The organism is Agromyces sp. NPDC004153, assembly GCF_053603635.1.
On the sequence record NZ_JBSGFY010000001.1, the window covers coordinates 2,806,574 to 2,915,642 of the forward strand.

At 72.1% G+C, this 109,069-nt stretch carries 112 protein-coding genes, 3 tRNA genes and 2 pseudogenes (1 of these 117 only partly in view); 61 read left to right on the forward strand and 56 right to left on the reverse strand.

Translation table 11 applies throughout. From position 1 onward, the window contains the following. Positions 1–3 precede the first annotated feature (3 nt). Together ACWEOH_RS13235 and ACWEOH_RS13240 are read right to left on the reverse strand one after the other, a co-directional pair. Positions 4–540 (reverse strand): gamma carbonic anhydrase family protein, encoded by a 537-nt coding sequence (locus ACWEOH_RS13235; RefSeq protein WP_376954111.1) that lies wholly within the window; start codon positions 538–540, stop codon positions 4–6. Between the two features lie 9 nt (positions 541–549). Further along, positions 550–1,863: an APC family permease gene (locus ACWEOH_RS13240; RefSeq protein ID WP_452031584.1), complete on the reverse strand. Its 1,314-nt coding sequence runs from the start codon at positions 1,861–1,863 to the stop codon at positions 550–552. Positions 1,864–1,942: 79 nt separating this feature from the next. Between ACWEOH_RS13240 and ACWEOH_RS13245 the strand changes: the two genes are divergently transcribed. The 3 genes and pseudogenes from ACWEOH_RS13245 (at position 1,943) to ACWEOH_RS13255 (ending at position 3,046) form a co-directional block, all read left to right on the forward strand. Next, positions 1,943–2,449: a YbaK/EbsC family protein gene (locus tag ACWEOH_RS13245; RefSeq protein WP_452031586.1), complete on the forward strand. Its 507-nt coding sequence runs from the start codon at positions 1,943–1,945 to the stop codon at positions 2,447–2,449. Positions 2,450–2,526: 77 nt separating this feature from the next. Then, positions 2,527–2,718, forward strand: a pseudogene (locus tag ACWEOH_RS13250) (GNAT family N-acetyltransferase); the annotation flags it as partial. Positions 2,719–2,893: 175 nt separating this feature from the next. Then, positions 2,894–3,046 carry a hypothetical protein gene (locus ACWEOH_RS13255; RefSeq protein ID WP_452031948.1) on the forward strand — a complete coding sequence of 51 codons (153 nt, stop codon included), beginning with the start codon at positions 2,894–2,896 and terminating at the stop codon, positions 3,044–3,046. Here the strand turns inward: ACWEOH_RS13255 and galK are convergent. Together galK and galT are read right to left on the reverse strand one after the other, a co-directional pair. After that, positions 3,006–4,163, reverse strand: a complete 1,158-nt coding sequence (galK, locus tag ACWEOH_RS13260; protein ID WP_452031588.1) for a galactokinase — start codon at positions 4,161–4,163, stop codon at positions 3,006–3,008. The genes ACWEOH_RS13255 and galK overlap by 41 nt on opposite strands. After that, complete coding sequence (gene galT, locus ACWEOH_RS13265) at positions 4,160–5,293, reverse strand: galactose-1-phosphate uridylyltransferase (protein ID WP_452031589.1); 1,134 nt, start codon at positions 5,291–5,293, stop codon at positions 4,160–4,162. Before galT ends, galK begins: the two co-directional genes overlap by 4 nt. Positions 5,294–5,375: 82 nt before the next feature. On the opposite strand from galT, the gene ACWEOH_RS13270 reads away from it, so the two are divergent. Both ACWEOH_RS13270 and ACWEOH_RS13275 read left to right on the forward strand, forming a co-directional pair. Further along, the gene (locus ACWEOH_RS13270) at positions 5,376–6,221 is read left to right on the forward strand and encodes a DeoR/GlpR family DNA-binding transcription regulator (protein WP_452031591.1); all 846 of its coding nucleotides are present in this window, start codon (positions 5,376–5,378) and stop codon (positions 6,219–6,221) included. Next, entirely contained in the window at positions 6,218–7,150 is a 933-nt protein-coding gene (locus ACWEOH_RS13275; protein WP_452031593.1) for an aldose 1-epimerase family protein, read from the forward strand. The genes ACWEOH_RS13270 and ACWEOH_RS13275 overlap by 4 nt, the downstream gene beginning before the upstream one ends. A 22-nt stretch (positions 7,151–7,172) precedes the next feature. On the opposite strand, the gene ACWEOH_RS13280 is transcribed toward ACWEOH_RS13275, so the two are convergent. Continuing rightward, positions 7,173–8,348 (reverse strand): MarP family serine protease, encoded by a 1,176-nt coding sequence (locus tag ACWEOH_RS13280; protein WP_452031595.1) that lies wholly within the window; start codon positions 8,346–8,348, stop codon positions 7,173–7,175. A 182-nt stretch (positions 8,349–8,530) separates the two neighbouring features. Further along, positions 8,531–9,196: a fasciclin domain-containing protein gene (locus ACWEOH_RS13285; protein ID WP_452031596.1), complete on the reverse strand. Its 666-nt coding sequence runs from the start codon at positions 9,194–9,196 to the stop codon at positions 8,531–8,533. A 152-nt stretch (positions 9,197–9,348) separates the two neighbouring features. Here ACWEOH_RS13285 and ACWEOH_RS13290 point away from each other — a divergent pair, with 152 nt between their 5' ends. The 4 genes from ACWEOH_RS13290 to ACWEOH_RS13305 all read left to right on the forward strand — a co-directional run bounded on the left by ACWEOH_RS13290 (position 9,349) and on the right by ACWEOH_RS13305 (position 13,802). Continuing rightward, entirely contained in the window at positions 9,349–11,064 is a 1,716-nt protein-coding gene (locus ACWEOH_RS13290) for a cytochrome c biogenesis protein DipZ (protein ID WP_452031598.1), read from the forward strand. A 65-nt stretch (positions 11,065–11,129) separates the two neighbouring features. Next, a complete protein-coding gene (locus tag ACWEOH_RS13295) occupies positions 11,130–11,720 on the forward strand; it encodes a sigma-70 family RNA polymerase sigma factor (RefSeq protein ID WP_452031600.1) in 591 nt (196 codons plus the stop codon). Continuing rightward, complete coding sequence (locus tag ACWEOH_RS13300) at positions 11,717–12,658, forward strand: anti-sigma factor (protein WP_452031602.1); 942 nt, start codon at positions 11,717–11,719, stop codon at positions 12,656–12,658. Before ACWEOH_RS13295 ends, ACWEOH_RS13300 begins: the two co-directional genes overlap by 4 nt. Before the next feature lie 103 nt (positions 12,659–12,761). After that, positions 12,762–13,802 carry an LLM class F420-dependent oxidoreductase gene (locus tag ACWEOH_RS13305; protein WP_452031604.1) on the forward strand — a complete coding sequence of 347 codons (1,041 nt, stop codon included), beginning with the start codon at positions 12,762–12,764 and terminating at the stop codon, positions 13,800–13,802. A 321-nt stretch (positions 13,803–14,123) separates the two neighbouring features. Here the strand turns inward: ACWEOH_RS13305 and ACWEOH_RS13310 are convergent, their stop codons facing one another. After that, the gene (locus tag ACWEOH_RS13310) at positions 14,124–14,381 is read right to left on the reverse strand and encodes a hypothetical protein (protein ID WP_452031606.1); all 258 of its coding nucleotides are present in this window, start codon (positions 14,379–14,381) and stop codon (positions 14,124–14,126) included. A 668-nt stretch (positions 14,382–15,049) separates the two neighbouring features. Here ACWEOH_RS13310 and ACWEOH_RS13315 point away from each other — a divergent pair. The 3 genes from ACWEOH_RS13315 to ACWEOH_RS13325 all read left to right on the forward strand — a co-directional run bounded on the left by ACWEOH_RS13315 (position 15,050) and on the right by ACWEOH_RS13325 (position 17,332). Beyond that, positions 15,050–15,514: a hypothetical protein gene (locus ACWEOH_RS13315; protein WP_452031608.1), complete on the forward strand. Its 465-nt coding sequence runs from the start codon at positions 15,050–15,052 to the stop codon at positions 15,512–15,514. Positions 15,515–15,563: 49 nt separating this feature from the next. Beyond that, on the forward strand, positions 15,564–16,202 hold the full coding sequence (locus ACWEOH_RS13320) for a DNA-directed RNA polymerase subunit beta (RefSeq protein ID WP_452031610.1): 639 nt from the start codon (positions 15,564–15,566) through the stop codon (positions 16,200–16,202). A gap of 242 nt (positions 16,203–16,444) precedes the next feature. Continuing rightward, positions 16,445–17,332, forward strand: a complete 888-nt coding sequence (locus ACWEOH_RS13325) for an aminodeoxychorismate lyase (RefSeq protein WP_452031612.1) — start codon at positions 16,445–16,447, stop codon at positions 17,330–17,332. A 100-nt stretch (positions 17,333–17,432) separates the two neighbouring features. Here the strand turns inward: ACWEOH_RS13325 and pstB are convergent, their stop codons facing one another. The 7 genes from pstB to ACWEOH_RS13360 form a co-directional block, all read right to left on the reverse strand. Next, positions 17,433–18,212, reverse strand: a complete 780-nt coding sequence (gene pstB, locus ACWEOH_RS13330; RefSeq protein ID WP_452031614.1) for a phosphate ABC transporter ATP-binding protein PstB — start codon at positions 18,210–18,212, stop codon at positions 17,433–17,435. Between the two features lie 19 nt (positions 18,213–18,231). Next, entirely contained in the window at positions 18,232–19,326 is a 1,095-nt protein-coding gene (pstA, locus tag ACWEOH_RS13335; RefSeq protein ID WP_452031616.1) for a phosphate ABC transporter permease PstA, read from the reverse strand. Further along, positions 19,326–20,264, reverse strand: a complete 939-nt coding sequence (pstC, locus tag ACWEOH_RS13340; RefSeq protein ID WP_452031618.1) for a phosphate ABC transporter permease subunit PstC — start codon at positions 20,262–20,264, stop codon at positions 19,326–19,328. The genes pstA and pstC overlap by 1 nt, the downstream gene beginning before the upstream one ends. Before the next feature lie 98 nt (positions 20,265–20,362). Next, complete coding sequence (locus tag ACWEOH_RS13345; RefSeq protein ID WP_452031620.1) at positions 20,363–21,454, reverse strand: phosphate ABC transporter substrate-binding protein PstS; 1,092 nt, start codon at positions 21,452–21,454, stop codon at positions 20,363–20,365. Positions 21,455–21,663: 209 nt separating this feature from the next. Continuing rightward, on the reverse strand, positions 21,664–22,599 hold the full coding sequence (locus tag ACWEOH_RS13350) for an NUDIX hydrolase (protein ID WP_452031622.1): 936 nt from the start codon (positions 22,597–22,599) through the stop codon (positions 21,664–21,666). After that, entirely contained in the window at positions 22,596–24,770 is a 2,175-nt protein-coding gene (locus tag ACWEOH_RS13355) for an RNA degradosome polyphosphate kinase (RefSeq protein WP_452031624.1), read from the reverse strand. Before ACWEOH_RS13355 ends, ACWEOH_RS13350 begins: the two co-directional genes overlap by 4 nt. Before the next feature lie 68 nt (positions 24,771–24,838). Next, positions 24,839–25,531, reverse strand: coding sequence for a response regulator transcription factor (locus ACWEOH_RS13360; RefSeq protein WP_452031626.1), 693 nt, complete (start codon positions 25,529–25,531; stop codon positions 24,839–24,841). Between the two features lie 78 nt (positions 25,532–25,609). On the opposite strand from ACWEOH_RS13360, the gene ACWEOH_RS13365 reads away from it, so the two are divergent. From ACWEOH_RS13365 to ACWEOH_RS13380, 4 genes are all read left to right on the forward strand, one after another. Beyond that, positions 25,610–25,924: a hypothetical protein gene (locus tag ACWEOH_RS13365; RefSeq protein ID WP_452031628.1), complete on the forward strand. Its 315-nt coding sequence runs from the start codon at positions 25,610–25,612 to the stop codon at positions 25,922–25,924. A gap of 138 nt (positions 25,925–26,062) precedes the next feature. Further along, the gene (locus ACWEOH_RS13370; protein ID WP_148733939.1) at positions 26,063–26,671 is read left to right on the forward strand and encodes a nitrobindin family protein; all 609 of its coding nucleotides are present in this window, start codon (positions 26,063–26,065) and stop codon (positions 26,669–26,671) included. Beyond that, positions 26,671–27,828, forward strand: coding sequence for a CAF17-like 4Fe-4S cluster assembly/insertion protein YgfZ (ygfZ, locus tag ACWEOH_RS13375; RefSeq protein WP_452031630.1), 1,158 nt, complete (start codon positions 26,671–26,673; stop codon positions 27,826–27,828). The genes ACWEOH_RS13370 and ygfZ overlap by 1 nt, the downstream gene beginning before the upstream one ends. Next, positions 27,825–28,904 carry an FUSC family protein gene (locus tag ACWEOH_RS13380; RefSeq protein ID WP_452031632.1) on the forward strand — a complete coding sequence of 360 codons (1,080 nt, stop codon included), beginning with the start codon at positions 27,825–27,827 and terminating at the stop codon, positions 28,902–28,904. The genes ygfZ and ACWEOH_RS13380 overlap by 4 nt, the downstream gene beginning before the upstream one ends. Before the next feature lie 14 nt (positions 28,905–28,918). Here ACWEOH_RS13380 and ACWEOH_RS13385 read toward each other — a convergent pair whose 3' ends face one another. Further along, positions 28,919–29,728 (reverse strand): class I SAM-dependent methyltransferase, encoded by an 810-nt coding sequence (locus tag ACWEOH_RS13385; protein WP_452031634.1) that lies wholly within the window; start codon positions 29,726–29,728, stop codon positions 28,919–28,921. Between the two features lie 107 nt (positions 29,729–29,835). Between ACWEOH_RS13385 and ACWEOH_RS13390 the strand changes: the two genes are divergently transcribed. Then, complete coding sequence (locus ACWEOH_RS13390) at positions 29,836–30,582, forward strand: phosphoglyceromutase (RefSeq protein WP_148733943.1); 747 nt, start codon at positions 29,836–29,838, stop codon at positions 30,580–30,582. A 118-nt stretch (positions 30,583–30,700) separates the two neighbouring features. Here ACWEOH_RS13390 and phoU read toward each other — a convergent pair whose 3' ends face one another. Further along, positions 30,701–31,354, reverse strand: a complete 654-nt coding sequence (gene phoU, locus ACWEOH_RS13395; RefSeq protein WP_148733944.1) for a phosphate signaling complex protein PhoU — start codon at positions 31,352–31,354, stop codon at positions 30,701–30,703. Between the two features lie 200 nt (positions 31,355–31,554). Here phoU and ACWEOH_RS13400 point away from each other — a divergent pair, with 200 nt between their 5' ends. Both ACWEOH_RS13400 and ACWEOH_RS13405 read left to right on the forward strand, forming a co-directional pair. Then, positions 31,555–32,835 carry a sensor histidine kinase gene (locus ACWEOH_RS13400; protein WP_452031636.1) on the forward strand — a complete coding sequence of 427 codons (1,281 nt, stop codon included), beginning with the start codon at positions 31,555–31,557 and terminating at the stop codon, positions 32,833–32,835. Continuing rightward, positions 32,832–33,512: a response regulator transcription factor gene (locus tag ACWEOH_RS13405; protein WP_148733946.1), complete on the forward strand. Its 681-nt coding sequence runs from the start codon at positions 32,832–32,834 to the stop codon at positions 33,510–33,512. Before ACWEOH_RS13400 ends, ACWEOH_RS13405 begins: the two co-directional genes overlap by 4 nt. A gap of 106 nt (positions 33,513–33,618) precedes the next feature. Here the strand turns inward: ACWEOH_RS13405 and ACWEOH_RS13410 are convergent, their stop codons facing one another. Further along, the gene (locus ACWEOH_RS13410; RefSeq protein WP_452031639.1) at positions 33,619–34,083 is read right to left on the reverse strand and encodes a hypothetical protein; all 465 of its coding nucleotides are present in this window, start codon (positions 34,081–34,083) and stop codon (positions 33,619–33,621) included. 161 nt (positions 34,084–34,244) lie between these two features. On the opposite strand from ACWEOH_RS13410, the gene ACWEOH_RS13415 reads away from it, so the two are divergent. From ACWEOH_RS13415 to ACWEOH_RS13435, 5 genes are all read left to right on the forward strand, one after another. After that, positions 34,245–34,727 (forward strand): CarD family transcriptional regulator, encoded by a 483-nt coding sequence (locus ACWEOH_RS13415; RefSeq protein WP_056734541.1) that lies wholly within the window; start codon positions 34,245–34,247, stop codon positions 34,725–34,727. 69 nt (positions 34,728–34,796) lie between these two features. Beyond that, positions 34,797–36,053: a 2-C-methyl-D-erythritol 4-phosphate cytidylyltransferase gene (gene ispD / locus ACWEOH_RS13420; protein ID WP_452031641.1), complete on the forward strand. Its 1,257-nt coding sequence runs from the start codon at positions 34,797–34,799 to the stop codon at positions 36,051–36,053. Positions 36,054–36,105: 52 nt separating this feature from the next. Further along, positions 36,106–37,530 (forward strand): cysteine--tRNA ligase, encoded by a 1,425-nt coding sequence (cysS, locus tag ACWEOH_RS13425; protein ID WP_452031642.1) that lies wholly within the window; start codon positions 36,106–36,108, stop codon positions 37,528–37,530. Then, complete coding sequence (rlmB, locus tag ACWEOH_RS13430; RefSeq protein ID WP_452031643.1) at positions 37,527–38,552, forward strand: 23S rRNA (guanosine(2251)-2'-O)-methyltransferase RlmB; 1,026 nt, start codon at positions 37,527–37,529, stop codon at positions 38,550–38,552. Before cysS ends, rlmB begins: the two co-directional genes overlap by 4 nt. A 58-nt stretch (positions 38,553–38,610) precedes the next feature. Further along, the gene (locus ACWEOH_RS13435; protein ID WP_452031645.1) at positions 38,611–39,171 is read left to right on the forward strand and encodes a pyridoxamine 5'-phosphate oxidase family protein; all 561 of its coding nucleotides are present in this window, start codon (positions 38,611–38,613) and stop codon (positions 39,169–39,171) included. Between the two features lie 18 nt (positions 39,172–39,189). Here the strand turns inward: ACWEOH_RS13435 and ACWEOH_RS13440 are convergent, their stop codons facing one another. Beyond that, positions 39,190–40,218, reverse strand: coding sequence for a ketopantoate reductase family protein (locus ACWEOH_RS13440; RefSeq protein ID WP_452031647.1), 1,029 nt, complete (start codon positions 40,216–40,218; stop codon positions 39,190–39,192). Between the two features lie 145 nt (positions 40,219–40,363). On the opposite strand from ACWEOH_RS13440, the gene ACWEOH_RS13445 reads away from it, so the two are divergent. The 3 genes from ACWEOH_RS13445 to ACWEOH_RS13455 all read left to right on the forward strand — a co-directional run bounded on the left by ACWEOH_RS13445 (position 40,364) and on the right by ACWEOH_RS13455 (position 43,220). Beyond that, positions 40,364–41,851: an amidohydrolase family protein gene (locus ACWEOH_RS13445; RefSeq protein ID WP_452031649.1), complete on the forward strand. Its 1,488-nt coding sequence runs from the start codon at positions 40,364–40,366 to the stop codon at positions 41,849–41,851. After that, entirely contained in the window at positions 41,848–42,159 is a 312-nt protein-coding gene (locus ACWEOH_RS13450) for a Dabb family protein (RefSeq protein ID WP_452031651.1), read from the forward strand. The genes ACWEOH_RS13445 and ACWEOH_RS13450 overlap by 4 nt, the downstream gene beginning before the upstream one ends. 62 nt (positions 42,160–42,221) lie before the next feature. Then, positions 42,222–43,220 (forward strand): zinc-dependent alcohol dehydrogenase, encoded by a 999-nt coding sequence (locus ACWEOH_RS13455; RefSeq protein WP_452031653.1) that lies wholly within the window; start codon positions 42,222–42,224, stop codon positions 43,218–43,220. Between the two features lie 40 nt (positions 43,221–43,260). On the opposite strand, the gene ACWEOH_RS13460 is transcribed toward ACWEOH_RS13455, so the two are convergent. After that, positions 43,261–43,935, reverse strand: a complete 675-nt coding sequence (locus tag ACWEOH_RS13460; protein ID WP_452031655.1) for a helix-turn-helix domain-containing protein — start codon at positions 43,933–43,935, stop codon at positions 43,261–43,263. Positions 43,936–44,054: 119 nt separating this feature from the next. Between ACWEOH_RS13460 and ACWEOH_RS13465 the strand changes: the two genes are divergently transcribed. Then, complete coding sequence (locus tag ACWEOH_RS13465) at positions 44,055–45,437, forward strand: M24 family metallopeptidase (RefSeq protein WP_452031656.1); 1,383 nt, start codon at positions 44,055–44,057, stop codon at positions 45,435–45,437. A 51-nt stretch (positions 45,438–45,488) separates the two neighbouring features. After that, positions 45,489–46,199, forward strand: a complete 711-nt coding sequence (locus ACWEOH_RS13470) for an SDR family NAD(P)-dependent oxidoreductase (RefSeq protein WP_452031658.1) — start codon at positions 45,489–45,491, stop codon at positions 46,197–46,199. Positions 46,200–46,247: 48 nt separating this feature from the next. Here ACWEOH_RS13470 and ACWEOH_RS13475 read toward each other — a convergent pair whose 3' ends face one another. The 4 genes and pseudogenes from ACWEOH_RS13475 to ACWEOH_RS13490 form a co-directional block, all read right to left on the reverse strand. Continuing rightward, complete coding sequence (locus ACWEOH_RS13475; RefSeq protein ID WP_452031941.1) at positions 46,248–46,658, reverse strand: NAD-binding protein; 411 nt, start codon at positions 46,656–46,658, stop codon at positions 46,248–46,250. Between the two features lie 9 nt (positions 46,659–46,667). Then, positions 46,668–47,150: pseudogene (locus tag ACWEOH_RS13480) on the reverse strand (NAD(P)-dependent oxidoreductase); the annotation flags it as partial. A gap of 15 nt (positions 47,151–47,165) precedes the next feature. Continuing rightward, positions 47,166–47,879 carry a GntR family transcriptional regulator gene (locus tag ACWEOH_RS13485; protein WP_452031660.1) on the reverse strand — a complete coding sequence of 238 codons (714 nt, stop codon included), beginning with the start codon at positions 47,877–47,879 and terminating at the stop codon, positions 47,166–47,168. Positions 47,880–47,884: 5 nt separating this feature from the next. After that, entirely contained in the window at positions 47,885–48,409 is a 525-nt protein-coding gene (locus tag ACWEOH_RS13490; RefSeq protein WP_452031662.1) for a VOC family protein, read from the reverse strand. 203 nt (positions 48,410–48,612) lie between these two features. On the opposite strand from ACWEOH_RS13490, the gene ACWEOH_RS13495 reads away from it, so the two are divergent. Beyond that, entirely contained in the window at positions 48,613–50,823 is a 2,211-nt protein-coding gene (locus tag ACWEOH_RS13495; protein ID WP_452031664.1) for an alpha-ketoacid dehydrogenase subunit alpha/beta, read from the forward strand. Then, the gene (locus ACWEOH_RS13500) at positions 50,823–52,181 is read left to right on the forward strand and encodes a dihydrolipoamide acetyltransferase family protein (RefSeq protein ID WP_452031666.1); all 1,359 of its coding nucleotides are present in this window, start codon (positions 50,823–50,825) and stop codon (positions 52,179–52,181) included. The genes ACWEOH_RS13495 and ACWEOH_RS13500 overlap by 1 nt, the downstream gene beginning before the upstream one ends. A 53-nt stretch (positions 52,182–52,234) precedes the next feature. Here ACWEOH_RS13500 and ACWEOH_RS13505 read toward each other — a convergent pair whose 3' ends face one another. Next, on the reverse strand, positions 52,235–53,551 hold the full coding sequence (locus ACWEOH_RS13505) for a DUF4032 domain-containing protein (protein WP_452031668.1): 1,317 nt from the start codon (positions 53,549–53,551) through the stop codon (positions 52,235–52,237). 127 nt (positions 53,552–53,678) lie between these two features. Further along, positions 53,679–54,779 (reverse strand): ABC transporter ATP-binding protein, encoded by a 1,101-nt coding sequence (locus ACWEOH_RS13510; protein ID WP_452031670.1) that lies wholly within the window; start codon positions 54,777–54,779, stop codon positions 53,679–53,681. A 299-nt stretch (positions 54,780–55,078) separates the two neighbouring features. Here ACWEOH_RS13510 and ACWEOH_RS13515 point away from each other — a divergent pair, with 299 nt between their 5' ends. From ACWEOH_RS13515 to ACWEOH_RS13525, 3 genes are all read left to right on the forward strand, one after another. Then, entirely contained in the window at positions 55,079–56,017 is a 939-nt protein-coding gene (locus ACWEOH_RS13515; RefSeq protein ID WP_452031671.1) for a DsbA family protein, read from the forward strand. 88 nt (positions 56,018–56,105) lie between these two features. Then, positions 56,106–56,178 (forward strand) — tRNA-Thr (locus tag ACWEOH_RS13520). Between the two features lies 1 nt (position 56,179). Continuing rightward, on the forward strand, positions 56,180–57,259 hold the full coding sequence (locus ACWEOH_RS13525; RefSeq protein WP_452031673.1) for a DMT family transporter: 1,080 nt from the start codon (positions 56,180–56,182) through the stop codon (positions 57,257–57,259). On the opposite strand, the gene ACWEOH_RS13530 is transcribed toward ACWEOH_RS13525, so the two are convergent. After that, positions 57,256–57,810 carry a nitroreductase family protein gene (locus tag ACWEOH_RS13530; protein ID WP_452031675.1) on the reverse strand — a complete coding sequence of 185 codons (555 nt, stop codon included), beginning with the start codon at positions 57,808–57,810 and terminating at the stop codon, positions 57,256–57,258. The genes ACWEOH_RS13525 and ACWEOH_RS13530 overlap by 4 nt on opposite strands. A 2-nt stretch (positions 57,811–57,812) precedes the next feature. After that, positions 57,813–58,214: a peptide-methionine (R)-S-oxide reductase MsrB gene (gene msrB / locus ACWEOH_RS13535; protein WP_452031677.1), complete on the reverse strand. Its 402-nt coding sequence runs from the start codon at positions 58,212–58,214 to the stop codon at positions 57,813–57,815. A 197-nt stretch (positions 58,215–58,411) separates the two neighbouring features. Here msrB and ACWEOH_RS13540 point away from each other — a divergent pair, with 197 nt between their 5' ends. From ACWEOH_RS13540 to ACWEOH_RS13570, 7 genes are all read left to right on the forward strand, one after another. After that, positions 58,412–58,708, forward strand: a complete 297-nt coding sequence (locus ACWEOH_RS13540) for a DUF3263 domain-containing protein (RefSeq protein WP_148733969.1) — start codon at positions 58,412–58,414, stop codon at positions 58,706–58,708. Positions 58,709–58,737: 29 nt separating this feature from the next. Beyond that, complete coding sequence (locus tag ACWEOH_RS13545; protein WP_452031679.1) at positions 58,738–59,283, forward strand: LytR C-terminal domain-containing protein; 546 nt, start codon at positions 58,738–58,740, stop codon at positions 59,281–59,283. A 207-nt stretch (positions 59,284–59,490) separates the two neighbouring features. After that, positions 59,491–59,694, forward strand: a complete 204-nt coding sequence (locus ACWEOH_RS13550) for a cold-shock protein (protein WP_148733971.1) — start codon at positions 59,491–59,493, stop codon at positions 59,692–59,694. A gap of 161 nt (positions 59,695–59,855) precedes the next feature. Beyond that, the gene (locus tag ACWEOH_RS13555) at positions 59,856–60,911 is read left to right on the forward strand and encodes a DUF3048 domain-containing protein (RefSeq protein ID WP_452031681.1); all 1,056 of its coding nucleotides are present in this window, start codon (positions 59,856–59,858) and stop codon (positions 60,909–60,911) included. A 247-nt stretch (positions 60,912–61,158) separates the two neighbouring features. Beyond that, positions 61,159–62,778 carry a chaperonin GroEL gene (gene groL, locus ACWEOH_RS13560; protein WP_148733973.1) on the forward strand — a complete coding sequence of 540 codons (1,620 nt, stop codon included), beginning with the start codon at positions 61,159–61,161 and terminating at the stop codon, positions 62,776–62,778. Positions 62,779–62,970: 192 nt separating this feature from the next. After that, the gene (locus tag ACWEOH_RS13565; protein WP_452031683.1) at positions 62,971–64,068 is read left to right on the forward strand and encodes a hypothetical protein; all 1,098 of its coding nucleotides are present in this window, start codon (positions 62,971–62,973) and stop codon (positions 64,066–64,068) included. 226 nt (positions 64,069–64,294) lie between these two features. Then, on the forward strand, positions 64,295–65,644 hold the full coding sequence (locus ACWEOH_RS13570; RefSeq protein WP_452031685.1) for a hypothetical protein: 1,350 nt from the start codon (positions 64,295–64,297) through the stop codon (positions 65,642–65,644). Between the two features lie 72 nt (positions 65,645–65,716). On the opposite strand, the gene ACWEOH_RS13575 is transcribed toward ACWEOH_RS13570, so the two are convergent. The 6 genes from ACWEOH_RS13575 to ACWEOH_RS13600 form a co-directional block, all read right to left on the reverse strand. Continuing rightward, positions 65,717–66,256, reverse strand: a complete 540-nt coding sequence (locus ACWEOH_RS13575) for a hypothetical protein (protein WP_452031686.1) — start codon at positions 66,254–66,256, stop codon at positions 65,717–65,719. Next, positions 66,253–69,030: an FG-GAP-like repeat-containing protein gene (locus ACWEOH_RS13580; RefSeq protein WP_452031688.1), complete on the reverse strand. Its 2,778-nt coding sequence runs from the start codon at positions 69,028–69,030 to the stop codon at positions 66,253–66,255. Before ACWEOH_RS13580 ends, ACWEOH_RS13575 begins: the two co-directional genes overlap by 4 nt. Positions 69,031–69,265: 235 nt before the next feature. Then, the gene (locus tag ACWEOH_RS13585) at positions 69,266–69,556 is read right to left on the reverse strand and encodes a WXG100 family type VII secretion target (protein WP_452031690.1); all 291 of its coding nucleotides are present in this window, start codon (positions 69,554–69,556) and stop codon (positions 69,266–69,268) included. A 130-nt stretch (positions 69,557–69,686) separates the two neighbouring features. Next, complete coding sequence (locus ACWEOH_RS13590; protein ID WP_452031692.1) at positions 69,687–71,546, reverse strand: ATP-binding protein; 1,860 nt, start codon at positions 71,544–71,546, stop codon at positions 69,687–69,689. Positions 71,547–71,598: 52 nt separating this feature from the next. Further along, positions 71,599–72,291 carry a response regulator transcription factor gene (locus ACWEOH_RS13595; RefSeq protein ID WP_148733976.1) on the reverse strand — a complete coding sequence of 231 codons (693 nt, stop codon included), beginning with the start codon at positions 72,289–72,291 and terminating at the stop codon, positions 71,599–71,601. 41 nt (positions 72,292–72,332) lie between these two features. Beyond that, a complete protein-coding gene (locus ACWEOH_RS13600; protein ID WP_452031694.1) occupies positions 72,333–73,013 on the reverse strand; it encodes a helix-turn-helix transcriptional regulator in 681 nt (226 codons plus the stop codon). A 118-nt stretch (positions 73,014–73,131) separates the two neighbouring features. Between ACWEOH_RS13600 and folE the strand changes: the two genes are divergently transcribed. The 4 genes from folE to ACWEOH_RS13620 are packed head-to-tail and all read left to right on the forward strand — an operon-like array spanning position 73,132 to position 76,667. Beyond that, a complete protein-coding gene (gene folE, locus ACWEOH_RS13605) occupies positions 73,132–73,770 on the forward strand; it encodes a GTP cyclohydrolase I (protein WP_452031696.1) in 639 nt (212 codons plus the stop codon). Next, entirely contained in the window at positions 73,767–75,014 is a 1,248-nt protein-coding gene (locus ACWEOH_RS13610; protein WP_452031698.1) for an NAD(P)/FAD-dependent oxidoreductase, read from the forward strand. Before folE ends, ACWEOH_RS13610 begins: the two co-directional genes overlap by 4 nt. A 22-nt stretch (positions 75,015–75,036) precedes the next feature. Further along, positions 75,037–75,957, forward strand: coding sequence for a dihydropteroate synthase (folP, locus tag ACWEOH_RS13615; RefSeq protein ID WP_452031700.1), 921 nt, complete (start codon positions 75,037–75,039; stop codon positions 75,955–75,957). Then, positions 75,954–76,667 carry a pyrimidine reductase family protein gene (locus ACWEOH_RS13620; protein ID WP_452031702.1) on the forward strand — a complete coding sequence of 238 codons (714 nt, stop codon included), beginning with the start codon at positions 75,954–75,956 and terminating at the stop codon, positions 76,665–76,667. The genes folP and ACWEOH_RS13620 overlap by 4 nt, the downstream gene beginning before the upstream one ends. Before the next feature lie 2 nt (positions 76,668–76,669). Here ACWEOH_RS13620 and ACWEOH_RS13625 read toward each other — a convergent pair whose 3' ends face one another. The 4 genes from ACWEOH_RS13625 to ACWEOH_RS13640 all read right to left on the reverse strand — a co-directional run bounded on the left by ACWEOH_RS13625 (position 76,670) and on the right by ACWEOH_RS13640 (position 81,196). Next, a complete protein-coding gene (locus tag ACWEOH_RS13625; protein WP_452031704.1) occupies positions 76,670–77,266 on the reverse strand; it encodes a dihydrofolate reductase family protein in 597 nt (198 codons plus the stop codon). A 71-nt stretch (positions 77,267–77,337) separates the two neighbouring features. Continuing rightward, complete coding sequence (locus ACWEOH_RS13630) at positions 77,338–78,978, reverse strand: DNA repair helicase XPB (protein WP_452031706.1); 1,641 nt, start codon at positions 78,976–78,978, stop codon at positions 77,338–77,340. A 66-nt stretch (positions 78,979–79,044) separates the two neighbouring features. Next, positions 79,045–80,910 (reverse strand): helicase-associated domain-containing protein, encoded by a 1,866-nt coding sequence (locus ACWEOH_RS13635; protein ID WP_452031708.1) that lies wholly within the window; start codon positions 80,908–80,910, stop codon positions 79,045–79,047. A gap of 10 nt (positions 80,911–80,920) precedes the next feature. Then, on the reverse strand, positions 80,921–81,196 hold the full coding sequence (locus ACWEOH_RS13640) for a multidrug ABC transporter ATPase (protein WP_452031710.1): 276 nt from the start codon (positions 81,194–81,196) through the stop codon (positions 80,921–80,923). 109 nt (positions 81,197–81,305) lie between these two features. On the opposite strand from ACWEOH_RS13640, the gene ACWEOH_RS13645 reads away from it, so the two are divergent. After that, positions 81,306–81,686, forward strand: coding sequence for a cold-shock protein (locus tag ACWEOH_RS13645; RefSeq protein ID WP_148733984.1), 381 nt, complete (start codon positions 81,306–81,308; stop codon positions 81,684–81,686). Beyond that, complete coding sequence (locus tag ACWEOH_RS13650; RefSeq protein ID WP_452031712.1) at positions 81,679–82,611, forward strand: DUF3027 domain-containing protein; 933 nt, start codon at positions 81,679–81,681, stop codon at positions 82,609–82,611. Before ACWEOH_RS13645 ends, ACWEOH_RS13650 begins: the two co-directional genes overlap by 8 nt. Here ACWEOH_RS13650 and ACWEOH_RS13655 read toward each other — a convergent pair. Together ACWEOH_RS13655 and serC are read right to left on the reverse strand one after the other, a co-directional pair. Further along, the gene (locus ACWEOH_RS13655; protein WP_452031714.1) at positions 82,587–82,853 is read right to left on the reverse strand and encodes a DUF2530 domain-containing protein; all 267 of its coding nucleotides are present in this window, start codon (positions 82,851–82,853) and stop codon (positions 82,587–82,589) included. The genes ACWEOH_RS13650 and ACWEOH_RS13655 overlap by 25 nt on opposite strands. A gap of 5 nt (positions 82,854–82,858) precedes the next feature. After that, positions 82,859–83,974, reverse strand: coding sequence for a phosphoserine transaminase (serC, locus tag ACWEOH_RS13660; RefSeq protein WP_452031716.1), 1,116 nt, complete (start codon positions 83,972–83,974; stop codon positions 82,859–82,861). 68 nt (positions 83,975–84,042) lie between these two features. Here serC and ACWEOH_RS13665 point away from each other — a divergent pair, with 68 nt between their 5' ends. The 4 genes from ACWEOH_RS13665 to ACWEOH_RS13680 all read left to right on the forward strand — a co-directional run bounded on the left by ACWEOH_RS13665 (position 84,043) and on the right by ACWEOH_RS13680 (position 87,696). After that, positions 84,043–84,735: a metal-dependent transcriptional regulator gene (locus tag ACWEOH_RS13665; RefSeq protein WP_452031718.1), complete on the forward strand. Its 693-nt coding sequence runs from the start codon at positions 84,043–84,045 to the stop codon at positions 84,733–84,735. A gap of 394 nt (positions 84,736–85,129) precedes the next feature. Continuing rightward, positions 85,130–85,783, forward strand: coding sequence for a C40 family peptidase (locus ACWEOH_RS13670; protein WP_452031720.1), 654 nt, complete (start codon positions 85,130–85,132; stop codon positions 85,781–85,783). A 359-nt stretch (positions 85,784–86,142) separates the two neighbouring features. Continuing rightward, complete coding sequence (locus ACWEOH_RS13675) at positions 86,143–86,640, forward strand: HNH endonuclease (RefSeq protein ID WP_148733990.1); 498 nt, start codon at positions 86,143–86,145, stop codon at positions 86,638–86,640. A 132-nt stretch (positions 86,641–86,772) separates the two neighbouring features. Beyond that, positions 86,773–87,696 carry a CHAP domain-containing protein gene (locus ACWEOH_RS13680; protein WP_452031722.1) on the forward strand — a complete coding sequence of 308 codons (924 nt, stop codon included), beginning with the start codon at positions 86,773–86,775 and terminating at the stop codon, positions 87,694–87,696. A gap of 262 nt (positions 87,697–87,958) precedes the next feature. Here ACWEOH_RS13680 and ACWEOH_RS13685 read toward each other — a convergent pair whose 3' ends face one another. Next, positions 87,959–88,999 carry a lactonase family protein gene (locus ACWEOH_RS13685; protein ID WP_452031724.1) on the reverse strand — a complete coding sequence of 347 codons (1,041 nt, stop codon included), beginning with the start codon at positions 88,997–88,999 and terminating at the stop codon, positions 87,959–87,961. Positions 89,000–89,086: 87 nt separating this feature from the next. Here ACWEOH_RS13685 and ACWEOH_RS13690 point away from each other — a divergent pair. Beyond that, a tRNA-Arg gene (locus ACWEOH_RS13690) sits at positions 89,087–89,158 on the forward strand. A gap of 19 nt (positions 89,159–89,177) precedes the next feature. Here ACWEOH_RS13690 and ACWEOH_RS13695 read toward each other — a convergent pair. The 3 genes from ACWEOH_RS13695 to ACWEOH_RS13705 form a co-directional block, all read right to left on the reverse strand. Further along, on the reverse strand, positions 89,178–89,939 hold the full coding sequence (locus tag ACWEOH_RS13695; RefSeq protein WP_452031726.1) for a PspA/IM30 family protein: 762 nt from the start codon (positions 89,937–89,939) through the stop codon (positions 89,178–89,180). Beyond that, entirely contained in the window at positions 89,936–90,556 is a 621-nt protein-coding gene (locus ACWEOH_RS13700) for a hypothetical protein (RefSeq protein WP_452031728.1), read from the reverse strand. Before ACWEOH_RS13700 ends, ACWEOH_RS13695 begins: the two co-directional genes overlap by 4 nt. Before the next feature lie 288 nt (positions 90,557–90,844). Further along, positions 90,845–91,321 carry an SRPBCC domain-containing protein gene (locus ACWEOH_RS13705; protein WP_452031729.1) on the reverse strand — a complete coding sequence of 159 codons (477 nt, stop codon included), beginning with the start codon at positions 91,319–91,321 and terminating at the stop codon, positions 90,845–90,847. Between the two features lie 16 nt (positions 91,322–91,337). Here ACWEOH_RS13705 and ACWEOH_RS13710 point away from each other — a divergent pair, with 16 nt between their 5' ends. Continuing rightward, the gene (locus tag ACWEOH_RS13710) at positions 91,338–91,682 is read left to right on the forward strand and encodes an ArsR/SmtB family transcription factor (protein ID WP_452031731.1); all 345 of its coding nucleotides are present in this window, start codon (positions 91,338–91,340) and stop codon (positions 91,680–91,682) included. A 33-nt stretch (positions 91,683–91,715) separates the two neighbouring features. Here the strand turns inward: ACWEOH_RS13710 and ACWEOH_RS13715 are convergent, their stop codons facing one another. The 4 genes from ACWEOH_RS13715 to ACWEOH_RS13730 all read right to left on the reverse strand — a co-directional run bounded on the left by ACWEOH_RS13715 (position 91,716) and on the right by ACWEOH_RS13730 (position 93,336). Continuing rightward, a complete protein-coding gene (locus ACWEOH_RS13715) occupies positions 91,716–92,033 on the reverse strand; it encodes a DUF7882 family protein (RefSeq protein ID WP_452031733.1) in 318 nt (105 codons plus the stop codon). Positions 92,034–92,153: 120 nt separating this feature from the next. Then, positions 92,154–92,843, reverse strand: coding sequence for a TMEM175 family protein (locus ACWEOH_RS13720; protein WP_452031735.1), 690 nt, complete (start codon positions 92,841–92,843; stop codon positions 92,154–92,156). A gap of 59 nt (positions 92,844–92,902) precedes the next feature. Further along, positions 92,903–93,175 (reverse strand): hypothetical protein, encoded by a 273-nt coding sequence (locus tag ACWEOH_RS13725; RefSeq protein ID WP_452031737.1) that lies wholly within the window; start codon positions 93,173–93,175, stop codon positions 92,903–92,905. After that, the gene (locus ACWEOH_RS13730) at positions 93,172–93,336 is read right to left on the reverse strand and encodes a hypothetical protein (protein ID WP_452031739.1); all 165 of its coding nucleotides are present in this window, start codon (positions 93,334–93,336) and stop codon (positions 93,172–93,174) included. Before ACWEOH_RS13730 ends, ACWEOH_RS13725 begins: the two co-directional genes overlap by 4 nt. A gap of 184 nt (positions 93,337–93,520) precedes the next feature. On the opposite strand from ACWEOH_RS13730, the gene ACWEOH_RS13735 reads away from it, so the two are divergent. Next, positions 93,521–94,588, forward strand: coding sequence for an ATP-dependent DNA ligase (locus ACWEOH_RS13735; RefSeq protein WP_452031741.1), 1,068 nt, complete (start codon positions 93,521–93,523; stop codon positions 94,586–94,588). Positions 94,589–94,591: 3 nt separating this feature from the next. On the opposite strand, the gene ACWEOH_RS13740 is transcribed toward ACWEOH_RS13735, so the two are convergent. Then, positions 94,592–95,095 (reverse strand): Lrp/AsnC family transcriptional regulator, encoded by a 504-nt coding sequence (locus ACWEOH_RS13740; protein WP_238476326.1) that lies wholly within the window; start codon positions 95,093–95,095, stop codon positions 94,592–94,594. A gap of 131 nt (positions 95,096–95,226) precedes the next feature. Between ACWEOH_RS13740 and ald the strand changes: the two genes are divergently transcribed. Further along, positions 95,227–96,327, forward strand: a complete 1,101-nt coding sequence (gene ald / locus ACWEOH_RS13745; protein ID WP_452031743.1) for an alanine dehydrogenase — start codon at positions 95,227–95,229, stop codon at positions 96,325–96,327. A 77-nt stretch (positions 96,328–96,404) separates the two neighbouring features. On the opposite strand, the gene ACWEOH_RS13750 is transcribed toward ald, so the two are convergent. Genes ACWEOH_RS13750 through ACWEOH_RS13760 form a run of 3 tightly spaced genes read right to left on the reverse strand, consistent with a single transcriptional unit; the run spans position 96,405 to position 98,791 of the window. Continuing rightward, positions 96,405–96,722, reverse strand: coding sequence for a metal-sensitive transcriptional regulator (locus ACWEOH_RS13750; RefSeq protein ID WP_352175430.1), 318 nt, complete (start codon positions 96,720–96,722; stop codon positions 96,405–96,407). Further along, positions 96,719–97,036: a rhodanese-like domain-containing protein gene (locus tag ACWEOH_RS13755; RefSeq protein ID WP_352175431.1), complete on the reverse strand. Its 318-nt coding sequence runs from the start codon at positions 97,034–97,036 to the stop codon at positions 96,719–96,721. The genes ACWEOH_RS13750 and ACWEOH_RS13755 overlap by 4 nt, the downstream gene beginning before the upstream one ends. Before the next feature lie 36 nt (positions 97,037–97,072). Next, positions 97,073–98,791 (reverse strand): FAD-dependent oxidoreductase, encoded by a 1,719-nt coding sequence (locus ACWEOH_RS13760; protein WP_452031746.1) that lies wholly within the window; start codon positions 98,789–98,791, stop codon positions 97,073–97,075. Between the two features lie 96 nt (positions 98,792–98,887). Here ACWEOH_RS13760 and ACWEOH_RS13765 point away from each other — a divergent pair, with 96 nt between their 5' ends. Together ACWEOH_RS13765 and ACWEOH_RS13770 are read left to right on the forward strand one after the other, a co-directional pair. After that, positions 98,888–102,646 (forward strand): AAA family ATPase, encoded by a 3,759-nt coding sequence (locus tag ACWEOH_RS13765; protein ID WP_452031748.1) that lies wholly within the window; start codon positions 98,888–98,890, stop codon positions 102,644–102,646. Further along, positions 102,646–102,858, forward strand: coding sequence for a hypothetical protein (locus ACWEOH_RS13770; protein ID WP_452031749.1), 213 nt, complete (start codon positions 102,646–102,648; stop codon positions 102,856–102,858). The genes ACWEOH_RS13765 and ACWEOH_RS13770 overlap by 1 nt, the downstream gene beginning before the upstream one ends. Positions 102,859–102,905: 47 nt before the next feature. Here the strand turns inward: ACWEOH_RS13770 and mscL are convergent, their stop codons facing one another. The 3 genes from mscL to ACWEOH_RS13785 are packed head-to-tail and all read right to left on the reverse strand — an operon-like array spanning position 102,906 to position 104,350. Further along, positions 102,906–103,349: a large conductance mechanosensitive channel protein MscL gene (mscL, locus tag ACWEOH_RS13775; RefSeq protein ID WP_452031751.1), complete on the reverse strand. Its 444-nt coding sequence runs from the start codon at positions 103,347–103,349 to the stop codon at positions 102,906–102,908. Positions 103,350–103,383: 34 nt separating this feature from the next. After that, positions 103,384–103,737 (reverse strand): FmdB family zinc ribbon protein, encoded by a 354-nt coding sequence (locus ACWEOH_RS13780; protein WP_452031753.1) that lies wholly within the window; start codon positions 103,735–103,737, stop codon positions 103,384–103,386. Between the two features lie 34 nt (positions 103,738–103,771). After that, positions 103,772–104,350 carry a 5-formyltetrahydrofolate cyclo-ligase gene (locus tag ACWEOH_RS13785; protein WP_148734008.1) on the reverse strand — a complete coding sequence of 193 codons (579 nt, stop codon included), beginning with the start codon at positions 104,348–104,350 and terminating at the stop codon, positions 103,772–103,774. Between the two features lie 75 nt (positions 104,351–104,425). On the opposite strand from ACWEOH_RS13785, the gene galU reads away from it, so the two are divergent. The 4 genes from galU to ACWEOH_RS13805 all read left to right on the forward strand — a co-directional run bounded on the left by galU (position 104,426) and on the right by ACWEOH_RS13805 (position 107,271). Continuing rightward, positions 104,426–105,325 carry a UTP--glucose-1-phosphate uridylyltransferase GalU gene (gene galU, locus ACWEOH_RS13790; RefSeq protein WP_452031755.1) on the forward strand — a complete coding sequence of 300 codons (900 nt, stop codon included), beginning with the start codon at positions 104,426–104,428 and terminating at the stop codon, positions 105,323–105,325. Positions 105,326–105,327: 2 nt separating this feature from the next. Beyond that, the gene (locus tag ACWEOH_RS13795) at positions 105,328–105,990 is read left to right on the forward strand and encodes a GNAT family N-acetyltransferase (RefSeq protein WP_452031757.1); all 663 of its coding nucleotides are present in this window, start codon (positions 105,328–105,330) and stop codon (positions 105,988–105,990) included. Between the two features lie 52 nt (positions 105,991–106,042). Next, positions 106,043–107,107, forward strand: coding sequence for a hypothetical protein (locus ACWEOH_RS13800; RefSeq protein ID WP_452031758.1), 1,065 nt, complete (start codon positions 106,043–106,045; stop codon positions 107,105–107,107). A gap of 91 nt (positions 107,108–107,198) precedes the next feature. Continuing rightward, a tRNA-Ala gene (locus ACWEOH_RS13805) sits at positions 107,199–107,271 on the forward strand. A 48-nt stretch (positions 107,272–107,319) separates the two neighbouring features. On the opposite strand, the gene ACWEOH_RS13810 is transcribed toward ACWEOH_RS13805, so the two are convergent. Then, on the reverse strand, positions 107,320–107,649 hold the full coding sequence (locus ACWEOH_RS13810; protein WP_452031760.1) for a histone-like nucleoid-structuring protein Lsr2: 330 nt from the start codon (positions 107,647–107,649) through the stop codon (positions 107,320–107,322). Positions 107,650–107,704: 55 nt separating this feature from the next. Beyond that, on the reverse strand, positions 107,705–109,069 hold the 3' portion of the coding sequence (locus tag ACWEOH_RS13815) for a glycosyltransferase family 39 protein (protein WP_452031762.1). The gene runs 177 nt beyond the window's last position; 1,365 of the gene's 1,542 nt are visible here — the last part of the coding sequence; its start codon lies beyond the right edge, outside the window; the stop codon is at positions 107,705–107,707.

Consider the following 109,069-nt stretch of genomic DNA (forward strand, 5'->3'; position numbering starts at 1 on the left):
GGCTCAGTCGACCGGCGCGGTGTGCTCCTCGACGTGCCGCAGGTACGCGGCGGCGTTGCGGCGGATCCCCTCCCGCTCCGCGTCGGAGAGCTCACGCCGGACCTTGCCGGGCACGCCCGCGACGAGTGACCCCGGCGGCACCACGGTGCCCTCGAGCACGACGGCGCCCGCGGCGACGAGCGAGCCCGAGCCGATGACCGCGCCGTTCAGCACGGTCGCGCCCATGCCGATGAGGCACTCGTCCTCGACGGTGCAGCCGTGCAGCACCGCGCCGTGACCCACCGAGACGCCCCGTCCGATCGTGAGCGGGAAGCCGGCGTCGACGTGGCAGACCACGGTGTCCTGCAGGTTGGCGTCGGCGCCGAGCACGATCGGCTCGGCCTCGGCGCGGAGCACGGCGTTGTACCAGACGCTCGAGCCCGGCTCGAGGCGCACGTTCCCGACGATCACGGCGCCGGCGGCAACGAACGCGTCGTCGTCGACGACCGGGGCCGGGATCCCGGCGATGGTGAGGATGCGGGCTGAGGGGTCTGCGCTCATGGCGCCAGCCTATTCGTCGCCGTCGGCCCCTCCGGCCGGACGGGCGCTCCCGGCGTCCCGGCGGCGCCGCAGCGCGAGGACGACGAGGCGCACGAGGGCGCCGACGGCGAAGACGACGAGGCCGCCCACGACCGCCTCCACCGGGAGGGTGGCGACGAGCACGACGCATCCGAGCGCGCCGGCGATGCTGAGCCACCTCGGCACCCGCCGTTCCTCGCGCGGCTGGGTCACGGCGGAGAGGTTCGCGATGAGGTAGTACACGAGCACGCCGAAGCTCGAGAAGCCGATGGCGCCGCGCAGGTCGGCGACGAGCACGAGCACGACGATGGCGACGGCCACCACGACCTCGGCGACCCAGGGCACGTGGGCCCGCGGATGCACCATGGCCAGCGCCGCGGGGAGCTCGCGGTCGCGCGCCATCGCGAGCGCGGTGCGGCCGATGCCGGCGATGAGCGCGAGCAGCGCGCCGAGCGCGGCGATGGCCGCGCCGACCTGCACGACCGGTGCGGCCCACACCCACCCGCTCACGACCACGAGGTCGGCGAGCGGCGCATCGACCGAGGCCGCGAGGTACGCGGGGCCGAGCACGAGCAGCAGCACGGTCGCGAGCGCCGCGTAGATCACCACGACGATGCCGAGCGCGATCGCGATGGCTCGGGGGATCGTCCGCGCCGGCTCGCGCACCTCCTCGCCCAGCGTGGCGATGCGGGCGTACCCCGCGAACGCGAAGAACAGGAGGCCGGCGGACTGCAGCACGCCGTACCAGCCGACCTCGGGTGCGCCCTCGGCCTGCTGCGGCCCGATGCCCGCCTGGAGGAGATGCGTCGCGCCGGCCGCGAGCACGAGCGCGAGCACCGCCAGCACCACGATCACGATGATCGTGGCGGCCCGGGCCGTGCGCGTGACCCCGAGGAGGTTGACGCCGGCCAGCACGACGACCGCGAGCGCCGCGACGGGGCGCTCCCACTCGGTCGGCACCAGGTAGTCGGCCGCCGTCATGGCCATCGCGGCGCAGCTCGCGGTCTTGCCGACGACGAAGCCCCATCCCGCGAGGAAGCCCGGCCACGCGCCGAGTCGCTCGCGCCCGTACCGGTACGCGCCGCCCGACTCGGGGTAGCGCGCCGCGAGCTGGCCCGTCGAGCTCGCGTTCGCATACGCAACGAAGGCGGCGACCGCGAGCCCCGCGAGGAGCCACGCGCCAGCCGCCTCGGCCGCCGGATTCCACACGGCGAACACGCCCGCGCCGATCATCGACGCGAGGCCGATCGCGATCGCGTCGCGGAGCCCGAGGCGCCGGGCGAGGGAGGGCTGCTGCGCGGTCACCCGGGCACCCTACTCCACCCCGGTGAACCCGGTGCCACCCGATGAACACCGGCCGCCGGGGCCGCCGTAGGATCGACGCATGCCCGCCGAGCAGACCAGCACGCCATCGCACACCGCCGTCGACCGCGTCACCGATGCGCTCCGCGAACAGGGCGTCACGCCCGAGGTCGTGTGGTTCGACGACGCCGTCACGACCGCCCAGCTCGCGGCCGACGCGCTCGGCGTGCAGGTGGGCCAGATCGCCAACTCGCTCGTGTTCACCCTCGACGACGAACCCATCCTCGTGCTCACCTCGGGCGCGCACCGCGTCGACACCGAGTGGCTGGGCGACGAGCTCGGCGGGGTCATCGGCCGCGCGTCGAAGGAGGTCGTGAAGTCGGCCACCGGCCAGGTCATCGGCGGTGTCGCGCCGGTGGGGCATCCGTCGCCCGTGCGCACCTTCGTCGACACCGACCTCGCGCAGTTCGACGAGGTCTGGGCGGCCGCGGGACACGCCAAGACCGTCTTCCCGACGACGTTCGACGAGCTCGTGCGCATCACGGGCGGCACCCCGCGGGCGGTCGAGCCACGGGCGGCCACGGCGTGACGTCGCAGCAGGTCGCCTGGCCGCGCCGGGCGGGGGTGCTCGAGCTGCGCCCGCCGACCGCCGCCGACCTCGACCGGGTGCTGGCATGGCGCAACCGCCCCGAGGTGACGCGCTGGCTGTTGCGCACCACCGTCGATCCCGAGGCGTTCCGCCGGGCGTGGCTCGCGAGCGTCGACGACCCCGACGACCACGCGGTCGTGGCGGTGGTCGACGGCGTGGTCGTGGGAACCGGATCGCTCGAGGTGCGGGACGGCATGGGTCAGTTCGACGGCGACACGTGGCGCGCGGCCGAGGGCCTGCTCGGCTACCTCATCGACCCTGCCCACGCCGGCCGCGGGGTATGCCACGTCGATCTCGAGTGCGCTCCTCGACCTCGCGTTCGACGAGCTGGGCCTGCATCGCGTCACGGCCGGGTGCTTCGCCGACAACGTCGCCTCCTGGCGCGTGATGGAGAAGCTCGGCATGCGGCGCGAGCAGCACGGCGTCAAGGACTCATGGCACGCCGAACTCGGCTGGGTCGACGGGTTCACCTACGGGATCCTCGCCGACGAGTGGGTCACGCGTCGCGGCGCGCGCCCTGGCTCGGATGCACCGTGAACACCGACGGCTCGCGGTAGCCGTGCTCGGCGAACGCCGATCGGATCGCCCGCGTGACGTCGGGCACGAGCTCGTCGGCGATGAGCGCGATGGCCGATCCGCCGAAGCCGCCGCCCGTCATGCGGGCGCCGACGGCGCCGTTCGCCTGCGCGGTCTCGACGGCGAGGTCGAGCTCGGGCACCGAGATCTCGAAGTCGTCGCGCATCGACACGTGCGACGCGTCGAGGAACGAGCCGATCGCGCCGGGGCCCCGCTCGCGCAGCGTGCGCACGGTGTCGAGCACGCGCTGGTCCTCGGTCACGACGTGCCGCACGCGGCGGAACGTCTCATCGTCGAGGAGCTCCTGCGCCCGCGGCAGGTCGTCGAGCCGGAGGTCGCGCAGCGACTCGACGCCGAGCGCTCGCGCGCCCGCCTCGCATGAGGCGCGCCGGGCCGCGTAGCCGCCGGAGGCGTGCGCGTGCTCCACGCGGGTGTCGACGACGAGCAGCGAGAGTCCGTGCGCCGCGAAGCCGAGCGGGATCACGTCCGCGTCGAGGCTGCGGCAGTCGAGGAAGACACCCGCGTCGGCCTCGCCGAGGAGCGACGCCGACTGGTCCATGATGCCCGTGGGCGCACCGACGACGCGGTTCTCGGCGAGCTGGCCGACCTTCGCGAGCGTGGGCCGGTCGAGGTTGAGGCCCCAGTGCTCGTCGAGCGCGAGCGCGACCGCGGACTCGATGGCCGCCGACGAGGAGAGGCCCGCGCCGATCGGCACCGAGCTCGTGATGTAGAGGTCGACGCCGCGCACGTGCTCGAGATCGGCGCCGTGCTCGCCGAGCGCCCAGGCCACGCCGAGCGGGTAGGCCGCCCATCCGTCGACCGCGTCGGGCGTGAGCTCGTCGAGGTGCACCTGCACCGGCTCCGCCGCGAAGCTCGAGGCCACGCGGAGGACGCGGTCGTCGCGGTCGCCGAGGGCCACCGCGGTGCGCTGGTCGATCGCGAACGGGAACACGAAGCCGTCGTTGTAGTCGGTGTGCTCGCCGATGAGGTTCACCCGGCCCGGCGCGGACCACGCGCCGATCGGGCGCCGTCCGAACCACTCGGCGAATCCGTGCATCGCCTCGGCGACCTCGTTCATGCCTCGACCTCTCCGACCTCGTCGATCGCGCGCCGCAGCGCCTCCGCCTGCGCCTCCGGGGGGACGTCCCCGATCCACGCTCCCATCGCCGCTTCCGAGCCGGCGAGGTACTTCAGGCGGTCGGCGGCGCGGCGCGGGCTCGTGAGCTGTAGCATGAGCCGCACGTCGTCGCGGTGCTCGTGCACGGGCGCCTGGTGCCACGCCGCGATGTACGGCGTGGGCGTGTCGTAGAGCCGGTCGACGCCGCGCAGGAGCCGCAGGTAGAGCCCGGCGAGCTCGTCGCGCTCCTCGAGCGTGGTCTCGGCGAAGTCGGGCACGTGCCGGTGGGGGAGCAGGTGCACCTCGATGGGCCAGCGGGCCGCGAACGGCACGAACGCCGTCCAGTGCTCGCCGCTCAGCAGCATCCGCGGGCCGTTGCGCTCGCGCTCGAGGATGTCGGCCATGAGCGTCGGGCCGTACGCGTCGATGGACGCGAGGAGCCGCTCGGTGCGGGGCGTGACGTAGGGGTATGCGTAGATCTGGCCGTGCGGGTGCGGCAGGGTCACGCCGATCTCGCGGCCGCGGTTCTCGAACGGGAACACCTCCTCGACGCCCGGGAGCGCCGACAGGGCGGCGGTGCGCTGCGCCCACGCCTCGATCACGGTGCGCGCGCGCGACCGGGTGAGCGTGCCGAACGAGCCCTCGTGCTCGGGGCTGAAGCACACGACCTCGCAGCGGCCGACGGAGGGGAGCGTGCGCTCGAGGCCGACCTCGCGGAAGGCCGCCAGCGCATCGGCGCTCGACGCGTCGGCCGCGGCCAGCTCGGGCCCGAACGACGGCGAGCGGTTCTCGAAGACCGCGACGTCGTAGCTGCTCGGGATCTCAGACGGGTTCGTCGGCGTCTGCGGGGCGAGCGGATCGGCGTCGGCCGGCGGCAGGAACACGCGGTTCTGGCGTGCGGCGGCGACCGAGATCCATTCGCCGGTGAGCGGGTCCTGCCGCATCCGGGCGGTCGCGGGCCGGGGGTCGAGGGCGCGCTCGTCGATCGCGCGCTCGGGCGGGAGCTGCGTGTCGGCGTCGTCGAAGTAGATGAGCTCGCGGCCGTCGGCGAGCGACGTCGGGCGCACGGCGATGCGGGGGTCGGTCTGCACGCGGCTACGATACGCGACTTTCGTTTCGCAAACAACCGGGTTTCGTATTGCAAAGTCGGCTGCCGGCGCGCATGATGCCGGTATGACGGATGCCGCAGCCGTGACGAATGCGCCCATCGATGCGCCCCGGCGGCGCGAGCTCGCCCTCGCCCTCGTCGCCGAGCGCGGCTTCGTGCGGGTCGCGGAACTCAGCAGCGCGTTCGGCGTCACGACCGTCACCGCCCGCGCCGACCTCGACGCGCTCGAGCGCCAGGGCGCCATCCGCCGGGTCCACGGCGGCGCGGTCCCGCTGTCGTCGGCCGTCGAGGCCGAGCGCCCCGACCGCGAGCCGACGTTCGAGGAGGCGCTCGCGGCATCCGTCGAGCCCAAGCGACGCATCGGCGAGCACGCGGCCGCCATGGTGCGCAGCGGCCAGAGCATCATCCTCGACGTGGGCACGACGACGCTGCAGATCGCACGTGCCCTGCGGGCCCGCACCGACCTCGAGGACCTCGTGGTGTTCACGAATGGCATCTCGATCGCGCTCGAGCTCGAGGACGAGATCCCGCGCTTCACCGTCGTCGTCACGGGCGGCACGCTCCGGCCCAAGCAGCACTCGCTGGTGCATCCGCTCGCCGGCTCGATGCTCGACGAGGTGCACGTCGACCTCGCCTTCATCGGCTGCAACGGCGTCGATCCCGTGCACGGCGTGACCAACGCCAACCTGCCCGAGGCGGCCGTGAAGGCGCTCATGCTGCGCGCCGCTGCGCGCTCGGTCGTGGTCGCCGACGGATCGAAGCTCGGCGAGGTCCACCTCGGCCGCATCGCCCCGATCGACGCGTTCGACGTGCTCGTGACGGATGCCGCCGCGCCCACGCCGCTCGTCGCCGAGCTCGAGGCCTCGGGGCTCGCGGTCCAGTTGGCGCAAGACCCTAGAGTGGACGCATGACTCTTCCCACGGGCGAGCAGTTCGAGCTCGAGACGTCGACCGCGAGCGGCGACCTGAAGGCGACGATCACCGCGGTGGCCGCGGGCATCCGCACCCTCAGCATCAACGGCATCGACCTCGTGCCCGCCTACGGCGAAGACCAGGCGCCGCCCATGGGCGCCGGCATCGTGCTCGCGCCGTGGCCCAACCGCATTCGCGACGGCCGCTGGACGCACGACGGCGTCACGCGCCAGCTCGCGATCACCGAGCCCGCGCGCAACAACGCGATCCACGGCCTGCTGCGCTACACCGAGTACACGGCGAGTGCGCAGGAGCGCGACTCCGTGACGCTTCGCGCGGTGATCTACCCGCAGCTCGGCTACCCGTTCCTGCTCGGCACGGCGGTGCACTACGAGCTCGTGTCCGACGGACTGCAGGTCACGCACTATGTGGAGAACCTCGGCGTCGAGGCGGCGCCCGTGGCGATCGGATCGCACCCGTACCTGAAGATCGGCGGCGTGCCGACGGCCGACCTGACCCTGCGGCTCGACGCCGCCAGCCACATCGAGGTCGACGACCGGCTGCTGCCCACTGGCGAGGTGCCCGTCGACGGCACCGAGTGGGATTTCCGCGAGGGACGCCGCGTCGGCGACGTCGACCTCGACGACGCCTTCGGCGAGCTCGCGAGCGAAGACGGCCAGGTGCTGCACACGCTGACCGCGCCCGACGGCCGGAGCGTGTCGATCTGGGCCGACGACGAGTTCGACTACGTGCAGGTCTTCACGACGCGCGAGTTCCCCGGCGAGGGCGGCGACGTCGCGATCGCCGTCGAGCCGATGACGGCGCCCGCCGAGGCGTTCAACTCCGGACGCGGCCTGCGTTGGCTGGGTCCGGGCGAGGAATGGCAGCTCACCTGGGGCATCCGCTTCGAGGGCTTCAGCGCCGACTGACGCCCCGGGCGTCGGGCGTCGCTCAGTTGAGGCACGAGCCCGAGTCGACGGGTTCCTCGAGCGTTCCCGCCTGCTCGGCGAGCAGCCGCAGCGTCGACACGGGCACCGCGAAGCCGACGTTCTCGACCGAGTCGGACTTCGCGAACACGACGCCGCCGACCGATCCGTCGCCCGTGAGCACGGGGCCGCCGGAGTTGCCGTGGTCGACGTCGGCCGCGAGGGTCATGATGTCGCGTACCGACGTGCGGCCCGATTCCTCGATCGTGATCGGGCCGATGGACATCACCCGCGCCGGCCGCACCTCGAGCGGCCCGCCGAACGGGTAGCCCGCGACGGCGACCTCGTCGCCATCGGCCGGATCGGCGATCGCGAGCGGCGGCGTCGCCAGGCCCGACACCGCGATGAGCGCGAGGTCGTTCTCGTCGTCGTAGGCCACGACCCGCCCCTGGACGGCCGGCTGGCCCGGCGCCTCGACGATCGGCTCGGTGACGCCGGCGACGACATGCGCGTTCGTCACGATGCGATCCTGGGCGACGACGAACCCGCTGCCCGAGAGACTGCTGCCGCACTGGTACGCGGTGCCCGTGATCCGCACGACCGAGTCGGATGCCGCGGCGAGGGCGCCCTGGTCGAGCTCGCCCGCGGGCAGCTCGGGCGCCTCGGTGGGGCCCCCGAGCACCTCGACGAGCCACGGGATGCCCTGGCCCAGCGCGGCCGTGCGGAGCTCGGCGAGCAGCGTGCGGGCCGGCGCCGGCGTGACGAGGTCGAGCGTCGACATCACGCGCGAGCCCGCGACCGCAGGGGAGAGCACGGGCACGCCCATGGCCGAGACGCCCGACCCCACGAGCGCGACGACGAACGCGGTGACGAGGAGGTTGCCGATCGCGCCGAGCACGCGGTCGATCACGGCGAGCTTCGCGGCCTCCGCGCCGTGGCGGAGCGCGCGCCCGACGACCGCGCCGAGCCAGGCGCCGAGCGACAGCAGCACGAGCGCGACGAGCACCGCGATCGGCGCACGCCACTGCGGCACCGGGATGAGGTTCGCGACCCACGGCATGACGAAGTAGGCGGCGATGCCGCCCAGGATGAGCCCGACGAGTCCGGCGGCGGTGTGCAGCAGGCCCGAGCGATAGCCGTTCACGACCGCGCCGATGAAGACGAGCACGAGCAGCACGTCGAGCACGATGCTCCACACCATGTCGGCTCCGTCCGCTCGTGGGTCGAGGGGTCTCCAGCCTGCGGCATCCGCCTTCGAGACTGCTGCGAGCCGGGACGCGAGGATGGGCGCGCGAGGATTGGCGCCCGCGAGGACTGGCGCCCGCGAGGACGGGCGCCCGCGAGGTCCCCCATCGCGGGCGCCCGTCGGCGTGCCGGAACGCGTCACATGGGCATGAGCACCGTGTCGATCAGGTAGACGGTGGCGTTGGCGGTGTGCACGCCGCCGCAGATCACCGCGGCGTCGTTCACCGTCAGGTCGTCGCCGGACCCGGTGACCTCGACCGTGCCGCCCTGCACGGTCGTCTGCGTGCCCACGACCTCGTCGGGCGACAGCTGGCCGGGCACGACGTGGTACGTGAGGATCGACGTGAGCGTCGCCGAGTCCGTCTTCAGGGACTCGATCGTCGCGGCGTCGATCTTCGCGAAGGCGTCGTCGACGGGCGCGAACACCGTGAACTCGTCGCCGTTCAGGGTTTCGACGAGGTCGACGTCGGGATTGAGCTGGCCCGACACCGCAGCCACGAGGGTCGTGAGCAGCGGGTTGTTCGACGCCGCGACGGCGACGGGGTCGGTCGACATGCCAACGACCGAACCGGGCCCGTCGGGCACCTGGTCGGCGTAGGCGGCGCAGCCGGGACCGACGAGGTCGGCCGCGGGGTCCATCTCCATGGCGTCCTCGGTCGGCTCGGCGGACTCGCCCATCGCCGGGGCCTCGCTCTCGGCGGCGCTGCCGCCCGACATGCTGCAGCCGGCGAGGCCGAGCATCGCGATGGCGACGACGGAACAGGCCGCGAGGGCGGTTCGGGTGCTGCGGGTTGCGGATCGCATCGGTTCACTCCTTCGTCACGCGGCCCGAGCTGGGCCGTTGCGAGGGGTTCGACGCGCGGCGCCGACCGGATTGGAGCGACCCGGACCCGACTCCACCAATCGGATCGACCCGCCGCTGCGAATCACGGATGACTCGAGAAAGCAGGACACCCGTGATCACCCTCGCCCTCATCGGCCTCCTGGGCGGCCTCATCACCGGCATCTCGCCGTGCATCCTCCCGGTGCTGCCGGTGATCTTCCTGTCGGGTGGCGCGCAGAGCGCGCGAGGCACCGCGGATGCCCCGCAGGCGAGCCGTTGGCGTCCCTACCTCGTGATCGCGGGCCTCGTCGTGAGCTTCAGCCTCTTCACCCTCGTGGGCTCGCTCGTGCTCGGCCTGCTCGGACTGCCGCAGGACGTGCTGCGCTGGGCGGGCATCGTCGTGCTCGTGCTCATCGGGATCGGGCTCATCGTGCCGAGATTCGAGGAGCTGCTCGAGAAGCCGTTCGCGTGGATCCCGCGGAAGGACGTCGGCACCGAGCGCGGCGGGTTCGCGCTCGGCTTCGCCCTCGGCGCCGTGTACGTGCCGTGCGCCGGGCCGGTGCTCGCCGCGATCACGGTCGCCGGTTCGACGGGCCGGATCGGCGTGGAGACCGTGGTGCTCACCGTCTCGTTCGCGGTCGGCGCCGCACTGCCGCTGCTGGTGTTCGCGCTCGCGGGACGACGCGTCGCCGAACGCGTCCGCTCGTTCCGCACGCATCAGCGCGGCATCCGCATCGCCGGCGGCGTCGTGATGATCGCGCTCGCCGCGGGCCTCGTGCTCAACCTGCCGCAGCTGCTGCAGCGGCTCGTGCCCGACTACACGAGCGCCTTCCAGGAGCAGCTCGCCGACTCGCAGGAGGTCGCGCAGGCGCTCGACCTCGGGGGCCTCGTGAACGAGGAGAACGCCGGGCTCGACCGGTGCACGAACGGCTCGTCCGAGCTGGAGTCGTGCGGCACGGCACCGTCCCTGAAGGGCATCGAGGAGTGGTTCAACACCGAGGACGGCGCACCGGTCGACCTCGCGGACCTGCGGGGGAGGGTCGTGCTCGTGGACTTCTGGGCGTACTCGTGCATCAACTGCCAGCGCTCGATCCCGCACGTGGTGGCGTGGGACGAGGCGTACCGCGACGCCGGCCTCGCGGTGGTCGGCATCCATTCACCCGAGTACGCCTTCGAGAAGGAGCCGCGCAACGTCGAGGCCGGGATCGCCGCGTTCGGCATCGACTACCCGGTCGGGCTCGACAACTCGCTCGCCACCTGGACGAACTACCGCAACCGGTACTGGCCCGCGCACTACCTCATCGACGCCGACGGGGTCGTGCGGCACATCTCGTTCGGCGAGGGGCACTACGCAGCGACCGAGGGGCTCATCCGCGAACTGCTCGCGGACACCGACCCCTCGGTCGCCCTCCCCGCCCCGACGGAGCAGGACGACGACACCCCCGAGGCCGGTTCCACCACCGCCGAGACGTTCCTCGGCACGACCAAGCAGGTGAACTTCGCCGGCGACGAGCCCTACCGGCGCGCGACGACGGCGTTCGCGTTCCCCGATCGGCTGCCGGCCGACGCGTTCGCCCTCGACGGCGCGTGGTCGCTCGACACGCAGTCGATCGCCCCCGGCGCCGACGCCGCGCGAGTCCGCCTGGCGTACACGGGACGCGAGGTCCGCATGGTGCTCGGCGGCGCCGGGTCCGTGACCGTCGACGACGGCAGCGGCGAGCCGCGCCGCATCGACGTCTCGGGCGTGCCGCGGTCGTACGAGCTGGTCCGAACGGATGCCGCGGCATCCGGAACCCTCACCGTCACCGTGTCGGCCGGCGTGGACGCCTACTCCTTCACCTTCGGATGACCACCCATGTGCTCCTTCCGCTTCCCGCGCCGTCGACGGACACGGGCCGCCGCCGGGGGTCTGCCATGCTTGGACACGTGGCAGACGACGGCGCCCCCTCGCCGGCGTCGCGTCCGACCGTCGACGAACTGCTCGCCCGGGTCGGCCGCGGCGACCGCGACGCGTTCGGCGAGCTCTACGACGAGACCTCGCCGCGCGTGTTCGGGCTGGTGCGCCGGCTCGTCGTCGACCCCGCCCAGGCCGAGGAGGTGACGCAGGACGTGTACCTCGAGATCTGGCAGCACGCCTCCCGGTTCGACTCGGCCAGGGGCAACGCCATCGCCTGGATGTTCACGATCGCCCACCGCCGGTCGGTCGACCGCATCCGCTCGTCACAAGCCGCGCACGACCGCGACCTCCGCGTCGGCGCCCGCGACGTCGAGGTCCCGGTCGACACGGTCGCCGAGGCCGCGGAGACGTCCATCGAGCACGAGCGGGTCAGGGACGCGCTCGGCGAGCTCACCGACCTGCAGCGCGAGTGCGTCGCCCTGGCGTACTACGGCGGCCTCACGCAGTCCGAGATCGCCGAACGGCTCGACGTCCCGCTGGGTACCGTGAAGACACGGATCCGCGACGGGATGATCCGCCTCAGGAACGCATTGGGGGTGACGACATGACCGACCACGACCACGACCACGACCACGACCGCGACCGACGCGACGACGCGGCATCCGCGGGTCGCCCGGCATCCGTCGAGGCGTTCCGCGGACTCGCCGCCGCCTACGCGCTCGACGCCCTCGACGCCGACGAGCGGGCGGACTTCGAGCGCGCCCTCGATCACTCGCCCGAGCTCCGCGCCGAGGTGGACGCGTTCCGGGACTCCGCCGCGCACCTCGCCGAGGAGGTCGAGCCCGTCGCCCCGCCGCCCTCGCTCCGCGACCGACTGATGGCCGAGGTCGCCTCGACGCCGCAGGCTTCGACGGATGCCGCGAGGACGCCGGCATCGGTCGCGGATGCCGCGGCGGACGACCTGGAGGCGGCCGTGCCGGCCGCCGCTGCGGCCGCCCCGCCGGAGGCTCCCCCCGTGGCCATTCCGACCCCGACCCCGGCCCCGACTCCTGCCGCCCGGCCGGCGGGCCCCGCGGAATCCGCCGCCCGGCGACGCTGGTTCCAGCGTCCGGGCGCCGTCATCGCCGCCGCTGCCGCCGCGGTGCTCCTCGTGGTCGGCGTCGTGGTCGGCGTCGGCTGGCCGGGGCCGAACGGCTGGGGCGCGCAGCGGGAGCGCGCCGCGATCGCCGCGGCGCCCGACGCGCAGTCGCAGACGCTCGAGGTCGAGGGCGGCGGCGAGGTCACCCTCGTGTCGTCGGCGGAGCAGGGGCGTTCGGTCGTCATCACCGAGGGCCTGCCCGAGCTCGGCGCCGACCAGACCTACGAGCTCTGGTACATCGACGATGCGGGCGCCGCGCCGGCGGGCACGTTCGACGTGTCGGGCGGCGAGACGTGGCGGGTGCTCGAGGGCTCGTTCACGCCCGGAGTCGTGGTCGGGATCACCGTGGAGCCTGCCGGCGGTTCGCCGCAACCCACCACCGAACCCATCGTCGCCATCGAGACGTAGTCGGGAGTCCACAATCGACGGGGTCGGCGCACGACCGTCCGTTATGGTCTGAGGTGCCCGACGACATCGGAGCCGGGCGCAGCACACGACGAGGGAGTGACGGATGCGCGTCGGCATGTTCCTGAACTACGCGGGCGGCTTCCGGGAGGTCGCCGACGAGGTCGCCGAGCTCGAGGCATCCGGCGTCGACCTCGTGGCGGTGCCCGAGGCCTACTCGTTCGACGCCGTGAGCCAGCTCGGGTTCCTCGCGGCCCGCACGAACCGCATGACGCTCATGTCCGGCATCCTGCAGCTCTACACGCGCACGCCCACGCTCACCGCGATGACGGCGGCGGGCCTCGACTACGTGTCCGACGGCCGCTTCGAGCTCGGAGTCGGGGCATCCGGACCGCAGGTCGTCGAGGGCTTCCACGGCGTGCCGTACGACGCGCCCGTGGGCCGCATCCGCGAGCTCGTCGCCGTGTGCCGCCAGGTCTGGCGTCGCGAGCCGGTCGTGCACGAGGGGCGCCACTATCGCATCCCGCTGCCCGAGGGGCAGGGGACCGGGCTCGGCAAGCCGCTGAAGCTCATCAACCACCCGGTGCGCGAGCGCATCCCGATCACCGTCGCCGCCCTCGGCCCGAAGTCCGTCGAGCAGACCGCCGAGATCGCCGACGGGTGGCTGCCGATGTTCTTCCACCCCGAGCGCGCCGGCGCCGTCTGGGGCGACGCGCTGGCGACCGGTGCGGCGAAGCGCCAGCCCGAGCTCGCGCCGCTCGACGTCTTCGCGAGCCCGGCGCTCGCCATCACCGACCGGCCCGAGGCCGTGCTGCCGCTCGTCAAGCCGCAGCTCGCGCTCTACGTGGGCGGCATGGGCGCCCGCGGCAAGAACTTCTACAACGACCTCATCGCGAGCTACGGCTTCGAGGCCGAGGCGGCGCGTGTGCAGGACCTCTACCTCAAGGGGCGACGCGATGAGGCGATCGCGGCGGTGCCCGACGAGCTCGTGCGGGCGATCTCGCTCATCGGGCCGGCCTCGTACGTCGCCGAGCGCGTGGCGGCGTTCCGCGAGGCGGGTGTCACGACGCTCGCCGTGACGCCGCTCGCGCGCGACTCCGCCGAGCGCGTGGCGCTGATGGCGGGGTTCCGGCGGCTGGTCGGCTGAAGGTCGCCGCGGCATCCGTGCCGACGACGTTTCGCAGGCGCCTGCGAACGTGCTCCGACACAGGGAAGTCCCCCAAAACAGGGCACGATGCTGGCGCAGCGACCCGGTCGGGATTAGCGTGTGTCTCACCCGCACGATGCCGTGGGGGAAGGGGAACCTGGGGAGGAGCCGCCGTGGCGGGGACGTTCGAGCTCTGAGCCCCGGTCGAACCGGACTCGACGCTCGAACCCCCGTCTGGCGGTGCCCCGGGGAACGCCGGGATCCGCGTGATCACGCGGTAGCGGGCCGACGGAGGTCGGCGATCACGCGAGGGCGTTCGCCTCAGTCGACGAACGACGTGCGGTCGAGTCGCACGGTGATGGCGGCGACCGCGGACTCCATCGTGGGGTGGCGGTAGACGACGCCCGGATGCGGTCGCATCCACAGCATCTCGTACTCGCCGTCGAGGTCTTGGAGGTACCCCACGATCCGACGTCGGTCGCCGGTGTCGAATCGGTCGTCGCACACGCGCCAGGTCTTCTCGCTGAGCGGCGTGAGCTCGACGTGGGAACGAGTCGCCGTCTGCGGTCGCGAGAGCATCTCGCACACTTCCCATCGAATGAACGTTGATGGCGGACCGGCACCGGTCGACACGTCCTGGGATGCGCGTGGTCGATAGCGCAGCGCCGGCCGGTCCGGCCCGCCTCTTCGGGTCGCTGAGACCCGTGACACCATTCCTACGCCCCGCGAACGGGGGACGGTAGGGCTTGACAGGGCGCCCACGAGATGCATCCTGCTGCAGGCTGCGCGCTTCGAACCGCGCACCGTGATCGACAGTGCCCCCACAGGGACTCGAACCCTGGACCCACGGATTAACCTGCTGCACTGGGTTTCCCCAGCCACCGTTCGACGGCTTGCAGTCTGGACTATCTCACCACCTTCGACCGAGTCGTTCAGGTGCGCCGCGTATAGTCTCTGAGGTTCCCTCTCGGTTACCTGCTGATTGCCCAATCCGGTCCGATTGTCACTGCTCGCGGTGGGCGAACGAGTACGGCCGGCTCTCAGGGTGTTCCAGCATACAGCGGCGTTCATCCGGCGCATTTCGGCGCCGGCGCTCCATTGTTCTGTTGAAGTCCGTTGCTCTAACCAACTGAGCTATAGGGGCGTTGACCACCCTAACAGGCACCGAAGCGGTGGTCGCCGGACTCCCATCCGGGACGGTCGAAACCGTCGCGTTCGATGTCCTCGGTCGCCGATAGCGTGGCGACATGAAGGCGTGCTCGACCTGTCGACGATCGCTGCCGCTCGACGCCTTCAACCTGCGCACCGCATCGCGAGACGGGCGCCAGTCGGTCTGCCGCGAGTGCAACGCCGCGCGATCCCGGCGCTACTACACCGAGAACCTCGAGAAGCATCGACGTGCGGTGGCCGATCAGGTGGCACGCACGCGGGCGCGCAACCTGGCGCGCATCGGCGCCTTCCTCCTCGGGCATCCGTGCGTGGACTGCGGCGAGGCGGACCTCCGCGTGCTCGACTTCGACCATCGCGACGGGAGCGAGAAGTCGGCCGAGGTGATGAAGCTCGCGAAGGCCGCGTACTCGTGGGCCCGCGTCATGGACGAGATCGCGAAGTGCGACGTGCGGTGTCGCAACTGCCACGCGAAGGTCACCTACGAGCGCATGGGGGAGACCTGGCGCACCGAACTCATGCGACGGGCGGGCGAGGCCACGTGAGCCCGGCTCACCCGGTCCGCGTTCGGCCGCGAGGAGTATCGTGGCCGCGATGGCTTCCGACTACCACCGACCCACCCGCATCCCGCCCGGCATGTTCGAGGGCTTCGTGGGCGGCGACGACCCGGCGACGCTGAGCCGCGTCGCGCACGACACCGCTTCGGCGATCCTCTCGCGCGTCCGTGAGGACCCCGATCCGGTCATCGTCCAGCGCCTCATCACGTACACCGACGAGCACGGCATCGACGCGATCGCCGAGCTCTGGTCGCAGTCCTCCGCCAAGAGCCTCCCCGGCGCGCTCTGGCGCGTCTACCTGTTGCGCACGCTCATCCGCCAGGATCCGCTCGGCGTGAGCCACGCCTTCCAGCGGGGCACGGAGGTGTCGCACACCATCGACCAGGTCGTCGCGGGCGCCGCCATCCCCGCCGGACCCACCGAGGTGCAGGAGCTCGCCGACCGCATCCTGCACGGCGTCTTCACGGGCGACTTCGCGGTGGCGCTCGAGCGCGCCGCCGCGTTCTGCCGGGTCGTGGCCGCGGGCTTCGCCAGCCTGGCCGACGATGCGGATGCCGCGGACGCGGCGCATCCCGAACGGCCCACCGAGCTCACCCAGCGGGCCCTGCGCCTCACCCAGCTCGCCGACGAGTTCACGTCGTGCGCGCGGCTCTGGCGGCGCGACGCGCTCGACTGACGCACCCTGCGATCGGATTCCCGGCATCGGGAATGAACCATCCCCAACCGTCGTTTAGACTCTTTGTGCCGGGCCGCAGTAACCCCGGGCTCCAATATTCGCCGCTCCGAGCGGCCTCGCGCCGAGAGGCGTTCTGCGGCCCGGTATTTCCATGTCCGGCCCCGTGCATCGCGATCGCCGCAGACGGCGGCCGCGGCATCCGTGCGCATTCGACGGCACCTCGCGCCGCGTAGCATCGGAGGATGCCCGACACCGTCACCCTGCTCATCGAGCCCCTCGCCGCCGACGCCGACGCGACCGCCGTCGACGGGACGTTCCGGGAGGTCGACGCCTCCGCACCGGCCCTGCGGGTCGGCGAGCTGTCGACGCAGCGGGGCGACGGCATCTTCGAGACCATCGGCGTCGTCGACGGGCACGCGCAGGAGGTCCGCCCGCACCTCGAGCGCCTCCGCAACTCGGCGCGCATCTGCGAGCTCCCCGAGCCCAACCTCGCGCAGTGGGAGGCGGCGATCGCCCGCGCCGTCGCGGCGCTGCCGGCGACGGGGGAGTTCGCGCTGAAGCTCGTGCTGAGCCGCGGCGTCGAACACGGGCCCGCGCCCACGGCCTGGCTGCACGTCTCGCCCGCTGCGGACTTCAGCGCACCGCGCGAGCGCGGCATCCGCGTCGTCACCCTCGACCGCGGCTACGACCGCGGCACGGCCGAGCGCGCGCCCTGGCTGCTGCTCGGCGCGAAGACGCTGAGCTACGCGGTGAACATGGCCGCGCTGCGCGAGGCGCACCGTCGCGGCGCCGACGACACGATCTTCGTCACGAGCGATGGCTACGTCATGGAGGGGCCGACGTCGAGCGTCATCCTGCGCCACGGCGACGTGTGGTCGACGCCCGCGCCGTCGGGCGCGATCCTGCACGGCACGACCCAGCTCAGCCTCTTCGAGCACCTCGAGGCGACCGGCCGGCGCACCGAGTACCGCGACATCCCCGTCGACGAGCTCCGGGCAGCGGATGCCGCGTGGCTCGTGTCCAGCGTCCGGCTCGCGGCCGGCATCACCGAGCTCGACGGCGCGCCGATGCCCTACGACGCCGCCGAGACGCGCACGCTCAACGACTACCTGCTCAGCCCGAGGGACTGAGCGCCGACACGACGAGGGCGGCCGTGCTGCGCGCACGACCGCCCTCGGGTCTCGAACGCCGCGCACGCGGCATCCGATGGTTCCTGAGCCTGTCGGAGGTTCAGCCGAATCGACCCGAGACGTAGTCCTCGGTGGCCTTGACCGACGGGTTCGAGAAGATCGTCGTCGTGTCGTCGTACTCGATGAGGTTGCCGGGCTTGCCGGTGCCGGCGATGTTGAAGAACGCGGTCCGGTCGGAGACGCGGCTCGCCTGCTGCATGTTGTGGGTCACGATCACGATCGTGTACTGCAGCTTCAGCTCCTCGATGAGGTCCTCGATCGCGAGCGTCGAGATGGGGTCGAGGGCCGAGCACGGCTCGTCCATGAGGATGACCTCGGGCGACACCGCGATGGCGCGGGCGATGCAGAGGCGCTGCTGCTGGCCGCCCGAGAGGCCCGAGCCCGGGCGGTCGAGGCGGTCCTTGACCTCGTTCCAGAGGTTCGCGCCCTGCAGCGACTTCTCGACCAGGTCGTCGGCGTCGGACTTCGAGATGCGGCGGTTGTTGAGCTTGACGCCCGCGAGCACGTTGTCGCGGATCGACATCGTGGGGAAGGGGTTGGGGCGCTGGAACACCATGCCCACCTGGCGGCGCACGAGCACCGGGTCGACGGCGGGGTCGTACAGGTTGTTGCCGTCGATGAGGACCTCGCCCTCGACGCGCGCGCCGGGGATGACCTCGTGCATGCGGTTGAGGGTGCGGAGGAACGTCGACTTTCCGCAGCCCGACGGCCCGATGAAGGCGGTGACGCTGCGGGGTTCGATCTCGAGGCTCACGCCCTCGACGGCGAGGAACTTGCCGTAGTAGACGTTGAGATCGCGGACTTCGATGCGCTTGGACACGGGTTTCCTATCTGGCGTTTCAGCGGCCGAACTTGGGGGCGAAGGCCTTGGCGACGACCCGCGCGATGAGGTTGAGCAACATGACGATGAGGATCAGGGTGAGTGCGGCGGCCCACGCACGGTCGAGGTACGCCTCGGGCGGGTTGCCCTGGTTGGCGTACTGCGTGTAGACGAACACCGGAAGCGACGACATGCGGCCCTCGAAGAGGTTGTAGTTCATGCTCGCGGTGAAGCCGGCCGCGATGAGCAGCGGGGCGGTCTCGCCGATGACACGGGCGATGGAGATCATGATGCCGGTGGTGATGCCGGCGATCGAGGTGGGGAGCACGACCTTCACGATCGTGAGCCACTTCGGCACGCCGAGGGCGTAGGCCGCCTCGCGCAGCTCGTTCGGCACGAGCCGCAGCATCTCCTCGCTGGAGCGCACCACGACCGGGATCATGAGGACCGACAGCGCGACGGCGCCGGCGATGCCGGTGCGGGTGCCGGGGCCCCAGAAGATCGCGAAGAGCGCATAGGCGAAGAGACCGGCGACGATCGAGGGGATGCCGGTCATGACGTCGACGAGGAACGTGATGCCCCTGGCGAGCCGGCCGCGGCCGTACTCGACGAGGTAGATCGAGGTCATGAGCCCGATGGGGATCGAGATGAGCGCGGCGGTGCCGGTCATGAGGAGCGTGCCCACGATCGCGTGCAGCGCGCCGCCGCCCTCCCCGGTGACGTTGCGCATCGACATCGAGAAGAAGTCGAGGTCGAAGCGGTTGAGGCCGAACGTGATCACCGTGATGGTGAGCGACACGAGCGGGATCATCGCGATCACGAACGCGCCGGTCACGAGGGCGGTCACGAGGCGGTCCATCGCGCGACGGCGGCCCTCGACGAGCATCGAGAACAGCCAGATCGACGGGATGTACAGGATGGCGCCGACGAGGAGCGCGCCGCCCCAGTTCAGGCCGGTGCCGGCGGCGAGGGCCATCACGCCGAAGACGGCGAACGACACGGCGATCGCAGTGCCGAGGATGATCCACGGGATGGGCGCGGGCAGGCGACCTGCGGTGAGGGAGTTCGCGATCGGGGTGCCGGTGGCCGGCTCGGGCTTCATCGTCATGGTCATCAGTTGGCTCCCGAGAATTCCTTGCGACGGCTGACGATCCAGCGGGCGATCGCGTTGACGATGAAGGTGACGACGAACAGGATGAGGCCGGTCGCGATGAGCACGTTGACGTTCATGCCGTAGGCCTCGGGGAAGCTCAGGGCGATGTTCGCGGCGATCGTGGTCGGGTTCACCGACGTGAGGAGCTGGAAGGTCACCGCGCCGGTCGCGGAGAGCACCATGGCGACGGCCATCGTCTCGCCGAGTGCGCGGCCGAGGCCGAGCACGGAGGCCGAGACGATGCCGGAGCGGCCGAACGGCAGCACCGCCGTGCGGATCATCTCCCAGCGGGTCGCGCCGAGCGCGAGCGCGGCCTCCTCGTGGAGGACCGGGGTCTGCAGGAAGACCTCGCGGCAGATGGCCGTCATGATCGGCAGGACCATCACCGCGAGCACCAGCGCGGCGGTGAGGATCGTGCGGCCGGTGCCCGAGACGGGCCCGGCGAAGAGCGGGAACCAGCCGAGGTTGTCGACCAGCCAGGAGTAGATGGGCTGCACGGCGGGCGCGAGCACGCCGATGCCCCAGAGGCCGAACACGACCGAGGGCACCGCGGCGAGCAGGTCGACGATGTAGCCGAGCACCGACGCGAGGCGGCGCGGTGCGTAGTGCGAGATGAACAGCGCGATGCCGATCGAGATCGGCACGGCGAAGAGCAGGGCGAGGGCGGCGGCCCAGACGGTGCCGAAGACCAACGGGCCGACGTACGACCAGAAGTTGTCGGGGAGGATCGAGGCGTCCTCGTGGTCCGCCACGAGTGCCGGGAGGCTCTGGACGATCAGGAAGATCGCGACGGCGGCGAGGGTGACGAGGATCATCGACCCGGCGAAGACGGCCGAGCCGGAGAAGACCCGGTCACCGGGTCGCTGCTTCGCCTTGATGGCGGTGGGTGCGGTGCTCATCTGGCGTTGACCCTCGTGTTTCTGTGGTGGTTCAGGGACATGGCCGTGCCCGACCCCGTCGGATACCGTCGATCCTCGGGGGTCGGGCACGAGACCACTTACTGGATGGAGTCGATCGCCGCGACGATCTGCTCGCGGAGCGAGTCGGAGATCGGGGCGGAGCCGGCGGCCTCGGCCGCGTCGTCCTGGCCCTCGGGGCTGGCGACGTAGGAGAAGTACGACTTCACGAGCTCGACGTTCTCCGACTCGGCGTACTCCTGGCAGCCGATGAGGTAGCTCACGAGGATGATCGGGTAGACGCCGGCCTCCTCGGTCGCGTGGTCGACCTCGATCGCGAGGTCGCCCTCCGAGCGGCCCTCGGCGAGCGGCGAGGCGTCGACGACCGCAGCGGCGGCCTCGGGCGAGTACGCGACGTACTCGTCGCCGACCTTGATCGACACGGTGCCGAGGTCACCTGCGCGCGACGCGTCGGCGTAGCCGATGGTGCCGGTGCCGTTGGTCACCGCGTCCACGACGCCCGAGGTGCCCTGCGCGCCCTCGCCGCTCTCGAGCGGCCACACGCCGTCGGGCTCGAAGGTCCACACGTCGGCGGCGGTGGCGGACAGGTAGTCCGTGAAGTTCTCGGTCGTGCCCGAGTCGTCGGAGCGGTGCACCGGCGTGATCGCCTGGTCGGGGAGCGTGGCGTCGGGGTTCTGGTCGGCGATCGCCGGGTCGTTCCACTGGGTGATCGTGCCGGCGAAGATGCCGGCGACGGTCGCCGCGTCGAGGTCGAGCGTGTCCACGCCCTCGACGTTGAAGATCACGGCGATCGGGGAGATGTAGACGGGGAGCTCGACGATGTCGGTGTCGGGCGCGCAGTTGGCGAAGCCGCCGGCGCCGATCTCCTCGTCGTTGAACGCGCGGTCGGAGCCGGCGAAGTCGCTGGCGCCCTCGAGGAAGGTCTCGCGGCCCGCGCCCGAGCCCGAGGGGTCGTAGTCGATCGTGACTTCGGGGTTCGCCGTCTGGAACGCGGCGATCCAGGCCTGCTGGGCGGCGTCCTGCGAGGACGCGCCGGCGCCGACGAGGTTGCCCGAGAGCGACGAGGCCGACTCCGAGGGCGCAGCGGCGCCCTCGTTGGAGGCGCAGGAGCTGAGCGCGATCGCCGCGGTGACGGCGATGACGGCGGGCACGCCGAAACGCTTGAGGTTCACGTGATTCCCTTCCGGGGTTCGATTGCAGGGTGTCGGGTCGGGTGCCGACCCGCCTGCGACGCTAGGACTCGCGCCTTACGAGCTTCCGCCACGACGGTAAACGGGAGGTGAACGAGACTTGTCGGCTCCGGATGGCCCAGATGGGCGCTGGTTTCCGCGAGGACCGCCGGGCTGCCGCCGTTCTCTCGCGACGGCGGTGGCGCTGCGCGTCACGCCCTCGGCGCGTGCGTCTCGATCGCGATGAGGCCCGAGCCCGAGTTCGTGGCGCTCAGGTGCACGACGCTGAACGCGCCGGGCTCGAGCCCCGCGGCATCCGTCACGTAGGAGCCGAGCGGGGTGCCCGTCGCGAGCGCGATCTCCCGCATCATCTCGGGCAGCACGGGCCCGTGCCCGCAGAGTACCGCCGTCTTGCCGGCGCGCACGCGCTTGCCGACCACGCGGCGCACCTCGTCGTGGCCCGACTCCCAGGCGTCCTGGCTGATGCCCTCCTCGCGCTTGATCGTCATGCCGGTCGCCGCGGCGAGCGGCGCGACCGTCGCGATGCAGCGCACCGCGGGCGAGGAGACGATGCGCTTCGGCGCCCATGCGGTGACCGTGTCGACCATCGCGGCCGCCTGCTGCACGCCGCGCTCGACGAGCGGCCGCGCGGCATCCGCGTCCTTCCAGCCGCTGCGCCCGACGGCCTTGCCGTGCCGCACGAGCAGCAGCGCGAACGTCGACGTCACGCCCTGGTCGACCAGCTTGGCGAAGTTCTCGAGGATCTCGACGTCGGGCTCGTAACTGAGGTACGTTCGGGCGCGCTTGATGGTGACCCACTCGAGCGCGGCGATCTCGGCGTTCGGCTTGAACGTCGAGCGCTGCACCGCCTTCTCGCTCACCTCGGCGGCCCAGTAGTGCACGATCTTCTCGCGACCGCTGGGCAGCGGGTACCGCGAGATGCCGAGCGGCACGCCGAGCGCGACCTCGAGGCCGGTCTCCTCGGCGATCTCGCGCACCGCAGTGCGGGGGAGCGACTCGCCCGGGTCGACCTTGCCCTTCGGGATCGTGACGTCGCCGTACACCGTGCGGTGCACGACCAGCACGTGGATCCGCCCGTCGATGACCCGCCAGCAGACGGCGCCGGCGGCGTAGATCGCGGTCGTCAACGCCGCTTCCCCGAACGGGTGCGCTGACCCGTCTGCTGCATGAACTGGGTCTGCGAGTCGTCGAGCGGATGCCCCGCCTCGTCGACCGAGTGCCGGGTCCACTCGCCCGAGCCGTCGAGCCACCACGAGCTCGTGCGGTCGTCCATCGCGAGGTCCCAGAACGTGTCGATCTCCGCCAGGTGGTCGGCGTCGGTGAGCCGCACGAGCGCCTCGACGCGTCGGTCGAGGTTGCGGTGCATCATGTCGGCCGAGCCGATGTAGACCTGCGGGTCGCCGTCGTTGAGGAACGAGAAGATGCGGGAGTGCTCGAGGTAGCGGCCGAGGATGGAGCGCACCCGGATGTTCTCGCTCAGCCCCGGGATCCCGGGCCGCAGGCTGCAGATGCCGCGGACCCAGACGTCGACGGCGACGCCGGCGTTCGAGGCCCGGTAGAGGGCGTCGATGATCGACTCGTCGACGATGGAGTTGACCTTGATGCGGATGCGCGCGGGGCGGCCGGCCTCGGCGTTGCGCACCTCGCCCGCGATGAGCTTCAGCAGCCCCTTGCGCAGGTGGAGGGGCGCGACGAGCAGCCGCTTGAACTTCTTCTCGATGGCGTAACCCGAGAGCTCGTTGAACAGCCGGGTCAGATCCTTGCCGACCTGGTCGTCGGCGGTGAGGAGCCCGAGGTCCTCGTAGATGCGGCTCGTCTTGGGGTTGTAGTTGCCCGTGCCGATGTGGCTGTAGTGCCGCAGCCCGCCCTTCTCCTGCCGGATCACGAGCGCGAGCTTGCAGTGCGTCTTCAGCCCGACGAGCCCGTAGACCACGTGCACGCCCGCCTTCTCGAGCTTGCGCGCCCACGTGATGTTCGCGGCCTCGTCGAAGCGCGCCTTGATCTCGACGAGCGCGAGCACCTGCTTGCCCGACTCGGCGGCGTCGATCAGGGCCTCGACGATGGGGCTGTCGCCGGACGTGCGGTAGAGCGTCTGCTTGATGGCGAGCACGTCGGGGTCGGCGGCGGCCTGCTCGAGGAAGGCCTGGACGCTCGTCGCGAACGACTCGTAGGGGTGGTGCAGCAGCACGTCCTTGCGCGAGACGGCGGCGAAGATGTCGGCCGGGCGGTTCGGCTCGGCGGGCTGGAGCTGGCGGTTCGTCGCCGGCACGTGGATGGGGTAGTGCAGGTCGGGACGGTCGATCCTCGCGAGGTCGAACAGCCCGCCGAGGTCGAGCGGCGCGGGGAGCCGGTAGACCTCCTGGTCGGAGATGTCGAGCTCGCGCACGAGCAGTCCGAGCGTCACCTCGTCCATGTCGTCGGTGATCTCCAGGCGGATCGGCGGGCCGAACCGCCGTCGGAGCAGCTCCTTCTCGAGCGCCTTGATGAGGTTCTCGGTCTCGTCCTCCTCGATCTCCACGTCCTCGTTGCGGGTCACGCGGAACACGTGGTGCTCGACGATCTCCATGCCGGGGAACAGGTCCTCGAGGTGGTTGGCGATGAGGTCCTCGAGCGCGATCCACCTGGCATCCTCGATGGACTCGTCGGGGTCGACCTGCACGAACCGGGGCAGCATCTGCGGCACCTTCACGCGGGCGAACTCCTGGCGGCCGCTGCGGCTGTTGCGCACGCGCACCGAGAGGTTGAGCGAGAGGCCGGAGATATAGGGGAACGGATGCGCCGGGTCGACCGCGAGCGGCATCAGCACCGGGAAGATCTGCCGCGAGAAGTACCCGTGCAGGTGCTCCTGCTCGCGCTCGCCGAGCTCCGCCCAGGTCACGATGCGGATGCCCGACTCCGCGAGCGCGGGCTTCACGAGCTCCTGGTACGCCGCCGCGTGCCGCTCCTGCAGCTCGTGCGCCTTCCTCGAGATGTCGCTCAGCACGTCGATCGGCGCGCGACCGACGTTGGTCGGCACGGCCAGGCCGGTGTTGATGCGGCGCTTGAGTCCGGCGACGCGGACCATGAAGAACTCGTCGAGGTTCGATGCGAAGATGGCGAGGAAGTTGGCCCGTTCGAGCACGGGGAGCCGCGGATCCTCGGCGAGCTCGAGCACGCGCTGGTTGAACGCGAGCCAGCTGAGCTCGCGGTCGAGGTATCGCTCGGCGGGCAGCTCGGGCGCACCCTCGATGTCGAAGGGCTCGAAGTCGTCGTCGAAGTCGCTCGCGGTACGGTCTTCGTCGAGGGCGGCGTCCGTCATCCCAACATCATGCCACTGGGCAAGTCACCGAGGGTGAGGACCGTGTGAACGGCTCGTGACGGCCGACGTCAGCGGGTGCTGACCGTCGTCGCGCCCTGGTCGTCCTCCTCGTGGACGTTGAACCGGTAGCCGACGTTGCGCACCGTGCCGATGAGGCTGTCGAGGTCGCCGAGCTTCGCCCGCAGGCGCCGCACGTGCACGTCGACCGTGCGCGTGCCGCCGAAGTAGTCGTAGCCCCACACCTCGCTGAGCAGCTGCTCGCGGGTGAACACGCGAGAGGGATGCGCCGCGAGGAAGCGGAGCAGCTCGAACTCCTTGTAGGTGAGGTCGAGCGTGCGGCCGTGCACCTTGGCCGAGTAGCTCGCCTCGTCGATGACGACGCCGGAGGTCTGGATGCGCTCGGAGGGCTGGTTCGACTGCGCACGACCGAGGGCGAGTCGGATGCGCGCGTCGACCTCGGCGGGGCCGGCGTCGACGAGCACGACGTCGTCGATGCCCCAGTCGGGCGTGACGGCCGTGAGGCCGCCCTCGGTGACGATGAGGACGAGCGGGACCGAGAGGCCCGTGGTGCGCAGGATCTGCGAGAGCGCCTTCGCGCCGGCGAGGTTGGTGCGGGCGTCGAGGAGGACCAGGTCGGATTCGGGCGCCCTGACCAGCTGCTCAGGCGATGCGGGGATGATCCGCACGCGGTGAGTCAGGAGTGACAGAGCCGGGAGAACGTCATCGTTGGCCGCCGGCGACAGGATCAGCAGCTGCGCCACGCACACCCTCCAGTAGTAAGGTGCGGTCAATACTACGTGACGCCGGACATCGGCTGTGCGAGGTGAACGGGGATTGCGATGCAGGCGGGTTCGGAGACGCGGGGCGGATGGCCCGGGATCGTGCTCGTGTGGGTCATCGCGGCGGTCGGCTCGATCCTCGTCGTCACGCTCGCGTACTCGGGCTCGGGCGCTTGGTTCGACGACCCCCGGTCGCTCGGCGTGTACGGCGCGCTCGGCATCGTCTTCGCGGCATCCGTGCTCGGCGCGCTCGTCGTGCAGCTGGCGACGCGACGGCCGAGCGGCTACGTCACGCGGGCGAGTGCGAGCGTGGCCGGCGCGGCCGTGATCGTCGCCCTGGCCGCCCTCGCGGTGGCGCCGTCGGCCCTCGGGTGAGCGGGTAGACTCGGACCATGTCGCAGCTGCTCGCCCTCGAACTCCTCTTCATCGGCCTGCTCGGGCTCGCCAGCCTCGCGATCGCCTGGATCAGCGGCGTCGTCGTCTACAAGCTCTTCAAGGGGCAGCGCTGATCGCATGATCGAGCTTCCCGTCGACCTTCCGGCCGAGCTCGTCCCGCTCTCCTGGCTCATCGGGGTCTGGGAGGGTTCGGGCGTCATCGACTACAAGGTGGGCGACGAGTCGGTCACCCACGAGTTCGGGCAGCGCGTGAGCTTCAGCCACGACGGGCTGCCGCACCTCAACTACACGTCGTACACCTGGCTCTTCCCCGACGAGCCCGACGGCGACCCGAAGCCGCTCGCGACCGAGACCGGCTACTGGCGCATCGAACGCGAGCTCGGCACGGGCGACGTCGGTCCCGGCCTGCTCCCCGCGGTGGGCGACCCCGAGTACCCCGACGCGGAGTCCGTCGAGACGCTCCGCAACGCCGACGGCGGCTTCGACCTCGAGGTGTCGCTCGTGCACCCGGGCGGCGTCGCCGAGCTCTACCTCGGCCAGGTCAAGGGCCCGCGCATCGACCTCGCCACCGACGCGGTGATGCGCACGGCGGGCGCCAAGGACTACGCCGCAGCGACGCGCCTCTACGGACTCGTGGAGGGACACCTGCTCTGGGCGTGGGACATGGCCGCGCTCGGCCAGGACCTGCGGACGCACGCCTCCGCCCGACTCGCGAAGGTCGACTGATGTCGGGCTCGCCGTTCCTGGCGCTCGACGGCGCGGTGCCCGCCGAGGGCATCGACGAGGGCGTGCCGGGCCACTACGGCAACCCGATCGTCGAGCAGCGCCGGCTCGAGCGCGGCGAGGCGATCGTCGACCTCTCCGACCGCGGCGTCCTCACCGTCACCGGGCCCGATCGGCTGACCTGGCTGCACTCCATGGCGAGCCAGGCGCTCGACCGGCTCGCGCCGGGCGCCTCCGCCGAGGCCCTCTTCCTCGACGCGGCGGGCCACATCGAGCACGACGCCCACCTCGTCGACGACGGCGAGACCACCTGGTTCGTCGTCGAGGGGTCGGATGCCGCGCCGCTGGCCGCCTTCCTCGACCGCATGCGCTTCATGCTGCGGGTCGAGGTCGCCGACCGCTCGGCCGAGTTCGGCGTCGTCGCCGCGGCATCCGTCGCCGCACTGGATGCCGCGGTGCCCGCGTCCTCCCCGAACGGGGTGCCGCTCGACTGGACCGACCCGTGGAGCGAGCCCGCGCCGACCGCCCACCGCTACGCGCCCGACGCCGGCCACCCGGCATCCGAGTGGCACTGGATCGAGCGGATCGTGCCGCGCGACGAACTCGCGACCGCCGCCGCGGCCGTGCGCACCGGGCGGGTGCCCGTGGCCGGGTCGCTCGCCGCCGAGGCGCTGCGCATCGCGGCGTGGCGTCCGCGACTCGCGTCGGAGGTCGACGAGAAGACCATCCCGCACGAGCTCGACTGGCTGCGCAGCGCCGTCGACCTCGGCAAGGGCTGCTACAAGGGCCAGGAGACGGTCGCCAAGGTGCTGAACCTCGGGCGGCCGCCGCGCCGGCTCGTGCTGCTGCACCTCGATGGCAGCGACACGGTGCTGCCCGCGCGCGGCGACCTGGTCGTCGGCGAGAAGGTGCGCCCCGAGCCCGCAGAGGGCGAGGAGCCCGAGCGCCGGCCCGTCGGCCGCATCACGTCGAGCGCCATGCATCACGAGCTCGGCCCGGTGGCGCTCGCCGTGGTCAAGCGGGCGGTGCCCGCCGGCCTGCCGCTCATCGTCGAGAGCCACGGCATCGACGTGGCCGCCGCGCAGGTCGAGATCGTGCCGGCCGACGCCGGCGCCGCGGTCGACGTGCCACGACTGCCCCGGCTCGGCGTCCGCAAGTGAGCGTCGCCGCCGGGCTCTCCGCGCGTCTCGCGGACGGGTCCCGGCGGCTCCGCGACTCGGTGCCCGCGATCCTGCAGGTCACGGTCACCGCAGTGGCCGCGTACGCCTTCGCCGTGTACGTGCTCGGCCACGACGAGCCGCTCATCGCCGCGATCGTCGCGATCACGGCGCTCGGCTTCGTGCGGGACGCCCGCCCGATCCGCGTGCTCGAGACCGTCGTCGCGATGACGCTCGGCATCGCGCTCGCCGAGGTGCTCCTGCTCGCCGCGGGTCCCGGACTGCTGCAGTACGGCGCCGCGCTCGCCCTGACGCTCGCCGTCGCGCGGCTCGTCTCGGCGAACGCCGCGTTCGCCATCGCCGCCGCCGTGCAGTGCTCGCTCGTCATGCTCGTGCCGGCCCCCGTGGGCGGCCCGTTCGTGCGCACGCTCGACGCCGTGGTCGGCGGTGCGTTCGCGCTCGCGGCGACCGCGATCATCCCGCGCGACCCCCGCCGCACCGCGGTGCGCGACGGCCGGCGCCTCATCGACGAGCACGTCGGCGTGCTGGGCGAGCTCGCCGACGCGCTCCGGGCCGGGCGCACGGATGCCGCCGGCCGGGCGCTCTCCCGCGCCCGGGCCACGCAGCCCCTCGTCGAGTCGTGGACCGCGTCGGTCGACTCCGGACTCGCGATCGCCCGTGTGTCGCCGTTCGTGCGCCGGTCGCGGTTCGACCTCGAGCGGCTGCTCGTGATGTGCTCGGGCCTCGACCTCGCCACGCGGAACCTCCGCATCATCGCGCGCCGCATCGAGTGGGTGCTGCGCGACGGGCGCCCGCGTCCCGAGATCGCCGACGTGCATGCGCGCATCGCGACGGCGCTCGCTCTGCTCGCCGACTCGCTGCGCGACGTGTCGGCGCAACCGGTCGCACGGCAGGCCTTCTCCGAGATCGCCCGGCACCTCGACCCGATCGCGATCCTCCCCGACGGTCCGGTCGGCGACCGGAACACGATCACGGCGCTGCGGCCGTACCTCGTCGACCTGCTCACCGCGACGGGGCTTGAGCTCGACGCGGCGCGGTCGCTGCTGCCGGCGGACTGAGCCCGCGGCATCCGTCAGCCCGGCGCGACCGCCTCCCACGGCAGCGTGAGCTCGCCGAGGCGGGTGCGCCGCGGGCCCCCGATGACGTGCCAGCCCTCGTGCCGGAGCGTGGCGACCGCGGCGATCCACCGCTGCGACGGGCCGTAGACCGACATCGGCGCGTGGATGCGCCAGGCGAGGTCGAACGCGGTGAGGAGCTCGTGGATGCGCTCGCCGGGCACGTTGCGATGGATCAGCGCCTTCGGCAGGCGCTCCGCCACGATCGACGGCGCCTCGAGGCCCGACCGGCGCAGGCTGATGGTGAAGGTGCGCGGACCCGACGCCGTGACCCCGACCCAGCTGGCGACGCGGCCGAGCTCGTCGCAGGTGCCCTCGACGAGCAGGCCGCCGGGTGCCAGTCGCTCGGCCATGCGCCGCCACGCGTCGGCGACCTGCGTCTCGTCGTACTGGCGCAGCACGTTGAACGCCCGGATGACTGCGGGCCGGCGCCCGCCCGGCGTCGGCACCTCGAACCCGCCGATCCCGAACGCGACCGGCAGGTCGGTCGGGAAGTGGCCGTCGCCCGCGCGGGTGCGCTCGAGCTGCTCGCGCGCGGTGCGCACGCGCTCGGGATCGATCTCGAGCCCGAGCACCTCGACGTCGGGACGCGTCCTCGTGAGCCGGGCCGCGAGCTCCAACGTCGTGACGCCGCTCGCGCCGTAGCCGAGGTCGACCACGAAGGGGTCGGCGGCAGGACGGAGCGCGGCCTGCTCGCCGATCCATCGATCCACGCGGCGCAGGCGGTTGGTGTTCGTCGTGCCGCGGGTGATCGATCCGACGGGCATGGTCCCAGTCTCGCAGCACCGCGAGGGCGGCCCCGCGTCGCCGGGTCGTGCGTCTCCGGGTGAAACGCGACACGAGCGCGGATGCCGCCCCGGCTAGGCTGTTCCCCATGCCTCACACGCTCGTGCTGCTGCGCCACGGCAACAGCGAATGGAACCAGAAGAACCTGTTCACCGGCTGGGTCGACGTGCGGCTCAGCGACATCGGCACCGAGGAGGCGAACCGCGCCGGCGAGCTCCTCGTCGAGCAGGGCGTGCTGCCCGATGTGCAGCACACCTCGGTGCTCACGCGCGCGATCCAGACCGCGAACATCGCGCTCGACGTCGCCGACCGGGCGTGGATCCCCGTGCGCCGGTCGTGGCGGCTGAACGAGCGCCACTACGGCGCGCTGCAGGGCCTCGACAAGGCCGAGACGCTCGAGAAGTACGGGCCCGAGCAGTTCCAGCTCTGGCGTCGCTCGTTCGACGTGCCGCCGCCCCCGCTCCCCGACGACGCCGAGTGGTCGCAGGTCGGCGACCCGCGCTACGCCGAGCTCTCCGACGACGAGCTGCCCCGCACCGAGTGCCTGAAGGACGTCATCGCGCGCATGCTGCCGTACTGGGAGACCGACATCATCCCCGACCTCGCCGCGGGCAAGGTCGTGCTCGTCACGGCGCACGGCAACTCGCTGCGCGCGCTCGTGAAGCACCTCGACGGCATCTCCGACGAGGACATCGCCGAGCTCAACATCCCCACCGGCATCCCGCTCGTCTACGAGCTGGGCGACGACTTCATGCCGCTCGCGCCCGGCCGCTACCTCGACCCCGAGGCGGCTGCCGCCGGTGCGGCCGCGGTCGCGGCGCAGGGCAAGAAGTAGCCCGGGTCGCTCCGGGAACGCCGAAGGGCGGAGGATGTCGCATCCTCCGCCCTTCGCGTGTCTCGGCGTGGTCGGGCCGTCTCGATGCGCGGCGCGCTCCTCGACGACCGGGCCCGGGTCAGGCCGCCGACTGGTCCCAGTCGCCGGTCGCGAGGTACTGCACCATCTTCGCGATCGCGACGGCGTGGTCGGCGAAGCGCTCGTGGTAGCGGCTCGCCAGGGTCGCGTCGACCGTGTCGACGGCCTCGCCCTTCCACTTCTCGCCGAGCACCTTGTCGAACACCGAGAGGTGCAGCGCGTCGACCTTGTCGTCCTCGTTGCGGATCTCCTCGGCGAGCTGCACATCCTCGCTGCGGAGCAGGGAGGTGAGCTTGTTCGCGATCTCGACGTCGAGCGCCCCCATCTCGGCGAACGTCGAGCGGAGCGACTTCGGCACCACCTTGTCGGGGAAGCGGTAGCGGGCGAGCTGCGAGATGTGCGTCGACAGGTCGCCCATGCGCTCGAGCGAGGCGCTGATGCGCAGCGCGCTCACGACGATCCGGAGGTCGCGGGCGACGGGCTGCTGCCGCGCGAGGATGGTGATCGCGAGCTCGTCGAGTGCGACGGTCGCCTGGTCGATGCGCGGATCCTCGGCGATGACCTCCTCGGCGAGGCTCACGTCGGACTCGTTGAACGCCCGCGTCGCCTTGTCGATCGAGATCGCGACGAGCTCGGCGATCTCCACGAGTCGGTCCTGCACCTCGCGCAGTTCCTGCTGGAACACCTCACGCATGTAACGAAATCCTTTGCTGCTCGATCCCGCGCCTGAGCGCGCGCGGACGCACCGGTCGAATCCGGCCTCTGGCATCCTCCCTGCGGGAGGTGAACAACAGGTGCCCGGACCCTGAACACTCGTTAACCTACCGCCGTAACCTCGGGACGCTCGCCGTCGGCGCGGGCGGAGCATCCGCTCGGACTGGTTATGGTGAAGCCATGGACTCCATGTGGTTGGTGCTCACGGCACTGGCCTTCGGCATCTTCCTCGGTGCCGCCTTCATGATCGTGCTGCACGTGGCCGAGCGCCGTGGTTCGAGCGCCGCCCGGGTGGTCGCGCCGACCGTTCCCGACGGGATCGACCAGGTGCTCGAGGTCCTGGAGTCCGCGGGCGTCGTGCTCGATCCGTCGAACAACGTGCTGAAGGCGTCGCCCGGTGCCCTCGCGATGGGCCTGGTGCGCCAGTCGCACCTCACGCATCCCGAGCTCGTCGAGCTCGTCGGCCTCGTGCGCCGCTCGGGGGAGACCATGGCGGAGGAGCTCGACGTCGCGCGCGGGCCCTACGGCGAGTCGACCATGCGCCTCCAGGTGCGGGTCGCGCGGCTCGGCACCCGGTTCATCCTGCTGCTCGCCGAGGACCGCACCGAGGCGCACCGCCTCGACGAGGTGCGACGCGACTTCGTGGCGAACATCAGCCACGAGCTGAAGACGCCCATCGCGTCGGTGAGCCTGCTCGCCGAAGCGCTCGACCACGCGGCCGACGAGCCCGAGCAGGTGCGCCGGTTCGCCGGCCGGCTCTCGGTGGAGGCGGCGAGGCTCGCGCACATCACGAGCGAGGTCATCGAGCTGTCCCGGCTGCAGGCGCGGGATGCGCTGCGGCCCGACGTGCTGGTGCCCGTCGACGAGGTCATCGCCGCGGCGGTCGACCAGAACCGCGTGGTCGCAGCGGCCAAGCACGTCGACATCGCGGTCAAGGCGTCGACGAAGGCGCAGGTCTACGGCGACCGCGCCCTCATGGTCGTCGCCGTGCACAACCTCGTCTCGAACGCCGTCGCCTACTCGAACGAGGGCGGCCGCGTGGGCGTCGGCGCCAAGGTGAGCGACGGCACGGTCGAGATCGCCATCACCGACCAGGGCATCGGCATCGACGGCGAGGAGCTCGACCGCATCTTCGAGCGCTTCTACCGCGTCGACCAGGCGCGTGCCCGCAACACGGGCGGCTCCGGCCTCGGCCTCAGCATCGTGAAGCACACCGTGCAGAACCACGGCGGCGACGTGCGCGTGTGGTCCAAGCCGGGTCGCGGCTCGACGTTCATGATCCGGCTCCCGGTCGCCGAGACGGCGCCCGAGCCCGACGGCGACGACGCGCGGCGCGAGCACGCCGCATCCCAGATCCCACCGGCCTCCGCCGGAAAGCCCAAGCGCGGCGCACGACGTTCGTCCCGCGCGACCGAGCCGGCGACGCGCGTCGCCACCCCTGACCGAGGAGACCGTACGTGACCCGCATCCTGCTCGTCGAGGACGAGATCGCCCTCAGCGACCCGCTCAGCTTCCTGCTCGAGCGCGAGGGCTACGAGGTGGAGGTCGCCGACGACGGCCCGTCGGCCATCACCGCGTTCGACCAGCGCGGCGCCGACCTCGTGCTGCTCGACCTCATGCTGCCCGGCCTGCCGGGCACCGAGGTGTGCCGCGAGCTGCGCTCCCGCTCGACGGTGCCGATCATCATGCTCACGGCGAAGGATTCCGAGATCGACATCGTCGTGGGCCTCGAGCTCGGCGCCGACGACTACGTCACGAAGCCGTACTCGACGCGCGAGCTCCTTGCGCGCATCCGGGCGGTGCTGCGACGCCGGCTCGAGGTCGAGGACTTCGACGAGGCGATCCTCGAGGGCGGGCGCGTGCGCATGGACGTCGACCGGCACACGGTCGAGGTCGACGGCGACCCCATCGCCATGCCGCTGAAGGAATTCGAGCTGCTCGAGCTGCTCATGCGCAACCCCGGTCGCGTGCTCACGCGCGGCCAGCTCATCGACCGAGTATGGGGCTCGGACTACTTCGGCGACACCAAGACGCTCGACGTGCACATCAAGCGCATCCGGTCGAAGATCGAGCGCCAGCCGTCGGAGCCCGTGCAGCTCGTCACCGTGCGGGGACTCGGGTACCGCTTCGAGGCGTAGGCGGTCGCGTCGCTCGCAGGCCGGTCACGGCATGCGCGTGCATGCGCCGACACGGATGCCGCGGCATCCGCCCGCACTGCATCGCTCGCGCGGTCGCGCGCGCCGCCTACGGGGCGAGGTCGGCGTACTCGGGGAGGCGCGAGTCGAGCACGGGGACCTGCTTCTCGAGGCCCTCGGCGTCGCCCGCCTGGAAGAAGAGGAGCGCCAGGCCGCCGACCTCGGCGTCGAGGCCTTCGAGCACGACCTTCTCCTCGTCCTCGGAGCCCAGGACCACGGTCTGGCCGGCCTCGACCTCGATCTCGGTGACGTCGCCGCCGCCCTCGCCGACCTGCACGCCCAGGGTCGCGTCGTCGGCGCCCGTGTTGACGACCGTCATCACGAGGGTGCCCTCGTCGCCGTCCTCGCTCACGATGAGGATGTTGCGCAGGTCGAGCTCGCCGACGTCGGCCGAGACGCCGTCGCTCGGCTCGTACTTCTCGGTGGTCGCCTGGTACGTGAGCATGGCGCAGCCGCTCGCGCCGAGCGCGAGAACGATGGCCAGGGCAGCGGATGCCGCGAGACGCGCCTTCACAGAACCTCCAAGAGCGAGCGTGCGCGCGAACGGATGCGAGCCCGCGCGAAGGGGATCGCTCCGAGTGTAGCCTACGGCGCAGGCGCCTCCCGGGAGGGGTGGCGAACCTTAGCATGATCCCGAATGTGATATCCTGAAAGTTGCCGAAAGGACATTCATTCATGCTTTTTGAGGTTGGCGAAACCGTCGTTTACCCCCACCACGGAGCCGCAACGATCACCGAAGTGAAGAAACGGATCATCAAGGGTGAAGAGAAGCTCTACCTCAAGCTGAACGTCACGCAGGGCGACCTCGTCATCGAGGTTCCCGCCGAGAACGTCGACCTCGTCGGCGTGCGCGACGTCATCGGCAAGGAAGGCCTCGACAAGGTCTTCGAGGTGCTTCGCGCCCCCTTCACCGAGGAGCCCACCAACTGGTCCAGGCGCTACAAGGCGAACCTCGAGAAGCTCGCCTCCGGCGACGTGATCAAGGTCTCCGAGGTCGTCCGCGACCTCTGGCGGCGCGACCAGGACCGCGGCCTCTCCGCCGGTGAGAAGCGCATGCTCGCGAAGGCCCGTCAGATCCTGATCTCCGAGCTCGCGCTCGCCGAGAAGACCGACGAGGAGCAGGCCTCGACCGTGCTCGACGAGGTGCTCGCCTCCTAGCGCGGAGCCACCGCTCACCGTCCCACCGCACCCGGCCTCGCGCCGGGTGCGGCGCGATACGCTCGAACCATGAGCGCGTCAACGGTCGCCGTCATCGTCGTCGCCGCGGGCAGCGGCACGCGCCTCGGGCACGTCGAGCCCAAGGCGTTCGTGCCGCTCGGCGCCGACACGATCCTGGGCGTCGCGTTGGATGCCGTGCTCGGCATGCACGAGACGCCGCACGTGGTGCTCGTGGTGCCCGGCGACCGCGTCGACGAGACGCGGGCTCGCTTCCGAGCGGCCGCGGCCGCGGCATCCGCACCGTTCGACGTCGTCGCGGGCGGCGACTCCCGGCAGGAGTCGGTCGCGGCGGGTCTCGCGGTGCTGCCGCACCTCGTCGACACCGTGCTCGTGCACGACGCCGCGCGCCCGCTGACGCCGTCGATCGTCTTCGACGAGGTCGTCGCGGCCGTGCGGGCGCGCGGGCACGGCGTGATCCCCGCCCTCGACGTGGTCGACACGATCAAGCGCGTCGGCGCCCACGGGCGCGTGCTCGAGACGATCGACCGGTCCGAGCTCGCGGCCGTGCAGACGCCGCAGGGCTTCCCGCGGTCGGCGCTCGACGCCGCCTACGCCGCCGCGACGACGGAGTTCACCGACGACGCGGCGCTCGCGGCATCCGCCGGCCTCGCCGTCGACGTCGTGCCCGGCGACGCGCGCGCGTTCAAGGTCACGCTGCCCGCCGACCTGCGCCGGGCCCAGGCGATCGTCGCCGAGCGTGCGTCGCGTCTCGCGCCCGCTGCGACCGAGGCGACGGATGCCGCGGCGGCCGCCGCCCCCATCGAGGAGTCCGCCGAGGCGCCCGCGATCGCCCTGCCGCGCATCGGCACGGGCGTCGACGTGCACGCGTTCGCCGACGACCCGCGCACTCCGCTCTGGCTCGCCGGCCTGCACTGGGAGCACGAGCGCGGGCTCGCCGGGCACAGCGACGGCGACGTCGCCTGCCACGCGATCTGCGACGCGCTGCTCGCCGCGGCCGGCCTGGGCGACGTCGGCGGCGTGTTCGGCACGGGCGACCCGCGCTTCGAGGGCGCGCACGGCGAGGTGTTCCTCGCCGAGACCCTCCGGCTGCTGCAGGAGGCGGGGCTGGCGGTCGGCAACGTGTCGGTGCAGGTGCTCGGCAACCGCCCCAAGCTCGCGCCGCGGCGCAGCGAGGCGGAGGCGTTCCTCTCGGGCATCCTCGGCGCGCCCGTGAGCGTCGCGGCCACGACCACCGACGGCCTCGGGTTCACGGGCCGCGGCGAGGGCATCGCGGCGATCGCGACGGCCGTGGTCGTGCCCGCCTGACCTCGTCGCGTCACACGAGTGGCGGCGCGGCGCCCGCCGGTAGGCTTGGCGGGTGACCGTGCGACTCTACGACTCGAAGGCCCAGGCCCTGCGTGACTTCGTGCCCCTCCACGAGGGGCGCGTCGGCATGTACGTCTGCGGCCCCACCGTGCAGTCGAGCCCGCACATCGGGCACCTGCGCAGCGCGCTCGTCTACGACATCATGCGTCGCTGGTTCTCGTACCGCGGCTACGACGTGACGTTCGTGCGCAACGTCACCGACATCGACGACAAGATCCTCGCGGCGGCCGATGAGGAGGACTCGAAGTTCGAGGAGTGGTGGGCGCTCGCCTACCGCGTCGAGCTGGAGTTCACGGCGGCATACGCGTCGCTCGGCATCCTCGCGCCGACCTACGAGCCGCGCGCGACCGCGAGCGTGCAGCAGATGCAGGAGCTCATCGCGCGACTCATCGAGCAGGGGCACGCGTACGCCGCGCCCGACGGCTCGGGCGACGTCTACTTCGACACCTCGAGCTGGCCCGCCTACGGGGAGCTCACGCGGCAGTCGCGCGACCACATGGAGGCCGCGGCCGATGCGGACCCGCGCGGCAAGCGCGACCCGCGCGACTTCGCGCTCTGGAAGGGGCACAAGCCCGAGGAGCCCGCGTCGGCGGCATGGGAGTCGCCGTGGGGCCCCGGCCGCCCGGGCTGGCACATCGAGTGCTCGGCCATGGCCGCCCGCTACCTCGGCGAGGAGTTCGACCTGCACGGCGGCGGGCTCGACCTGCGCTTCCCGCACCACGAGAACGAGCTCGCCCAGTCCACGGCCGACGGCCAGGCGTTCGCGCGCTACTGGGTGCACAACGGGCTCGTCAACGTCGGCGGGCAGAAGATGTCGAAGTCGCTCGGCAACTCCGTCTACGCGAGCGACCTCCTCGAGCTGGCGACGCCGCTGGCCGTGCGCTACCTGCTCGGCGCGGCGCACTACCGGTCGACGCTCGACTACCAGCCCTCGTCGCTCGCCGAGTCCGAGGCGGCGATCGACCGCATCCGCTCGTTCCTCGTGCGGGTCGAGCGGCGCCTCGCCGGCACGCGCTTCGCGGGCGTCGGCAGCCCCGTGATCCCCGACGCGTTCGCCGCGGCCATGGACGACGACCTCTCGGTGCCGCAGGCGCTCGCGGTGCTGCACGACACCGTGCGCGCGGGCAACCAGGCGCTCGACGCCGAGGAGCTGCACGATGCGGCGAGCCTGCACGGCCAGGTCGTCGCCATGGTCGAGGTCCTCGGCATCGACCCGCGCGACCCGCACTGGGCGCCCGACGCCGGGCCTGCGGCATCCGCGCTCGACGCGCTCGTCACCCGCCTCATCGAGGACCGCCAGGCCGCACGCGCGGGGCGCGACTTCGCGGCGGCCGACCGCATCCGCGCGGAGCTCGCCGCGGCGGGCATCACCATCGAAGACAGCCAGACCGGAACGCATTGGAGCCTCGGATCATGAAGGGCAGCAGCGGCAAGTCGCGCGCCGGAGCGGTGCGCAAGAGCAGGGGGAAGCAGGTCGGCTCCGGCGGCCAGGGACGGCAGGCGCTCGAGGGCAAGGGGCCGACCCCCAAGGCGGAGGACCGCGCCTGGCACCCGGCCGGCAAGCGCAAGGCGGCCGAGGAGCGGTACCGCGCCTCGGGCGGCAAGGGCAAGCCGGGCCAGAAGGTCGCCGGCCAGCGTGCCGGTGCTCCCCGAGGCGCCTCGGGCGCCTCGCGCCGGGCGAAGTCGGGCGACGAGTCCGAGATCGTGACGGGCCGCAACTCGGTCGTCGAGGCGCTGCGCGCCCGCATCCCGGCGACCACGCTCTACGTGGCCGCCCGGGTCGAGATGGACGACCGCGTGAAGGAGGCGATGAAGATCGCCACCAACCGCAACATCCCGATCCTGGAGGTCATGCGGCCCGAGCTCGACCGGCTCGCGGGTGAGGGCGCGGTGCACCAGGGGCTCGCCCTCAAGGTGCCGCCCTACGAGTACGCCCACCCGATCGAGCTGCTCGACGAGGTGCTCGCGCGCGACGAGACGCCGCTGCTCGTGGCGCTCGACGGCATCACCGACCCTCGCAACCTCGGCGCGATCCTGCGGTCGACGGGGGCGTTCGGCGGGCAGGGCGTGATCGTGCCGCAGCGCCGCTCGGTGAGCGTCAACGCCGCGGCGTGGAAGACCTCGGCGGGCGCCGCCGCCCGCGTCCCAGTGGCCATGGCCGCCAACCTCACGCAGACGCTGAAGTCGCTCAAGGACCGCGGCGTCTTCGTGCTCGGCCTCGACGGCGACGGCGACGTGTCGCTGCCCGGGCTCACCTGGGCCGACCGTCCGATCGTCGTCGTGGTCGGCAGCGAGGGCAAGGGGCTGTCGCGGCTCGTCGCCGAGACGTGCGACGCGATCGTCTCGATCCCCATCGAGTCGTCGACCGAGTCGCTGAACGCGGGCATCGCGGCATCCGTCACGCTCTACGAGATCTCGAAGCTGCGCGCGGCGGAGTAGTCGGGCGGGGCTGTCAAGGCCTCGATCGGCTGCTTCGGCCCACGTAACGTGGCCCGTCATGAGCGACCGCATGGACGAGATCCCGGACGACCGAGCCGCAGCCGAGATCACGCGAGCCGAGCTCGCGGATCCGCCGCCCGACTCCGAGGACGAGCGCGAGCTCATCACGAAGCTCGTCACCGGTGCCGACACGGCGCTCTTCACGAGCCGCGGCGCCGACGGCACGCTGCACGCGCGGCCGCTCGCGGTCCTGCAGAAGGACTTCGACGGCGTCGTGCGGTTCCTCGTGCAGCACCCGAGCGAGAAGACGCTCGAGATCGAGGCGGACCCCGTCGTGAACGTCTCGTTCGCGTCGCGCCACGGCTACCTGTCGATCGCCGGCCGGGCCTCGGTCGTGCGCGACGACACCCTCGTCGACGAGCTGTGGAACCCCGCCGCCGAGGCGTGGTTCCCGCAGGGCAGGAAGGACCCCCGCATCGCCGTCGTCGAGGTGGCCGGTGACGGCGCCGAGTACTGGGCGAAGACGGAGCCGGGCGTGTTCTCGCTCGTCAAGGCCGCCGCGGCGATCGTGACGCGTCGTCCGCCCGACATCGGCGAGAACCGCAGCGTCGCGCTCTGAGCGACGCCCGGGCTGGGGTCATCCCCGGGTCGCGGCCGCAAGCAGGCCCACGTTCGCGGGGTCGGGCTCGAGCTCTCCGCGCTCGATCCGGTGGCCCAGCTCGACGACCGCGCGGTTCACCGGCGCGGGCACCCCGAGCCGGGCGCCCTCGGTGACGACTGTGCCGTTGAGGTCGTCGACCTCGCTGCGTCGGCCCTTGCGCCAGTCCTGCAGCACGGTCGTCGTGGCGCCCGGCACGACGAAGCGGTCGTAGAGCACGTCGAGCATCGTCTCGACGACGAGGTCCGGTCGGTCGAGGTCGGATGCCGCGAGCCCGAAGATCGGCAGGATGTCGCGGCCGCCCGCCCGCCCGACGTCGAGCGCCTCCTGCCCGGCACGGAGCATGAGCTCGCGCATGCCGGGGACGGCGATCGCATCGAGCATCGGCAGCCCGAGGCTCGCGGTCGTGACGAGGGTGGTCGCGTTGCTCACGAGCTTCATCCACTTCGCGGCGGCGATGTCCTCGAAGCGGTCGACCGTGCCCGAGTGCGCGAGCAGCGCGGCGACCGCATCGCCGGCCGGCCGGGCGTCGACCGCGAACCAGGAGCGCGCGGGCGGCGTGTGCCGGTGCACGACGCCCGGCTCGGTCATGGTCGCCGACACCTCGATGACGGTGCCCACGGCCCGGTCGGGCCCGAGCACCCGGGCGACGTCTTCGGTCGTCATGCCGTTCTGCACCGCGGCGACGACGCCGTCGTCGGCGAGGACCGGCCGGATGAGCTGCGTCGCCCATTCCGAGTCGTACGCCTTCATCACGAGCAGCACGACGTCGAACGCATGCCGCAGCGTCGCGACCTCGCACAGGTGCACGACACGCGGCCGCACCTCGAGGTCGCCGTCCGCCATGCGGATCACGAGTCCCCGCTCGCGCATCGTCTCGACGTGCGCCGGCCACTGCTCGACCAACGTCACGTCGACGCCGGCCGCCGTGAGGTCGGCGCCGATCGAGGCACCGTTCGCGCCCGCGCCGAGCACTGCGACGCGCAGGTCGGTCCCGCCATCGGTCATGCCGGCTCCTTCGCTCGGCCCGGAAACACGCATGTGCGCCGGGGCTACAGTCACATTGAACACCCGGGCAAGAAATGGTTGCAAACGGCCCATGCGCGGGGGCAGAGTGTTGATTGCAGCTGAACATTCTCGAAGAGGAGAAGTGATGAGCGCAGCCGATGCGGCCTCCGCCCGAGCCCCCCGTCCCGACGAGTTCACCGCGGATCGACCGTTCGTCTTCCGCAATGCCACCGTCATCACCGTCGACTCGCCCGGCGTCATCGAGGGCGGCGACGTCCTCGTGCGCGGCGACGCGATCGAGGCCGTCGGCCCGTCGCTCGAGGTGCCGGAGGGCACGCTCGAGATCGACGCGTCGGGCGGCATCCTGACCCCCGGCTTCGTCGACTCGCACCGCCACATGTGGCAGACCGCGCTGCGCGGCTACGGCGGCGACTGGGCCCTCAGCCAGTACTTCGTCTTCTACTACCTGCAGTGGGGCGAGGTCTTCCGCCCCGAGGACGTGTACGCCGGCAACCTGCTGAGCGCGCTCGAGTCGGTCGACACGGGCGTGACCACCACGCTCGACTGGTCGCACGGCCTGCGCAACCCCGACTACGGGGAAGCCGCTCTCGCCGCGCTGCGCGAGATCCCGGGCCGGTTCGTGCTGGCCTACGGCAACTACCTGGCCGGGCCGTGGGAGTGGTCGAACACGCCGGAGTTCCGGAAGTTCGTGTCCGACAACTTCTCGTCGCCCGACGACATGATGCGACTGCAGCTCGCGTTCGACGTGCCGGGCTCCGCCGAGTTCCCCGAGCGCGCCGCCTTCGAGGCCGCACGCGAGCTCGGACTCCGGGTCACCACCCACGCCGGCGTCTGGGGCGCCACGACCGACACCGCGATCACGCAGATGTACGACGCGGGCTTCATGACCCCCGAGATCACGTACGTGCACGCGGCATCCCTCAACGAGCAGAGCTACCAGAAGATCGCCGCGACCGGCGGCACCATCTCGGTGGCGACCGAGTCGGAGCAGAGCGCCGGGCAGGGCTACCCGTCGAGCTGGGTGGCGCGCCGCTACGGCATTCCGACCTCGATCTCGATGGACACGAGCGTCTGGTGGAGCGCGGACTTCTTCTCTGCGATGCGGGCGACACTGAGCGCCGACCGCTCGCGCGACCACCTCGAGGCGCACGCGGTGAACGAGACGATCGTCGCCAACCGCCTGCGAGCGGAGGACGTCGTGCGCATGGCGACCATGGGCGGCGCGAAGGCGCTCGGCATGGAGGACGTCATCGGATCCATCACGCCCGGCAAGAAGGCCGACCTGCTGCTCGTCAAGAACGACGACTCCCCGGCCATGACGCCGATCCTGCACCCGTACGCGCACGTCGTGTACCAGGCGGGCACGGCCGACGTGCACACGGTGGTCGTGAACGGACGCGTCGTGAAGTACGCGGGCAAGCGCATCGGGCTCGAGCTCGCGCCGATCGCCGACAAGGTCGCGGCATCCGTCGAGTACGTGCGCTCGAAGCTCGGCGACCAGGCCTGGGACGAGGGCATGCACCCCGAGCTGCCGCCGGCCGAGCAGATCGAGAACCCCTACACCTACACCGAGGGCGACGCCCACGTGACGGCGGCGACGGGAGACCGATGATCCTGCACCTCGCCGCGTTCACCTGGAAGGACGACGTCACCGCCGACGACATCGCCGAGCTCACCTCGCAGCTGCGTGACATGGCCGCGCAGATCCCGGAGCTGCGGTCGTACCACTGCGGGCCCAACCTGCGGGTGCGTCCGAGCCCGGCCGACTACGGCGTCGCCGCGGTGGTGGAGGACGCCCGGGCGCTCGAGGCCTACCTCGACGCGCCGGCGCACGCCGCCGTGTACGAACGCCTGCTCGGCCGCATGATCGCCGACCGCGTGGCGGTGCAGCTCGACCTGGGTGCGGACGCCGGCCCGTGACCGGGACCATGCGTGCGGCGGTCCTCCACGCGGCGGGCGACCTGCGCGTGGAGGATCGGGAAGTGCCGAGCCCCGGGCCGGGCGAGGTGCTCGTGCGGGTGGCGGTCTGCGGCGTGTGCGGCACCGACGCGACCGAGTACGACCGCGGGCCGGTGCTCACGGTGCCGCCGGTCGTGCTCGGGCACGAGTTCGCGGGCGTCGTCGAGGCGGTCGGCGAGGGCGTCGACGGGCTTGCACCGGGCGCGGTCGTCGTCTGCGGCGCGGGCGTCAGCTGCGGCACCTGCAAGCGCTGCCGCGAGGGTCGCACGAACCTCTGCCGGGAGTACCGCACGCTCGGCCTGCAGCTCGACGGCGGGTTCGCGGGCTACGTCGTGGCGCCCGCCGGCATCCTCCTCGACGTCTCGGACTCGGGGCTGTCGCTCGACACGCTCGGCCTCGTGCAGCCCATGGCCATCGCGGTGCACGTCGTGTCGCGCAGCGGCCTGCATGCGGGTCAGGACGCCGTGGTCGTCGGCGTCGGCGGGATCGGCTCGTTCATCACGTTCGCGGCCGCGGCATCCGGTGCCCGCGTCGTCGCGGTCGACCGCAGCCCCGCCCGGCTGGAGCTCGCGCGGTCGCTCGGCGCGTCCGACGCGGTGCTCGCCGACGCGCCGCTGCCCGACCAGCTTCGGCGGCTCGGCGTGGAGCCCGACGTGCTCTTCGAGGTCAGCGGTTCGCCCGACGGGCTCGAGGCCGTGTTCGCGGCGGCGGTGCCCGGCTCGGTCGTCGTGCCCGTCGGCGTGCAGAAGACCGAGGTCGCCGTGCCGTTCGGATCGTGGACCCTGCGTGAGCTCGCCGTCGTGGGCAGCGTCGCCCACGTGTTCGCGACCGACGTGCCCGAGGCGGTGCGCCTGCTCGGCACCCGACCCGATTGGTCGGACCTCGCCGCGGAGGTGCTCCCGCTCGACGGACTCGTCGACGATGCGCTCGCGCCGCTGCTGCGCGGCGGCGCCCGCCAGATCAAGACGCTCATCGACCCGTGGATCGCCGCCCCCCGGCCGGCCGTGCACACCCGGTCGTGAGGAGGTCGTGATGGAGCAGGTCGTGCGCCGTCATCCCGCGTCAGCGGGACAGGCCGTCCATCGCCCGCAGCACGTCGACGGCCGAGGTCAGCGGGGCCGCGGCGTCGAACTCGGGCGCGTCGGGCGCGTCGGGCAGCGTGCGGTGCTGCTCCCGGCGCCCCACGATGAACCAGATGCCGCGCGCGGGCGTCGTGCCCCGGTTCGAGTAGAGGTGCGGTCGGACCGAGTCGAAGTGGAGGGAGTCGCCCGGCCCGAGCACGAAGGTGTCGAAGTCGAGCTGCAGCGTGAGCTCGCCCTCGAGGATGTAGGCGTACTCCACGCCCGCGTGGCGCATGAGCCGGCCTTCGACGGAGCTCGACGCGCCCGGGTCGTAGGTGACGAGCAGGGCGTCGTTGCTGCCGTCGCCCACCGCGAGGCGCTCCCAGCGCACGCCGTTCTCCATCTCGAGTACGGGGTTGTCGGCCCCGCGCTGCACGGGGCTCGGCTGCGCCGCGCCGCGTGGGGCGACCGCTCCGACGCCGAGCAGCTCGTCGAGCGAGACGCCCAGCAGGCTCACGATCGCGTAGAGGGTCGACACCGACGGCTGCGTCTTGCCCGTCTCGACCTGGGAGATGAGGCTCGGCGAGACGCCGAGCGCCTTCGCGAGCCCGCGCAGGCTCAGGCCCTGGCGGAGGCGAGCGTCGCGCAGCCGCTCGCCGAGATCCTCCGCGGCCATGCCGACTCCGTTCCCTCGCACTGCTCGTGGTGGCGAGGATACACCGCAAATCGTTCAGCGAAGCTGCACAACGTTCGGCAACGACACACGGATGCCGCAACCACGAGAGGAGGGCGACCATGAAGGACACCGGCACGACGGGGATGAACGCCGTCGACTGGGAGGCTCGCGTCGACATGGACCGGTTGCGCTGGGATCGGCTCGGCCGCCTGAAGACCGAGCTCGAGCGCTCCGACCTCGGCGCACTGCTCGCGTTCGACTTCTCGAACATCCGCTACATGACCTCGACCCACATCGGCACGTGGGCGATGGACAAGCTCATCCGCTTCAGCCTGCTCACGCGGCAGTCCGATCCGATCTCGTGGGACTTCGGGTCGGCGGCCCGCCACCACGCGCTGTACAACCCGTGGCTCGACGTCACGACCGCCGAGCTCGATGCCGATCCGAACGCCCCGCATGAGGGCGCCCGACGGCCGCGGCTCGAGCGGGGAGCCCGCGCCGGCATCTCGACGCTGCGCGGCGCGTTCACCCCCGACGCCGGCATCGCCGAGGAGCTGGCGCGCAAGATCAAGCGCGAGCTCGAGAAGTTCGGCGTCGCCGGCCAGCCGCTCGGCGTCGACGTCATCGAGCTGCCGGTGCTGTTCGCGCTGCAGCAGCAGGGCATCGAGGTCGTCGACGGGCAGCAGGTGTTCATGGAGGCCCGGCGCATCAAGACCTCCGATGAGATCCGGCTGCTCGCGCAGGCGTGCTCGATGGTGGATGCCGCGTACGAGGACCTCTACCGCTTCCTCCGCCCCGGCGTTCGCGAGAACGAGGCCGTCGGGCTCGTCGCCAAGACGCTGTACGACCTCGGCTCGGAGTACGTCGAGGGCGTGAACGCCATCTCGGGGGAGCGGTGCTCGCCGCATCCGCACGTGTTCTCGGACCGGCTGATCCGGCCCGGTGACCCGGCCTTCTTCGACATCCTGCACAGCTACAACGGCTACCGCACGTGCTACTACCGCACGTTCGCGGTCGGCTCGGCGAGCTCGGCGCAGCGCGACGCGTACACGCGGGCCCGTGAGTACATGGACCGCGCGATCGCCCTCGTGCGGCCGGGCGCGACGACGGCCGACATCGTCGAGGTGTGGCCCGAGGCGCAGGAGTTCGGCTTCGCCGACGAGGAGGCCGCCTTCGCGCTGCAGTACGGCCACGGCGTCGGGCTCTCGATCTGGGAGAAGCCGATCTTCTCCCGGCTCGTGTCGCTCGACCACCCCGAGGTGCTCGAGGAGGGCATGGTCTTCGCGCTCGAGACGTACTGGCCGGCATCCGACGGCTGGGGCGCCGCGCGCATCGAGGAGGAGGTCGTCGTGACCGCCGACGGCTGCGAGGTGATCACGAAGTTCCCGGCCGAGGAGCTGCTCGTGGCCGGACGCCGGTACTACACGGTCGACGGCCCGCTCGACCTGCGGCGCGACAGCCAGTCGCACCTGAACACCACGTGGGGACGTGGCGAGGCGTGAACGCGCCGGCGCGCGGCATCCGATGACATCGACGAACGGAGGACGGACGAGATGACGACACGAACGATCGTCGTGGTGGGCGGCACGTCGGGAATCGGCCTGGAGCTCTCGCGCAGCCTGGTCGCGCGCGGCGACCGGGTCGTGCTCACGGGTCGTCATCGCGCGAAGGCCGAGGCGATCGCGGCCGACGTCGGGCCGGGCGCGTCGGGCGTCGCGGTCGACATCTCGGAGCCCGCGACGATCGCCGGCGCGCTCGCCGCGATCGAGGGCCCGGTGCACGGCCTCGTCCTCGCCGCGATCGAGCGCGACGCGAACACGATCCGCGACTACGACATGGTGCGCGCCCAACGACTCATCACGCTGAAGCTCGTGGGCTACACCGAGACGGTGCACACCCTGCTCGACCGGCTGGAGCCGTCGGGCGGCACGGGCATCGTGCTCTTCGGCGGACGTGCGAAGGACATGCCGTATCCCGGCTCGACGACGGTCTCGACGATCAACGGCGGCGTCGAGGGCCTCGTGAACACCCTCGCGCACGAGCTCGCGCCGATCCGCGTGAACGCGCTGCATCCCGGCATCATCGGCGACAGCCCGTTCTGGTCGGCGAAGCCTGCCGGGGTGCTCGACCAGTACCGGACCCGCACGCCGGGCGGCGAGCTCGCGACCATGGCCGACGTGGTGGGCGCGGTGCAGTTCCTGCTCGACAACCGCGGGGTCTCGGGCACGAGCGTCTACGTCGACCGGGGGTGGCGGCTCACCTGACATCGGCGACGGCGATACGTCGCGGATGCCACGGCGGCATCCGCCGGGTCAGTCCCGCGCCAGGCGCCGTCGCGTGATCTCGGCGATGGCCGACCAGTCGGCGTCGTGCAGCTCGGGGTCGGCGAGCGCCTCCTCGAAGACGCCGCGCAGCGCCTCGGCCGTCGGGAGTTCGACGCCGGCCGCCGCGGCGATGTCCTCGGCCAGCCCGAGGTCCTTGAGGCCGAGCGAGATGTCGAAGCCCGCCGGGTGGTACCTGCGGTTCGCGATGATGTCGCCGTAGGAGGTGTAGACGATCCCGGCGAACAGGGTGCTGCGGAGCAGCTCGACGAACTCGTTCGCGTCGACGCCCTCGGACTCGACGAGGGTGAGGGACTCGCCGATGGCCTGCATCGCGTGGATGATGTCGTAGTTCACCGCCGCCTTCACGACGTTCGCCGTGCGCGGGTTCGGGCCGAGCACCCAGACGCGCTTGCCGAGGACGTCGAGGAAGGGTCGCGCCCGCTCGATGTCGTCGGCGTCGCCCGCGACGAGCAGGTTGAGCGCGCCCTCGGCGGCCACGGTCGGGCGCCCGAGCACGGGGGAGGCGAGGTAGTGCACGCCCGCGGCGGTGGCCACGGCGGCGATGCGGTCGGCCGCGTCGGGACTGATCGACGCGGTCATCACGTGCAGCCGGCCGGGGTCGCCGGCGAACGCCTCGGCGGTGAGCACGGACTCGGCCGCCTCGTCGTTGGCGAGCATCGAGAAGGACACCGGCCTCTGCAGGGCCTCTGCCGCGGTGATCGCTGCGGTCGCTCCGGCGGCCACGTGCGGCTCCGTCGCCTCCGGCGACCGGTTCCAGACGAGGACGTCGTGCCCCGCCGCCACGAGCCGGGACACCATCGCGCTCCCCATGTTCCCGAGGCCCAGGAATCCCACTTCCGCCATCGCACGCTCCTCACGCGGTCGGCTCGGCCGTTCAGCCCAGCTTCACTGTAGCGACGCCGTGTCGGCGTCGTCGAAGACCTCGGGATGCTTCGCCAGCGCGAGCCGGGTGCGCCGGATGTGCCCGAGCAGCACGCGCTCGGCGTCGTCGGCGTCGCCGGTCTCGATGGCGTGCACGAGCAGGTGGTGCTCGTGGTGCACGGCTCGTGCCGCGTGCCGGAGGAACAGCCGGGAGTAGACCCGGCGGTACGCCTGGGTGCGATTCCACAGCTGTGCGACGGTGTCGCCGAGCATGAGCGTCTCCGCGCCACGGTAGGTGAGGTCGTGGAACGCGCGGTCGAGGCGCACGAACTCGTCGGCGTCGGCCGCGGACTCCATGGCGTCGGCGAGGTGCGCGAGCTCCGCGGCATCCGCTTCGTCGAGGCCCGGGATGCTCATGCGGATGAGCAGCGGCTCGATGCGCTCGCGCACCCGGTAGAGCTCGTCGCACTCGGCGAGGCTGAGGCGCGACACCCACGCGCCGGTGTTCGCCACGACCGTGACGAGCCCTTCGCCCTCGAGCGCACGGATGGCCTCGCGCACGGGTACACGGCTCGCACCGTACTCCTCGGCGAGCCGCTCCTGCCGGATGCGCGTGCCGGGGGCGAGCACGCCGTCGAGGATGTCGCGGCGCAGCGCGTCGGCGATCCGGCGTCCGGCCGCGCCGTGCGCCGCTGCTCCCGTGTCGTCCGCGATGGGGGTCGCCGTCGCCTGGGTCATGGTGCTCACGCCTCGGGGTGCCCGGGATGCCACAGGACCACCGCGGCATCCGACTCGTAGGCCTTGCCCCGCGGGAAGCTGACGAGCTCGAACTGCATGCCCCACGGCGCGCGGAAGTACACCCAGCGCTGCCCCTCGCTCGCGTTGCGGCTCGCGACGGGTTCGCCCATGACCTCGACGCCGCGCGAGCGCAGGTACTCGACCGCCGCGTCGAGGTCGTCGACGTAGATCGCGAGGTGGTGACCGCCGAGATCGCTGTTGCGCGGCACCGGCTTCTGGCCGTCGGCGGCCTCGTACCGGAACACCTCGAGGTTGGTGCCGTGGCCGAGTCGGTAGAAGCGCAGCTCGCGCATGACGGTGCGGGGGTGCACGCCGAGCTGCTCCTGCATCCAGTCGTCGTCGCGCTGGAACGGCCCGAGCGTGTACACGTACTGGGCGCCGAGCACGTCGACGAGGAACTCGTGCGCCTCCTCGAGGTCGGGCACCGTGATGCCGAGGTGGTCGGCGCCTCGCATTCCGGGCAGTGGCATGGTCGCATCCTCGCGTTCCGGTCTCCCGCGTCGGTCGAGCCGGTCGCGGGTCGTATTGGATCCAGTATCACGCTGGAAGCCATCGAACGCGAGCAGAAGGGGTCGAATCCATTGAGATTGGATGCAACGGGGCCTATGCTGGCGGCACGTGACGCCCGCGTCGGAGCGGCGCCGCGCGCCCCGTCGACGGAGAGGAGGGCGTGATGCCCAGCCGCGAGCCCCTCGCCCCCGGCGCCCCGTGGATCGAGTTGCGCTCGACCGAGGAGGACTGGCGGGCCGCCGATCCCGCGCTGCTCACGGGCATGCTCGCCGAGCTGCACCTCATCCGCGCGTTCGAAGAGGCGGTGCTCGACCTGGCCGGGGCGGGCCTCGTGCACGGGCCGGCGCACTCGAGCATCGGGCAGGAGGGCGGCGCGGTCGGCTCGATCATCGGGCTGCGATCGACGGATGCCGTGAACGGCTCGCACCGTGGTCACCACCAGTTCCTCGCGAAGGCGCTCACGCACGTCACGGGCGGGCGCTTCGCGATCGACGCGGTCGTCACGCCCGACGTCGCCGAGGTGCTCCGGCGCACGCTCGCCGAGATCCTCGGGCTGGCGCAGGGGTACTGCCGCGGACGCGGCGGATCGATGCACCTGCAGTGGCTCGAGGCGGGCGCGCTCGGCACGAACGCCATCGTCGGCGGCGGCGTACCCGGTGCGGCGGGCAGCGCATGGGCGCAACGGCACTCCGGCACGAGCGACGCGACCTTCACCTACTTCGGCGACGGCGCGGTGAACATCGGCTCGGTACTCGAGACGATGAACCTCGCATCGGCCTGGGACCTCCCGCTCGCGTTCTTCATCGAGAACAACCTCTACGCCGTCGCGACGCGCATCGACGAGGTGACGCGCGAGCGGCGGCTGTCGGCGCGCGGCCTCGGATTCGCGACGCCGGCCTGGCGCGTCGACGGCATGGACCCGCTCGCCGTGCACCTCGCCACCGCCGAGGCGCTCGACCTGCTCCGCACCGGCGGCGGCCCGGTCGTGATCGAGGCCGAGGTGTACCGGTACTTCCACCAGAACGGACCCTTCCCCGGCAGCGCGTTCGGCTACCGCACGAAGGACGAGGAGCAGTCGTGGCGCGACCGCGACCCGATCGCGCGGCTCGAACGAGAGCTCCGCGAGCTTGGGCACGTCGGCGACGCCGAGGCGGCATCCGTGCGCGAGCAGGCCGTGCAGGCGATGCGCGAGACGGTCGCCCAGCTGGTCGAGGACGACCCCGAGACCGAGGGGCAGCGTCGCATCGTCCCGGCGCTGTGGCCCGATCCGTCGTTCGTCGACGTCGGCATCCGGGGCGATGCGAGCGAGCTCGCGGGGGCGCGCGTGGCCGACCCCGCGGCATCCGCCGAGCCGGGCACCGAGGCGGGGGCGCGCGCCGACGAGGAGACCCGCTTCGTCGACGCCATCGCCGCCGTGCTCGACCGGCGCATGTCGCTGGACGAGCGCATCGTCGTGCTCGGCGAGGACATCCACCGGCTCGCGGGCGGCACGAACGGCGCGACCAAGGGGCTCGCCGCCGCCTACCCGGGTCGCGTGCTCGGCACCCCCATCAGCGAGAACGCGTTCGCAGGGCTCGCGGGCGGGCTCGCGCTCGACGGGCGGTTCCGCCCGATCGTCGAGTTCATGTACGCGGACTTCACATGGGTCGCGGCCGACCAGGTGTTCAACCAGATCGGCAAGGCGCGGCACATGTTCGGCGGCGACAACCCCATCCCGCTCGTGCTGCGCACGAAGGTCGCGATGGGATCGGGCTACGGCTCCCAGCACCTCATGGACCCGGCCGGCGTCTTCTCGACGAGCCCCGGCTGGCGCATCGTCGCGCCGTCGACCGCCGCCGACTACGTCGGGCTCATGAACGCGGCGCTCGCGCTCGACGACCCCGTGCTCGTCATCGAGCACGTCGACCTCTACGCGCGTCGCGATCCCGTGCCGGTGGGAGACCTCGACTACGTGCTGCCGCCCGGTCGCGCGGCGATCCGTCGCGAGGGCGCCGAGGTCACGGTCCTCAGCTACCTCTCGATGGTGGGCCACTGCCTCGAGGCGATCGAGGAGTCGGGCGTCGACGCCGAGCTCGTCGACCTTCGCTGGCTCGATTTCGCCTCCCTCGACTGGGACACGATCGGCGCGAGCATCCGCAAGACGAACAACGTGCTCATCGTCGAGCAGGGCGCCCGAGGCACGTCGTACGGCGGCCGGCTCGCCGACGAGCTGCAGCGCCGGTTCTTCGACTGGCTCGACCAGCCCGTCGAGCGCGTGACGGGCGGCGAGGCGAGCCCGAGCATCTCGAAGGTGCTCGAGCGCGCCGCGATCGCCCGCACCGAGGAGGTCGTGGCCGGCCTCGAGCGCATCCGCGTCGGCCGGGGCGGTGCCTGATGGCCATCGTCGTCCGGATGCCGGCGGTCATGGCCGGCGCGACCGAGGCGTCGCTGCAGTCCTGGCTCGTCGCGCCCGGCGACGACGTGGCGCTCGGCCAGCCCGTCGCCGAGATCGAGACCGAGAAGGCCGTGGTGGAGTACGGCGCCGAGGACGCAGGGACCGTCGCAGCGCTGCTCGTCGGCGCGGGCGATGCGGTGGCGGTCGGGTCGCCGATCCTCGTGCTCGCCGAGGCGGGGGAGTCGACCGACGACGCGCGGCGCGCGGCGGACGCCGAAGCCGTCGCGGCGACGGCCGGGTCAGGGGTGACGGATGCCCCGGCCCCTGTGCCCGCGCCGGCGGATCCGGAGTCGGGGGCGCCCGTGCTCGAGGACGCGCCCGCGCCGCCTCCGGCCGAGACGACGGATGCCGCGGCCGAGCCGACCGCCGAGCCCGTGTCCGCCGAGGAGCCGCCGACGGGCCGCCGCTTCATGAGCCCCCTCGTCCGCCGCCTCGCCCGCGAGCACCGCCTCGACCTCGCCGATGTCTCGGGCAGCGGGCCCGGTGGACGCATCGTGCGCCGCGACGTCGACGCGCTGATGGCGGAGGCGAGCGCGGCGTCGGCCACCGCGGCGGAGCAGCCGGGCGCGGAGGCCGGCATCGCGGCATCCGCTCGCCCCGTGAGCGCACGGGCCGGAGCCGGCTTCACCGACGAGCCGCTCACGCCAATGCGCCGGGCCATCGCCCGGCGGCTCACCGAGAGCGTCACGACCGTGCCCCACTTCGAGGTGCGCGCCGACTGCCGCGTCGATGCGCTGCTGCGCCTGCGGGCCGACCTGCTCGAGCAGACCGGGGAGCGCATCTCGCTCAACGACTTCGTCGTGAAGGCCGTGGCGATGGCGCTGCGGGAGGTGCCCGAGGCGAACGCGATCTTCCTGGGCGACGCCATCCGGCGCTTCGACGGCGTCGACGTCGCGATCGCCGTCGCCCTCGACGACGGCCTCATCGCACCCGTCGTGCGCGGCGTCGACCGGATGCCGCTCACCGACCTCGCCCGCGCGACCCGCGACCTCGCGGACCGCGCCCGATCGGGTCATCTCCGTCCGGCCGAGCTCTCGGGCGGCGCCTTCTCGGTGTCCAACCTCGGCATGTACGGCACCACGGAGTTCACGGCGATCATCGACCCGCCGCGCTCCGGCATCCTGGCGGTCGGCGCCGCGACGCCGCGACCCGTGGTCGTCGACGGCGAGCTCGTCGCGGCGACCGGGATGACCGTGACCCTCTCGGCCGACCACCGCGTGCTCGACGGCGCCGTGGGCGCGCGCTGGCTCGCCGCGTTCACCGCGCTCGTCGAGCACCCGCTCCGGCTGCTCGTCTGACGGCGCTGCGCCGGCCCGGGCCCGCGCAGGGCGAGGAACGGCGCCGAAGCCGCTCAGACCTTGAGCCGCCAGTCCTCCTCGTCGTCGGGGTCGACGACGGCGATGGCGGACGTGTCGGGCGCGACGACGTCGATGGCGGTCGTCGAGCCGGTGGGCGGACCGATCACGGTCGCCTCGTCGCGTCGGTGCCGAAGCACGGTGTTCACGTACGACGACACCGCCTCGGCGAGCGGAATGTCGTGCCCGGCCTGCTGCGCCATGAACCAGCGGTGCTCGAGCAGCTGGTGGAAGACCTCGGCGGGCTCGAGCTTGCCGCGCAGCTCCACTGGGATCGCGCGCACGACGGGCTCGAACACGCGCATGAGCCATTCGTGCGCGACCATCTCCTCGTCGAGGTCGCCCTTGCCGTAGGCCGCCCGGTAGGAGTCGAGGTCGTTGAGCAGGCGCCGGGCCTGGTTCTCGCCGGCGTCGAGACCGGTGAGCCGCAGCAGGCGCCGCTGATGGTGCCCGGCGTCGACGACCTTCGGCTGGATGCGCACGGTCGTGCCCGTGTCGTCGGTGCGGATCGCGAGCTCCTCGATGTCGAACCCGAGGTCGTTGAGCCGGTTGACGCGCTCGTTGATGCGCCACCGCTCCGCCGACGAGAACGACTCCGAGCCGGTGAGCTCCTTCCAGAGGCTGCGGTACGCCTCGACGATGCCGTTCGAGATGCGCACCGGGTCGAGCTCGTCGGCCACGCGGCCGCCCGCCTCGAGGTCGAGCAGCTCGCCGGCGATGTTCACCCGTGCGATCTCGAGGTCGTTCTCACGCTGGCCGTTCGAGAGGCCGCCCTCGTAGAGCTTGCCGGTCTCGGCATCGACGAGGTACGCGGCGAACGCGCCGGCGTCACGTCGGAACAGCGTGTTCGAGAGCGACACGTCGCCCCAGAAGAACCCCACGATGTGCAGGCGCACGAGGAGCACGGCGAGCGCGTCGACGAGGCGCGTCGCGGTGTCGGGGCGCAGCGTCTGGGAGAAGAGTGCGCGATAGGGGAGTGAGAAGCGCAGGTGCCGGGTGACCAGCACGGGCTTCAGCTCCTCGCCCTCGACGTCGGAGCGGTTCGTGATCACCGCGACCGGGTCGACGCACGGGATCTCGAGCCGCTGCAGCATCCGCAGCATCTCGTACTCGCCCTTGGCCATCTCGGCCGTGGTCTCCTTGATCGCCACGACGTGCCCCGCCAGGTGGGCGAAGCGCACGAGGTGCCGGGAGATGCCCTTGGGCAGCGCGGCGATCGCGTCGCTCGGCCACGACTCCAGCGGCAGGTCCCACGGGAGGTCGAGCAGGGCGGGGTCGGCCATGGCCGACGTGATCGAAAGTGAACCGCTCATCGTCGTTCAGCGTAGCCGCGCATCAGCGAAGACGCAGGCGACGGATGCACCTGGCCCGCGCCGGCGCGGGAACGGCGATGCCGGCCGGGGCGAACCCCGACCGGCATCCTCCGTGCGATGTCGTGCGTCAGCTGACCACGGCCTTGTTTCCGAGGCGCTCGCCCGTCTCGGCGTCGAAGAGGTGCACGTGGTTCGGCGTGGCCGTGAGGTACACCTTCTCGCCCGCGTTCGGGTGGTTGCGGCCGTCGACGCGCGCGACGATGTCGGTGCGCTTGCCCTCCACGACCGAGTGGCCGTAGAGGTAGCCGTCGGCGCCGAGCTCCTCGACGAGGTCGACGTCGACCGCCAGGCCTTCGCCCTCGTGGGGGGAGACGGTGATGTCCTCGGGACGCACGCCGATGGTGGCGAGCGCGCTCGAGGCCTCGGAGAGGACGTCGCGGTCGACCGGGACCGTCGCGGTGCCGAACTTGACGCCGCCATCGACGAGGTCGGCGTGGAACAGGTTCATGGCCGGCGAGCCGATGAAGCCGGCGACGAACACGTTCTGCGGCTTCTCGTAGAGGTCGCGCGGGGTGCCGACCTGCTGCAGGAGGCCGTCCTTGAGCACCGCGATGCGGTCGCCCATGGTGAGCGCCTCGGTCTGGTCGTGCGTGACGTAGACCGTGGTGACGCCGAGGCGGCGCTGCAGCGAGGCGATCTGGGTGCGGGTCTGGACGCGGAGCTTGGCGTCGAGGTTCGACAGCGGCTCGTCCATGAGGAACACCTGCGGCTGGCGCACGATCGCGCGGCCCATGGCGACGCGCTGGCGCTGGCCGCCGGAGAGGGCCTTCGGCTTGCGGCTGAGGTAGGGCTCGAGGTCGAGCAGCTTCGCGGCCTCGAGGACCCGAGCGGCGCGCTCCTCCTTGCCGACGCCCGCGATCTTGAGCGCGAAGCCCATGTTCTCGGCGACGGTCATGTGCGGGTACAGCGCGTAGTTCTGGAAGACCATGGCGATGTCGCGGTCCTTCGGCGGCACATCGGTGACGTTGCGGTCGCCGATGAAGATGTTGCCCTCGTTCACCTCTTCGAGGCCCGCGAGCATGCGGAGCGAGGTGGACTTGCCGCAACCCGAGGGGCCGACGAGGACGAGGAACTCGCCGTCTGCGATGTCGAGGTCGAGCTTGTCGACCGCGGGGCGGGTGCCACCGGGATAGAGCCGGGTGGCCTTGTCGAACGTGACGGTTGCCATGGTTCTGCTTCTCCTTCACCGGCAGGTACGTGCCGGACGATCCGTAGTGAATGGATGAGTGCGTCGTCGGTGACGCCCGCTCAGTATCGCATACGCGCAGGCGCGGTCCGAATCGGGGTCGGGCGGCCAGGGTCCGGTCCGGCGCGCGACGGAGGTGCCCGGCATGGGGCGGACTCCCATGTCGGACGCGGCCCGCACGCGGCATCCGCTTGGGTGATTCCCAGACACGCTTCCTACTATCGTGGGTGCGTTCGCATGCATTCGCGCGCGCCCACACAGCGACCGGAGTTGACCACCTGATGACCTACGGCGGATCCATCCAGCCACGCCAGACCCGAAACGAACGCAGGGAAGCGGCACGGGAGAAGGCCCGGATCCTCCGGGAACAGCAGAAGAAGCGCGAGCGTCGCAACCGGGCGCTCCTGATCACGGGCGTCACCGTCGTCGTCGCGCTGATCGCCGCGGTCATCATCGGCATCGTCGTCCAGAACACGAAGCCCGCGGGCCCCGGCCCGCAGAACATGGCCAGCGACGGCATCGTGCTGACCGCCGGCGAGGACGGCTCCATCGTGGCCGTCGAGACGCCCGCGCTCGATGCCGGAGAGGACCCCACGCCGACCGTTCCCGACGAGAGCGGCGAGGTCGCCAACATCGTCATGTACATCGACTACCTGTGCCCGTTCTGCGGACAGTTCGAGGCGACGAACTCCGACTCGATCCGCACGATGGTCGAGTCGGGCGCGGCCACCCTCGAGGTGCACCCCATCGCGATCCTCACGAACAAGTCGGCCGGCACCCAGTACTCGCTGCGCGCGGCCAACGCCGCCGCGTGCGTCGCGGACTCGTCGCCCGACTCGTTCTTCGACTTCAACGCGATCCTGTTCGAGAACCAGCCCGAGGAGGGCACGTCGGGCCTCACGAACGACGAGCTGAAGTCGCTCGCCGACGAGGCCGGCGTCTCGAGCCTCTCGACGATCGAGCAGTGCATCGACGACGTGCAGTTCAAGTCGTGGGTGCAGGACGCCACGAACCGCGCCCTCACCGAGCCGATCCCGAACACCGACCCCGAGCTGCCGTCGGTCACCGGCACGCCGACGGTGCTCGTGAACGGCCAGCAGTACGGCGGCTCGCTCGAGGACCCGCAGGAGTTCCAGGCGTTCGTGCTCCAGGCCACGAGCGCGACCTTCAACGACTCCGGCGCGACGCCCACGCCGACCCCGACGCCCGCACCGCAGTAGGCGTTCGCGGTCACCGACGCGCGACGAGGGCCCGGCCACGTGCCGGGCCTTCGTGCTGCCGATAGGATGTCGTGAGGCACCGCCGCCCGCCGGCTTGGCGCAATTGGTAGCGCACCGCTCTTGTAAAGCGGTGGTTGCGGGTTCGAGTCCCGCAGCCGGCTCTTGACCGAGAATCCCAGCACGGATGCCGCGGCCCCGGCCGCCCCGTCCGAGCACCAGCACCGCCATGCCCACGTGGAGCGCACCCGCCTCCCGATGTGGCTCGCGATCATGTTCGCGCTCGCCTGCGGCGCGCTGACCGCGCTGCAGTCGCGCATCAACGGGCAGCTCGCGCACGCGATCGACGACCCCTTCACCGCCGCCGCGATCTCGTTCGGCAGCGGGCTCGCCATCCTGCTCGTCGTGCTCGCCGTCTGGCGCCCGGGCCGCCTGGGCTTCGGCCGCGTGGCGCAGGCCCTCCGCGAACGACGGCTCGCGTGGTGGATGGTGCTCGGCGGTCTCGCCGGCGCCTGGTTCGTGATCACGCAGGGCCTCTCCGCCGGCGTCGTGGGCGTCGCGCTCTTCACGGTGGCGATCGTCGCCGGGCAGACCCTCGGCGGCATCGTGTTCGACCTCGTCGGCCTCGGTCCGGGCGGGCGACGCCCGGTCACGCCCACGCGCGTGATCGGCGCCGTGCTCGCGCTCGCCGCGATCGGCTGGACGGTGTCGGCGCAGCTCGCGCACGACGTGCCGATCCTCCTGATGCTCCTGCCGTTCGTCGCCGGCATCGGCGCGGCCTGGCAGCAGGCGGTCAACGGCCGGGTGCGCAGCGCCGCCGAGAGCGCCCTCACCGCCACGGTGTTCAACTTCGCCGTGGGCACCACGGCGCTCGTGGTCGTGATGCTCGTGCACGCGGCATCCGCCGGCTGGCCCGAGGCGATGCCCACCGAGTGGTGGCTCTATGCGGGCGGTGCCATCGGCTGCGTCTTCATCGCCGGGCAGGCCGTGCTCGTGCGCATCGTCGGCGTGCTCGTGCTCGCGCTGTGCGGCGTCGCAGGACAGCTCGCGGCGGCCCTCTCCCTCGACCTGCTGCTGCCCACGGCCGACCGGCCGGTCGACGTCGCCACCGTCGGCGGCACGGTGCTCGCCCTCGTCGCGGTCGTCATCGCGAGCCTCGGCTGGACGCGTCGCCGGCACGCGATCCCGCCGCCCCCGCGCACGGGCGCGGTCCCGGTCGTCGGCAGCGACGAGTCGGGCCGCTAGACGAGCACCGTGAGCCGGCTCGCCGCGATGCGGTCGCTCCGGCGCTCGGAGCGGCGACCGTCGGGCAGGCCGCCGACGTAGAGCCAGCCGAGCAGGTGCTCGTTCGCGGCGAGGCCGTGCACCTCGGCGACGAGCGGATGCCGCGTGAACGGGCCCGTGCGCCACATCACGCCCCAGCCGGCCTCGTCGAGCAGCAGGCTGAGCACGTGGGCGACGCCCGCCGCCGACGCCTCCTGCTCCCACACGGGGACCTTCTCGTGGTCGGGGATCGTGACCGCGACGACCGCGAGCAGCAGCGGTGCCCGCAGCGGCTTGCCCGCGGGCTTCGCGGCGGCGTCGCCCTCCGCGCCCGCTGCGGCGGCGAGCGCGGCTCCCAGCCGTTCCCGCGCGGCGCCGCGCAGCGCGACGACGCGCCACGGCCGCAGCGACGCATGGTCGGCGACGCGCGACGCGGCCTCGAGCAGCTCGAGCAGGGCCGCGTCGTCGGGTGCGGCATCCGTCACCTTCGAGGCGGAGCGCCGAGTGAGCGCCGCCTCGAGCGCGGAGCCCACGCCTAGGACTCCGGGGTGAAGTCGAGGGCGATCGAGTTCATGCAGTAGCGGTCGCCCGTGGGCGTGCCGAAGCCGTCGGGGAACACGTGGCCGAGGTGCGAGCCGCAGTTCGCGCAGCGCACCTCGGTGCGCACCATGCCGAGCGACGTGTCCACGATGAGCTCGACGGCCTCGGGGCGCACGGACTCGTAGAAGCTCGGCCACCCGCAGCCCGAGTCGAACTTGGTGCCGCTCTTGAAGAGCTCGGCGCCGCACGCCGCGCAGGCGTAGACGCCGGCGCGCTCCTCGTCGAGCAGTTCGCCGGTCCACGGACGCTCGGTCGCCGCCTGGCGCAGCACCGCGTACTGCTCGCCGCCGAGCTCGGCGCGCCACTCCTCGTCGCTCTTCTCCACGCGATACGCCACGGGCGCTCCTTCCGATCGGGTGCCGTGATGGCCGGCATCCATGGTCGCAGGTCTTCCTGCAAGCGGGTGCAACGCGCGACGGATGCCCCGTGTTCCGGGCGTCGGCGACGCACACGCCGCGCCGCTCGGCGGACACCCGGCGACGGGTCCCTAGGATGTGCAGCAGGCGGCGACGGTCCGCCGGGACGGGAGGACGCATGAGCGCCGAGCGCGTGCCCGCCCCCGACGACGGGACCGGACTCGACGAGCGCGCGAGACGCGTGCTCGCGTTCGAGGGCCGGGCGTGGCAGCAGGCCGGGCTCAAGGCGGAGGCGATCCGCGAGGAGTTCGGGATCTCGGCCGCCCGTTACTATCGGATCCTCGGCGAGCTCATCGATTCGCCTGCGGCGCTCCGGCACGACCCCATGCTGATCAAGCGCCTGCAGCGGATGCGCGAGGCGCGCGCGGCGACGCGCGCGCGTCGCTCGCTCTCGATCGGCCGACCGCTCGACTGAGCGACGGCCCCGACCCCCGACTGGACCCCATGGCGCAGAAGTTCCCTCGCGATCGATTCGACTCCATCCCGCACGGCATCGAGCGAGTCGGGGCCCATCGTGCGCCGGCACGTCGCGGTGCGCGCTGGGTGGCGTTCGGCTGGGCCGCGCTCGCGACGGTCGTGCTCGTCGCCGTGGGGATCGGCGCCGTGATCGTGTTCAACGACCGCCTGAACTTCGGCGACGCGGGCGTGGCCACGCCGACGCCGACGCCCGTCGTGACGGCGGCACCGACCGTCGCGCCCGACATCCCGGTGACCGTCCTGAACGGCACCACGACGACGGGTCTCGCGGCGCGGGCCGCCGAGATGCTCACCGCGGCCGGCATCCCCGTCGGCACCACCGCGAACGCGAGCGAGCAGGACCTCGCCGAGACGGTCGTCTACTATGCGACGCCCGACCTCGAGGGCGCCGCGCGGGGCGTCGCCGCCGCGATCCCCGAGGCCGACGTTCGCCTCGACGCGAAGTTCGCCGAGGTGGGCACTCCGCTCGTGCTCGTGGTGGGATCCGACTACGCAGCGGCCACCGGCGGTTGATCGCGACCGAATCGTTGCCATTCTGCGACATTTCCTTGCGTCCGGCCTCTTGTGCCGCGACGTCACGTCGTTAGTATCTGGAATTGGTCGCTCTATCCCGTGTGAAACGCCCGGTGCCGAACGAGGTGCCTCGTCAGCACGAACGAGGGGGCCCGGTACAGGCGACAGGCACGTGCTGATCGACACACAGCAACATGGGAGCAACGCATGGCGAACGGAACCGTCAAGTGGTTCAACGCTGAAAAGGGATACGGGTTCATCACGGTCGACGGCGGGGGCCAGGACGTGTTCGTCCACTACTCCGCGATCGACATGGCGGGCTACAAGGTCCTCGAAGAGGGCCAGCAGGTCGTCTTCGAGGTCGGCACGGGCGCCAAGGGCCCCCAGGCCGAGGCCGTCCGCCCCGCCTGATCCACGAGCTTGGACGCGCCGCCGGTTCGCCGGCGGCGCGTTCGTGCATCCGGGGGGCGGATGCCGCGTGCATCCGTGTGCCCGGTTCTGGGGGTGCGCCGGAGCCGACCATCGGTGCGCCGCACCTCCCGGGGGTATTCCTCCGTGGCTAGCATGGCGCCATGGCACGGCGTGCCCGCCCGGTCCTGGGGCGGAAGGGTGTGTCGCTGGCCGCCGTCGCGGCATCGGCGCTCCTCCTGTGCGCCTGCGACGCGGCATCCGCCGACCTGATCCCGACCGCGACGCCGACCCACGAGGCGCGGCCCGCGGTCGAGGCCGCACCCGTCGGGATCGCGTTCGCCCCGCTGCGCGGCACGCCCGCGGACGCCGCCGCGCTGCGGCATCCGTCGCTCGCCGTGAAGATCGACAACCACTGGGACGCGCGCCCGCAGATCGCGTTGAACCGCACCGACCTCGTCTACGAGGAGCTCGTCGAGGGCGGGCTGACCCGGTACGTCGCGGTCTGGCACTCCGACGTGCCCGACCAGGTGGGCCCGGTTCGTTCCGTGCGCCCGATGGACCCGCTCATCGCGGGCCCGCTCGGGGGCATCATCGCGTACTCGGGCGGGCAGCAGTACTTCGTCGACCTCATGCACGCGACGCCGCTGCTCAACGTCGTCGCCGACGAGGACGACGGGACGCTGTTCGAGCGCGCGGACGACCGGCCCGGTCCGCACGACCTCGTCCTCGCTGCGGCCGACGTCGTCGCCGCGAACGCCGGGCTCGCGCCCCCGCCCGTGCAGTTCGCCTACGGCACGGCCGACCCGCTCGCCGCGCCGTCGCTCGCCGCGACGCCGACCTCGCGCATCGAGCTGGTGTTCTCGGATACGAGCAGCCCCTCGTGGGAGTGGGACCCGACGACGTACGCGTGGCTCCGCTCGCAGGACGGCACGCCCGACCTCGAGGCGTCGGGGGAGCGCATCCGGGCGACGAACGTGGTGACCCTGCGCGTCGCGATCGAGTGGCCCTATGAAGAGGTGCCGCTCACGGCGCTCACCGGCACGGGGGAGGCGTGGGTGTCGGTCGGCGGGCGGACCGCGCACGGCACGTGGACGAAGCCCGACGCCGGCGCGCCGATCACGCTCACGGCCGACGACGGCTCCACGCTCCGGCTCGCGCCCGGCAACACGTGGATCGAGCTCGTGCCGAACGAGGGGTCGGCGGCGTTCGCGCCCTGATCCACATTGCGCCGTCCTGATCCGACGACGGATGCCGCGACGTGGCGTCGCGCACGGCCGCGAGCCGCGTCGCGCCCGGCCGCAACGCCGTCACGCGCACGGCGAACACGGCCCGAGACGGCGCCGCGCGGCATCCGGCTCGCTTGCACTCGTGACGGTCGAGTGCCAGAATCGTCTTTAGCACTCACTCGATTCGAGTGCTAAACCCCAAGATTCTTGGACGTCCGGGAAGGGACGAGAGACACACATGGCAAAGATCATTGCTTTCAACGAGGAGGCCCGCCGCGGTCTCGAGCGTGGCCTCAACACGCTCGCCGACGCGGTCAAGGTGACCCTCGGCCCGCGCGGTCGCAACGTCGTGCTCGAGAAGAAGTGGGGCGCCCCCACCATCACGAACGACGGCGTGTCGATCGCCAAGGAGATCGAGCTCGACGACCCGTACGAGAAGATCGGCGCCGAGCTCGTCAAGGAGGTCGCGAAGAAGACCGACGACGTCGCCGGTGACGGCACCACCACCTCGGTCGTGCTCGCCCAGGCGCTCGTGCGCGAGGGCCTCCGCAACGTCGCCGCCGGCGCCGACCCCATCTCGCTGAAGCGCGGTATCGAGAAGGCCGTCTCGGCCGTCTCCGAGGAGCTCCTCGCCGCCGCCAAGGAGGTCGAGACCAAGGAGGAGATCGCCGCGACCGCGTCGATCTCGGCCGCCGACCCCCAGATCGGCGAGATCATCGCCGAGGCGATCGACAAGGTCGGCAAGGAGGGCGTCGTCACCGTCGAGGAGTCGAACACCTTCGGCACCGAGCTCGAGCTCACCGAGGGCATGCGCTTCGACAAGGGCTACCTGTCGGCGTACTTCGTCACCGACCCCGAGCGTCAGGAGGCGGTCTTCGAGGACCCGTACATCCTGATCGTCAACAGCAAGGTCTCGAACATCAAGGACCTGCTGCCCATCGTCGACAAGGTGATCCAGACCGGCAAGCAGCTGCTCATCATCGCCGAGGACGTCGACGGCGAGGCGCTCGCGACGCTGATCGTGAACAAGATCCGCGGCATCTTCAAGTCGGTCGCCGTCAAGGCTCCCGGCTTCGGCGACCGTCGCAAGGCGCAGCTGCAGGACATCGCGATCCTCACCGGCGGCCAGGTCATCTCCGAGGAGGTCGGCCTCAAGCTCGAGAACGTCACCCTCGACCTGCTCGGCCAGGCGCGCAAGGTCGTCATCACCAAGGACGAGACCACCATCGTCGAGGGCGCGGGCGACCCCGAGCAGATCGCCGGCCGCGTGGCCCAGATCCGCTCGGAGATCGAGAACACCGACTCCGACTACGACCGCGAGAAGCTCCAGGAGCGCCTCGCGAAGCTCGCCGGCGGCGTCGCCGTCATCAAGGCGGGCGCGGCCACCGAGGTCGAGCTCAAGGAGCGCAAGCACCGCATCGAGGACGCCGTCCGCAACGCGAAGGCGGCCGTCGAGGAGGGCATCGTCGCCGGTGGTGGCGTCGCACTCATCCAGGCCGGCCAGAAGGCCTTCGGCAACCTCGAGCTCGACGGCGACGAGGCCACCGGCGCCAACATCGTGAAGGTCGCCATCGAGGCGCCGCTCAAGCAGATCGCCCTCAACGCGGGCCTCGAGCCGGGCGTCGTCGCGGCCAAGGTCGCGGAGCTCCCCGCGGGTCACGGCCTCAACGCCGCGACCGGCGAGTACGGCGACCTCGTCGCCCAGGGCATCATCGACCCCGCCAAGGTGACCCGCTCGGCGCTGCAGAACGCCGCGTCGATCGCCGGCCTCTTCCTCACCACCGAGGCCGTCGTCGCCGACAAGCCCGAGAAGAACCCGGCTCCGGTCGGCGACCCGACGGGCGGCATGGACTTCTAGTCCGCACACCTCAGGGCCTCGTGCCCGAACGCGATGGGCGTCTCCTCCGGGAGGCGCCCATCGTCGTGTCCGGCGCGGGGGCCGCCGCTGCCACGCGTCCGTGGTCCTCGGCACGCCGAACCGGCATTGCGTGATCAGACCGTGATGCGCGGTGTCCGCGCCGTGACGTCTCGGATCCCTAGCATGTGGTGCATGCCGCATGGTCCCTACCGCCTTGCCGCCGCCCTCATCGCGGCGTCCGTCCTCGCACTCACCGCATGCACGCCAAGTGGTCCCGCCGCCTCGCCGACGCCGACGGCCGAGCCGTCGGCCGCACCCACGCCGGCGCCCGACGAGCCCGCGACGCGACCGGTGAACCTGACCGGCACGACGTGCGGGGAGTTCGTTCCGCTGGAACTCCTGGAGGCCGCCGCGGGCACCTCGTTGCGCGCGGGCGGTGCGGTGCTGAGCGAATACGACGAGGCCGCTGCCGTTGCCCGCTGGGAGAATGCGGGCGGATTCCGCTGCACGTGGGCCGACGCCGCGAGCGGCGAGGTGCGCGCGGTCGTGTCGGTGCTCCCCGACGGCGCTCCCGCCGGACTGCGGATCGGCACGGAGATCGGCGGCCTGACGGGCGACGAGTCCATGGCCGACGAATGGCCGCTCGCGACCCACTGCATCTACGACCACTGCAGCGCGATCGGCTACCTCGGCGACGACTTCGCGAACGCGACCGTCTTCGGGCTGCCGTGGACCGAGGACGGCGTCCCCGCCGCCGAGATGATCGCGCTCGGCGACGCGGTGGTGGCGGGCGTGCGCGCGATGCCGCAGGGTGGCGTGCTTCCGCCGCTGTCCGAGGCATGGATCGCCGGTCCGACGACCTGCGATGCGATCGTCACCGCCGACGACCTCGCCGCCGCGATCGGCGCGGGCTCGGTGACGTACAAGCCCGGGTACGCGTACGAGGAGAGCTCGGGGGCGGATGCCGCGCTCCTCACCGCCGGCGGCATCGCCTGCCGGTACGGCGTCGCTGACGAGATCGCCGGCGGCCTCATCAGCGTCCTGCCCGATGCCGAGGGCGCGTTCCGTGCCGCCGCCGCGCTTCCCGGCCGCGAGCCCGCATCGGCGTCCGACACCTTCTGGACCTGCCGTCGCAACGGGCCGACCGACGCCGAGGCGTCGGTTTCGTGCACGGTGGACGTGCTCGCGGCCGGCGCATGGATCACCGTCGCCTCGACGGCGTACGAGGGCGAGGACCTGGTCCGGGAGCGCGCGCTCGCGGCGGCCGCTGTCGTCGCCGGCGCGCTGTGAGGAACCGACCGGCGAGCGGCGCGGGGCCCCGATCCTCCTCGTGTCGCGGCCGCGCGGGTGGGGGACACCCGCACGCCGTGGACCCACGCGCCCCGCACCCCCAGAACTGGCGGCAGAGCGCGGGACGGCGCCGGTCTAGCATCGTCGTGAGCGCACGCCCGACCCGAACCCCGAGCACGAGATCGCCGTCTCGCGGAGTCGGGCGCCCGCTCCCTGGGGCATACCGATGAGTTTCTCGATCGCGACCGCGAAGGCCGACATCACGCCTGCGGCCGGCGTCAACCCGTACATGGGCGGATACGGGGTACAGGGCCCCCTCCGCGTGGTCAGGAGCAACACCCCGCAGCTGCATCCGCTCTGGGCGCGGTGCATCGTCCTCTGGGAGGACAACTACCCGCACGTGATCGTGTCGCTCGACATCCTGGGGATCCCCCGCGGCATGCACCAGGCGCTCCGCCCACGACTCATCGCGCTCGCGGGCTGGACGTCGGCCGACATCGTGCTGGTCGCGAGCCACACGCACAACGGGCCCGCGGTGGGCGACATGCTCGACCCGTTCATCGCGTACGACGTCTCCAACCGCGACCAGATCGACAACTACACGAGCTGGCTGCAGGACCGCATCGTCACGCTCGTCAAGGACACGCTCGCCGCCTCGCGGACCACGGTCACGCTGGACTATCGCGTCGGCTTCGCCGGATTCGCGTTCAATCGCGTCGGACTGCCGACGGTCGAGACGGCCGTGCCGATCATCACGGCGCGCGCGTCGAACGGGTCGCGTCGCGCGATCATCTACAGCTACGGATGCCACCCGGTGAGCGCCGGATGGCAGGACGAGTGGGACGGCGACTGGCCGGCGGAGGCCACCGACACCATCGAGGACCTCACGGGCGCGTTCGCGCTCTTCCTCCCCGGGCCGGCCGGCGACCAGGATCCTGCGGGCGACCGTGGGTGGGACCTGCGCAACGAGCACGGCGCGACGATCGGCAACCTCGTCGTGAACGCATCCGGATCGGCAGGTCGCGCCTTGACGGGTCCGATGCGAGCGCAGTTCCGCGAGGTGTCGCTGCCCCTCGACATCGTGGCCACGCCCGCCAACCTCGCCGCCGTCCGCGCCGCCTTCGCCGCTCGCATGCAGAACCCCGACGGCCAGCCCGCCTGGTACCAGCGGCACGCAGAGTCGATGATCACGCGGATCGACAGCGGCACGTACGCGACGAGCGTCCCGAACCCGTCGCAGGTGTGGCGATTCGGCGGGAGCCCGCAGCTCAAGATGGCCTTCGTGGGCGGTGAGCTGGTCAGCGGCTACGCCGCGTACTTCCGAGCTCGGCAGGGCGGGACGAACGGGCTCTTCATCGGCGGCTACGCCAACGAGACGTCGTGCTACGTGCCGGCGAACAACTTCCTGCCGCCGCTCGCCCCGGCGTTCGGCAGCTACGAGGGCGGCTGGGACGCCGACTATCCCGGAATCGCGGGCGGCAGCATGATCGTGTACCCGCAGATCGCGCACTTCCGCGCCGGATCCTCCGGGGTCGAGAGCGCCGTCATCGGTGCGCTGACCGAACAGCTCGCCTGAGCCGCCCGGATCTCATCCGATCGGGCGGTCGATCGGGTCGGGCGGTCGATCCGGTCGGGCGGTCGATCCGGGTCAGGCGGTCGCCTCGAGCCACGCGGCGAACGCGCGCGCCTGCGGCGCCTGCGGCGCGAGCGCGAGGGAGCCGGCCACGATGCCGCGACCGAGCTGCCGCAGCTTCGCGTCCAGGTTCGCCGGCGGGATGCGCGTGCTGGCCGCGAGCACGGTGAGGTACGTGGTCTCTCGATCCGCGACCGGACCGTCGACCGACTCGACCACGTCGACGATCGCGGATTCCTCAGCCGTCAGCCGGTGCTCGGTCTCGCCGACGTAACTGACGGTGCAGTCCAGGATGGCGAGGTAGTACGGCGCGGCCCAGACGTCCTCGAGTCGTGCGAGTGGCGCGAGGTCGGGGACGGGCGTCTTGACCGCGAACCGGTAGCGGGGCTCGACGGGAGCCGCGGCCTTCGCCGTCCGTACGCGTGCGGGGAGCGCGGTCGCCGGCTGGGTCGTCGTGGCGATGCCCACGGACAGCGCGGCGGCCGCCCCCATGCCGAGGAGTGCGCGCCGGCTGATCGTCACCGCCGGGTCGGCATCGTGTCGTCGAGGCCTCATGAGATCACCGTCATTCCACCCCAACCGGTGCCGATCAGGCGCACCGTCCGCCATCCGCCGCGGCCGTCGCCGGGGTAGAGGAGCAGCTGCCCCGAGCCGTCGCGTGCGACCACGTCGCGGTTCCCGTCGCCGTCGACGTCGCCGGGCCCGAGGATCGCCGTCATGACGTTCCAGCCGCTGCCGATCCCGCGCGAGGTCTTCCATCCGCCGCGGCCGTCGCCGGGGTAGAGGAGGAGCGCCCCGCTCGAGTTGCGCGCGATGACGTCTGGGCTGCCGTCGCCGTCGAAGTCGCCGGGCCCGAGGATCGCCGTCATGACGTTCCAGCCCGAGCCGACCTGCCGTGCGGTGCCGAGTCCGCCGCTGCCGTTGCCCGGGTAGAGCATCAGGTTGCCCGACGCGTCGCGGGCGAGCAGGTCGCGCTTGCCGTCGCCGTCCCAGTCGCCGGGGCTGAAGATCATCGACAGCCCGCCCCAGCCGGTTGCGATGACCTCGGCCGCGCCGATGCCGCCGGCGCCGTCGCCGCGGTGCAGCCGCACGTCGCCGTTCGAGGCGCGGGCCAGCACGTCGGGCCGAGCGTCGCCGGTCCAGTCGCCGACCGCGATGACGGCGTTCACGCCGGTCCAGCCGCTGGCGATCTGGCCCCACCCGAGCCACCCGCCCGTTCCGTTCCCGCGGTACAGCCAGAGCTGGCCGGTGGAATTCAGCGCGAGCAGGTCGATCTTCCCGTCGCCGTCGTAGTCATGCGGTTCGGTGGAGGTCGGTTTCGGGCGCACGACGTACGCCTGGGAGACCACGGTCGACGGGTTCCCGGCGGTGTCGACGGCGAGGAATCGCAGCGTGACGTTGGCGTTGAGGACGATCGGCGACGTGTACCGCGTCGAGGACGTCGTCGGCGTGCTGCCATCGGTCGTGTAGTAGATGCTGGCCGGCTCGTCGGCCGACAGGGTCACCTGCTGCCCGACGTCGTAGGTGCCGGCGCCGGGGGCGGCGCTCACGACGGGTGCGCGCGTGTCGGGCACGACGAACTGGAAGCCGCGCGACGCCGTCGCGGTGTTGCCGACAGCGCTGCGCGCCTCGACGGTGAAGGTGTGGGCGCCGGCCGTCAGACCGGTGTAGCTCTTCGGCGACGTGCATGCCTCGAACGCCTGCGAATCGATGCGGCAGCGGAAGGTGACCCCCTGCGCCGAGCCGGCGTTGAACTCGAACGTCGCCGTGCTGGTCATCGTCTGGCCGTCGGTGGCCGGCACCGTGATGACGGGCGCCGGGGCCGTCAGGTCGACGGTGAAGGTCGAGGTCCGGGCAGGCCCGACGTTGCCCGCCGCATCGGTCGCGATGATCCGCAGCACGTGCTCGCCCGCCGTGGTGAACGTCAGGGTCTGCCCGTTCGTGCAGACGGCGCCGGCGACGGACTCGGGCGAGTCGATGGCGCAGCGCAGGACCGCCCCGGCTTCGGCGACCACGTCGAGCGCGACCGACTTGCCGATGGTGGAGCCGTTGGCCGGCACGCGGATCTCGGGCGCCGCAGGTGCGGTCGCGTCGACGGTGAAGGCGCGTTCGACGGGGGTTCCCACCGCTCCGACACGAACGCCGAAGCGGTGCGGCCCGTCGGCGAGCGCCGGCGATGCCGTGACGGTGCCCGGCGAGCACGAGGTCCAGTTGACGTTGTCGAAGGCGCACTGCAGCGGCACCTGGCCGGCGACGGCGATGGTGAACGACGGAGTGGCATCGTTGGTGACGGACGGGTCGGGCGACGGCGTGCCGTCGGCGTTCGTGGGGCCGGAGACGATCGTCGGCAGTAGCTCGCCGAGCTCCCACACGGTGCCCTTGGCGGTCTGGACCGGATTCGCCAGGAGGCCCGGGTCGTCGGCCACGAGGGCGAGGTCGCGCCGCAGCGCGAGTCCGCCGATCCGGCTGTACCCGGTCGCCCAGCTCGCCTCGACCTGTCCGGTCTTCGTCATGACGCGGGTGACGGTGTCGGTGCCGGCGGAGGTCGCCGAGGCCGTGCCGGCGTAGAGGATCCCGGTCGCCTGGTCGAACAGCAGGCGTGCGGGGCTGCCGATGGCGTACGAGGCGGTGGGCGTTCCGGTGCCGCCGCCGGAGAGCGGTGCGAGGAACGAGGTCAGGCCGGAGGCCTCGGCGACGTAGACCCGGACGCGTCCGGAGGACTCGGTCGCCCCGGCCGCCACGGCGCGTGCGCCGACGTTCGCGAGGAACGCGATGGTCTGCACGGTGGGCTGGTCGGCGATGGGATCGACCACGCGCACGACGGTGCGGGCGCGTTCGAACACGACGTAGGCGCTGAGGTCGGGACCGACCGAGACGGCCACCGGCCGCAGGTCGCCGCCGAAGAGCGTCAGGCTGCTCGCGTACTTGAACGTCGCGGTCGCGGGGTCCCACTTCGCGCGGACGACCTTGGCCGAGTTCACCGCGGCGTCGGGGACGAGGGCGAGCTCGTCGCCGCTGCCCTTCGCGGTCGGCGTCGGGTCGAGCAGGGCCGCGGCGCCGGGCTTCTGGGGGCCCTTCTGCACGGACCCCGCCGTGCCCCCGAGACAGGTCGCGGGTTCGATCGCACCGGGAGTGGTGACCGTGGCCTCAGCGATACGGCAGAACCCCTGCACCGCGTCGGAGACCCACACGCGGCCGGCGGGGTCGACGAGCAGCCCACCGGAGGCGGTGATGCCCTGCGCGACGGCTCGCTTCGGCTGGTCGGCCCAGGCGCCGGAGGCGGGACCGACGAGGACCATGGCGAACACGGCGAGCACCGTCGCGATCACGGTCGATGCGCGGCCGACCGGCGGACGTCCGGCGCGTGCGTCGGAACGCACGCGCGTCGGAACAGAGGCTGCTGTGCTCCCAGGCATGACACGCTTTCACAGTAGGGACTCGGGTTCGAGGTGTGTTCAGGCTACGCTGCGGGCGAGTCTCTCCGCGTACCCCGATCCGGGGGGCAGGGGAGCCCCGACGCGCCGGGTGCGGAGCGCCACTCGAGCTGCTCGGTCGACGCGCCGATCACCGCAGGAACAGCCGCGCGTTGGCCTGTTCCGCGTCGGCGTACTGGGTCGCGGCGAGGCCGAGCGCATGGCTGAGCTGCGCGAGGCTCTGCTCGACGTGCGATTGTGTCCCCCGCCAGTCGGCGACGGCCGCCTGGAAGGCCGAGGCGGCCTGGCCCGTCCACGACGACTGCAGGCCGGTGAGCTGCACGACGAGCGACGTCACCTCCGACTGGATGCGGCCGATGGTGCCCTGCACCGACTGGGTGGCGGCGGACACCTGGGCGGCGTCGACGTGGTAGGTGGTCATCGTGGTCCCTTCATCGATCGGGTGGGACCCCCACGGTAGGCCGACGGCCGCTCGCCGACCTCACGACGGCGGCAGGCGGCACGCGGCATCCGCTCGACCGCTCATGTCGAGGACGAGTGAGGACGTGACCTCAGGCCGTCGTGACCGACTGCGGAGCGGCAGACGAGCCGGCGAGCGGGAGCGACACCCGGAAGGTCGCGCCGCCGCCCGGCGTCTCCACGACGTCGACGGAGCCGTTGTGCGCCGCGATGATCGACGACACGATCGCGAGCCCGAGGCCCGAGCCGCCGGTCTCGCGCGTGCGCGAGGTGTCGGCGCGCCAGAAGCGCTGGAAGATCTTCTCGCGGATCTGCGACGGGATGCCCTCGCCGTGGTCGACGACCTCGATCATGGCCCGCTCCGCCGCGTCGTCGACCGACACCCGGATCTCGATCGGGCTGTCGTCGGTCGTGAACCGGATCGCGTTCGCCATGAGGTTCGTGATGACCTGGCGGATCTTGTTCTCCTCGGCGAGCACCACCGCGCGTCGGACGGGTGCGGTGACCATGCCGGCGGTCGTCGTCGTGACGGACTGCTGCTGGTCGGCCTGCGGCTCGGCGGCGGGGTACGTCGTGACGCGCGCGTCGGCGCTCGAGACGCGCGCCCGCGACGACTGCCCGCGACGCGATCCGGATGCCCCGGCGCCCGCGCGCTGGCCCGACCCGCGCCGCCCGGCGCCCGAAGCCGGCGAGTCTCCGCGTGGACGTCGTCCGCGCAGCCGCGCGAGCGTGGCGCCCGCGAAGGAGATCGCCCCTGTCGGCGGCCGCTCGGGCTCCAGCTCGACCTCGAGCTCGGGCGTCGCCCCGCCCGCGGCATCCGCACCGCCGAGCTCTTCGGGCGCGATGACGGTCACCGTGCGGCCCGGGTTCGCGGCCATGGCGTCGAGGGCGGCGTCGCGGGCGAGCGGCACGAGGTCCACCTCGGCGAGCTCGAGCGGCTTGGCCTCGTCGAGTCGGGCGAGGGCCAGCAGGTCCTCGACGAGGCCGCCCATGCGGATGGCCTCCTTCTCGATGCGGTCCATGGCCTGCGCGACCTCGTCGGGTGTCTGCAGCGCGCCCATGCGGTAGAGCTCGGCGTAGCCGCGCACCGACACGAGCGGCGTGCGCAGCTCGTGCGACGCGTCCCCGACGAACCGGCGCATCTGCTCGATGGTGCGCGCGCGGTCGCGGAACGCCCGGTCGATGCGGTTGAGCATGGTGTTGAGGGAGCGGTTGAGGCGTCCGACCTCGGTGTTCGGGGTGGCGCCGCCGAGGCGCTGGCCGAAGTCGCCGTCGGCGATGGCCGCGGCCGTGCGCTCGACCTCGCGCAGCGGCGTGAACGTCGACGTCACGAGCATGCGGGTGAGGAGGGCGCCGACGAGCACGACGCCGAGGCCGAAGCCGAGGAAGATCGTGAGGTACACGGCGAGCAGTCGCTCGGTGTCCTTCGACGAGATCGCGATGATGATCGGCGCGTAGTTGCCGTGCTGGTCGACCGTCATGACGGCGCTCACCGCCCGGAACGTGGGCTGGCCGCTCGCGTCGTCGAGCGGGTACACGGTGTACTTGCCGCTCGCGCTGCGCTCGTTGGTGACATTGACCTCGGCGACGGTCAGGCTCGACGGGATCTCGGGGTAGCCCTCGCTGTCGCGCTCTTCCCAGTTGTGGTCGATGAGCTTCGCCGTCGCCGGGTCGTAGACCGCGACGAACACCTCGTCGGACGATGCGAACGAGAGGTCGCCGAGGTCGGCCCTCGCGCCGGGCGAGTTCTCGCCCTCGAAGTACTTGTTCAGATCGCCGGCGGCGATGGTGTCGAGCTTCGAGGCCATCTGGTCCTCGACGTACGAGCGCAGCATGGCGGCCGTGCCGATGCCGGAGACGAGCAGCCCGAGGGTCAGCATCAGCACCGTCACACCCGTGATCTTGGTGCGCAGGGAGATGCGGTTCCACCGCTCGGAGATCGTCTGGTGCATGGCGGGCCGAGTCTACGGACGCTCCCTGAACCGACCCTGTACCATGCCTGGCCTACGGCTTGGAGGACTTCAGCATGTAGCCGAATCCCCGCTTCGTCTGGATGAGCGGCTCGCTGGAGTGCTGGTCGAGCTTGCGACGCAGGTAGGAGATGTAGCTCTCGACGATGCCGGCGTCGCCGTTGAAGTCGTACTCCCAGACGTGGTCGAGGATCTGCGCCTTCGACAGCACGCGGTTGGGGTTCAGCATGAGGTAGCGCAGCAGCTTGAACTCGGTGGGGGAGAGCTCGACGGGCACGTCGCCGACGAGCACCTCGTGCGTGTCCTGGTCCATCGTGAGCTCGCCCGTGCGGATGACGGCGTCCTCCTCGGCGTGCATCGTGCGGCGCAGGATCGCCTTGATGCGCGCGACGATCTCGTCGAGGCTGAACGGCTTGGTGACGTAGTCGTCGCCGCCGACCGTGAGGCCCGTGATCTTGTCCTCGGTGTCGTCCTTCGCGGTGAGGAAGAGGATCGGCGCCGTGTACCCGGCCGACCGGAGGCGCTTGGTGACGCCGAAGCCGTTCATGTCGGGGAGCATGACGTCGAGGATGATGAGGTCGGGCTCCTCCTCGAGGACTGCGCTGATGGTCTGTGCGCCGTTGCCCACGGCGCGCACCGCGAACCCGGCGAACCGGAGGCTCGTCGTGAGGAGGTCGCGGATGTTGGGCTCGTCGTCGACGATGAGAATGCGGGGTCCATCGCTCATGGATCCCATTCTCTTGAAGTTCGCTGTGATCTGCCTGAGAGTCAGTTGGATGAATCGAATGCGCCGGCGATGCGCAGGCAGCATCCGCCGGCGCCCGGGTCGAGGTGTACGCGATCGGATGCCGCGCCGACCTCGTCGGCCATGGCGCACACGAGCGCGTGGTTGAGGTCGCAGACGACGCCCGGATGCTGCTGCGCCAGCTTGTGGAACGGGCACGTGCCGAGCACCGTGTCGTCGCCCTCGGCGCGCGGCTCGAAGCCCTCGCGCAGGAGCGCGACCTCGAGATCGGCGGCCCCTGCCGCGAGTCGATGCCCCGCGCGGCTCGCGGCGTCGCGGAGCGCGGCCTTCGGCGAGGCGCCCGCGGTGGCCTGCTCGATCGCCTCGGCCATCACGCTCCCCGCCACGGCGTAGAGGCGACGGGGCACGCTCAGCGCGAACTCGGAGTCGCCGCGGCGGTAGAGCTTCGCGGGTCGCCCGGCGCCGGGGCCCGAGCGACCGTTCAGGCGCCGGAACTCGACGGCCAGGAGACCGGCCGCGGCGAGTCGCTCGAGGTGGAAGGCGGCCGTGGACCGGGGAAGGTCGAGCTCGTGCGCGACGGCCTCGCGAGTGACGCCTTCGTCGTGCTCGACCACCGCGGCGTAGACGCGCCGCCGCAGGGGGTCGGCGAGCAGTGCGGCGGCCGACCAGCGGCCGCCGGCCTCGGGTCCGCCGTCGGATGCCATGCCCCGACTCTACTCTAAAAACAGGATTCGTTGACAGAACTCGAGGGCCGACCTAGCGTCGATCGCAGAGGGTGACGAGGGCGCAACGGCCGAGGTGGACGCCCGGAGGAGGTGCGGGATGAGCCCGGAGGCAACGCCGGCGATCGTGTCGCTGCACGCCGTGACCGACGACGAGGAGGCGCGTCCCGTCATCGACCGGGATCGCGCGCGGGCCGCCGTGGCGGATCTCCTCGTCGCGCTCGGGCAGGACCTCGATTCGCCGCACCTCGCGGAGACGCCGCGGCGCGCCGCCGACGCGCTCATCGAGCTCCTCACCCCCGAGCCGTTCCGCGCCACGACGTTCCCCAACGACGAGGGATACGACGACCTCGTGGTCGTCGCCGGCATCCCGTTCCACTCGCTCTGCGAGCACCACCTGCTGCCGTTCCGCGGCGTCGCCCACGTCGGGTACCTGCCCGGCGACCGGCTCGTCGGCCTCTCGAAGCTGGCGCGCATCGTCGAGCAGTTCTCGCGGTCGCTGCAGGTGCAGGAGCGGATGACGCGGCAGCTCGCGGAGTGGCTGGAGCGCGAGCTCGCACCGCGCGGCACCGGCGTCGTGCTCGAGGCCGAGCATCTCTGCATGTCGCTGCGCGGGCCACGTATCGTGGGCAGCGTGACCACGACCAGGAGCTTCACCGGGCTCCTCCGAGTCGACGAACGCCTCCGCCGCGAGTTCGAGTCGCGGTGCGACGCGCAGGGAATGGAGCGCACGAGATGAGCAGCGAGCACGGCATCGTCATCGTCGGCGGCGGCCTGGCGGGCGCGCGGGCGGCCGAGGGAGCGCGTGCCGCGGGCTACGACGGGCCCGTGCGCATCGTCGCGGGCGAGGACGCCATGCCCTACATCCGACCCCCGCTGTCGAAGGAGTTCCTGAACGGCGCCGCCACCCGCGAGTCCGTCGACGTGCACCCCGCCGAGTGGTACGACGAGCACCGCGTCCAGGTGCTCCGCGGCATCCGCGCGACCGGGCTCGACCTGCCGGCGCATCGCGTGCGACTCGACGACGGACGTCACCTCGACTACGACCGACTGCTGCTCGCGACGGGCTCGGCGCCGCGGCACTGGCCGGGCGCGGGGGCCGACCTCGAGGGCGTGCACGTGCTGCGCACCATCGGCGACTCGATCGCGCTGCGCGACCTCCTCTCGCCTGGCGGCCGCCGCATCGTGCTCATCGGGTCGGGCTGGATCGGGCTCGAGGTCGCGGCCGCGGCCCGCGGCTATGGCAACGAGGTCACGGTCGTGGCGCCCGAGGCGGTGCCGCTCGAGGCCGCGATCGGGCCCACCGCAGGCGAGGTGTTCGCCCGACTGCACCGCGAGCACGGCGTCGACCTGCGCATGTCGACGAAGGTCGACGGGATCGTCGGCGACGACGCACGCGCGACCGGCGTCGCGCTCGAGGGCGGCGAGGTCGTGCCCGCCGACGCGGTCATCGTCGGCATCGGCGCCGTGCCGCTGACCGGACTCGCCGAGGAGGCCGGCATCGAGGTCGACAACGGCGTCGTGACGGATGCCGCGTTCCGCACGAGTGCCGACGACGTCTACGCCGTGGGCGACGTCGCGAACGTCTTCCAGCCGTTCCTCGGCGAGCACCTGCGCACCGAGCACTGGGCGACCGCCGAGAACCAGGGCCCCGCGGCCGGACGCTCGATGGCGGGCGAGGCGATCGAGTACGACGAGCCGCCCTACTTCTACACCGACCAGTACGATCTCGGCATGGAGTACTCGGGCTACGGGCCCCTCATGGCGGGCGTCGAGCCCGTGTTCCGGGGCGACGTGCCCGGGCGCGAGTTCATCGCCTTCTGGCTCGCCGACGACCGGGTCGTGGCGGGCATGAACGTCAACGTGTGGGACGTGAACGAGCAGGTGCAGGAGTTCATCCGCTCGCGTGCCCGCATCGACGTCGACCGGCTCGTCGACCCGTCGATCCCGCTCGACGCCGTGCTCCGCGAGGCCACCGCATGAGCCCCTCCTCCGGGGCCGCGGCGTGAGCCGTCCGCTCGGCTGGGTCGAGCCCGAGTACGCGCACCCGGTGCGCCGCATCGCCGGACGCGACGTCGACTTCCGGCGCACGATCGCGGTGATGGCGGTCGTGAACCGCACGCCCGACTCGTTCTACGACCGCGGGGCCACGTTCGGACTCGATGCGGCGGTCGCCGCTGGGCGCCGCGCCGTCGAGCAGGGCGCCGCCTGGATCGACATCGGCGGCGCGAAGTTCGGCCCCGGGCCCGCGATCCCCGTCGAGGAGGAGATCGACCGCGTGGTCCCCGTCGTCGAGGCGCTCGCCGATGCGGGCGCGGCGCTCTCGGTCGACACATTCCATGCCGAGGTCGCGGCCGCCGCGATCGCCGCGGGAGCGCACGTGATCAACGACACCACGGGCGTGCACGACCCGGCGCTCGCCGACGTCGTCGCGGCATCCGATGCGACGCTCGTCATCACGCACAGCCGGGCCGAGCCGCGGCAGTGGTTCCCGAGGCCGCAGTACGACGACGTGGTCGCCGACGTCGCGGCGTTCCTCGAGGAGCGCACCGAGCTCGCGGTGGCGCACGGGGTCCCCGAGGAGCGCATCGTGCTCGATCCGGGCCACGACCTCAACAAGAACACCCGGCACAGCCTCGAGCTCACGCGCCGCTTCGGCGAGCTCACGCGGCTCGGGTTCCCGCTGGTGGCGGCCGTCTCGAACAAGGACTTCGTCGGCGAGGCGCTCGCCCGCCCGCGCGAGGAGCGGCTGGCGGGCTCGCTCGCGGCGGCGGTGTTCTGCGCGACTCAGGGCGCGCGCATCCTGCGCATGCACAACGTGCCGGAGTCGGTCGACGCGGCACGCATGGTCGAGGCGATCATGGGATGGCGCGAGCCCGCGCACCTGCAGCACAACGTGGTCGACGGACCGAACGAGGAGTCATGAGCGCACCGACGCGGGAGCAGCTGTTCGAGGCCTACGCGATCGACGACCGTGCAACGCCCGCCGTGCGCATGAACTTCGTGATGAGCCTCGACGGGGCCGTCACGCTCGAGGGGCGCAGCGGCGGCCTGGGCGACGAGCACGACCGGCTCGCGATGCAGGTGCTGCGCGCGCTCGCCGACGTGGTGCTGATCGGCGCCGGCACGGTGCGGGTCGAGGGCTACGGCGGGCTGCGGGTCGGCGAGGCGGATGCCGCGTGGCGGCGCGCGCACGGACTCGCCGCGCAGCCCCGGGTCGCCGTGGTGTCGTCGCGGCTCGACCTCTCGCCCGAGCATCCGTTCTTCGCGGACGCGGTGGAGCGCCCGATCGTCGTGACCCACGCCGCGGCGTCCGCGAGTCGGCGCGAGGCGCTGGCCGAGGTCGCCGACGTGCTCGTGTGCGGCGCGGCATCCGTCGACGTGCGCGAGATGGTCGACGCGCTCGCCGAGGCCGGGCTGCCGCAGGTGCTGTGCGAGGGCGGACCGCACCTGTTCGGCTCGCTCATCGAGGCCGACCGCGTCGACGAGCTGTGCCTGAGTCTCAGTCCGCTGCTCGTCGCCGGTACGGCGGGGCGGATCGTGCGCGGCGCGCCCGAGGTCGAGCGGTCGATGCGGCTCGTGCACGCGATCCCCGCGGGGGACCTGCTGCTGCTGCGGTATTCGCGCCGGCGCTGAGCTCAGCGCACCGGCCGGTACACGAGGTGGGACACGAGCGACGTGCCGCGCGCCGACACCTGCTCGAACCGCTGCCGCGGGACGCCGTCGAAGAGGCGCTCGCCCGCGCCGAGGATGACCGGGCTCACGTGCACGCGCAGCTCGTCGATGAGACCTGCGGCGAGGAACTGGTTCACGGTCGACGCGCCGCCCGCGACCGCGACGTTGCGCTCGCCCGCGGCCGCTCGTGCACGGTCGAGCGCCGCGTGGATGCCGTCGGTGACGAAGTGGAACGTCGTGCCGCCCTCCATGGGGACCGGCTCGCGCTCCCGGTGCGCCAGCACGAACACGGGCCCGTGGTAGGGCGGGTCGTCGCCCCACCACCCCTTCCAGTCGAGGTCCCACGCACCGCGGTCGGGTCCGAACATGTTGCGACCCATGATGAACGCGCCGGCGTCGACGATGGCGTCGACCTCGGCCCGGTTCTCGTCGGCCGCGTCGAACATCCAGGCGTGCAGCCAGCTCTCGTCGATGTTCCCGAGCGGCTGTTCGAGCGACTGGTCGACACCGGCGGAGTAGCCGTCCATGGAGACGGAGATGTCGCACGTGACGATGGACATGGGGTTCCTCCTCGAACCGGTCGGCGTTCCACGACTGGTGCGAGCCTACGGGGAACCGCCGACGCCGGTGATCAGGCCGCGATGGCGTGCGCGTCGAGGATGGTGTAGCTGTACCCCTGCTCGGCGAGGAACCGCTGCCGGTTCTGCGCGAAGTCCTGGTCGACGGTGTCGCGGGCGACGAGCGTGTAGAAGTTGGCGGACAGGCCCGACTCCTTGGGCCGCAGCAGCCGGCCGAGGCGCTGCGCCTCCTCCTGGCGCGAGCCGAACGAGCCCGACACCTGGATCGCGACCGTCGCCTCGGGGAGGTCGACCGAGAAGTTCGCGACCTTCGAGACGACGAGCACCGGTGTGCGTCCGTCGCGGAACTCCTGGAACAGGCGCTCGCGCTCGTCGACCGGGGTCGCGCCGGTGAGCTGCGGCGCGTCGAGCGCCTCGGCCAGCTCGTCGATCTGGTCGAGGTACTGGCCGATCACGAGGATGCGCTCGCCCTCGTGGCGGGCGACGAGCTGTCGCACCACGTCGAGCTTCGCCGGCGCGGTCGCGGCGAGACGGTAGCGCTCGTCGTCGGCGGATGCCGCGTACGCGAGCCGCTCGGACTGCGGCAGGTCGATGCGCACCTCGTAGCAGGCGGCGGGCGAGATGAAGCCCTGCGCCTCGATCTCCTTCCACGGGGCGTCGAACCGCTTGGGGCCGATGAGCGAGAACACGTCGCCCTCGCGGCCGTCCTCGCGCACGAGCGTCGCGGTCAGGCCGAGCCGGCGGCGGGCCTGCAGCTCGGCGGTCAGCTTGAACACGGGCGCGGGCAGCAGGTGCACCTCGTCGTAGACCACGAGGCCCCAGTCGAGCGCGTCGAGGAGCGCCAGGTGGGCGTACTCGCCCTTCCGCTTCGCGGTGAGGATCTGGTACGTCGCGATCGTGACGGGCTTCACCTCCTTGACCTGCCCCGAGTACTCGCCGATCTCCTCGGCCGTGAGGCTCGTGCGCTTGAGGAGCTCGTCGCGCCACTGCCGGGCGGACACGGTGTTGGTGACCAGGATGAGCGTCGTGGTCTTCGCGGTCGCCATCGCGCCCGCGCCGACGAGCGTCTTGCCCGCGCCGCAGGGCAGCACGACGACGCCCGACCCGCCGTCGAAGAAGTTGTCGACGGCCTTCTGCTGGTAGTCGCGCAGGTGCCAGTCGTCCTGCTCGAGGTCGATCTCGTGCGGGGTGCCCGGCGTGTAGCCGGCGAGGTCCTCCGCGGGCCAGCCGAGCTTCACGAGCTCCTGCTTGAGCTGTCCGCGCGCCCACGCGTCCACGAGGAAGCTCGAGTCGTCGATGCGCTCGGTCAGGAGCGGCGCGATGCGCTTCGCGTTCGCCACCTCGGTGAGCACCGCGATGTCGTCGCTGTGCAGGCGCAGCGCGCCGTCTTCGGTGCGGTCGACGACGAGCCGGCCGTAGCGCGCGACGGTCTCGCGCATGTCGACGGACACCGTCTGCGGCACCGGGAACTTCGCGTACCGCTCGAGCGTGCCGAGCATGTCGTCGGCGTCGTGCCCCGCCGCCCGCGCGTTCCACAGGCCGAGCCGCGTGATGCGGTAGGTGTGAACGTGCTCGGGTGCGCGCTCGAGCTCGGCGAAGACCGCGAGGTCGTGCCGGGCGTCCTCGGCGAGGGGATGCGCGACCTCGAGGAGCACGGTCCGGTCGCTCTGCACGATGAGGGGGCCGTCTGACATAACCGTCGAGTCTACGCCTGCTTCGTGAAGTGGCGGCCTCCGCGCCTCAGTGCACGGATGCCGCGGTCAGACGTTCGTGGGTGCCGGCGACACCGCCGCGATCGCCGAGAGCGGCAGCGTGCGCTCGATGTCGGCCTTCCGGTCGCGGGCCCGCAGCCGGCCGTTCGCGACGCTCGCGGGTGCCAGCAGGTAGTCGGCGGTCTGGCCGCCCGGCATGCGCACGGTGACGGTGAGCGTCTCCTTGGCGCGGGCCGCCGCCTCGAGCTGGCGCGCGAGCCACGCCTGCTCGGTCGCGCCCTCGTCGCCCGTGGCGAGCACGCGGTCGAGCATCGCGGCGATCGGGTCGGTCTTCGGCGGCGGAGCCGGCGCGGGCGCGAGCCGGTGGCGCTTCAGCCGGATGATGTCGCCGTTCGCGTCCTCGGCGGCCACGGGGTACTTCGCGTCGGAGAGCGCCCAGAACACGACGTCGGGCGTGAACCGCGAGAGCAGGCGGTGCGGGCCCGTCTGCCGGAGCCCGAGCGAGGTGAGCGACTGGTCGACCGCGAGCGTGCGCACGAGCTGCTCGTCGTCGGAGCGGATGGACGCGCGCGCCGGGGCATCCGCCTCATCGGCCGCGGCGACCCGCACCGAGCCGAACCGCGTCGATGCCTCGGCCACGAGGTACTCGAGCGGCTGCGGGATGCCCGTCAGCGACAGCCCGCCGAGGAACTCGAGGATCGACTCGGCCGACTCGCCTGCGGCCAGGCCGCGGTTCACGGATGCCGCGTTGATGCGATAGGTCGAGGCGAGGTCGCGCCCCTCGACGTCGGCGAACCCGCGCAGCCGGCCGTCGAGCGCGGGCTCGAGCGGACCGGGGGAGACGACCGTGAGGTCGTGCTGCAGGTACACCTTGTCGACCTGCGCCGGGAAGTGTGCGGCGAGCGTCCGCGCGGCGCGGTCGATGTCGCCGGCGAGCACGAGGCGGCCCGGCTCGATGGGCTCGCCCGCAACCGCGAGCCCCAGCGCCTCGGCCTCGGCGACGAGCCGGTCGAGCCCGTCCTCGATCCAGCGGCCGCCCGCCGGGTAGAACCAGTGCACGTCGTCGCGCAGGTCGGTGGCCGTGAGGTTCTCGCTGCGCCGGGCGACGAGCTCGCGCAGCGGCGCGGGCACGCGGTCGCGCCAGCACTCGGCGAGGCGCCGCCACCGCCGGGCCGCGCTCTGCTGGGTCCACTCCGCGCCGAGGTCGGACTCGAGCCAGAAGGCGCCGTCGCGCACGACGAGGCCGGCCTCGTCGGCGCGGTGGAACAGGCGGGGGAGCGATTCGAGCGCGACGCCGCTCACCTCGGCGAGTCGCTTCGAGTCGGGCAGCGCGAGGCCGCCCTTCGCGAGCTCGCGGGCGGGCTGGTTGCCGAGCTCCGCGAGCAGCTCCGCGGTCGCCGCGACCGTCGCGTACGCGGTCTCGGCCGCGCGTCGCTCAAGCAGGCTGCGGTCGACGTCGTCGACCCCGACGAGCACGGGCGGAGCGGGGGCGGCGAGCTCGTCGGCCGGTGGGATGTCGCGCGGGGTGTGCACGCCGATGCGGCCCGTGATCGCGGTGGGCACGTGCACGTGGTCGTCGGAGTCCACCACGATCAGGAGCGCGGCGAGCTCGTCGACGAGGGCGGGCGCGGCATCCGCCAGCTCGTCGGTGGCCCCGAGCTCCTGCAACCTGCCGTGGACGGCCTCGAGCGTGGTGTCGCCGTGCTCGTCGGCCACGTCGGATGCCGCGGCGAGCACGGCGAGGTGGCGGCGGTCGAGCCGGCTCAGCGCGTGGTCGACGGAGTCGGGCGCGAGCAGCACCTCGGCGAGGTCGAAGAGGTCGCGCACGCCGGAGGCGTCGAATTCGCGCGACTGCAGTGCCGACGCGAGTCCGGGTCGCGGCAGCCCCCTGAGTCGTGCGGCGAGCTCGAGCATCGGCCGCCGGTCAGCTCGATCCGGCCCGGCCGGCGCGGGCTCGACGGACGCCGTTGACGATGAGGAGCGCGATGAGGAGGAGGAACGCGATGGGCAGCCCGAACAACGGGAGCGTGAGCACGATGGGCCAGATGCCCTGGCTGAAGCCGTCGTTCGCGCCGGCTCCGACGGCCGTGCCGATCATGACCGCGATGAACGCGAGGATCGAGAGCCCCACGATGGCGACGAACATGTACGCGAGGATGCGCTCGGCGCGGTGCTGGGTCACGGGACCGGAATCGCTCACTTTCCCAGAATAGGGCAGGCGGCCGTCCTCGGGGACGAGGACTCCTAGACTGGATGGAGCACGGCGACGCTGGTCCAGCGCGCCTTCCGACGCGAGCGAGGTTCACACGATGCCCACCGGCAAGGTCAAGTTCTACGACGAGGAGAAGGGGTTCGGCTTCATCAGCTCCGATGACGGCCAGGAGGTCTTCCTCCACGCGTCCGCCCTCCCCGCCGGCGCGACCGTGCGCAGCGGCACCCGCCTCGAGTTCGGCGTCGCCGAGGGCAAGCGCGGTGCGCAGGCCCTCTCGGTGCGCGTGCTCGACGCGCCGGTGAGCCTGACCAAGATCAACCGCAAACCCGCCGACGACATGGCGATCATCGTCGAGGACGTCGTGAAGGTGCTCGACGGCATCGGCGCCGACCTGCGCCGCGGCCGCTACCCCGACAAGTCCAAGGCGCGCACGGTCGCAGCCGTGCTGCGCAAGGTGGCAGACGATCTGGATGCCTGAGCCCACCGAGCAGACCGAGGCGCCGGCCGAGGCGGTCGAGGCATCCGAGTCGACGGAAGCCGCGGACGCGGCCGAGTCGACGGACGCCGCGGACGCGGCCGAGTCGACGGATGCCGCGGACGCGACCGAGTCGACGGATGCCGCGGACGCGACCGAGTCGGATGCCGCGGCGCCGGCCGAGGCGCCGGCCCCGGTGTTCGAGCCCGACGCCGTGCTCCTCGACGCGGTCGACCTCGCTCGGCGCGCGCTCCTCGAGGTGACGGCGCCCGAGACGGTCGGATCGGTCGTCGGCCACCTCGTCGAGGACGAGCACGTGCTCACGCTGCTCTTCGCCGCCGACCTCGCCGGCTACCCCGGCTGGCGCTGGAGCGTCACGATCGCCCGGGTGGACGATGCCGAGCCGACCGTGCTCGAGACCGAGCTCATGCCGGGCGACGCCGCGCTGCTCGCGCCCGAGTGGATCCCGTGGTCGGAACGCCTCGCCGACTACCGCGCGGCTCAGGAGGCGGCCGCCGCGGCCGCAGCGGAGGCAGCGGGCGAGGACGACCGGGAGCCCGCGGGCGAGTCCGACGAGGACGAGGACGGGGTCGACGGGGTCGAGGCCGACGACGAGTCGGATGACGAGGACGAGCTCGACGACGAGGACGAGCTCGACGACGAGGACGACCTCGACGACGATGACGATGACGACGAGGACGAGCTCGACGACGATGACGATGACGACGAGGACGAGGACGAGGACGACTCCGACCTCGACGACGACGTCGAGCTCGACGCCGCGTTCGGACACGACGACGGGCACGACGAGTTCGACGGGATCGACATCGACGCGCTCGACGACTCGGCCGACGCCGACGAGTCCGAGGACGACGCCGACGAGTCCGAGGACGACGCCGAGGATCAGCCGGCCGACCCGGCCTCCTGACGCGCGGCGCGTCGGCGGATCAGCTGCACCACGACGAGCCCGATCACGCCGAGGCCGAGCCCGGTGACGGCCGCCCACAGCAGCCATCCGAGCCCGGCGGCCTCGAGCTGGGCACGGAAGACGAGCGACGCGACGAGCGCGACGAGCCACGCGACGGTGCCCACCAGCACCGCCTTGCGGGCGTCGGCCCGTGCCGGCGCCGGATCGGGGCGACGCTCCGACTCGCTCAGCCAGAGGCGCACGGGACTCAGTCCATCCGCTCGAGCACGTAGTCGATCGACGCGGTGAGCGCACGCACGTCGTCGGGCTCGATCGCCGTGAAGGTCGCGACGCGCAGCTGGTTGCGGCCGAGCTTGCGGTACGGCTCGGTGTCGACGACGCCGTTCTCACGGAGGATCGACGCGATGCGCGCGGCATCCGTCGACTCGTCGAAGTCGATGGTGACGACGACCTGCGAGCGGTCCGCGGCATCCGTGACGAAGGGCGTCGCGACCGGCGTGCGCCCGGCCCAGTCGTAGAGCACCGACGACGACTCGCGCGTGCGCGCGTCGGCCCAGGCGAGGCCGCCCGACCCGTTCATCCAGTCGAGCTGGCTCTCGAGCAGGAGCAGGGTCGCGAGGGCCGGCGTGTTCAGCGTCTGGTTCAGCCGCGAGTTGTCGATCGCGTTCTTCAGGGAGAGGAACTCGGGGATGTAGCGGTCGCTCGCGGCGAGGCGCTCGACGCGCTCGATCGCGGCGGGGGAGAACAGGGCGAACCAGAGGCCGCCGTCGGAGGCGAAGTTCTTCTGAGGCGCGAAGTAGTAGACGTCGAACTCGGCGGGGTCGACCGCGACGCCGCCCGCGGCGCTCGTCGCGTCGACGACCGTGAGCGCGCCCGCGTCGCCGCCGACCCGGCGCACCGGCGCCATGACGCCCGTAGAGGTCTCGTTGTGCGGCCACGCGTAGACGTCGACGCCGTCGACCGGCTCGGGATCCGACCGCGTGCCGGCGTCGGCGGTGCGCACGTCGGGCGCCTCGAGCCACGGCGCGCCCGCGGCCGCGGCGAACTTCGCGCCGAACTCGCCGAACGAGCAGAGCTGCGCCCTGCGGTCGATGAGCCCGGATGCCGCGGCGTCCCAGAAGGCGGTGGACCCGCCGTTGCCGAGCACGACCTCGTAGCCCTCTGGCAGCGAGAACAGGTCGGCGATTCCGGTGCGGACGCGGCCGACGAGGTCCTTCACGGGAGCCTGGCGGTGGGACGTGCCGAGGAGGCGGGGGCCCTCGGCGGCGAGGTGCGCGAGCTGCTCGGGGCGGACCTTCGAGGGCCCGCAGCCGAATCGTCCGTCGGCGGGCAGGAGGTCGCTGGGAATGACGAGGCTCGGCATGCGACGAGTCTAGCGAGGGGGTGGTGGCCGCTAGGCTTGATGACGGGCTGCGACAGGGAGGGCTTCCGGTGACCGATCTCATCGACACGACGGAGATGTACCTCCGCACGATCCTCGATCTCGAGGAGGAGAACATCGTGCCGCTGCGCGCTCGAATCTCCGAGCGCCTCGGCCACTCCGGCCCCACCGTGTCGCAGACGGTCGCACGCATGGAGCGCGACGGCCTCGTGGTCGTCTCGGGCGACCGCCACCTCGAGCTCACGCCCGCCGGCCGCAGCAAGGCCGTGCACGTCATGCGCAAGCACCGCCTCGCCGAGCGGCTCCTCGCCGACGTCATCGGCCTCGACTGGGAATACGTCCACGACGAGGCATGCCGCTGGGAGCACGTGATGAGCGAGCAGGTCGAGCGCCGGCTCATCGAGCTGCTCGGCCAGCCGCGCGAGTCGCCCTACGGCAACCCCATCCCGGGACTCGACGAGCTCGGCGTCCCGGCCGCCGATCCGTTCATGTCGGGCGTCGTCCGCGTGCTCGACGCCGTGTCGGCGAGCGACGAGCCCGTGCGGGGCGTCGTCCGCCGCCTCGGGGAGCCCGTGCAGTTCGACCCCGAGCTGCTCTCGCAGCTCAAGCAGGCGGGCGTCGTGCCCGGCGCGAGGGCGGTCTTCAGCGCCGCCGGCCCCTACGTGCTGGTCGAGGTCGACGGCGTCGACGGTGGGCTCGAACTGCCGTCCGAAGTCGCCGGCCACATCTTCGTCGCCGAATAAATCCCTGATCACGGCCACTCCGTGATCGGAATGTGACATTCGGGCCTGCCTCGCGTATTGTCGTTCGAGTCCGCCGGCACGAAGCCGGTCGGCGGAACAGGATCGAGATCGCCCCCAGGCACCCACCGCTCGATTCAGAACCCGTGACGCGCCGCGTGCGCACGAGGTGGGACGACTGCAACCCGGGTCGTGGGGCGGCGGAGGACACGTTTTGGCTCGAATCTCCCGGCGAGGCGCCACCCGTACCGGCGCTCGCAGGGCCCTCGTGACGGCGCATGCCGCACACAAGGCCCCGGCCCCCCGATCCACCGACCTCGCCGCGAAGGTCTCCGCGGCACCGCTCCCCTCGACCGCCCGTCGCCTTCGCCGCGGCGGGGTCGCGAACATCGTGGTCATGACCGTGGCCGCCGGCATCGTCGGCACGCTCGCGATCCCGGCCTACGCGTTCGCGCCCGGCTCCCAGGGGCCGCAGTTCGGCACCACCGCCGAGACGTCGCTCACGAAGGCGCAGGCCCAGTCCGTCGAGGTGACCGATGACGTCGTCGCCGCGCAGGCCTCCAAGGACACCTTCTCCGTCACCACCGGCGAGGAGATCCGCGCCGCAGCAGAAGCCGAGGCCGCCCGACTGGCCGCCGAGGCGGAGATGGCCTCCTACGCCGCCGCCTACTCCGGCCTCTCCGCCGACGAGCTCGCCGCGAACCCGGTCTACGGCTCCGCCGACCCGTCGAGCGTCTTCTCCGTCGCCCAGCAGTACCTCGGAGTGCCGTACGTCTACGGCGGCGCCACGCCGGCCGGCTTCGACTGCTCGGGCCTCGTCAAGTACGTCTACGCGCAGTTCGGCATCAACCTGCCCCACTCGTCCTCCGCGCAGGGTGCGGCCGGCACGCAGATCCCCGTTTCGCAGGCCGTTCCCGGCGACCTCGTGGTGATGTCCGGGCACATCGGGTTCTACGCGGGCAACGGCCAGATCCTGCATGCGCCCTACGAGGGAACCGTCGTGCGCATCCAGCCGATCTGGACGAGCGACTACTGGATCGTGCGCATCTGAGATGTGAACATCTCGTGACACGAAGCGGGAATGGCGCGCCGGAGGGTTCCGGTGCGCCATTCGTGCTTTAGCCTTGAACCCTGACGATCCGAGAACCGGGCAGGGGAAGCCGATGGTCGCGACGCGCAGCATCCATTCCACGGATGCGCGCGCGCAGTTCCACCAACGGCACAGCAGTCAGCCGAGCACGATCCGGGCGAAAACGCCGACGGGCACTGTCGTAACGACGGTGCCCGTTCTTCGTCTCCGGGCCGTTCCGCGACGCCTGATCGCCGCCCCTCCGGTGCGCCACGACGCGCGCTCGTCGTCGATCCGTTCACGCGGCTGGAAGCCATCCAGCACCGATCGAAAGGCACCCCATGCGCACACTCGTGCTCAACGCGGGCTATGAGCCCCTCGCCGTCGTCTCGTTCAAGCGCGCCCTGCTCCTGGTCATGAACCAGAAGGCCACCGTGCTCCTCCACGAGGAGGGCAATCCGGTGTACGCGACGAGCGGTTCGTGGGAACGCCCCAGCGTCATCCTGCTCACGCGCTACGTGCGAACACCCCGGGTGCACGCCGTACCGGTGAGCCGGCGCGGGGTGCTGCGGCGCGACGAGCACCGGTGCGCGTACTGCGGTCGGTCGGCGGCGACGATCGACCACGTGCTGCCGCGTTCGCGCGGCGGCCGCGACACGTGGGAGAACCTCGTCGCCTGCTGCCTGCGCTGCAACAACACGAAGGGCGACCACACGCCGGCCGAGATGGGCTGGCAGCTGCGCTTCACCCCGGGGATGCCGCAGGGTCGCAGCTGGGTCGTGCGCGGGTTCGAGCGGCCGCTCCCGCAGTGGGACGAGTACCTCGCAATCGCGGCCTGAACGGTAAGTGACTTCGCTGCGCTCGTGCCCTATGGTGGAACGAGTCCGGAGACCCGACCTCCGGAACGCCCGATGAAGCCACCCCGTTCCGGGCTGCACTGCGGCCTCCGACGGGATCCGGAGGTCCCCCTGTTGCACGGTGACGAGAACGACGCCCCCGAGCCCACCCGCTCCGAGCGCCGAGCGGCCGACCGCGGCCGCGCTCGTCGCACCGCGCCGAGGCAGGGCCGACGTGCTCGAGCGGCTCGAGCGGATGCCGCGGCCGCCGCACCCGCGACCCGTGTCGTCGTGGCATCCGCGAGTCGGGCTCGCGAGGTCGTCGCCGCACCCCGTCCGGCCCGCCGCAACGGGCCCGCGCACGTGTTCGCGACCGTGCTCGTGATTCCCGCGATCGTGGGCACCGTGGCGCTGCCCGCCTACGCGATGATCCCCGGCGGCGGGTTCGAGGCATCCGGTGCGTTCAGCCTCACTCGCGCAGAAGCGCAGAACGTCGACGTGTCGGTGCTCGCGAGTGGCAAGCCCGTCTCGAGCGACGCCTACGCGATCACCACCAAGGCCGAGATCGACGCCGCCGCCGCCGAGGCCGAGCGCGCGACGTACGGCGCGCAGCTCAACCGATCGGGCGCGTACTACACGCCCGCCCAGCAGGCCGAGGGCGACGACTACCCCTGGTGGAACGAGACCCCCGACGACTACGGCGGGGGTCTCTCGCCGCTCCGGTACTACTACCGGGAGTGCGTCGACTTCGTGGCGTGGCGCCTCAACCGCGACGCCGGCGTCACGAGCGCGCCGTGGAAGTGGGACTGGGGCAACCTCGCGTCGGGCAGCGCCTACGCCTGGGCCGATGAGTGGGTCCGGCGCGGCTGGGCCACGAGCACCGACCCGATCGTGGGCTCGGTCGCCTGGTTCCCGTACAACCACGTGGCCTACGTGCAGTCGGTGAACGGCGACGGCACGGTCACGATCGAGGAGTACAACCAGAACAGCGACCACTCCTACCATGTGCGCACGATCCCCAACGGGTCGGCGGCGATCTACCTCTACCCGCCGGTCTGACGCCAGTCCTTGTCGACGCCGTGGCGAAAACGGCGCGCAACGTTGGACGACTCGGACAGTGACCTCGGGTGCGTCGCTCCCGTAACGTGGGACCTCATTCCACGGAGGAGCAGGTGACGGCGATGACGCAGCCCTTGGACGAGGCACGACTCGAGGAGATCGGGTTCGTCGACGAGCTCGCGCCCACGACCTCTGCGATCGTCGTCCTGGGCTACAACTGACGCCCACCGTCCCCGCCTGACGCGCCGCTGCGGCGCCGGCCTCACGGAACGCGCGCGAGGCACGCGGGCGCCGGCGTGCCGATGGTCCCGACGACCTCCACGGGCAGGCCGTCCTCCAGGCGCACCACCGCGATCGAGTCCGACTGCTGGTCGGCCACGAGCGCGTGCCCCTCGTCGTGCGTGACATGCAGGTCGCGCGGGTGGCGTCCGCCGGTCGGCACGGATGCCGCGTGCTCGAGCGTGCGCGCCACGGGGTCGAAGCACAGGGCGACGAGGGCGTCCGCATCCCGATCGCCGACGAGCACCGTGCCCGCCCGCGTGAGCCGGATCGCGGAGAGGCCGAGGCCGCGCGCCGGGACGCGCTCATCGACGGGGAACGCCGCGAGCTCGCGGCCCGCCACGAGGTCGATGACGCTCGCGGTGCGGTCGAGCTCGTTCGCGACGATCGCCACGTCGCCGGCGATCACGAGGTGGCGCGGCCCCGCACCCGCGTGGATCGCGATGTCGTCGGCCTCGAGGTGCGGCAGCTCGGCGGGCAGTCCGCCGAGCGCGAGCACCCGGAGCCGGTCGGAGCCCAGGTCGGGCACGAGGAGCCGGCCGCGCGCGCCGTCCACGACGGCCTGGTGCGGATGCGCCGACGCCTGCCGCTCCGCGTTCGGCCCCGAGCCCGCGAAGGCGATCGAGAACACGGCCGACGCTGCGACATCGGGTGCCGACGGGTGCGCCGTGAGCCGCCCTCCCGAGTAGTTCGCAGCGAACGCCCACGCGCCCGACTCGTCGAACGCGACGTGGCACGGGTCCGCGGCATCCGTCGACCCCGGCAGGCCGAAGGGGAGCACGGCGTCGCCCTCGAGCGTCCACGTCGACACGGCGCCGTCGGCGACCTCGTGCACGATCGCGAGCACGCCCGTCGCGGCCGACACGGCCAGGAACATGGGGTTCGTCCCGACGTCCACCGGCTCGCCGAGCCTCGCCGAGCCGTCGGCGGCGACGTCGAGCGGGCGGATGCCGCGCGCCGCCGAGCCGAGTGCGCCGATCGTCGACGCGCCCACCCAGAACCTCGTGGTCTCCGATGCCGGCATGGTCGCTCCTCCCGCGGCCGTGCCGCATCCGCGGGCGCGCACGCACCGCTGAACACGCTACCCCGAGCCGGTAGACTCGTGCGGTCAGCCTCTGTAGCTCAATGGAAGAGCAGCTCCGTCCTAAGGAGAGGGTTGGGGGTTCGAGTCCCTCCAGGGGCACCGATCGGATGCCGCGGCCTCAGCCCTGGCCGATGCCGAGCCATGCGTCGGGTCCGCCGCGCCGCTCGGAACCCGTGACGTCGGGGGACCCGCCGCCGCGCATCGCCTCGAGCTGCCGCTCGACCTCCGCCTGCGCGGCGATGACCGAGAGCTGTCGCTCGATGTCGGCGTCGGGCGCTGCCGTGAGGTCCTTGAGGGCCCCGCTCGCGAGCAGCTCGTCGGTGGCCTGCGCGCGCGCCTGCATCTGGGCGACACGGTCGCGCGCTCGGTCGAGGCTCGTGCCGACGTCGTGGATGCTGGCGCCGAGGCCGGCGACCGCCTCGTTCGCCCGCACCTGCGCCTCGGACGCGGTGTAGGTCGCCTTGATCGTCTCCTTCTCGATGCGGAAGGCGGCGATCTGCTCGGAGAGGCGGCGCTCGCGGTCCTGCAGCTGCGCCGTCTGCTGCTGCAGCGCCGAGTACTGGTCCTGCAGCTTGGCGACCTGCCCCTCGAGCAGGGAGCGACGCTCGAGGGCAGCGCGCGCCAGGTCCTCGCGCCCCTGGACGACGGCCTCGCGCGCCTGGACGCCGAGGCGTGCGTAGCGCTCGCCCATCTCCTGCCCCTGCAGCTCGATGCGCTTCTTCGCGGTCGCGACCTCGGCGACGGCCTGGCGCACCTGCTGCAGGAGCTTCACCTGCTGCTCGTAGTTGTCGTCGAGGGTCTCGCGAGGATCCTCCATCCGGTCCATGGCCTTGGAGGTCTTGCTTCGGAAGATGGTTCGCATCCGTGCGGTGTTGCTCATGATGGGGTCTCCTTCTCTCTGGCGGTGGAGGCGATGGGTCGATGGAGGTCGGGCCGGTTGAGCGCGTGCAGCTCCTCGATCCCGGCGTGCAGCGCCGCGACCTCGCGGTCCATGTCGGCGCGCAGGGTGGTCAGGGCGTCGTCGCTCGGACCGGTGAGTCCGGATGCCACGGCGGCACGCAGGTGGCGCACGAGCACGGCGACCTGGTCGACCCGTTGCCGTGCGGCCGGCACCTCCTCGGCGAGCACCCTCGTGTCGGTCTCGCTCTCGAGCAGCCGCAGCTGCGCGTCGAGGGCGATGCCCTCTTGGCTGATGCGCGTGAAGAGCCGGGGGAGGTCGCCGCGCGGGGCGGCGCCCTGCGCCGCGAGGTCGACCGCCGCCTGCCCGCTGGCGAGGAGCTCGCCCAGTCGCACCCGCAGGGCGAGGATCGTGCGCTGCGGTCCGCGGCTGAACTGCGCGCGGGTCTTGAGGGTGGCCCCGCTGACCCTCCGGTTTCGGGCGATGCGCCGGAACACCGCGCGGATGACGAGGATGATCGCGACGAACGAGAGGACGCCGATCAGGATGACGATCGCGAGCGCGGCGAGCACCCACTCGAGGCCGGTCACGCCGGCCACCCCCGCCCGCTCGTCGCCGTGAGCCGTGCGACCGTGTTCAGCTCCATGGGTCCGCCTTCGTGAGCACCTGCGTTTGGGTGATCGCGAGCATGGACGCGATATAACGCGACGCCATGACGCGATATAACGCAAACCTACGCCGAAGGCGGCCGGGGTGCGACCCTTCGGAGCGAATTCCCATGCCACCGGCCCTCGAACGGGTGTCGCGAGGGGCGTACGACCGCGCTCGCGCGATCCGTCGGGCGCGCACCGCCCGGTCAGGCGCGGCGCGCCGTCGTGGAGGCGCCGTCAGGCGTAGAAGCCGTCGCGCAGGTTGATGCCGTGCTCGACCCAGGCCTTCATGGCGGCCAGCATGCCGGTCCACCCCTCGCAGTTGCCGAACGCGTGCTTCGCGCCGTCGGGCGTGGCGCGCCACGCCGCCTCGGTGATCGTCACCAGGGTGCGTGCGCCGTCGTCGATCGGCTCGAACTCGAAGGTCGTCGTCGTCGTGCCCCGCTCGCCGGCCGTCGACTCGCCGTCCCACTCGATGACGATGCGTCGTGGCGGGTCGGACTCGACCACCGTGACGGGGAACGCGCCCGGGAAGTCGTGGAAGTCCCAGGTGACGTCGGCTCCCGCCTCGAGCCGGCCGCGGGCGCCGCCGGTCGTGAAGTACCGCGACAGCTGCTCGGGATCGGCGACGGCCTCGTAGACCTCGGCGACGGGCCTGGCGATGCGACCGGAGACGGTGAAGCCGAGCGTGTCGAGTCGCTGCTGCTCATTCATGTTGTATTTTTACAACATGTCACCCGATGCCGGCAAGGGTCCCGACGACCTCGTGTTCAAGGCGCTCGCGTCGCACACGCGCCGGCGGATCCTCGACGAGCTCAAGGCCGCGCCCCTCACGACCGGCGAGCTCTGCGAACGGTTCCCCGAGCTCGACCGCACGACCGTGCTGCAGCACCTGCGCGTCCTCGAGCGCGCCGAGCTCGTCGTCGGGCGTCGCCAGGGCCGGGAGCGCCACCTCGCGCTCGCGCCGCTGCCCATCAAGCGCATCCACGATCGCTGGATCAGCGAGTACGCACGGGCCGCCGTCGAGCTGCTCGACCGGCTCGACGAGGGCTCGGCGTCGGCGCCGCGCGGCTGAGCCGCCGGTGGGCCGCGTACGGCGCGGACGCGCTCAGGCCGGGTCCGTCGCCTCGACCGCGTGCGGGATCGGGGGCTCGGGCACGACGAGGAGCCCGCCCGACGAGTTCGCCACGAGTGCGAGCTCCTCGAGCCAGGCGCGGTTGAGCTTCGGTCGCCGGTTGCCGTGGAAGACGAACGCGAGCGGCGTCGCCGGGCTGATCCACACCGTCATCGCGCGTCGGTCGTCGTGCCAGGTGAACGGGAAGCTCTCGAGGCGCCGGAGCTTGTTCACGATGATGACCTGCAGGTGGGCGAGCGTTCGGTCGTCGAACTCCGCCGCGTGGTCGTCGTCGTACACCAGCGAGCCCATGGGCACTCCGTTCCGCGCGCCGGCGAGGGGTGGGGCGCGGGTGGTGCGCTGCGAGCCGGGCCGGATCATCCTCTCCGTCGCGCCGGAATCGCGGGAGGGTCTTGACTTCGGCCCTCGCGATCAGGAACGTTCCGGGCTGTTCGCCGCCTCGGCGGCGATCCTCGCAACCGCGCGCTCCGAGAGCCGGCCGGCGACGGGGCCGATGATGAGCAGCGTCGCCCAGCTCCAGCGCGCGGCATCCGCACCCCACGTATATGCGATCGGGATCGACAGGAGGAACACGGCCGGCGTGGTCAGGGTGTTGAGGAACCGGATGTGGTCGGCGCGTCGTGGGAGGGGATCCGCGAGCATCCCGTCGTGGCGGGCCACGTAGAACACGACCGACTGGGCGAGCACCGCGCAGGAGATGTTCACGGCGTAGAGCGCGATGGCGAGCGGCTCGCTTGAGGTCTCGATGTCCGCGATGCCCTGGGTCGTGAAGGGGATGAGCACGACGAACGCGATGGCCACGAGGTTCGCGACGATCGTCGCCGAGCTGAATCCGCGGAACCCGGCGACGAGCCGGTGGTTGACCCGCCAGAAGACGGCGATCACCACGAAGCTGATCCCGAAGCCGAGCAGCTGCCACTCGAGCCCGCTCGACATCAGCTGCTCGAGGCTCGTCCAATCGGATGCCTCGGGCGGATCGACGTTCACCACGAGCAGGGTGACCGCGAACGCGTACACCGCATCGAAGAACGCGATCGCTCGCGAGAACTCGACGCTGTCGCGACCGTACTCCTCGGTGGATGCCCCCGCGTCCGTGCCCACGACAGGAGTGTGCCGTGCCGCGGCGGCCGCGGGGCATCCGACGCGCCGTTGCGCGCCCGTCAGCTCCAGTCGACGGCGTGCACCCAGCCGGCGATGTAGGCCCGCTCGTTCGAGCCGAGGCGGAGGTCGCCGCGCGGAAGCGGCTCGCCCTCGAGCTCGCAGAGCTCGAAGATGCGGCGCACGACGTACACGCGCAGCGGAGCGTGGAGGTCCTCGAGCACCTCGCGTTGCAGCGGGCGTTCGAGCATCGGCCACCAGATGCCGATGGGCGGGAGGCCGTGCCGGGGTTTCGGCCGGTCGTCGTGGGCCGGCTCGTCGACGATGGCGCTCATTGCGCCGGCTCCTCGGACACGTGGCCGGTGTCGGGGTCGCGCACGACGACGTGCTCGGCGGCGTCGGCGTCCTCCTCTGCCTGCTGGTGCCGCTCGGCGGCGTCGACCGCGTCGTCGAGCTCGTCGGCCGCGCTCGGGTCGGTAGGGTTCGGGTCGCTCATCGTGGACTCCTCGCTCGCACGGCCGACCGCCCCCTTCGGGATCGACCGCTTCCGACGGTACGGCGGGGGCGGTCGCCGTGGGCAGGGGATTGACCCCGTTCGGGGGCGGTGCTACCCGAGCCCCTCGCGTCCGCCCGGTCGTCCTGCGGGTGCGGAACGGCGCCGCCCGCACCATGATGGACGGATGGACCTCCCGGTGATGCCGCCCGTCGCGCCCATGCTCTCGAAGTCCGTGAAGGAGATCCCCGACGTCGGGCACGTCGAGCCCAAGTGGGACGGCTTCCGCACGATCGTGTTCAAGGACGGCGACGAGATCGAGCTCGGCAGCCGCAACGAGCGCCCGATGACGCGATACTTCCCCGAGCTCGTCGAGGCGCTGCGCGAGAACCTGCCCGACCGGTGCGTGGTCGACGGCGAGATCATCCTCGCGATCGACGGTCGACTCGACTTCGACGCGCTCCAGCAGCGCATCCACCCCGCCGACAGCCGCGTGCGGATGCTCGCCGAGCGCACGCCCGCGTCCTTCGTGGGCTTCGACCTGCTCGCGATCGGCGACGAGGACCTCGCGGGCCGGCCCTTCGTCGAGCGGCGCACGCGGCTCGAGGAGGCGCTCGCCGCGGCATCCGACCCGGTGTTCATCACGCCGGCCACCGCCGACCTCGCCGAGGCGCGCGACTGGTTCACGCGGTTCGAGGGCGCCGGGCTCGACGGCGTCGTGGCGAAGCCGCTCGACGGCACCTACCAGCCCGACAAGCGCACGATGTTCAAGGTGAAGCACGAGCGCACGGCCGACTGCGTCGTCGCCGGGTTCCGCTGGCACAAGACGGGCGGCATCGTCGGCTCGCTGCTGCTCGGCCTCTACGGCGACGACGGGCGGCTCCACCACGTCGGCGTCGCCGCGTCGTTCCCCATGGCGAAGCGGAAGTCGCTGGTCGCCGAGCTCGAGCCCTATCTCGTCGACGACCTGTCGCAGCATCCGTGGGGCGAGTGGGCCGACCAGGAGGCGCACGCGGGCACCCGCATGCCGGGAGCCGTCAGCCGATGGAACGCCGGGAAGAACCTCTCGTTCGTGCCCCTGCGGCCCGAGCTCGTCGTCGAGGTCGCCTACGAGAAGATGGAGGGCGACCGGTTCCGTCACACGGCGCAGTTCCGACGCTGGCGCACCGACCGCACCCCCGAGAGCTGCACCTACGAGCAGCTCGAATCACCCGACGACCTCGAGCTCTCGGAGATCCTGCCGCTGCAGGGCTGACGCTCAGATCACCGCACGCAAGCCCGCGGACAGGGCGGTGTGGTGCTCGAAGACGAGGTTGGTCTCGGTGAGCGCGACGGCCGGGTTGGCCGAGAGGTTCTTCAGCACGAACTGCCGAACGTGCTCGCTGTCGCGCACGCGCACGTGGATGAGGAAGTCCTCGGTGCCGCCGAGGAAGAACAGCTGGGCGACCTCGGGCTCGCGGCGCAGCTCGTCGGAGATCTGCTCCATGAGGTGGCGGGCGCCCGGCCGGATGCGCACGCTCACGAGGGCCTGCAGGGTGAAGCCGAGCGCCACCGGGTTGATCTCGGCGGTGTAGCGCACGATGACCCCGCGCTCGCGCAGCGAGCGGACCCGCGCGAGGCAGGTCGAGGGCGAGACGCCCACCTCGCGGGCGAGCTCCACGTTGGGGATGCGGGCGTTCTCGTGCAGGATCGCGACGATCTGCCGGTCGATGTCGTCGAGCTCGACACGACCCGGTGCGCTGATCTGCGGTGCATCGGTCACGGCGTAGCGTCCTTCCGAACAATTGAATGAATCAGAGGCATTCTACCGAACGGAATGCGGTGGGGCTTCCCATCTTGCGAACGACGCGTCACCATGGAGGCAATCCCACCCCACAGCATTCGGAGATCACCATGCACGTCGGCGTGCCCGCAGAGGTCAAGAACAACGAATTCCGCGTCGCGATGACGCCCGCGGGGGTGCACGCCCTCGTCGGGCGCGGCCACCGCGTCGACATCCAGGCCGGTGCCGGGCTCGGCGCCGGGTACACCGACGAGGAGTACCGCGAGGCCGGTGCGACGATCGTCGGCACGGCCGCCGAGGCGTGGTCGGCCGAGCTCGTGCTCAAGGTGAAGGAGCCGATCGAGCAGGAGTACGGCTTCCTCCGCGAGGACCTCACCCTCTTCACCTACCTCCACCTCGCCGCGGACCTCCCGCTCACGCGGGCCATCCTCGACTCGGGCGTCACGGCCATCGCCTACGAGACCGTGCAGCTGCCCGACCGCTCGCTGCCGCTCCTCACCCCGATGAGCGAGGTCGCCGGCCGGCTCGCGCCGCAGGTCGGCGCCGCCTCGCTGCACGCGTCGAAGGGCGGCCGCGGCGTGCTCCTCGCCGGCGTGCCCGGCACCGCGCCCGCGAAGGTCGTCGTCATCGGCGGCGGCGTCGCCGGCGAGCAGGCCGCAGCGACCGCGATGGGCATGGGCGCCGACGTCACCGTGTTCGACATCTCGCTGCCGAAGCTGCGCGAGCTCGACGCCCGCTACGAGCACCGCATCAAGACGCTCGCCTCGTCGTCCTACGAGATCGCGCGCCAGCTGAAGGACGCCGACCTCGTCGTCGGCGCCGTGCTGGTGCCCGGCGCCGCGGCGCCGAAGGTCGTGACCGACGACATGGTCGCCCAGATGAAGCCGGGCGCCGTGCTCGTCGACATCGCCATCGACCAGGGCGGATGCTTCGAGGGCTCGCACGCGACGACCCACGCCGACCCGACCTACCGCGTGCACGACGCCATCTTCTACTGCGTCGCCAACATGCCCGGCGCGGTCCCCGCCACCTCGACGCCCGCGCTCACGAACGCGACGCTGCCGTACGCGATGCGCATCGCCGACCTCGGCTGGCAGGCCGCGCTCGCCGAGGACGCCGCCCTCGCGAAGGGCCTCAACGCGACCCGTGGCCGCCTCACGAACGAGGGCGTCGCGAAGGCGCACGGCCTGGAGCTGCACGCTGCGCTCTGACGCACACCAGCACGATCACGAAGCGCCGGCCCGATCCTCGGGCCGGCGCTTCGCCGTCGTCATGGTGACTCCGGGTGTCAGGAGAGCGAGAGGAACAGCTTCTCGAGCTCGTCGAAGGTGAGCGGTTCGGATGCCTCGGCATCGGCGCGGCGCGAGCCGCCGGTCCGATCGGGGGTCGCGGCATCCGTCGCGCACTCGCGCATCGCGGAGGAGATGACCGCGAAGCCCGCACGGTCGAGCGCACTCGAGACCGCGGCGAGCTGGGTCACGACCGTGCGGCAGTCGCCGCCCGCCTCGACGGCGTCGATCACGGCGTTGAGCTGGCCGCGGGCGCGCTTCAGGCGGTTCAGGATGCGTCGCTGGGCGTCCTGCTGCTGGGTGCCGACGGTGCTCATGCGCGCGTTCCCGCCGTCCCGGTGATGATGGGCAGTCCGGCACGGTGCCACTGCGTGATGCCGCCGTCGATGTTCACGGCGTCGACGCCCTGCGCGGCGAGGAACTGCGTGGCCTGGGCGCTGCGGCCGCCCAGGGCGCACATGAGGTAGACGGTGCGGTCGCGCGGCACCTCGTCGAGGCGCTCGACGAGCGATCCGAGGGGGATGTGCATGGCGCCGTCGACCCGTGCGCGGGCGACCTCGTCGGGCTCGCGCACGTCGATGATGCAGGCGTCGCCGAGGGCGTGCGCCGCGGTCGGGGAGATGGTCTGCATGTCGGTCCTCCGGGTGTCAGGGTCGGTTGGTTCGGGTCAGGCGGCGCGCAGGTCGTCGGTCGCGGCATCCGTGCCGTGCTCGTGCGCACGGGCGCGCATGCCGTCGCGCCAGGTGAGGTAGCCGCCGTCGAGGTTGACGACGTCGTGGCCGAGGGCCGCGAGCAGTCGCGCCCCGGTGTGCGCGCCCTGGCCGACGCGGCAGTGGACCACGATCGGGCGTCCGGCGAACTCGTGTGCGCGGTCGCGCAGCTGCTCGACGGGGATCCACGTCGCGCCGGGGATCGCGCCCTCGGCGAGCTGCCCTGCTGCGCGCACGTCGAGCAGGACCGCGCCATCAGCGAGCGCATCCTCGAGCTCGTGCCACTGGATCGTCGCGTCCTCGCCGTCGGCGAGGTTGCGGGCGATGTAGCCGAGCATGTTCACCGGATCCTTCGCGGATCCGTACTGCGGCGCGTAGGCCAGCTCGAGGTCGGCGAGCGCGGATGCCGCGAGGTCCGCCGCCATCGCGGTGGCGATGACGTCGATGCGGCGCGCGACGCCCTCGGTGCCCACGGCCTGCGCGCCGAGGATGCGGTCGGTGCGCGCGTCGACCAGGAGCTTCAGCGACATCGGTCGCGCGTCGGGGAAGTAGCCCGCGTGCGAGAGCGGGTGCGAGTGGATGACCCGGACCTCGACGCCACGAGCACGCGCGACCTCCTCCGACCAGCCCGTCGACGCGGCGGTGAGGCCGAGGACGTCGATGACGGCGGTGCCGAGCGCGGGAGCGGCGACGGACGGCCGACCCGCGATCGCGTCGGCGACCGCGCGTCCGTGCCGGTTCGCCGGGCCCGCGAGCGCCACGAGCCGCGCGGATCCGTCGGCGCGGTCGCGCTTCTCGGCCGCGTCGCCGACGCCGTAGATCGCGGGATCGCTCGTGCGGTGCGTCGCGTCCACGACGATGCCGCCGGTCGCGCCGATCTCGAGGCCCGCAGCACGGGCGAGTCCCGACTCGGGCACCACGCCCATCGCGGCGATGACGAGGTCGGCGGGCAGAGCGGTGCCGTCGTCGAGCACCACGCGATGCGCCTCCACCGCCGTGACCGCGCTCCCGAACCGGAGGGCGACGCCGCGCTCGAGCACGTGGTCGGCCAGGGGAGCGGCCATCTCGGGATCGAGCCCGCCGATGAGGCGCGACGAGCGCTGCACGATCGTCGTCGCCAGGCCGCGACGGTGCAGGTTGTCGGCCACCTCGACGCCGATGTACCCGCCGCCGATGACGACGGCCCGGGCGCCGGCGCGCATCCGATCGATCGACGCCATGATGACGTCGAGGTCGTCGAGCGTGCGCAGGGCGTGGATCGGGGCATCCGGCGCGACATGGTCGGGGAGGCGCGGGGCGGCGCCCGGCGAGAGCACCAGCTCGTCGTAGCCGAGCTCGTACTCCACCCCGTCGGCGGGCCTGACCGTCACGCGTCGCGCCGCGCGATCGATGGCGACGACCTCGCTGCGCACGCGCGCGTCGATGCGGTATCGGGCGGCGAGGCGCGCGGGGTCCTGCAGTTCGAGGGACGACCGGTCGGCGATGACGCCGGACACGTGGTAGGGGAGTCCGCAGTTGGCGAATGACACCGCGCCGCTCCGCTCGAGCACGATGATCTCGCGGTCCTCGTCGAGGCGGCGCAGGCGCGTGGCTGCGGACATGCCGCCGGCGACCCCGCCCACGATGACGGTGACGGGTGCGGAGGCGACGGGGTGGGGGGTGGAGCGATGGTGCATACCCCGAGGGTATCCTGATACCCCCAGGGTATCCAAAACGAGCGCGACCCCGGCGATGCTCCCGGGAATCCGCGCGAACGCACGTATGGTGTCGGTGTGTGGCGGCTCGATCGGAACCATGACGAGGAGGACTTCCTCGGTCCCGAGGCGGATGCCGCAGCCGACGAAGCGACTCCGGAACCCATGCGACAGGACATCACCAGCCCCGACGGCGTGAGCCTCGGCGACCCCGAGCTCGTCGCCGGGAACGTCGCCGAACCCTCGTGGCGACGCTGGCACGGCGAGCTCGCCGAGGTCGGTGGACGCTCCCCGCTGGTGCGCTTCGTCGACACCCCGCGCACGCGCATCGAGCTCTCCACGACGCATCCGGGCGGCCTGCCGCAGTTCATCACGGGCAAGTCGACGCTGCTGTCGAGCCTCATCCGCGACGAGCTCGCCCTGCGCAATGCGCGGCTCGCGGCCGCCGAGATCACGCAGAAGGGCATCGAGCTGCGGTCGGTGCGCGGCATCGAATCGGTGCACCTCGCGATCGGGCTCGCCTCGTGGCGCAACGGCGGCGAGGAGTTCCTCGGACCCGTGCTGCTGCGCCCGCTCGCGATCCGTCGCTACGGCCGCGACTTCGAGCTGAAGCTGAAGGGCCAGCCCTTCCTCAATCCCGCCCTCGCGCGCGAGCTGCGCGAGCAGTTCCGCATCACGCTCGACGCCGACGCGTTCGTGGCGCTCGCCATCACGAACGGCGTGTTCAAGCCGCAGCCCGTCATCGACCGGCTGCGCGGCCTGACCTCCCACCTGCCCTGGTTCCACGTCGCGCCGCGGCTCGTCGTCTCGTCGTTCGCCGAGGTCGGGCCGGCCATGGCCGCGGATGTCGCGCGGCTCCACCACCCGATCATCGACGCGGTCGCGGGCAACAAGGCGGCGCGTGCCGCGATCGCGCAGCAGGGAGAGCGCGTGCGGCCCGTGCCGCAGGACGAGCGGCCGCCGTCGACCGACACGCTGCTGCTCGACGCCGACTCCGAGCAGGAGCAGGTCATCGCCGAGATCGAGGCCGGCACGTCGCTCGTCGTGAAGACGCTGCCGGGCACCGGCGGCACCCAGACCATCGTGAACGCCATCGGCGCGCTCGTCGCGAAGGACAAGCGGGTGCTCGTCGTGGGCGCGCGGCGCGCGAGCCTCGACGGCATCGTGCACCGGCTCGGCCAGGTCGGCCTCGGCGGCGCGGCGGTGACGACGGCGAGCCTTCGCCGCGACCTCATCCAGTCCATCTCGCGCAACGAGAAGGTCGAGCGGCCGCGGGTCGCCGACGTCGACGACGCGCTCGTGCGCCTGCGCAAGGTGCTGCTCGACTACCGTTCGGCGCTCACCCGGCGCGACCCCGAGCTGAAGGTGTCGGTGCTCGACGCCCTCGGCGAGCTCGCACGTCTCGCGGTGCTCGACCGTCCGCCGTCGACGACCGCGCGCCTCGACCACGCCGCGCTCGTCGGGCTCGCCACGGGCCGCGAGCAGGTGGCCCGCGACCTCGCGCGCGCGGCCGAGCTCGGCGAGTTCCGCTACGGACCGGGGGACTCGCCCTGGTACGGCGCCTCGTTCACCTCGTCGGAGGAGGCGGCGCACGCGCACGAGCTCGCGAAGCGCCTCAGCACCACGGAGCTGCCGCGCGTCCTCGAGCGCGGCCGCGCGCTCATCGCGCAGACCCGGCTCCGTGCGTTCGAATCGGTCGCGGAGCTCGGCGTGTTCCTGCGGCTGCTCCTCGACGTGCGCGACACGCTCGACCGGTTCCAGCCCTCGGTGTTCGACCGGCCGCTCGGCGAGCTCATCGCGGCGACGTCCGCGCGGCGCGACTCGCCGGGCATGTCGGGCGCGAATCGCCGCCGGCTGCGCCGCCTCGCGCTGGAGTACGTGCGCCCCGGGGTGCACGTGGGCGACCTCAACGGGGCGCTCCGCGGCATCCAGCAGCAGCGCACGCTCTGGCAGCGGTACTCGGAGGCCGGTGCCATCCCCGCAGTGCCCGTCGGCATCGACGACGTGCACGTGGCCTACCGAACCGTCGCGAGCGACCTCGCCGCACTCGACGCCCCGCTCGGCGTCGTCGGCACGCCGCGGCAGCTGGCCGCCCGCCCGGTGCGGGAGCTCGAGGCGAACCTCGCCGGACTCGCCGCCGAGTCGGAGGTGCTCACCAACCTGCAGGAGCGCACGGCCGTGCTCTCGCGGCTGCGCGACCTCGGCCTCGACCCGCTGCTCGTCGATCTCGCGAAGCGACACGTGCGCGAGCGGGCCGTCGCCGCCGAGCTCGAGCTCGCGTGGTGGCAGTCGGTGCTCGAGCTCATGCTCGCGGGCGACAAGGCGCTGCTCGGCGCGAACACGACCGTGCTCGACCGGCTCGAGGGCGACTTCCGCCTCGTCGACGAGGCGCACGCGTCAGCTGCAGGCCCGCAGCTCGCGTGGCACCTGGCCGAGAACTGGAAGGTCGCGCTCGTCGACCATCCCGACGAGGCCCACCAGCTGAAGCGGATGCTGCGCGGCGACCGCGTGCGCTCCGCCGCGCTGCACGACGAGACGCCGCACCTGTTCCGCACGCTCGCGCCGGTCTGGCTGACGTCGCCCTACGAGGTGCCCGAGATCGACGACGACATCGCGTTCGACACCGTGGTGCTCGTCGACGCCGGGTCGACGACCATCGCCGAGAACCTCGGCGCCATCCGCCGCGCCCGGCAGGTCGTCGCGTTCGGCGACCCGGTGACGCAGACCCCCACGCTCTTCGAGACCGGCCTCGACGACGGCGACCGCGACGGCGGCGCGACCGAGCACGGCGTCGACGCGCTGCACGCCGACTCGGCGCTGGCGCGGCTCGGCGAACTGCTGCCGACCCTCACGCTCACGCGCAGCTACCGCGCCGGCGGCGAGGACCTCGCCGAGCTCGTCAACCGCCGCTTCTACGCGGGCCGCATCGAGTCGCTCCCGTGGGCGGGCAGCTACCTCGGGCACGGCAGCCTCGGCCTGCACTACGTGCGCGGCAACGGGCTGCCCGACGCCGTGACCGGCACGGTCGAGAGCATCGACCCCGAGGTCGCGAAGGTCGTCGAGCTCGTCATGGAGCACGCGGTCAAGCGCCCGCGCGAGTCGCTCATGGTCATCACCGCGAGCGCGAAGCACGCGGCACGCGTGCACCAGGCCGTGCTCGCCGCGTTCGCGAAGCGCACCGACCTCTCGGACTTCATCCTCAAGGACCGGGCGGAGCCGTTCACGGTGCTGACGCTCGAGCAGGCCGTGGCGCAGAGCCGCGACCGCGTGATCTTCTCGGTCGGCTACGGCCGCACGCCGCACGGGCGCCTGCTGTCGAACTTCGGTTCGCTCGGCGAGCCCGGCGGCGACCGGCTGCTCGCGGTCGGCATGACCCGCGCGCGCCGCTCGATGGACCTCGTCTCGGCGTTCCGCCCCGAGGACATCGACGCGGAGCGGCAGTCGCACGGCGTGCTCGCGCTCGCCGAGATCCTGAGCCAGGCCGAGGAGCGCGCCGCCGGGAACGACGACGAGGACGCCGGCGAGTCGATGCTCGGCGACCTCGCCCGCAGGCTGTCGCGTCGCGGCATCCGGGTCAGCGTCGGCCATCGCGGCCGGCTCGCCCTGGCCGCCGCGCACGCCGGCAAGGCCGTCGTGGTCGAGACCGACGAGGCGTTCACGGGGCTCAGCCTGCGCGAGTCGCTGCGGCTGCGCCCCGACGTGCTGCGCCGGCTCGGCTGGCACTACCTGCGGGTGCACAGCTTCGAGCTGTTCGGCAACCCCGAGGCGGTCGCGACGCGCGTCGCCACGCTGCTCGGCAAGCCCGAGGCGCGATCCGCGGATGCCGCGGCCGGCTGATGGCCGAGGAGGAGCGCCAGCGCGTCGAGCGCGCCGGCGGCCGCGCCCGGCGAGCGCGGCTCACGCCCGCTCCGGGCACCGATCCGACGCCCGAGGCGCCGGTGCCGGGCACCGGTGAGCACGGCGAGGAGCGGCCGACGCAGGGGAAGTCCAACGGCAAGGCCGATCCCGATGACGACCGCATCACACGGGAGCGCCCGCCGCACTGGTGAGGTGCGGCCGTGCGCGTACCGCGCGTGGATGCGGGAGCGACGTTCGACTAGTCGCGCCGGCCGGCGCCCTCGCGCTCTCGCTCGCGGTCGGCGGCGAGCAGGTCTCGGATCTCCGACAGCAGCGTGAGCTCGGTCTCGGGCTCGGCCGGGTCGGGCGAACCCGACGTGCGCTTCTCCTCGGCCCGGTCCTTGAGGGTGTTCATGGGCAGCACGAACACGAAGTACACGACCGTCGCCACGATGACGAACGCGATGATCGCGCCGAGCACCGCGCCGAAGCGCACCTCGGCGACGCCGCCCGACAGCGTCGGGATCTCGATGACCAGGGCCGTGTCGAGGCTGTCGGCCTGGAAGATCACGCCGATCAAGGGGTTGATCAGGTTGTTCACGATCGAGTTCACGACGGCGGTGAACGCGGCGCCGATGACGACCGCGACGGCCAGCTCGATCACGTTCCCGCGAAGGATGAATTCCTTGAAGCCCTTGAGCACGGTCCCTCCTGGACGTTCGGTCTCCGACGGCACGTCAGGCCACGCTAGCGGAGGATCCCGACGAGGTCGAACCCGAGGAGGAGCCGCCGCCCGACGCGGAGGAGCCCGACGAGCCCGAGGACGAGCTCGACGAGGAACCGCTCGACGCGGCATCCGAACCGCCCGACCCACCGGAGCCTCCGGACCCGCCGGAGCCTCCCGTTCCGCCCTCGCCGCGCGAGTCGGTGCGGTAGAAGCCCGAGCCGTTGAAGGTGACGCCGATGGTGTTGAAGAGCTTGCGCAGGCGGCCGCCGCACACGTCGCAGACGGTGAGCGCGTCGTCGGTGAACGCCTGGTGGATGTCGAAGGCGTTGCCGCACTCGGTGCAGCGGTAGGAGTACGTGGGCATGTGGGTCTGAATCTTCCGGATCGTGGCGCGCCGCTCAGAACGCGATGATGCGCGTGGGCGTCACGACCCCGTTCACGGCCTGGTCGTGCACCTCTCGCGGCACCTCGTCGACGAACTCGCTGTCGAAGACGACGGCGTACACCGGAGGACATTTTTCCATCGATCCGAGGGTCTTGTCGAAAAAGCCCCGGCCCCAGCCCAGCCGCATGCCCGTGCGGTCGACCGCCGCGGCGGGCACGAGGATGAGGTCGACGTCGTTGATGGCCATCGGCCCGAGGAGCTCGCCGTCGGGCAGCGGCACGCCGTGCAGCCCGATCGACTCGGTCTCGTCCTCGCCGACGGTCCAGTCCAGCAGGCCGTCCTCACGGGTCACGGGGAACAGCACGCGGATGCCGCGGGCCTCGGCCCAGTTCACGAACGGCCGCGTGTTCGGCTCGGTCGGCATCGACAGGTAGCACGACAGCGACTCGGCCTCGGTGGTGCCGACGAGCTCCTCGAGGCGGGCGGTGAACCCCTCGGTCGCGAGCTCCCGCTCGTGCGCCGGCATGTTCTGCCTGCGCTCTCGGAGTTCGGCGCGCAGCACGCGCTTCTGGACGTCCGGATGCTCGGGCATGCCACACATCCTAGGGCGGCGCAACGTGGCGCCCCGTCCCTGCGTGCCGCCGCGACATCCGGATACGCTGTCCGCATGACTCAACGGATCACGAAGGCCGTCATCCCTGCGGCGGGCCTCGGGACGAGGTTCCTCCCGGCGACCAAGGCGATGCCGAAGGAGATGCTCCCGGTCGTCGACAAGCCTGCGATCCAGTACGTCGTGGAGGAGGCCGTCGCCGCCGGGCTCGACGACGTCCTCATGATCATCGGGCGCAACAAGAACGCGCTCGCCAACCACTTCGACCGCGTCGCGGAGCTCGAGTACACGCTCGAGACGAAGGGCGACGACTCCAAGCTCTCGAAGGTGCAGGAGTCGAGCGACCTGGCCGACGTGCACTTCGTGCGCCAGGGCGACCCCAAGGGCCTCGGCCACGCGGTGCTGCGGGCCCGCAAGCACGTCGGCGACGAGTCGTTCGCCGTGCTGCTCGGCGACGACCTCATCGACGCCCGCGACCCGCTGCTCACCCGCATGCTCGCCGAGCACGGCAGGCGGAATGCCACGATCGTCGCGCTGCTCGAGGTCGACCCGGCCTCCATCCACCTGTACGGGGCCGCCCAGGTCGAGGCGACCGACGACCCCGACGTCGTGCGCGTCACGGGCCTCGTCGAGAAGCCCGCCGCCGACGTCGCGCCGTCGAACCTCGCGGTCATCGGCCGCTACGTGCTGAAGCCCGAGGTGTTCGACATCCTCGAGCGCACCCCGCCGGGCAAGGGCGGCGAGATCCAGCTCACCGACGCGCTCATGGAGATGGCGGGGGACCTCGACGGCGCGGGCGGCGTCTACGGCGTCGTGTTCCGCGGTCGCCGCTACGACACGGGCGACAAGCTCGACTACATCAAGGCGGTCATCCAGCTCGCCGCGGATCGCGACGACCTCGGCCCCGAGCTGAAGCCGTGGCTCGCCGAGTACGTCGCCGGCTTCGAACGGAGCTGACGATGGCGACGGCCGCGATCCCCACGCTGCGTGACGGGGACGTCACCCTGCGGCCGATCCGCGCGCGCGACGCCAAGGTGCTCGAGCGCGTTCTGCTCGACAACCGCTCGTGGCTGCGCCAGTGGGAGGCGACCTACCCCGGCGGCGGCACGGTCATCGACACGCGTGCGAGCATCCGCAACCTGCTCGCCCACGCCCGCACCGGGAACGCCCTGCCGTTCGTCATCGAGGTCGACGGCGAGCTCGTGGGCCAGCTCAACGTCTCGTCGATCACCTTCGGCTCGCTGTCGTCGGCGACGATCGGCTACTGGGTGTCGCAGGCCCACGCCGGTCGCGGGATCACGCCGACCGCCGTCGCCCTCGCGACCGACTACTGCTTCTCCACGCTGCGCCTGCATCGCATGGAGATCTGCATCCGTCCCGAGAACGCCCCGTCGCTGCGCGTCGTCGAGAAGCTCGGCTTCCGCTACGAGGGCCTGCGGCGGCGGTTCATCCACATCAACGGCGACTGGCGCGACCACTTCTCGTTCGCGCTCGTGGCCGAGGAGGTGCCGCGGGGCGTGCTGCGCCGCTGGCACGAAGGACGCGTGCCCGAGGACGCCGCGCGCATCAGTGCCGAGGACCGTGCGGCCGCCGCGTACCCGTTGCACGTCGCCGATCGCTGAACACGCGCGCGTCCAGCAGAGTCATCCGTCCGCGTTGTCCTAGCGTGGTCGCATGGACGTGATCGGCGGGGGCGTGCTGGTGGCAGCGGCCGCCGCGCTCTGGATCGCGTACCTCCTGCCGAGCTGGCTGCGCCGCCGGCAGTACCTCGCGACCGAGCGCAATGCGGTGCGGCTGCAGCAGACGCTGCGCATCCTCGCGGAGACCGCCGAGACGCCCGAGGCCGTGCGCGTCGAGGCCACCGCGCGCGAGGTCGCGACGCAGCAGCGCATCCTGCACGAGCACGAGGTCACCGCCCGGCTCGCCGCCGAGGCCGCCGAGCACCTCGCGATCGCCGAGCGCCGCGCCGCCGAGGAGGCGGCCGAGGCCGCGCGCGAGCTGGCCGCGTCGGCCGCGCCCATCACGGAGCCGATCCCGACGGTCGCGCCGGTGTCGACGGGCACTGCGTCGACGGGTGCGGCGTCGGCGGGCGCGGCGTCGACGGATGCCGCGAGGCGCCGCCGCTCGCTCCGCCGCCGCCGTGGGCTCTCCTCGCTGCTCCTGCTCGCCGGGCTGCTCACCGTCGTCGGTGGGCTCGTCGCGGCGGCGTTCGGCGCGTCCCTGCTCATCGCGGCCGGCGGCGCCCTCGCGATGGTGCTCGCGTTCACGTTCCTCGTCGGACTCGCCCGCGTGCGCATCGCCGCACCCGTCGCGGCCCCGGTCGCCGTGCCGGAAGCGGAGCCGTTCGAGCCCATCGAGCTCGTCGAGGATGAGCCCGAGGACCACGGCTGGACGCCGCAGCCGCTGCCCAAGCCGCTCCACCTCTCGCGCGGCACGATCGCTGCGGCCGCCATGGCGTCCATCGAGGCCGCCGAGCAGCTGCGCCGCTCCTCCGTCGAGGCGGAGCTGGCGCGCCGCGCCGAGGAGCTCGAGCCGGCGGTGCCGTCGATCGAACGGCCCGCCCGCGGGACCGAGGCGCCCGCGGCATCCGGTGCCCCTGCTGTCGCTCGTCGCGAGGCGCATGGCACGCTCGAGGCGGAGCCGGCGAGCCCGTATGCCCGCATGGGCATCGTCGAGGAGGCGCCGCCGGGCTTCGGCGACCTCGACGCCGTGCTGCGCCGCCGTCGCCAGGCCGGTTGAACGTCGGACCGACCGACGGGCGACCCGTCCGGCCCGAGCCGGCGGGTGGTCATTCCCGCGCGCCGAGTGGTGATAGAGTCGTTCACGGCTCGGGCCCATGGCGCAGTTGGTAGCGCGTCTCGTTCGCAATGAGAAGGTCGGGGGTTCGAATCCCCCTGGGTCCACCGACGCGAGGTCGGCTTCTTCGGAAGCCGACCTCGCACTGCTTCCGGCTACCCCTTCGCGGCGAGGTACTGCTCGTGCACGCCGGCCGGGATGCGGCCGCGGGCGGGCACGTCGACGCCGTTGTCGGCGGCCCACGCGCGGATCTCCTTCGGCGTCGCGCCGCCCGAGCCGGCGGACGAGGAGCGTCCGCCGCGGCGGGACACGCTCGTGCGGCGGCCGGCCTTGACGTACGGCTCGAACGTCGCGCGCAGGGCGGCGGCGTTGTCGGCCGACAGGTCGATCTCGTACGCGGCGCCGTCGACCGCGAAGGCGATCGTCTCAGCGGCGTCGGTGCCGTCGAGGTCGTCCACGAGCGTCACGATGGTCTTCTTCGACACGACGGAAGTCCTTTCGTCGGGAGACGGCGCAGGGGCGCCGGTGCTGGTCCCGAGCCTAGTCCCGCGTTCCCGCTGCGTCCCGCTCATACACGGCGACGCGGGACGACTCGATCGGATGCAGCGCGGTGAGGACGAACCCGCGCTCGCGCAGCACGGCGACGTCGGGGTCCGCGCCGCGACGGCTCCGCAGCACGACGAGGACGCGATCGACGCCTTCGAGGCGATGGTCGACCACCGAGAGGGGCGCCGTGACGTCCCACAGCCCGTCGGTCTCGTCATGGGAGCGGACGAGGGCCAGGTCCACGAGACCGTGGAAGCCCTCGGGATACGTGTACATCGCGAGGCGGGGCCGGAGGGACGGTCGGACGCTCTCGTCGAACACGATCCCGTCCCCGACGACGGAGTGCTCCGCGACGACGGCCGAGACCGATTGCCAATCGGTGCCGAAGTTCTTCGCGTAGGGGAGGCGCTGGTCGACGATCGCCGGGAGCGCGAGCGCCGCGATCAGGGCGGCGGCGATGACGTGCGACCGCCGCCACGGCAGCACGGAGACGCCGACGGAGATCGCGATGGCCGCCGCGGGCGCCGTGAGCACGAGATAGCGCGCGGTGTACACGGGCGTCGCGAAGGCGGTGACGAGCAGCAGCGCGGCGGCGGGGATAACCGCCCAGGCCGCGCTCAGCACGAGCAGGCGCGTGCGTCCGCGCCACGACGGGTCGTGCCGGTGGACGACGGCGGCGGCGATGCCGATCGCGATGAGCACCCAGCCGGCGAACGCCAACGTCGGCAGCATGAACCACGGCGCGACCACCACCGTCTCGAAGGTCACGGCGGGCTGGCTGCCACGGAACGCGACCTGCCGTCGTTGCAGCACGGCGATCACGCAGATCGGCACCGCCAGCACCACGGCGCAGGACCATGCGAGGAGGAAGGGGCGGATCCGCGGCGTCCGGGCCTCGCGTCTGCGGCGGTCGAGCGTCCCGGCGACGACGGCGACGACGTGCACGGGCACGAGGAGGATGACGTACAGGAACAGGTATGTGCCGAGGGCGAGGCCGCCGGCGTAGACCCACCACCACGCGCCACGAGCCCGCAGATCGACGAGGCGCAGCAACAGCAGGGTCAGCCAGACCGCGATGGCGACCGCGAACGGCGTCGGCCGGGCTTCGACGGCGATCTGGGCGACCCGCGGCAGCACGGTGAACACGGCGGCCGCGACCACCGCGACCCCCCATCCCGCTGACGTGCGCACCAGCAGGTAGAGGCCCGCGGCAGCCGTCCCGATGGCGAGCCCCGAGGGAAGTCGCAGGGCGAACGGCGAGGTGCCGACGAGGTCGATCCAGAAGTGCAGGAGGGCGTAGTAGAACCCGTGGACGGCGTCCACCGTGCCGAGCACCGCGAAGAGCGACGGCCACTCCCG

What these genes read in the sequence shown, in the direction of transcription:
- ACWEOH_RS13235 (WP_376954111.1), bottom strand. Translation starts at nt 540, where the DNA reads ATGAGCGCAGACCCCTCAGCCCGCATCCTCACCATCGCCGGGATCCCG.
- ACWEOH_RS13245 (WP_452031586.1), top strand. Translation starts at nt 1,943, where the DNA reads ATGCCCGCCGAGCAGACCAGCACGCCATCGCACACCGCCGTCGACCGC.
- galK (WP_452031588.1), bottom strand. Translation starts at nt 4,163, where the DNA reads ATGAACGAGGTCGCCGAGGCGATGCACGGATTCGCCGAGTGGTTCGGA.
- ACWEOH_RS13270 (WP_452031591.1), top strand. Translation starts at nt 5,376, where the DNA reads ATGACGGATGCCGCAGCCGTGACGAATGCGCCCATCGATGCGCCCCGG.
- ACWEOH_RS13275 (WP_452031593.1), top strand. Translation starts at nt 6,218, where the DNA reads ATGACTCTTCCCACGGGCGAGCAGTTCGAGCTCGAGACGTCGACCGCG.
- ACWEOH_RS13280 (WP_452031595.1), bottom strand. Translation starts at nt 8,348, where the DNA reads ATGGTGTGGAGCATCGTGCTCGACGTGCTGCTCGTGCTCGTCTTCATC.
- ACWEOH_RS13285 (WP_452031596.1), bottom strand. Translation starts at nt 9,196, where the DNA reads ATGCGATCCGCAACCCGCAGCACCCGAACCGCCCTCGCGGCCTGTTCC.
- ACWEOH_RS13295 (WP_452031600.1), top strand. Translation starts at nt 11,130, where the DNA reads ATGCTTGGACACGTGGCAGACGACGGCGCCCCCTCGCCGGCGTCGCGT.
- ACWEOH_RS13300 (WP_452031602.1), top strand. Translation starts at nt 11,717, where the DNA reads ATGACCGACCACGACCACGACCACGACCACGACCGCGACCGACGCGAC.
- ACWEOH_RS13305 (WP_452031604.1), top strand. Translation starts at nt 12,762, where the DNA reads ATGCGCGTCGGCATGTTCCTGAACTACGCGGGCGGCTTCCGGGAGGTC.
- ACWEOH_RS13310 (WP_452031606.1), bottom strand. Translation starts at nt 14,381, where the DNA reads ATGCTCTCGCGACCGCAGACGGCGACTCGTTCCCACGTCGAGCTCACG.
- ACWEOH_RS13315 (WP_452031608.1), top strand. Translation starts at nt 15,050, where the DNA reads ATGAAGGCGTGCTCGACCTGTCGACGATCGCTGCCGCTCGACGCCTTC.
- ACWEOH_RS13320 (WP_452031610.1), top strand. Translation starts at nt 15,564, where the DNA reads ATGGCTTCCGACTACCACCGACCCACCCGCATCCCGCCCGGCATGTTC.
- ACWEOH_RS13325 (WP_452031612.1), top strand. Translation starts at nt 16,445, where the DNA reads ATGCCCGACACCGTCACCCTGCTCATCGAGCCCCTCGCCGCCGACGCC.
- pstA (WP_452031616.1), bottom strand. Translation starts at nt 19,326, where the DNA reads ATGACCATGACGATGAAGCCCGAGCCGGCCACCGGCACCCCGATCGCG.
- pstC (WP_452031618.1), bottom strand. Translation starts at nt 20,264, where the DNA reads ATGAGCACCGCACCCACCGCCATCAAGGCGAAGCAGCGACCCGGTGAC.
- ACWEOH_RS13355 (WP_452031624.1), bottom strand. Translation starts at nt 24,770, where the DNA reads ATGACGGACGCCGCCCTCGACGAAGACCGTACCGCGAGCGACTTCGAC.
- ACWEOH_RS13365 (WP_452031628.1), top strand. Translation starts at nt 25,610, where the DNA reads ATGCAGGCGGGTTCGGAGACGCGGGGCGGATGGCCCGGGATCGTGCTC.
- ACWEOH_RS13370 (WP_148733939.1), top strand. Translation starts at nt 26,063, where the DNA reads ATGATCGAGCTTCCCGTCGACCTTCCGGCCGAGCTCGTCCCGCTCTCC.
- ygfZ (WP_452031630.1), top strand. Translation starts at nt 26,671, where the DNA reads ATGTCGGGCTCGCCGTTCCTGGCGCTCGACGGCGCGGTGCCCGCCGAG.
- ACWEOH_RS13385 (WP_452031634.1), bottom strand. Translation starts at nt 29,728, where the DNA reads ATGCCCGTCGGATCGATCACCCGCGGCACGACGAACACCAACCGCCTG.
- ACWEOH_RS13390 (WP_148733943.1), top strand. Translation starts at nt 29,836, where the DNA reads ATGCCTCACACGCTCGTGCTGCTGCGCCACGGCAACAGCGAATGGAAC.
- phoU (WP_148733944.1), bottom strand. Translation starts at nt 31,354, where the DNA reads ATGCGTGAGGTGTTCCAGCAGGAACTGCGCGAGGTGCAGGACCGACTC.
- ACWEOH_RS13400 (WP_452031636.1), top strand. Translation starts at nt 31,555, where the DNA reads ATGGACTCCATGTGGTTGGTGCTCACGGCACTGGCCTTCGGCATCTTC.
- ACWEOH_RS13415 (WP_056734541.1), top strand. Translation starts at nt 34,245, where the DNA reads ATGCTTTTTGAGGTTGGCGAAACCGTCGTTTACCCCCACCACGGAGCC.
- ispD (WP_452031641.1), top strand. Translation starts at nt 34,797, where the DNA reads ATGAGCGCGTCAACGGTCGCCGTCATCGTCGTCGCCGCGGGCAGCGGC.
- rlmB (WP_452031643.1), top strand. Translation starts at nt 37,527, where the DNA reads ATGAAGGGCAGCAGCGGCAAGTCGCGCGCCGGAGCGGTGCGCAAGAGC.
- ACWEOH_RS13435 (WP_452031645.1), top strand. Translation starts at nt 38,611, where the DNA reads ATGAGCGACCGCATGGACGAGATCCCGGACGACCGAGCCGCAGCCGAG.
- ACWEOH_RS13440 (WP_452031647.1), bottom strand. Translation starts at nt 40,218, where the DNA reads ATGACCGATGGCGGGACCGACCTGCGCGTCGCAGTGCTCGGCGCGGGC.
- ACWEOH_RS13445 (WP_452031649.1), top strand. Translation starts at nt 40,364, where the DNA reads ATGAGCGCAGCCGATGCGGCCTCCGCCCGAGCCCCCCGTCCCGACGAG.
- ACWEOH_RS13450 (WP_452031651.1), top strand. Translation starts at nt 41,848, where the DNA reads ATGATCCTGCACCTCGCCGCGTTCACCTGGAAGGACGACGTCACCGCC.
- ACWEOH_RS13460 (WP_452031655.1), bottom strand. Translation starts at nt 43,935, where the DNA reads ATGGCCGCGGAGGATCTCGGCGAGCGGCTGCGCGACGCTCGCCTCCGC.
- ACWEOH_RS13465 (WP_452031656.1), top strand. Translation starts at nt 44,055, where the DNA reads ATGAAGGACACCGGCACGACGGGGATGAACGCCGTCGACTGGGAGGCT.
- ACWEOH_RS13470 (WP_452031658.1), top strand. Translation starts at nt 45,489, where the DNA reads ATGACGACACGAACGATCGTCGTGGTGGGCGGCACGTCGGGAATCGGC.
- ACWEOH_RS13485 (WP_452031660.1), bottom strand. Translation starts at nt 47,879, where the DNA reads ATGACCCAGGCGACGGCGACCCCCATCGCGGACGACACGGGAGCAGCG.
- ACWEOH_RS13490 (WP_452031662.1), bottom strand. Translation starts at nt 48,409, where the DNA reads ATGCCACTGCCCGGAATGCGAGGCGCCGACCACCTCGGCATCACGGTG.
- ACWEOH_RS13495 (WP_452031664.1), top strand. Translation starts at nt 48,613, where the DNA reads ATGCCCAGCCGCGAGCCCCTCGCCCCCGGCGCCCCGTGGATCGAGTTG.
- ACWEOH_RS13500 (WP_452031666.1), top strand. Translation starts at nt 50,823, where the DNA reads ATGGCCATCGTCGTCCGGATGCCGGCGGTCATGGCCGGCGCGACCGAG.
- ACWEOH_RS13505 (WP_452031668.1), bottom strand. Translation starts at nt 53,551, where the DNA reads ATGAGCGGTTCACTTTCGATCACGTCGGCCATGGCCGACCCCGCCCTG.
- ACWEOH_RS13510 (WP_452031670.1), bottom strand. Translation starts at nt 54,779, where the DNA reads ATGGCAACCGTCACGTTCGACAAGGCCACCCGGCTCTATCCCGGTGGC.
- ACWEOH_RS13515 (WP_452031671.1), top strand. Translation starts at nt 55,079, where the DNA reads ATGACCTACGGCGGATCCATCCAGCCACGCCAGACCCGAAACGAACGC.
- ACWEOH_RS13540 (WP_148733969.1), top strand. Translation starts at nt 58,412, where the DNA reads ATGAGCGCCGAGCGCGTGCCCGCCCCCGACGACGGGACCGGACTCGAC.
- ACWEOH_RS13545 (WP_452031679.1), top strand. Translation starts at nt 58,738, where the DNA reads ATGGCGCAGAAGTTCCCTCGCGATCGATTCGACTCCATCCCGCACGGC.
- ACWEOH_RS13550 (WP_148733971.1), top strand. Translation starts at nt 59,491, where the DNA reads ATGGCGAACGGAACCGTCAAGTGGTTCAACGCTGAAAAGGGATACGGG.
- ACWEOH_RS13555 (WP_452031681.1), top strand. Translation starts at nt 59,856, where the DNA reads ATGGCACGGCGTGCCCGCCCGGTCCTGGGGCGGAAGGGTGTGTCGCTG.
- groL (WP_148733973.1), top strand. Translation starts at nt 61,159, where the DNA reads ATGGCAAAGATCATTGCTTTCAACGAGGAGGCCCGCCGCGGTCTCGAG.
- ACWEOH_RS13565 (WP_452031683.1), top strand. Translation starts at nt 62,971, where the DNA reads ATGCCGCATGGTCCCTACCGCCTTGCCGCCGCCCTCATCGCGGCGTCC.
- ACWEOH_RS13570 (WP_452031685.1), top strand. Translation starts at nt 64,295, where the DNA reads ATGAGTTTCTCGATCGCGACCGCGAAGGCCGACATCACGCCTGCGGCC.
- ACWEOH_RS13575 (WP_452031686.1), bottom strand. Translation starts at nt 66,256, where the DNA reads ATGAGGCCTCGACGACACGATGCCGACCCGGCGGTGACGATCAGCCGG.
- ACWEOH_RS13585 (WP_452031690.1), bottom strand. Translation starts at nt 69,556, where the DNA reads ATGACCACCTACCACGTCGACGCCGCCCAGGTGTCCGCCGCCACCCAG.
- ACWEOH_RS13590 (WP_452031692.1), bottom strand. Translation starts at nt 71,546, where the DNA reads ATGCACCAGACGATCTCCGAGCGGTGGAACCGCATCTCCCTGCGCACC.
- ACWEOH_RS13595 (WP_148733976.1), bottom strand. Translation starts at nt 72,291, where the DNA reads ATGAGCGATGGACCCCGCATTCTCATCGTCGACGACGAGCCCAACATC.
- ACWEOH_RS13600 (WP_452031694.1), bottom strand. Translation starts at nt 73,013, where the DNA reads ATGGCATCCGACGGCGGACCCGAGGCCGGCGGCCGCTGGTCGGCCGCC.
- folE (WP_452031696.1), top strand. Translation starts at nt 73,132, where the DNA reads ATGAGCCCGGAGGCAACGCCGGCGATCGTGTCGCTGCACGCCGTGACC.
- ACWEOH_RS13610 (WP_452031698.1), top strand. Translation starts at nt 73,767, where the DNA reads ATGAGCAGCGAGCACGGCATCGTCATCGTCGGCGGCGGCCTGGCGGGC.
- ACWEOH_RS13620 (WP_452031702.1), top strand. Translation starts at nt 75,954, where the DNA reads ATGAGCGCACCGACGCGGGAGCAGCTGTTCGAGGCCTACGCGATCGAC.
- ACWEOH_RS13625 (WP_452031704.1), bottom strand. Translation starts at nt 77,266, where the DNA reads ATGTCCATCGTCACGTGCGACATCTCCGTCTCCATGGACGGCTACTCC.
- ACWEOH_RS13630 (WP_452031706.1), bottom strand. Translation starts at nt 78,978, where the DNA reads ATGTCAGACGGCCCCCTCATCGTGCAGAGCGACCGGACCGTGCTCCTC.
- ACWEOH_RS13635 (WP_452031708.1), bottom strand. Translation starts at nt 80,910, where the DNA reads ATGCTCGAGCTCGCCGCACGACTCAGGGGGCTGCCGCGACCCGGACTC.
- ACWEOH_RS13645 (WP_148733984.1), top strand. Translation starts at nt 81,306, where the DNA reads ATGCCCACCGGCAAGGTCAAGTTCTACGACGAGGAGAAGGGGTTCGGC.
- ACWEOH_RS13650 (WP_452031712.1), top strand. Translation starts at nt 81,679, where the DNA reads ATGCCTGAGCCCACCGAGCAGACCGAGGCGCCGGCCGAGGCGGTCGAG.
- serC (WP_452031716.1), bottom strand. Translation starts at nt 83,974, where the DNA reads ATGCCGAGCCTCGTCATTCCCAGCGACCTCCTGCCCGCCGACGGACGA.
- ACWEOH_RS13670 (WP_452031720.1), top strand. Translation starts at nt 85,130, where the DNA reads ATGACCGTGGCCGCCGGCATCGTCGGCACGCTCGCGATCCCGGCCTAC.
- ACWEOH_RS13675 (WP_148733990.1), top strand. Translation starts at nt 86,143, where the DNA reads ATGCGCACACTCGTGCTCAACGCGGGCTATGAGCCCCTCGCCGTCGTC.
- ACWEOH_RS13685 (WP_452031724.1), bottom strand. Translation starts at nt 88,999, where the DNA reads ATGCCGGCATCGGAGACCACGAGGTTCTGGGTGGGCGCGTCGACGATC.
- ACWEOH_RS13695 (WP_452031726.1), bottom strand. Translation starts at nt 89,939, where the DNA reads ATGAGCAACACCGCACGGATGCGAACCATCTTCCGAAGCAAGACCTCC.
- ACWEOH_RS13705 (WP_452031729.1), bottom strand. Translation starts at nt 91,321, where the DNA reads ATGAATGAGCAGCAGCGACTCGACACGCTCGGCTTCACCGTCTCCGGT.
- ACWEOH_RS13710 (WP_452031731.1), top strand. Translation starts at nt 91,338, where the DNA reads ATGTCACCCGATGCCGGCAAGGGTCCCGACGACCTCGTGTTCAAGGCG.
- ACWEOH_RS13715 (WP_452031733.1), bottom strand. Translation starts at nt 92,033, where the DNA reads ATGGGCTCGCTGGTGTACGACGACGACCACGCGGCGGAGTTCGACGAC.
- ACWEOH_RS13725 (WP_452031737.1), bottom strand. Translation starts at nt 93,175, where the DNA reads ATGAGCGCCATCGTCGACGAGCCGGCCCACGACGACCGGCCGAAACCC.
- ACWEOH_RS13730 (WP_452031739.1), bottom strand. Translation starts at nt 93,336, where the DNA reads ATGAGCGACCCGAACCCTACCGACCCGAGCGCGGCCGACGAGCTCGAC.
- ACWEOH_RS13735 (WP_452031741.1), top strand. Translation starts at nt 93,521, where the DNA reads ATGGACCTCCCGGTGATGCCGCCCGTCGCGCCCATGCTCTCGAAGTCC.
- ald (WP_452031743.1), top strand. Translation starts at nt 95,227, where the DNA reads ATGCACGTCGGCGTGCCCGCAGAGGTCAAGAACAACGAATTCCGCGTC.
- ACWEOH_RS13750 (WP_352175430.1), bottom strand. Translation starts at nt 96,722, where the DNA reads ATGAGCACCGTCGGCACCCAGCAGCAGGACGCCCAGCGACGCATCCTG.
- ACWEOH_RS13755 (WP_352175431.1), bottom strand. Translation starts at nt 97,036, where the DNA reads ATGCAGACCATCTCCCCGACCGCGGCGCACGCCCTCGGCGACGCCTGC.
- ACWEOH_RS13760 (WP_452031746.1), bottom strand. Translation starts at nt 98,791, where the DNA reads ATGCACCATCGCTCCACCCCCCACCCCGTCGCCTCCGCACCCGTCACC.
- ACWEOH_RS13770 (WP_452031749.1), top strand. Translation starts at nt 102,646, where the DNA reads ATGGCCGAGGAGGAGCGCCAGCGCGTCGAGCGCGCCGGCGGCCGCGCC.
- ACWEOH_RS13780 (WP_452031753.1), bottom strand. Translation starts at nt 103,737, where the DNA reads ATGCCCACGTACTCCTACCGCTGCACCGAGTGCGGCAACGCCTTCGAC.
- ACWEOH_RS13785 (WP_148734008.1), bottom strand. Translation starts at nt 104,350, where the DNA reads ATGCCCGAGCATCCGGACGTCCAGAAGCGCGTGCTGCGCGCCGAACTC.
- galU (WP_452031755.1), top strand. Translation starts at nt 104,426, where the DNA reads ATGACTCAACGGATCACGAAGGCCGTCATCCCTGCGGCGGGCCTCGGG.
- ACWEOH_RS13795 (WP_452031757.1), top strand. Translation starts at nt 105,328, where the DNA reads ATGGCGACGGCCGCGATCCCCACGCTGCGTGACGGGGACGTCACCCTG.
- ACWEOH_RS13800 (WP_452031758.1), top strand. Translation starts at nt 106,043, where the DNA reads ATGGACGTGATCGGCGGGGGCGTGCTGGTGGCAGCGGCCGCCGCGCTC.